The organism is Kitasatospora sp. NPDC098652 (assembly GCF_044760155.1).
Lineage (GTDB): Bacteria > Actinomycetota > Actinomycetes > Streptomycetales > Streptomycetaceae > Kitasatospora.
Genome location: NZ_JBIWAQ010000016.1, coordinates 1 through 113,188 on the forward strand (window position 1 = coordinate 1; position 113,188 = coordinate 113,188).

A 113,188-nucleotide genomic window follows, 5' to 3' on the forward strand; every position below is an offset into this window, starting at 1 on the left:
CAACGGCGCCCAACCCCCCACCCACAGAGTCGGCGGTCCGAAAATCACCCAGCCCCCGGAGCGCCCACCCCCGGAACCGCCCCCGGCCCCACCCACCCTCCCGAAAGCCCACCCCCACACCCCAGCCCCGCGCAGCGGCCCCCACACCCCTAGCCCCCCGCCCCCAACCCTCGAACACAAAAAAGACGCCCCCTCCCCAGCCCAAAGGCCAGAAAGGGGACGCCCAAAACCCCAGCTACAACCTCAGTTGTCGCCGTCCTCGTCAATCAGAAAGCCCCGCATCGGCGCCGGAGCCTGCTGCATCGGCTGCGGCGGCTGCGGCCGCACGGCCGCCATCGGCTGGGTCATCCCGGCCGGCTGCATCTGCGGCGCACCGTTCCCACCCTGCTGCCCACCGAAGCTCGGCGCCGGCGGATTCCCACCGAAGGAACTCTGCCCCCCGAACGACGGCGAGTTACCACCGAACGAAGGCTGGTTCCCACCGAACGACGGCGCAGAGCCCATCGACCCCCCACCGGCCGGAGCCATCGACGACGCCGCCGGCGGCAGCGACGCGGTGGCGGGGATCCGCGGCGGCGCGAGCGAGTCGTCGGCCTGCGACTCCAGCTGACGCAGCTGGGTCTCCAGGTACGACTTCAGTCGCGTACGGTACTCACGCTCGAACGCCCGCAGGTCCTCGACCTTGCGCTCCAACGTGGCCCGCGCGGACTCCAGCGACCCCATCGCGACGCGGTGCTTCTCCTGCGCGTCCCGCTCCAGGGCGTCGGCCTTGGCCCGGGCGTCCCGCTCCAGACCCTCGGCCCGGCTGCGCGCCTCGCCGACGATCTTGTTGGCCTCGGAACGGGCCTCGGAGATCGCCTGGTCGGCGGTCTGCTGGGCGAGCGCCAGCACACGGGCGGCACTGTCGCCGCCGGGGCCCTGCTGCTGCTGCATGGGGCCGCCGAGCGGGCCGCCCATCTGCTGCGGGCCGCCCATGGGGCCACCCATCGGCTGCATCTGCTGCTGCTGGCCCATGCCCTGGCCCATCGGGTTGCCCATCTGCTGCGGGCCACCGGGACCGCCCATGGGCTGGAGCATCTGACCGCCCATCGGCTGGACCAGCTGCTGCTGGCCGCCCATGGTCTGGCCCATCTGCTGGGGACCGCCGGGGCCCATCGGACCACCCGGGCCGGCCGGGAGCTGCGGCGCACCGGACGGCAGGCCGAGGGGCTGGTTGCCCATCTGCTGCTGCTGCTGCGGACCACCCGGACCCATCTGCTGCGGGCCGCCGGGGCCCATCTGCTGCGGGCCGCCGGGGCCCATCTGCTGCGGGCCACCCGGACCCTGCTGGCCGGGGACCGGCGGGCCGGATATGGCGGCCGGGACGGGAGCGGCCGGACGCTGGGCGTCCTGCGGCGGCTCCTTCCGCATGTTGGCCTGGTTCTGCGCGGCGGCGCGAGTCGCGGCGGCCAGCTTGGCCCGCAGGTCCTCGTTCTCCCGGAGGAGGCGGGTCAGCTCCGCCTCGACCTCGTCGAGGAAGGCATCGACCTCGTCCTCGTCATAGCCTTCACGCAGGCGGACGGTCGTGAACTGCTTGTTCCGAACGTCCTCGGGGGTCAATGGCATCTCTTCACCTCAACGTGATCGTCGGCACACCGGCATCCTGTCGCATCGCTCACCTACGACTAGGGGTGCACAAGCGAGATCAGGACATACACAATGATCATCAGTACGAAGAAGGACAGGTCGAGCGCCACGCCCCCGAAACGCAACGGCGGGATGAACCGCCGAAGAAGCTTGAGCGGCGGATCCGTGACAGTGTACGTGGCCTCCAGGACCAGGACCATGGCCTTGCCCGGCCGCCACGAACGCGCGAACTGGAAGACCCAGTCCATGACCAGTCGCACGAGCAGGAACACCAGGAAGACGGTCAGGGCGTAGTAGAGCACCGCCCACACGATGTCCATCGCGTTTCCCTCTCCCCGGTCCCGGGCCCTGGGGCCCGCCGCTCGTCACCTGTCGCCAACCACTGTTGATCAGATCCACACGTAAAGTCGTGGCCGGGTCAGCTCTGGTTGAAGAACCCACCCTCGGCGATCCGAGCCTTGTCCTCCGCCGTGACATCGACGTTAGCAGGCGACAGCAGGAACACCTTCTGTGTCACGCGCTCGATACTGCCGTGCAGACCGAAGACGAGTCCAGCGGCGAAGTCTACGAGCCGCTTGGCGTCCGTGTCGTCCATCTCGGTCAGATTCATGATCACGGGGGTCCCGCCGCGGAACTGTTCCCCGATGGTACGGGCCTCGTTGTAGGTCCGGGGGTGCAGCGTGGTGATGCGGTAGGGCTCTCGTTCGTTCACGACCTTGGGCATGATCACCGGGGCGCTCTTCTCCAGGTTGTGGCGGCGTTCGGGTGTGATGGACGACACGGGGGCCATCCTCGGGGTCTCCTGCCGGATCGGCACCGCGGCCGGAACCGGCTGCGGGGTGATCGAGGAGACCGGGGCGGGCGCGGGGGCGGCTGCCGGCCGGGGGATGTCCTCGGTCCGCTGCCCCGTGCGGATCGGCTCGGGGTCCGCGTCGTAGTCGTCGTCGGGGTCGTACCCCTGGCCGTCGTACGTCTCGTCCTCCACGAGGCCGAGGTAGACCGCCATCTTGCGCATCGCGCCGGCCATGCTCCTGTCTCCTCCGCTTGTGGTGGACCGGCTCCGTCCCAGCGGGCGGGCCGCGGCCCTGCCTGCGGATTCCGCGGTCCGCCCACGACGGCCCGTCAAGGCGACGCGCCGTCAGAGTTCGTGGGATTGGGGCCGCGGAGCTGCGATCCACGGTTGGCTAGCACTTCGGAAAGCTGCTAGCTTCTGTCCTATTTTGTCCTGCAGTCTGATCTACTACCCGGTGACGTTACCCGAGGGGTGACCTCACTCCGAGTACCGCCGTTCCGACGCGTACATGTGTCGCTCCGGCGGCAATCGCCTGCTCAAGGTCGCCGCTCATGCCTGCGGAGACCATGGTGGCAGCCGGATGGGCCGCCCGTACGGCGGTTGCGATTTCCGCCAGCCGCTCGAAGGCCCGGACCGGGTCTCCGGCCAGCGGGCCGGCCAGCGGAGCGACCGTCATCACACCGTCCAGGCGCAGCCCGGGCGCGTCGGCGATCGCGTCGGTGAGTTCGGCGACGTCCTCGGGGGCGACCCCGGCCCGGTGCGCGCCCTCCCCGTGCTCCTTGTCCAGTGCCACCTGCACCAGGCAGCCCAGTTCCGGGCGCTCGGACTTGAGCACGGCCGCCGAGAGCGACTCGACGAGCCGCAGCCGGTCCACCGAGTGCACGTGGTTCGCGTAGCGGACCACCGAGCGGACCTTGTTGGTCTGGAGCTGGCCGACGAAGTGCCAACTAAGAGGAAGGTTTCTGCACTGTTCCGCCTTGGGAGCGGCGTCCTGGTCACGGTTCTCCGCGACGTCCGTCACACCCAGCCCGGCCAGCAGCGCGGTGTCCTCGGCCGGGTAGGTCTTGGTGACGACGATCAGGCTGACGTCCTCGCGCGGGCGTCCGGCCGCCGCACAGGCGTCCGCGATCCGGCGCTCGACCACTTCGAGGTTGGTCCCGAGCTGCTCGTACCGGGCCCGCTGGCCGTTCGTCAGAGCCTCCGAGAACTGCCTGCTCCCCGGGAACGGTCCGTAGATGTCGTTCGTCATCAGTGATCAGAGTCCAACCAGACGTAGCTCGCGAGCCGACCCGTGCGCTGCTCGCGACGATAGGAGAAGTGATCGGCGGATTCGAGGGTGCAGACCGGTGAGCGCACCAGTTCGGTGACCCCCGCCGCGGCCAGTTGGGCGGCGACCCCCGCCGGCACGTCCAGCGCCGGGGTTCCCCACGAGGTCTCGGCGAAGGCCGACGGGACGACCTCGGCCACCTCGGCGCGCAGCCCGGCCGGCACCTCGTAGCAGCGGCCGCAGACCGCGGGGCCGGTGGCGGCGGCGATCCGCGCCGGCTCGGCCCCCAGTTCGACCATCGCCCGCACCACCGCGGGCACCACTCCGGCCGCCAGCCCGGGCCGGCCCGCGTGGGCCGCGCCCACCACGCCCGCCACCGGGTCGGCCAGCAGCACCGGGGTGCAGTCCGCGGTCAGCACCGCGAGCGCGAGCGGGCGGTCGGTGACCACCGCGTCCACCGTCGGGGCCTGCCCGAGCGGCTGGCGCTGCGTCACCACGGCGACCTCGGCGCCGTGCACCTGGTTCATCCAGACCACGTCGGCCGGGTCGATCCCCAGCTCCCGGGCCGCGACGGCCCGGTTCTCCCGGACCGCCTCCGGGTCGTCGCCCACCGCACCGCCGAGGTTGAGCTCCCCGTACGGCGAAGTGCTCACCCCGCCCCACCGATCGGTGAAGGCGAAGTGAGCACCGGCGCGAACCGCGTGATCGATCACTTAAGGAAGTCCGGCACGTCGAGCTCCTCGGCCGGGCTCTCCACGAACGGCTGCCGGGCCGGCTGCACCTGCGGCGGCACCGGGGCGGCGGCGGTCGTGGTGGCCGAGGTCTCGGCCGAACGCGCCGGGGCGGCCGGGGCCTCCCCCTCCGAACGGGACGTCACCGAGCCGATGCTCCCGTAGGACGGACGGCCGGCCGGGCGCTCCGGAGCTGCCGGCGGGGTCGCCGGGGCGGCGGGGGTGGTGGACTTCACCACCGGGTCGCGGACGATCGCCGGCGGCTGGCCGCCGTCGAAGCCGGCGGCGATGACGGTGACCCGCACCTCGTCGCCGAGCGCGTCGTCGATGACCGCACCGAAGATGATGTTGGCCTCGGGGTGGGCGGCCTCGCTGACCAGCTGGGCCGACTCGTTGATCTCGAACAGGCCGAGGTCGGAGCCGCCCGAGATGGACAGCAGCACGCCGCGGGCGCCGTCGATCGAGGCCTCCAGCAGCGGCGAGGAGATGGCCATCACGGCGGCGGCCTTGGCGCGGTCCTCACCGCGGGCCGAGCCGATGCCCATGAGCGCCGAACCGGCGTCCGACATGACGGACTTGACGTCGGCGAAGTCGAGGTTGATCAGGCCCGGGGTGGTGATCAGGTCGGTGATGCCCTGGACACCGGAGAGCAGGACCTGGTCGGCCGAGCGGAACGCGTCGAGCACGCTGACCTGGCGGTCCGAGATGGACAGCAGCCGGTCGTTGGGGATCACGATGAGGGTGTCGACCTCTTCGCGCAGGGCGGCGATGCCGTCCTCGGCCTGGTTGGCCCGGCGGCGGCCCTCGAAGGTGAAGGGGCGGGTGACCACGCCGATGGTCAGGGCGCCCAGCGAGCGGGCGATGTTGGCGACGACGGGCGCGCCGCCCGTGCCCGTGCCACCGCCCTCGCCGGCGGTCACGAAGACCATGTCGGCCCCCTTGAGGACCTCCTCGATCTCCTCGCGGTGGTCCTCGGCGGCCTTGCGGCCGACCTCGGGGTTGGCGCCGGCGCCGAGGCCCCGGGTGAGTTCACGGCCCACATCGAGCTTGACGTCGGCGTCGCTCATGAGGAGGGCCTGCGCATCGGTGTTGATCGCGATGAACTCGACGCCCTTGAGACCGACCTCGATCATCCGGTTGATGGCGTTGACACCACCGCCGCCGATTCCGACGACCTTGATGACTGCGAGGTAGTTCTGCGGTGCTGCCACGTCGAAGGCCTCTCGCCTCGAATTTCCGGGTCGACCCGCCCCAACGGGGGGCCGTGTCGACGGATGTCGATGGGTAGGGAGCCTGGTTTCTGACTGAATGTCCGAAATGCCGACCGCCGACCCCAACCCTAAACTTGACCTTTAGGGTTAGTCCTGTGTCTCCGTCACATCACCAATGGACACAGTCTGGTGACACAGGACACTAGGTGGCTCCGGGCACGCGTTTCAACGAACACGCCGAGCTTCCCTTTTTCTTTTGAGCCTATGTGATCATCGGCCGGCAATGGAAACCGGGGTGACCACCAAGGGTCGGGCCGACACTCCGAAGCGTCAACCCCTCCCTCGGGCAGAGAATCTAGCGGATCAGCCGGACACCGCCGGCGCCTCCGGCGCCGTCACGTCGAAGTTGGTGCCCTTCTGCTTCATCAGTGCGAGCAGCACCCGGGCCTTTCGGTCGGTCTGGTCCGGACTCCCCCAGCGCACCGTCGCACCCCCGCTGAGCTGCAGTTCGATGTCGTCGTAGGAGTGCACCAGGACCGATCCGGCCCGCTTGGCGATCTCCGGCGGGAGGCCGGCGGCCACCGTCACCGCGCCCTGCACCAACTGTCCCCGGGAGATCACCCCGTCCACGTCCTTCGCGGACTGACTGAGCCGCAGCTCCACCACCGGCACGCCCGCCGGCGGGGCCGCCTCGGTGGCGAAGCTCACGCCTGTGGCGTCCACCTGGGTGAACTGACCGTCATCCCCCTTGACGGCGGCGGCCGCCGTCCGCTGCACCACCTTGACCTGCAGGGTGTGCGGCCAGCCCCGCCAGACCTCGGCCTTCGCCACCCGGGGGATCGCCTCGACCCGCTGGCGGACGCCGTCCAGGTCGACCCGGGCCAGCGGGCCGTCGGCGAGCCCGCCGACGGCCGCGCGGACCTGGTCCGAGGTCAGCTTCTCGTCCGCGGCGCCCTGGACGGCGACGTCGCGCACGTCCAGCAGCGAGGAGAAGAACACCACCCAGGCCAGCGCGCCCAGCACCGCGGCGCCGAGCGCGCTCAGCACCACGACGCCCCGCCGGGAGAGCCGGAGGCGGGGAGCGGACTCCTCGTCCCCGAACTCGTCCTCCTCGTGGGAGTACCCGCCCCCGGCCTTGCGGCCGGGAGGTGCCCCCAGGCCGGCGGCCGGGGGTGAGCCGGCGGGCCGGCCGTCAGCCACGACGGCGACCGCCCCGGTGTGCCTGGATCGCCTCGTACACCATGCCGACCAGCAGGTCGTCCGCGTCCCGGCGGCCGAACTCGGCGGCGGCCCGGCTCATGTCCCACAGCCGCTGCGGGTCGGTGAGCACCGGCAGCACGTTCTGCAGCACCCAGTCCGAGGTCAGCTCGGCGTCGTCCACCAGCAGGCCGCCGCCGGCCTTCACCATCGGCTGGGCGTTCAGCCGCTGCTCGCCGTTGCCGATCGGCAGCGGCACGAAGGCGGCGGGCAGGCCGACCGCGGCCAGCTCGGCGACGGTCATCGCGCCGGCCCGGCAGAGCATCAGGTCGGCGGCCGCGTAGGCGAGGTCCATCCGGTCGATGTACGGCACCGGGCGGTACGGCGGCATCCCGGGGACGTCGGCGGTCTGCGGCAGCTCGTTCTTCGGGCCGACCGCGTGCAGGATCTGCACGCCGTACTGCTGCAGCCGCGGGGCGATCGCGGTGATCGTCTCGTTGAGCCGGCGCGCGCCCTGGGAGCCGCCGGAGACCAGCAGGGTGGGCAGCCGCTGGTCGAGGCCGAAGTACTGGCGGGCCTCCGGCCGGGTGGCGTTGCGGTCCAGGGTGGCGATGGTCCGGCGCAGCGGGATGCCGATGTACCGGGAGTCGCGCAGCTTGCTGTCCGGGGTGGAGACCGCGACGAAGTCGGAGTAACGGGCGCCGATCTTGTTGGCCAGGCCGGGGCGGGCGTTGGCCTCGTGCACCACGATCGGCACGCCGGCCCGCTTGGCGGCCAGGTAGGCGGGCATCGCGACGTAGCCGCCGAAGCCGACCACGCAGTCGGCGTTGACCCGCTCGATGATCTCCTGGGCGGCCCGGACGGTGCCGCGCAGCCGGCCGGGGACGGTGATCAGTTCGGGGGTGGGCTTGCGGGGCAGCGGCACGGCCGGGATGAGCTCCAGCTGGTAGCCGCGCTCGGGTACCAGTCGGGTCTCCAGCCCCTTCTCGGTGCCCAGGGCGGTGATCCCGATGGACGGGTCGTGCCTGCGGAGTGCGTCCGCGAGGGCCATGGCCGGCTCGATGTGACCGGCGGTCCCCCCGCCGGCGAGTACGACATGCACCGAAATTCACCGCTCCCTGCGTGCCGGTCCGGGGACCGCGCGCGCTGTGGTTCGTCGTCGTGGCAGCACCCGGGCCAGTCGCTTCCTGATCCGGGAGTTCTTGTTCCGGGCGGCCAGGGCCGCCTTCGCGCCCGAGGAGCTGCGTGCCAGGCAGAGCAGCACTCCGATCGCGGACATGGCCGACAGCATGGCGGAACCGCCGTAGGAGAACAGCGGGAGCGGGACGCCCGCGATGGGCAGCAGTCCCAGCGCCGACCCCAGGTTGATCATGGCCTGCGCCATGATCCAGGTGGTGGCGGCTCCCGCGGCGTACCTGACGAAGGGGTCCTTCGTACCGATGGCCACACGGATACCCGCGTAGCCTAGTGCCGCGAAGAGGCCGATCACCGACAGCGTCCCCACCAGACCGAGTTCCTCGCCGGTCGCGGCGAAGATGAAGTCGGTGTGCGCCTCCGGCAGCTGGCCCCACTTCTCCACGCCGGCGCCGAGGCCGGTGCCGAAGCCGCCGCCGAGGGCGAAGGAGTAGACGCCGTGCAGGGCCTGGAAGCAGGCGCCGTCCGGGTCGAGCTTGGTGACGCCGATGCAGCCCAGGCGCTCGGCCCGGTGCGGGACGGTGATCACCAGGGCGGTGCAGACCACGACCGCCACCCCGACGGTGGCCACGAACAGCCGCAGCGGTGCGCCGACCATCCAGAGCAGCGCGAACACCATGGCCACCAGGATCATCGAGGTGCCCATGTCACCGCCGATCATGATCAGCGCGAGCAGCAGCAGGGCCCCGGGCACCAGCGGGACCAGCAGGTGCTTCCAGGTGGTGAGGGTGCCGGCCTTCTGCTTGCGGGCGAGCAGGTCGGCGCCCCAGAGGACCAGCGCGAGCTTGGCGAACTCGGAGGGCTGGAACTGGAAGAACCCGAAGTCCAGCCAGTTCTGGTTGCCGTTGATCCGCACCCCGATGCCGGGCACCGCGACCAGCGCGAGGGCGCCGATCACCCCGAACATCACCGGGTAGACGATCACCCGCAGCACCGCCACCGGGACGGAGGCGAAGCCGGCCAACAGGACCAGCCCGAGGATGGCCGCGATCAGCTGCTTGAGGAAGTAGTACTGCGCGGTGTGGTGCTGGTTCAGCGCCAGGATCTGCGAGGCCGAGAAGACCATCATCAGACCGAGCACGACCAGCAGCAGGGTCGTGCCGACGATCAGCAGGTACGGCGTGAGCGGCCGGTCCAGCCAGTAGCGGACGCGGGCCCGGAAAGCCTGCAACCTCCCCAGCGGACCGGCCGACTTGTACTTGGTCGTGGTGGCGGAGATCACTCGCCACGGCTCGGCGGTGTCCTGCCCGGTCGTACCGGAATCCGCCCTGCCCTGCCCCGCCACCGCTCCCCGCTCTCCCTCTTCTGCGGCTCGTTCGCCTCCGGGCCGCTCCGGCCGGCCCTTCGGCTCACTCGCCGGAGCCCAGCCTCACTCGCCGAGGTCCGCCAGCTCCCGGACGGCCGCCGCGAACAGGTCCCCGCGCTCGCCGTAGTTGGTGAACATGTCCATCGAGGCGCAGGCCGGGGCCAGCAGCACCGTGTCACCCGATCGGGCGAGCGACGCGGCCGTTCGAACGACCTCGGTCATCGCCACCGCGCCAGTCTGGCCCTCGGCCGCCTCGATCACCGGCACATCCGGAGCGTGTCGCTCCAGCGCCGCGCGGATCAGCGCCCGGTCCTCCCCGATCAGCACGACCGCGCGCAGCCGCTCGGCCGCGCCCTGGACCAGGTCGTCGAAGGTCGCGCCCTTGGCCAGTCCCCCGGCGATCCAGACGATCGGCCGGTAGGCGGCCAGCGAGGCCGCCGCGGCGTGGGTGTTGGTGGCCTTGGAGTCGTCGATGTACGTGACCTCGCGGACCGTACCGACCTCGGCGATCCGGTGGGCGTCCGGGCGGAAGGCCCGCAGGCCCTCCCGGACGGCCTTCGGTTCGACCCCGTACGCCCGGGCCAGCGCCGCCGCGGCGAGCGCGTTGGCGATGTTGTGCGGGGCGGGCGGGTTGACGTCCTCGACGGCGCCCAGCTCGGCCGCGTTCCTGGTCCGGTCCTCGACGAAGGCGCGGTCCACCAGCAGGCCGTCCACCACGCCGAAGTTCGACGGGCTCGGCGCGCCGAGGCCGAAGCCGATCGCCCGGCAGCCCTCCTCGACGTCGGCCGCCATGACCAGCGCCTCGGTGGCCGGGTCGGCCAGGTTGTACACGCAGGCCACCACGTTGCCCTCGTAGATCCGGCCCTTGTCGGCGGCGTACGCCTCCATCGAGCCGTGCCAGTCGAGGTGGTCCGGGGCCAGGTTGAGCACGGCCGCCGAGTACGGGCGCAGCGAGGGCGCCCAGTGCAGCTGGTAGCTGGAGAGCTCGACGGCGAGCACGTCGTACGGCTCCTCGGCGAGCACCGCGTCCAGCACCGAGACCCCGACGTTGCCGACGGCGGCGGTGCGCTTGCCGGCCGCGGCGAGGATCGAGGCGAGCATCTGGACGGTGGTGGTCTTGCCGTTGGTGCCGGTCACGGCCAGCCAGGGGGCGGGCTCGCCGGTGCCCGGCAGCGGCCTGCGCAGCCGCCAGGCCAGCTCGACGTCGCCCCAGACCGGCACGCCGGCCGCCGCGGCGGCGGCGAACAGCGGGCTGTCGGGGGCCCAGCCGGGCGAGGTGACGATCAGTGCGGTGCCCTCGGGCAGGCTCGCGCCGTCGCCCAGGCGCACCGCGACGCCCAGGGCCTCCAGCTCGGCGGCGCGGGCCCGCAGGCCCTCGCCGCTGCCGCCGTCGACCACGGTGACGCTCGCGCCCAGCCCGTTCAGGACGCGCGCGGCGCTGATGCCCGAGACGCCGAGTCCGGCGACCACCACGGGCAGGTTCGAGAAGTCAGGATTCGTCGTCATCCGGTCCGGTATCCCGCGTAGAAGAGGCCGAGGCCGACGGCCACGCACAGGCCCTGGATGATCCAGAACCGGACCACGACCAGGACCTCGCTCCAGCCCTTGAGTTCGAAGTGGTGTTGCAGTGGTGCCATCTTGAAGACGCGCTTGCCGGTCATCCGGAAGGAGCCGACCTGGATGATCACCGACAGGGTGATGATCATGAAGAGGCCGCCGAGCAGGATCAGCAGCAGCTCGGTGCGCGAGCAGATCGCCAGACCGGCCAGGGCGCCGCCGAGGGCGAGCGAGCCGGTGTCACCCATGAAGATCTTGGCGGGCGAGGTGTTCCACCAGAGGAAGCCGAAGCAGGAGCCCATCAGGGCGGAGGCCACCACCGCGAGGTCCAGGGGGTCCCGGACGTCGTAGCAGGCGCCGGTGGCGGAGATGAAGTAGGCGCAGCTCTGGGTGTACTCCCAGACGCCGATGAAGGTGTAGGCGCCGAAGGCCATCACCGAGGCGCCGGTGGCCAGACCGTCCAGGCCGTCCGTCAGGTTCACGCCGTTGGAGGTCGCCGCGATCATGAAGTACGCGAAGATGACGAACAGCACCGGGCCGATCGACCACTTGAAGTCGCGCACGAAGGACAGCGACTGGGAGGCCGGGCTGAGCCCGCGGTCGTCGTGGAACTGCAGCGCCAGGACGGCGAACACCAGACCGACGATGGACTGGCCGGCCAGCTTCGCCTTCGCCCGCAGGCCGAGCGAACGGCGCTTGACGACCTTGATGTAGTCGTCCAGGAAGCCGACCAGGCCGAGGCCCGCGGTCAGGAAGAGCACCAGCAGCCCGGAGGCGGTCGGGCTGTCGCCCGTTATCGCCTTCGTGGCGAAGTACGCGATCAGGGTCGCCAGGATGAAGGCGATGCCGCCCATGGTGGGCGTGCCCTTCTTGCTGTGGTGCGCCTTGGGGCCGTCGTCACGGATGTACTGGCCGTAGCCCCCTCGCGCGAGCAGCTTGATCAGGGCGGGCGTGCCGACCAGCGAGAGGATCAGACCGATCATCCCGGAGAAGAGGATCTGCTTCATCATCGGGCAGCACCGTCCGCCAGGAGGGCCTCGGCCACCTTCTCCAGCCCCACCGAACGGGACGCCTTCACCAGGACCACATCCCCCGGCTGAAGCTGACTGCGCAGCAGTTCGACCGCCGCGTCCGCGTCGGACACCAGCACCGACTCCTCACCCCACGAACCTTCGTTCCTCGCACCGAGTTCCATGCAGGCCGCCTCGCGTCCACCCACCGCCACCAGCTTGGTGACGTCGAGTCGGACGGCGAGCCGCCCGATGGCGTCGTGCTCGGCCAGGCTCTCCTCGCCGAGCTCCCGCATCTCGCCGAGCACCGCCCAGGTGCGGCGGCGCTCCGGACCGCGGCCGCCCATCGAGACCAGCGCCCGCAGCGCGGCCCGCATCGAGTCGGGGTTCGCGTTGTAGGCGTCGTTGACGACAGTGACACCATCGGCCCGGTCGACGACCTCCATGCGCCAGCGGGACAGCGCACCCGCTTCGCCCAGGGCTGCCGCGGTGTCGTCGACGGTCATCCCGAGCTCCGTCGCCACCGCGGCGGCGGCGAGGGCGTTCGAGACGTGGTGCTCACCGTACAGGCGCAGTTGCACGGGTGCGGAACCGGCCGGGGTGGTGAGCGTGAACGATGGCCGTCCGGTGGCGTCCAGGCGAACGTCGGTGGCCCGGACGTGGGCGTCCGGGGACTCCCCGAACAGGACCACCTTCGCCTTGGTACGGGAGGCCATGGCGCGCACCAGCCGGTCGTCCGCGTTCAGGATCGCGGCGCCGTCGGCGGGCAGCGCCTCGACCAGCTCGCCCTTGGCCTCGGCGATCGCCTCCTGGGAGCCGAACTCGCCGAGGTGGGCGGTGCCGACGTTGAGCACCAGGCCGATCCGCGGCGGGGTGATCGAGGTGAGGTACTCGATGTCGCCCTTGTGCCGGGCGCCCATCTCCATGACCAGGTGCCGGGTGCTGTCCTCGACCCGGAGCGCGGTCATCGGGTGGCCGATCTCGTTGTTCAGCGAGCCGGGCGGGAAGACCGTTTCGCCGTGGTGCTGGAGCAGCTGGGCGATCAGGTCCTTGGTGCTGGTCTTGCCCGCCGAGCCGGTCAGCGCGACCACCGCGGTGCCCGCGGCGCGGGCGACCACGGTGCGGGCCAGCCTGCCGAGGGCCTCCACCACACTGTCGACCAGGACGGCGGGCACGCCGACCGGGCGGGAGGCCAGCACTGCGACGGCGCCGGCCTCGACCGCGACGGCCGCGTAGTCGTGGCCGTCCACGTGCTCGCCGACGAAGGCCGCGAACAGGCCGCCGGGGCTCACCTTCCGCGAGTCGACCTCGACCGGGCCGGTGACCAGGGTGTCCGGGGCGGCGCCGTCCAGGGTGCCGCCGACGGCGGCGGCCACCTCGGCGAGGGTCAGTGCGATCACTGCTGCTCTACTCCTCGGTCGCCCCGGTCGGCCGTGGTCCGCGCGATGGATTCGCGCAGCACCTCCCGGTCGTCGAAGGGGCGGATCTCGTCTCGAACGTACTGGCCGAGCTCGTGGCCCTTGCCGGCCACCAGCACGGTGTCCCCGGCCCGGGCGCGGGTGACCGCGAGCCGGATCGCCTCCGCCCGGTCGGGGACGACCAGGACGTCCCCGCGCTCGGCCTCGGGCACCGCGGCGGCGCCGGTCAGCATGCTGGCGAGGATCGCCAGCGGGTCCTCGCTGCGCGGGTTGTCGCTGGTCAGCAGGGCGGTGTCGGCGAGCCGGGCGGCGATCGCGCCCATCGGAGCGCGCTTGTGCGGGTCGCGGTCGCCACCGCAGCCGACCACCACGTGCAGCCGGCCCTTGGTGACCTCGCGCAGCGAGGCGAGGACGGCTTGCAGGGCGTCCGGCTTGTGGGCGTAGTCCACCACGGCGACGAACGGCTGCCCGCCGTCCACCCGCTCCAGCCGGCCCGGCACTCCGGGGACTTCGGCGATCCCGGCCACCGCCCGCTCCAGCGGCAGCCCGGCGGCGACCAGCACGGTGATCGCGGCCAGCGCGTTGGCGACGTTGAACGGGCCGGGCAGCGGGACGGAGGCGTCGGCCCCGGCGCCGTCCGGACCGACCACCCGGAAGGTGGAGCCGATCGGGCCGAGCTGCACGTCCACGGCCCGCCAGTCCGCCCCGGCGTCGCCGGTCGCGGAGAAGGTGGTCACCGGGATCTTGGCCTCGGCGGCGAGCCGGCGGCCGTACTCGTCGTCCAGGTTGACCACGCCGTGGCGGGACTTGCCGGGCTGGAAGAGCCGGGCCTTCGCCTGGAAGTAGTCCTCCATGTCCGGGTGGAAGTCGAGGTGTTCGGGGGTGAGGTTGTTGAACAGCGCGACGTCGTACGCGACCCCGTCGGTGCGGCCGAAGACCAGGGCGTGGCTGGAGACCTCCATGGTCACCGCGTCCGCGCCGCGCTCGGCCATCACGCCGAGGATCGCGTGCAGGTCGGTGGCCTCGGGGGTGGTGCGCTCGCTCTTGATCCGCTCCTCGCCGACCCGCATCTCGACGGTGCCGATCACACCCGGGACCCGCCCGGCGCCGCGCAGACCGCCCTCGACCAGGTACGAGGTGGTGGTCTTGCCGTTGGTGCCGGTCAGCCCGAGCATCAGCAGCCGCTCGGACGGGTGGCCGTAGACGATCGCGGCCAGCTCGCCCATCCGGGCCCGCGGCCGGTCGACGACCAGCAGCGGCAGGCCCGAGGGCGCCGCCAGCTCGGCGCCGGCCGGGTCGGTCAGCACGGCCACCGCGCCGGCCGCCGCGGCCTGGCCGGCGAAGGCCGCGCCGTGGTGGTTGGCGCCCGGGAAGGCCACGTACACGTCGCCCGGGCGCACCGCACGGGAGTCGTGGGTGACACCGGTGACGGCGGCGCCCTCGACGGGCGGCAGACCCAGCCGGGAGGCCAGCTCGGCGAGCGGCAGAGCGGCGGTCCCGGTCGGGCGGGGCGGACTCACGGTGGTTTGATCGGGTTTCGGCACGGCGGGAAGGCTATCCGCCGAAGGGTGCCCAGGGCCAAACCGGGCCCTCGCCGCGCCGCCGTCCGCACCGGCCCGCTGGTTGCTCATCCTCGTTCACGGCTTCCACTCGACGGGCAGGTTCGGTGCCTGGCTCCCGCTCGGCGGGACCTGCATGGTCTTCAGGGTGAACTCCATCACCTGCTTGAACACCGGCCCGCACAGCTGGCCGCCGAAGTGCCCGTTGACCGGGCCCTGGAGGGTGCAGGAGACGGTGTAGCGGGGGGCGTCGGCGGGCGCGAAGCCGATGAAGGAGGCGGTGTAGCCGTCGTAGCCCTTGCCGTCGGCGGCCCCCCGGTTGGCGGTGCCGGTCTTCCCGGCGACCCGGTAGCCGGGGATCGCGGCCTTGCCGCCGGTCCCCTGCTCGTCGTCGACGACCGACTCCAGCATCGAGGTGAGGGTCTTGGCGGTCTGCTCGCTGACCACCCGGGTCTGCTCGCCGGCCGGGGTCGGGACGTACTTGCCGTCCGGCCCGGTGATCCCCTGGACGATGCTGGGCGCGACCCGCACCCCGCCGTTGGCGATGGTCGAGTACACCGAGGTGGCCTGGAGCGCGTTCATCTGCATCGGGCCCTGGCCGAAGGAGATGTTGTACTTCTCCGAGGCGACCAGGTCCTCCGGCTTCTTGAGCTTGCCCGCGGTCTCCCCCGGGAAGTTCAGTCCGGTCGGCTGGGCCACCCCGAACTTGCGCAGGTACCCGTCCAGGATCTGGTTGGCCTTGAGCTGGTCGCCGTCGCCGAGGGTCTCGACCGCCTCGATGGTCCCGATGTTGGAGGACTTGGCGAGCACCCCGGCCAGGGTCAGGTACCAGGTGCCGTGCACGACGTCGTCCTTGAACTCCTGCCCGGCCCGGATCAGCGGGTAGGGCACCGTCACCTTGGTGTCCCAGTTGGCCTTGCCGGTGTCCAGGACGGCGGCCAGGCTCATCAGCTTGGCGGTGCTGCCCGGCTCGTACGCGTCCACCAGCGCCGGGTTGCCCATCTGGGACTGCTTGGCGAGGCTCAGGTCGTTGGGGTTGAAGCCGGGCGCGGAGGCCATCGCGATGACCTGGCCGGTCTTCACGTCCTGGACCACCACGTAGCCCTTCTCCGCGCCGGAGTTGGCCACCTGGTCGGTGATCGCCCGCTGGGCCGCCCACTGGATGTCCCGGTTGATGGTCAGCTTGATGTCGCTGCCGGGCACGGCCGGGTCCATCGAGCCCCCGGCGGTGGGCACCAGCCGCCCGCCCGCCTGGGCGTAGCTGCTGTGGCCGTCCTTGCCGGCCAGCTGCTTCTGGTACTGCAGCTCCAGCCCGCCGGCGCCCTCGCCCTCGCCGTTGACGAAGCCGACCAGGTTGGCGGCCAGCCCCTCGGCCGGGTAGATCCGCTTCTGGGTCTCCCGGTTGAACACCCCGGCCAGCGGGTTGGCGCACTCGTTGTCCACCCGGGTGCGCCCGCCCTGGTCGGCCGGCTTGCCGAGCAGCTTCCGCTGGGCCTGGCAGGCGCGCGAGCCGGCCTTCTTCTCCAGGCCCGTCTTGAGGTCGCTGATCTGGCTCTTGGCGGCCGGGGTCTGCTGCGCGGCGAGCCGCTTGTAGCGGGTCTTCGGGGTGTGCAGGTCGGCGGCGATCCTCTCCTTGGCCACGCCGAGGATCGGCGACAGCAGCGCGGCCGCCTGCTCGGGCGCGTCCGGGATGCCGGTCGCCTCGGGGGTGAACATGGCCGGGTCGGCGGTGATGTCGTACGCGTCCACGGTGGCCGCGAGGGCGACGCCGTCGGAGGACGTTATCGAGCCGCGCTCGGCGGTGATCGGGATGTTCTGGTAGCGGTTGGTGTTCGCGTCGGCGGCCAGCGCGTCGGCGTCCACCAGCTGGAGCTGCACCAGGCGCCCGGCGAAGACCGAGAACACCAGCGACAGGACCACGGTGATCACCCGCAGCCGGCGCTTCGGTTCGGCCAGCCGTAGCGCCTTGGGGCGGTGCGGCAGCCTGGACTTCGGGCGCGGTCGTACGGCCGCCTGGCTGCGGGCCGGCGGACGGCCCTCCGGGCGGCGCTGCTGGGGCGCCCGCGGGGTGCGGCCGACGGAGCCGGACCTGGCGGGCTGCGCCTTGGCCGACTGGCCGCGCGCGGGCTGGCCCTTGGCGGGCTGGGCCTTCGGGCTCTGCGCCTTCGGCGGCTGGGCCTTCGCGGGCTGGGCCTTGCCGGACTGGCCGCGGGCGGCCTGCCCCTTGGCCTGCTGCCCCTTCGCGGGCTGGCCGCGCCCGGCCACCGGCCGGGCCGTACCGCTGCGCGGCGGCTGACGGCGGCCGGAACCGGACCCGGAGCCGGAGCCGGCGGGCTGACGAGGCGTCGTCATCGGGTACCACCCCCGTGCTGGGCCGGCGCGGTCGTCACCGGGTTGAGCTGGATCACCGAGTCACCGGCCGAGGCCGCCGGGGTCGGCGGCGCCGGGGGGCTCGGCTGAGCCGGGGGCTGGGCGCTCGGCGAGCCGGACGGCTGCCCGGAGGGCTGCGCCGGGGCCGGGCTCTGCGCGGGGGCCGGGCTCTGCGCGGCCGGCGCGGGCTTCGTCGGCCACGGATCGACCGTCGACTTCTTCACCGGCGGGCTGTCCTGCGCCGGGCCGGGCGTGCCGAGCACCTTGCCGCCGTTCGGCACGTCCAGGAAAGCCATCCCGCCGGCCGGGACCATGCCCAGTTCGCCGGCCCGCTTGGCCAGCGCGTCCGGGGCCGAGCTCTGGTCGATCTCGTGCTGGAGGCTCTGCTGCTCGTCGGTCGCCTTGGTGGTCTGCTTCTGCAGCCGGGACAGTTCGAAGGATCCCTCGTTGAGCGCCGTGTTCAGCGCCAGCAGCCCGAGCAGCCCCGCCGCCAGCAGCACCACCACGAGCACCGCGAACGGCGTGCGCCCGCGCACGGGCCGCCGCCCCGGCCGGACCGTGATCCGCGCCCTGCCCTGTCCGGGGAGTCCTCCCCGCCCCGCCCGGACCTCACCGGCCACCGGCCCCACCGTTCTCCTCCACCCTTCGGACCCCGCCGGAGCCGTTCCTCAGCCCCGCTTGCTTCGGTCCCTGATCCTCTCCGCCACCCGCAGCCGCACGGGCGCGGCGCGCCGGTTCTCCTCGATCTCCTCCTCGGTGGCCAGCTCGGCACCGCGGGTGATCAGTTTGAGCCAGGGCTGGTGCTCCTCCGGGATGAACGGGAGCCCCGGCGGGGCGGTGCTGGTCGCCCCGGCGGCGAAGTACTGCTTCACCAGCCGGTCCTCCAGCGACTGGTACGACATCACCGCGATCCGGCCGCCCACCGCCAGGACATCCAGTGCCCCCGGGATCGCCCGGTCCAGGACCTCCAGCTCGCCGTTGACCTCGATCCGCAGCGCCTGGAACGTCCGCTTGGCCGGGTTCCCGCCGGTTCGACGGGTCGCCGCCGGAATGGCGTTGCGCACCAACTCGACCAGACGCGCGCTGTTGGTGAACGGTTCCTTCTCCCGTTCCCGCAGGATGACCGAGGCGATCTTCCCGGCGAACCGCTCCTCGCCGTACACCTTGAGGATCCGGGCCAGGTCGCCGTGGCTGTAGGTGTTCAGCACCTCCGCCGCGCTGATCCCCCGGGTCTGGTCCATCCGCATGTCCAGCGGCGCGTCCTGGGCGTAGGCGAAACCGCGGTCGGCCTCGTCCAGCTGCATCGAGGAGACGCCGAGGTCGAACAGGATGCCGTCGACCCGGTCGATGCCCAGGCGCTCCAGCACCTCGGGGATCTCGTCGTACACCGCGTGCACCAGCGTGGCCCGGTCGCCGAAGGGGGCCAGCCGCTCGCCGGAGAGCTTCAACGCCTGCGGGTCGCGGTCCACCGCGACCAGCCGGACCTCCGGGAACTGGGTCAGCAGCGCCTCGCTGTGGCCGCCGAGGCCCAGGGTCGCGTCGACCACCACGGCACCCGGGCGGGAGATCGCCGGCGCCAGCGCGTCCATGCACCGCTGCAGCATCACCGGAACGTGCTTGGGACCCGGTTCATTGGTGGTCATGCGCGGTGGCGCCCTTCCTCGGTGCGGAGCAGCCCGACGACCGGGAGCTCCGACCATTCTCGCCCACCACCTGCCGGCACGACGACGCGGCCCGTGGTCCCCGCCCGCTCGAGGGGAAGGTCGTGACCGCCCGGCGCCGGGGAAGGTGCGCCAGGTGAACACGGAGCGGGTGGAGGCCACGAGCCGCATCGGCCGGGCCGCACACCGGTCGGCACGGCCCGGTTGACGGGCTCCGAGGGGTGTGCTCCAACGCGCCGCAACTCTATCGCGCGGACCCCGCCAGTCAATGGTCCGCTCCGGCGCACCACCCGGGCGGCGGTACGGATCACCGCAGGTCGCGGCCGTCGGAGCGGTCCGGCGGGGGTCCCGGCCGGCGGCCCCCGGCGGCCGGCGCGCGCCCCTGTCGGGCGACTGGGTACGAACCCACGCCCGGACCGGCCCGGACGAACCCTCCGGTTGTCGCTATGCACCCGCTCACGGCGGTGCGTTCTGTAGCTCTCCGCCCCACCGCGCGGCCCCGGACCGCACTAACGTCGCCACCATGACAGTGACCCCCGACCGGCCCACGCCGAACGCCGCTGCCGACCCCGCCGGACCCAGCATCATCGACCGCTTCGTGACGGCCAACCGCGAGTACGCGGTGACCTTCCGCGACGGCGGCATGGACGCCCGTCCCGTGCAGAAGATCGCCGTGGTGGCCTGCATGGACGCCCGGCTCGACCTCTTCGCGGCGCTCGGCCTAGAACTGGGCGACGCCCACGTCATCCGCAACGCCGGCGGCGTCGTCACCGACGACACCATCCGGTCCCTGACCATCAGCCAGCGCGCCCTGGGCACCCGCTCGATCGCGCTGATCCACCACACCGGCTGCGGACTGCTCGGCCTCACCGAGGACTTCCGCCGCGAGCTGGAGCTGGAGGTCGGCCAGCGCCCGCAGTGGGCGGTGGAGGCCTTCGTCGACCTGGACGGCGACGTCCGCCAGTCCATGCAGCGGGTGCGCACCTCCCCGTTCCTGCCGTACACCGACGACGTCCGCGGCTTCGTCTTCGACGTCCACACCGGGCTGCTGCGCGAGATCCGCTGAGCGGAGCCCGCCCGCCCTCATTCGGCGAGGGCCGAATGGTGACTTCTGACCGCCGAACGGGGGAGAATGCGCCTGCCGGTCGGACCCCGAACCACCTGGGGAGGCCGGGCCGCAGGCCGCCCACCGGCGCCGGATCCTCGTTCGGAACCGCCCCCGGGACGGCCGCGTCAAGCATGGGGTGGGGTCCGGCCTCGGGTGAGGCGGGCACGGTGTGCCAGGGAGCGTAACGGGTGACGAGCTACAACGATCAGGCCGGTCTCGGCAGTCCTGCGGGGGGCGAGCAGAGGGCGAACGGGTACCGTCCGGTCGGGCTCCCGGAGCTCGCGGCGGTCGTGGAACGGGTCCGCGCCAACATCGAGAGCGTGATCGAGGGCAAGCCGGAGGCCGTCCGGATCGCCCTGACCGTCCTGCTCGCCGAGGGGCACCTGCTGCTGGAGGACGTGCCCGGCGTCGGCAAGACCATGCTGGCCAAGGCGCTCGCCAAGTCCGTGGACTGCACCGTGCGCCGCATCCAGTTCACCCCCGACCTGCTGCCCTCGGACGTCACCGGCACCAACATCTACGACCAGCAGCAGCACGACTTCGAGTTCCGACCGGGCGCGATCTTCGCCCAGATCGTGGTCGGCGACGAGATCAACCGCGCCTCGCCGAAGACCCAGTCCGCGCTGCTGGAGTCGATGGAGGAGCGCCAGGTCACCATCGACGGCACCAGCTACGAGCTGCCCTCGCCGTTCATGGTCGTGGCCACCCAGAACCCGGTCGAGATGGAGGGCACCTACCCCCTCCCGGAGGCCCAGCGGGACCGATTCATGGCCCGGGTCTCGATCGGCTACCCCAGCCCCGAGGCCGAGTTCGCGATGCTCGACGTGCACGCCGGCGCCAACCCGCTGGCCGACCTCCAGCCGGTCGCGCACGCCGCCGACATCCTCAAGCTGGTCGAGCTGGTCCGCACCGTGCACATCGCCGACCCGGTCCGCCGCTACGCCGTCGACCTGGTCGGCGCCACCCGCACCAGCCCCGAGCTGCGGCTGGGCGCCTCGCCGCGCGCCACCCTGCACCTGGTCCGGGCCGCCCGCGCCGCCGCCGCGCTGGACGGGCGCGACTACGTCACCCCGGACGACATCCAGCGGCTGGCCGTCCCGGTCCTGGCGCACCGCCTGATGCCGACCGCCGAGACCCAGCTCGGCCGCCGTACCGCCGAGCAGATCGTGACCGACCTGGTCGCCCGAGTGCCGCTGCCCCGTCCGCAGGGCGGCCCGGCCGTCCGGAGGGGCTGAGGTGGCCTCATCCGACGGAACGGGCGGGCTGCGGGCCGGACTGCACGGCCTCACCACCCGGGGCCGCTCCTTCCTCGCGGCCGGTCTGACCGCGGTGGTCTGCGCCTACCTGCTCGACCAGGACGCGCTGCTGCGGGTCGGCGTCCTGCTCGCCGCCCTGCCGCTGGCCGCCGCCGCGGTGGTCGCCAACACCCGGTACCGGGTGGCCAGCGGACGCCGGCTCAGCCCGCACCGGGCGATCGCCGGCCAGGAGGCCCGGGTCCACCTGCGGGTGGACAACGTCTCCCGGGTGCCCACCGGGCTGCTGCTCCTGGAGGACCAGGTCCCGTACGTGCTCGGGCCGCGGCCGCGGTTCGTGCTCGACCGGGTCGAGCCGCGCGGCTTCCGCGAGGTCTCCTACCGGGTCCGCTCCGACCTGCGCGGCCGCTACCCGCTCGGGCCGCTCCAGCTGCGGCTGTCCGACCCCTTCGGGATGTGCGAGGTCAACCGCGCCTTCGCCGCCTCCGACGTGCTCACCGTCGTCCCGCAGGTCCAGGCGCTGCCGCAGGTGCGGCTCAGCGGTGAGTGGATCGGCCAGGGCGAGAGCCACACCCGCACCCTGGCGCTGGCCGGCGACGACGACGTGATCCTGCGCGAGTACCGGCCCGGAGACGACCTGCGCCGGGTGCACTGGCGCTCCACCGCCCGGTACGGCGAGCTGATGGTGCGCCGCGAGGAGCAGCCGCAGAAGGCCCGCGCCACCGTCCTGCTGGACACCCGCGAGGTGGCCCACCGGGGCAGCGGCCCGGCCTCCTCCTTCGAGTGGGCGGTCAGCTGCGCCGCCTCCGTCGCCGTGCACCTGCTGGAGCGCGGCTACCAGACCCAGTTGCTCACCGACACCGGGCACTGGGTGCCCGGGCCCGGCAGCGGCGGCCACAACGTCGCCGCCGACACCTCCGGGCTGATCCTGGACGCCCTGGCGGTCGCCGACCTGTCGGACGGCGCCGGGCTGTCCCGCGCCGAGGAGCCGCTGCGGGCCGGCGGCGAGGGCCTGCTGGTGGCCGTCCTCGGCGACCTGGACGCGGCCCAGGCCACCCGGCTGGCCCGGCTGCGCAGCCGCACCGGCGGGGCGATCGCCTTCCTGCTCGACACCGGCACCTGGGCCGGTTTGCGGATGCTCGCCCCCGACACCGGCGGCGAGGAGTTCCGCGAGCGGGTCCGGGAGCTGCGCGCGGCCGGCTGGACGGTCCTGCCGGTCCGGGCGGGTGACTCCGTGCCGGACCTGTGGCGGGCCGCCGACGGCGCCAAGACCACCGCCCCCTACCGAGATGAGGCCGGCGCGTGACCACCCGGGCCAAACTGACCGTTTACTCGGCGCTGGCCACCGCCCTCGCCTCGCTGTGCATGCTGCCGCTGCTGAGCACGCGCAGCTGGCTCACCCACGCCTTCCTGGTGATCGCCGTGGTCTCGGCGGTCGGCGCCGGGCTGCGCCGCTCCCCGCTGTACCGCTGGTCGGTGCCGGTGGCCCAGGTGCTGGTGCTGCTGATGCTGATGCTGCTCGGCTTCGCCGGGTCCGCGCTGACCGGCGGGGTGCTGCCCGGGGCGCCCGCGATGCGGCTGCTCAGCCAGGTCTTCTCCTCCGGTCTGGACGACATCGCCCAGTACGCGCTCCCGGCGCCGCCGACCGCGGGCCTGCGGCTGATCCTGGTCTCCTCGGTCGGCCTGATCGCCGTGCTGGTGGACACCATCGCGGTGACCTACCGGCGCTCGGCGCTGGCCGGGCTGCCGCTGCTGGCGCTGTACTCGATCGGCAACGGCGTGGCCGGGGACCACGGCAGCTGGGTCTGGTTCGGCTTCGCCTCGGCCGGCTACCTGGTGCTGCTGTTCGCCGAGGGCGAGGACCGGGTCTCCCGCTGGGGCCGGGTCTTCCGCGGCAGCGCGCGCGGCACGATCAGCTCCAGCCGGATCAGCCAGGGCGGCCAGCAGGTCGGCGTCCTGGCGCTGGCCCTGGCCCTGCTGCTGCCGGTCTTCCTGCCGCGCTGGGACCTCGGGCTGCTGGACTCCGGTTCGTCCGGCGGCTCGTCCGGGCACGGCACCGGCGGGAGCGTGACCACCAGCCTCGACCCGCTGGTCAGCCTGGAGGCGGCGATCAGCAAGCCGTCCGACAACGAGCTGCTCACCTACACCCTGGACAGCGACCTCGCCGACCAGATCTACCTGCGCACCGGCTCGCTGGACCAGTTCGACGGCACCAACTGGAAGCTCGGCAGCACGGTGGTCAGCGACCTCCCGGCCACCCTGCCCACCCCGGAGGGCCTGCGGGTCACCAACGTCCCCCGGATCGAGGGCGACTTCAAGATCACCGGGCTGGAGAAGAGCTGGCTGCCGATGCCGTACCCGGCCGCCTCCGTCCAGGTCCCCAACCGCGGCGAATGGAAGCTCGACCCGGTCACCCGCACCGTCCTGTCGCCCAACGACAAGGCGATCAGCGGCCTGAGCTACCACGTCAGCACGCTGGACCTGCGGCCCACCGCGGACGAGCTGCGCACCGCGCCGCCCGCCCCGCAGGACGTCCGGGAGCGCTACACCGCCCTCCCGTCCGACCTGCCGGCCGTGGTCGCCGAGCAGGCCAAGGCGGTCACCGCCGACGCGCGCACCGACTACGACCGGGCCACCGCGCTGGTGAACTGGTTCACCGGCCCGGGATTCAAGTACGACACCTCGATCGAGGGCGGCACCGGCAGCAACGCGATCGCGGTCTTCCTGCGCGACCGCCGGGGCTTCTGCGTGCACTTCGCCTCCACCATGGCGGCGATGGCCCGGGTGCTGAAGATCCCGGCCCGGGTCGCGGTCGGCTTCACCCCCGGCGACAGCAAGGGCGGCGACGTCTACTCGGTCAGCGGCCGGATGTACCACGCCTGGCCCGAGCTGTACTTCTCCGGCTACGGCTGGATGCGCTTCGAGCCGACCCCGAGCCGGGGCGTCCCGGCCCGCTACTCCGAGGCGTCCAGCGCCCCGGCCACGGCGCCCTCCCAGCAGCCGACCGCCGCGGCGACCAGCTCGGCCGCCGTCCCGGCGCCGTCCCAGAGCTCCGACTGCACCGCCAAGCAGCGCCAGCTGGGCGACTGCGGGCCCAAGAGCAAGGCGGTCAGCCGGACCGCCGACGAGTCCTGGCTGCTGTCCGGCCAGGTGCTCGGCACCCTGGCCGTCGTGGTGGTGCTGATCGCGCTGCTGCTCGTACCGATGTTCTGGCGGACCGCCGTACGACGCCGTCGGCTCGGCGGCGGAGGGCGGCGCCGACCCGGCGGGGACGGCCCGGTCGAGCTCACCGACGCCCAGGTGCTGGCCGCCTGGGACGAGTTGGTGGACTCCGCCTGGGACGTCGGAATTCCCCCGGACGAGTCACGCACCCCGCGCTCGGCCGCCCGGCGGATCACCGAGACGGCGGACCTGGACGCGGACGCGGCGGCCGCCGCCGGACGGCTGGCGCTGGCCACCGAGCGGGTGCTCTACGCCCCGGCCGGGCAGGTCACCACGGCCCCGCTGGCCGCCGACGTCCGCACCGCCCGGCGGGCGCTGTGGGCCGGGGCCGGCCGGGCCGGGCGGCTGCGGGCCCTGCTGCTGCCGCCGTCCTCGGCCCAGCTGTGGTGGCGGACCTCCGACACGGTGCGGGCGGCCCGGGCGGCCGTCGCCACCCGGGTGGGCCGGGCCGCCGAGGCGGTCGCCGGTCCGGTGCGGCGGCTGACCGGCCGGCGCAAGGGGTCCACTCCGGAGTCCTGACGGAACGCGAGAGCCGGGGCGGGGCGGGGGGGGGCCCCCCCCCCCCCCCCGCGGCGGGGGGGGCCCCCGGGCGGCGTCGTCCGCGGCGGGGGCGGCGGGGCCGAACCCCCCCGGCTGCTCGTGGGGGCCGCGGGACCGGGCCGGGGGCTCCCCGCCCGGCGCCAGGGGGCCACCCCGCAGCCCGGACGTCCCGCCAGTGCGGGGGGGGCCCGTCGGCCCCCGCCCCGCCCCGGCTCTCGTCGTCGGTACGTCCTCGTACGTCCTCGGCGGGGCCTGCGGCTCAGAACCCGCCGGTCTGCTCGTCCCGGCGGCGCTGCCAGCGCTGCTCCACCCGGTCCATCATCCCGGCCTTGCGCCGCGGGGCCGCGGCCTGCCGGGGGCCGGAGCCCTGGCCCGCGGGCGCCCGGCGCCAGCCGGTCACCGCGAACACCGCGCACCCGAGCATCACCAGGAAACCGACGACGCTGACCCAGATCTGGTCCGGAACGACCATGCCGCCCATCAGCAGGCCGATCCCCACCACGAAGCCCGCGACGGCCAGGTAGACCCGCCGACGGGTAAAGGTGCGCAGCCCGGTTCCCTCAAGCGCTGACGCGAATTTGGGATCTTCGGCATACAGCGCTCGCTCCATCTGGTCGAGCAGTCGCTGCTCGTGCTCCGAGAGCGGCACGGAGTCCTCCTACTCGTCGGTCGCGGGTGCGACCGGTCCGCCTCCCCGGTCGGGGAGGCCAGTCCAATCAGCCTTGGGCACACGGTCGGACGCCCGTGCGGGGGACCCGGCCCGTGTCGTCCATATGCCCCACGCATCCGGCTGTCATGCTTACCGGCTTTACCCAGATCATACGGTCCGTGGGCCCGTTACGGAGTGGTCTGCGCCGCGTGGGACGGGCCACTTCGACCGGGCAGGGCCGCACCCGGGTCAACGCCGGACGGCTCGGACAAGTGCCCGACCCGATGGAATCGGCCCGGAGCTGGGGAGGGTCCGGAGCACACCCGGGCGGGGGGCGGGCGGCCGGGGGCTCCGGGCGGGGTCAGGCCAGGGTGGCCAGCAGGTGCAGCTGGGTGGCGACGGCGTGGAAGGCGGGCTGCGCGGCGGCGGCCTCCTCCAGCTTGAGCAGCGCCTCCACGGCGCCCGGCTCGGTGTCCACCAGCACGCCGGGCACCAGGTCGGCGAAGACCCGGACGCCGTGCACCGACTCCACCCGCAGGCCCGCGCCCTCGGCCAGTCGGCCCAGCTCCTCACCGGTGAAGCGGCGCGGCATCGGGTCCTGCTCGCCCCAGCGCCCGTCCTCGGCGGAGAGCACCGTACGGGCCTCGTTGAAGTGGCCGGCCAGCGCCCGGGCCAGCACGGCGCCGTTGCGGTTGGCGGCCAGCAGGCTGACCAGGCCGCCCTTGCGCAGGGTGGCGGCCAGGCTGCCGAGCGACTCCGCCGGGTCGTCCACGACCTCCAGCACGCCGTGGCAGAGCACCGCGTCCACGCTGCCGGGGGCGACCAGCTCGGGCAGCGTCTGGGTGTCGCCCTGGACGGCCCGGACCAGGTCCGTCACCCCGGCCTCGGCGGCCCGGCGCTCCAGCGCGAACAGCGCGTCCGGACTCGGGTCGACCACGGTGACCCGGTGGCCGAGCCTGGCCACCGGCACGGCGAAGTTGCCGGTGCCGCCGCCGGTGTCGACCACGTCGAGCACCGGCTGGTCCAGCTCGGCCGACCGCTTCTCCAGGGCCGCCCGCACCACCTCCCAGACCACGGCGGTACGCAGGGCACTGCGGGGACGCGTCGGGTACACGGTCGGGCTCCTTGGCACGTGCAGATCGATCAGGATGCCTCCACCTTAAGCCTGCCGCCCGGCCGCTCCGCCCTCGCCGGGCAGCTCGTCCCCGTCGAGCGGCAGCCGGGCCGCGGGCGGGGCCGGGCGCAGGCCGAGCAGCCGCTCGACCAGGCGCAGGAACAGCGCGGAGTTGCGGATCAGGTCGTCGGCGTCGCGGGCCGAGGCGGCGCCCCGGATGCCGGCCTCGGCGGCGGCCCGGCGGCGGGCGCCGGCACCGTAGTAGAGCGCCCACTCGGCCAGTTCGGGGGCGACCTCGGGCAGCACCTCCCAGGCGCTGCGGATGGCTTTTCGCCGGCGCGGGTTCTTCTCCGGCCGGCCGCGGACGGCCAGCACGGCCGCCACCGTGCGCAGCGCGGCCAGGTGCGCGGTGGCGTAGCGCTCCAGCGGGTCCTCCAGCGCGCGGGCGCGGGCCAGCGTGCGGTGGGCGTCGGCGAGCAGGTCGAGGGCGGCCGGCGGCGCGGCGGCCCGGCGCAGTACGGGGTGGACGTCCCGGGCGGCGGCGCCCGGGGTGTGCGGGGTGTCCGGGGTGAGTGGCAGGGCGGCGGAGTGGAGGCGGGCGGTGACGGGCTCAGGATGGCTGATGGTCATGGTCTCCCCCGTTCCGAGGCAGCGCGCGGGCCGGGTGGTCCGTGCTCCTCCATCGTGACCGGCACCACTGACAACCGGCCCCGGGAACGGACGCGGCGGCGGCGGGCGCGGTCCCCCCGGTCCGCACCCGCCGCCGTCCGCCGTCGCTCCGCCCACCCCCCACCGGGCGGCGGTGCGATCTTCCCCGTTCCCCCCGTTTCCCCCCGTTCCCCCGTTCGGTCACCGGTCTCCCCCCGGCCCGCTCCGCCGCCCCGTGCCGGCGGTGCGGGGCCCGTGACCGGCACCCGACGCGGACCCGGCACCGCCCCCCGGGGCCCTCCCGGCCAGGGGGGCGGACGGATCCGCCGCCCGGGCGGCCGGCGCCCGACGCGCCGCCCTCCCGGGTGCCACCACTCTCCCGTCCCAGCAGGTCGGAGGCCATCCGCTGACGTACTCAACCGCGGAACTGAGTACCTGTACTCAGTCGCATGCCGCGCCCCCGGAGCGGAACCGCGGCGGCGGCCCGGGGCGTCCCGGCTCCGGGTACGGTACGGCGGGGCCGGGGCGGCCCGAACGGGGTCGCGAGGCCCGCGAGAACGAGGAGGGGGACGCGATGACGGTCCTGCCGCTGATCTTCACCAGCGGTCTGGCGAGCGGCATCAACGCGTACGCGGTGGTGCTGCTGCTCGGCCTGCTGGGCCGGTTCGCCGGCGCGGAGTCGGTGCCGCACGCGCTGGAGCGCACCGACGTGCTGGTCGCGGCGGCCGTGCTGTTCCTGCTGGAGGCGGTGGCCGACAAGATCCCGTACGTGGACACCGTCTGGGACGCCGTGCACACCGTGATCCGGCCGATCGCCGGCGCCGTCGTCGGCGTGCTGATCGCGAGCGCCGACCCGGGCTCGCTCAGCGAGGTCGCGGCCGGGGCGATGGGCGGCACCACCGCGCTGGTCACCCACCTGGTGAAGGCCTCGCTGCGGATGGCCGTGAACACCACGCCGGAACCGTTCAGCAACATCGCGGTCAGCCTGACCGAGGACCTCTCGGTGGCCGGGCTGGTCACCCTGGCGATCTTCCACCCCTGGGCGGCCGCCTCGATCGCCGCCGTCCTGCTGCTGGTCGGCCTGCTGCTGGTCTGGCTGGCGGTCAGCCGGATCCGCGCCTTCCGGGCCCGCCGCCGCGAGCGCAGGGCCGTCAAGGCCGCCGAGGCCGCGGCCGGAGCGTACGCGGGTCGGGCCTAGGGCCCGGCTTCAAACTCCCGTCGTTCGCCCGGAGGGCGGGCGGGGCGGCGTTGGGGTGCGTGCATCGCAAGGCGGAGGAGGGACGCGATGCGGTGGGGGCACCTCCCGGCCGAAGGCTGGGGGCCATCGGCGACCGACGACAATGCGGCGAGGTGCGTGCACTGGGGGTACCTCCCGGCCGAAGGCTGGGGGAGCGTCGCCCCGCAGACGGGAGTTTGAAGCCGGGCCCTAGGATCGGGTGCCATGGCACGGATCGTCATCATCGGCGCAGGAATGAGCGGGCTCGCGGCGGCCTCCAGGCTGGCGACCATCGGTCACCGGGTGACGGTCTGCGAGGCGGGCGGCGGCTACGGCGGCATGGTCGGCCGGTACGAGCGCGACGGCTTCGCCTTCGACACCGGGCCCGGCCTGCTGCCGCTGCCCGCCGTCTACCGCGACCTCGCGCTCAAGACCGGCAAGGAGCCGCTGGAGCAGCTGGTCGAGCTGGCGCCGGTGGAGCCGGAGAGCCGGCACCTGTTCCCCGACGGCACCGCCGTCACCCTCCCCAACGCCTCCCGCGGCGGCGTCGGCCAGGCCCTCGACACCGCCTTCGGCGCGGGCTCCGGCGCCCGCTGGAGCACGGTGATGAACCACGGCCGGACGGTCTGGGAGGCCACCCGCCGCCCGCTGCTGGAGGAGCCGCTCCCGGCCGGCCACACCTTCCTGGGCACCGACCCGTACCCCGTCCCGGCACCCACCGGCCTGGCCCGGCTGCGCCGCCCCCGGCCGTGGACCCTCCGGGACGTGGCCGTCCGCGAGCTCGGCGGCCACCCAGGGCTGACCGCCCTGCTCGCCGAGGCCGCCGTCCGGTACGGCTTCGCCCCCGGCGAGGCCCCGGCCGGGGCCACCGTGCTCCCGTACATGGAGCAGTCCTTCGGCGTCTGGTACGTCCGGGGCGGCCTGCGGGCCCTGGCCGACGCCGTGTTCCGGCGCTGCGAGCTGCGCAAGGTCGACTTCCGCTTCGACACCCCGGTCACCCGGGTGCTCGTCGAGGACGGCCGGGCGTGCGGGGTGGAGACGGCGGACGGGCGGATCGACGCCGACCTGGTGGTCTCCGCGATGGACGCGGGCGCGCTGCACCGCCACGGCCTCGCCGAGTGGCCCGGCCGACCGGCCGAGCAGTGGGAGCCGCGCGGGGTGCCCGGCCGGTTCGGCGTGCTGCTGGCCCTGCGCGGGGCGCGCCCGGAGGGCACCGCGCACCGGACGGTGGTGCACGCGGCCGACCCGGCCGCGGAGGAGGCCGCGCTGACCGGCGCCGGCCCGCTGTGCGACCGCCCCACCGTGCAGGTGCTGCGCCCGGACGACCCGGCGCTGCGGCCGGACGACGCCCACGAGTCCGTCGTGCTGACCGCGACGGTCCCGGCCCTGGACGGGTTCGACTGGACCGCCCCCGGGGTCGCCGACCGCTACGCCGACCGGCTGCTCGCCCACGTCGACGCGGCCGGCCTGGGCCTGCGCGAACGGGTCCTGTGGCGGGTGGTGCGCACGCCCGAGGACACCCGTCGGGAGACCGGCGCCCTGGCCGGCGCCGTCGCCCGGCCCGCGCTGGCCGGCGCCGGGGGCCGGTGGCTGCGCACCGCCAACGAGTCGCCCGTCCCCGGCCTGCTGCTGGTCGGCGGCAACGCCCACCCGGGCGGCGGGCTGTCCCGGGCCGGCATGTCGGCCTGCATCGCCGCCGGGCTGATCGGCCCGGCGTGACGCCGGCCCGGGCCGGTCAGCCCTGGTGCCAGGTGTTCTGCTGCTGGTAGCCGTAGTTCTGGTCGTAGGCCGGCTGCTGCGGGACGCCCTGGCCGTGCTGCTCGGGCTGGGGCTGCCACTGCTGCTGCTCGTGCGGCTGGTGCCCGTGCGGCTGGTGCTGCTGGGCGTTCGGGTCCCAGGCCTGCTGGTGCTGCTGCTGGTAGCCCGCGTACGGGGCCTGGGCCTGCTGGTAGCCGCCGTACGGGTCCTGCTGCTGCTGTTGCGGGTAGCCGCCGTAGGACTGCTGGTCGTAGGCGTAGGCAGGCTGCTGCTGGGGCTGCCACTGCTGCTGCTCGTAGCCGGACTGGTAGGCCGGGGCGTACGGGTCCTGCGGCTGCTGCTGGGCCTGCGGCTGCTCGTAGTACGAGGGGGCGTAGACACCGTCCTGGGCCAGTTCCCGCAGCTCGAAGGCGGCGGTCCGCTCGACCTCCGGGGCGTCCTCGGCGAGCGGTTCGGGGGCCAGGGCAGTGTCCGGGGCGGTGTCCGGGGCCGGGGTCTCCTCGACCGCGCTGACCTCGCCGACCCGCTTCTCCTCGGCCGCCGCGGCCGCGACCGCCGCGCCGCCGGTCAGGGCCCCCAGCAGGGGCACCTTGGCGAGCGGGCCGGGCAGGCTGCCGTCGGCCTTCCGCAGCGACCAGCCGGCCTGGTACCCCTTCTTGACCGAGAGGGTGACGAAGGTCTGGCCGACCGCGAACAGGCCCGCTCCGGCACCGATCACCAGGACCGAGCCGAGGCCCATACCGACGGCCACCCCGAGGAAGCCGACCAGGGCGAGCGCCCGCCAGTGCACCGGGGCCCGGTTCTGCAGCAGCACCTCGGCGACCAGCCAGAGCGCCACCACCGCCAACGCGACGTACAGCAGCAGGTATCCGATGCCCATCCGCGCGCTACCTCCAGTCGCGTGCCCGCGCCGGCCGCGCGTGTGCGGCGACTGTACCGGTTCAACGGCCGGGGTACCGCATCGCGTTCCCGCCCTCGGCGGCACCGGCCGGACCCGACCGGGCCCGCCACCGGACGGCGGTGACAGGCCCGTGAACAGCGGTGATCAGCGCTGGTGCAGCCCCAGGTTCTGGTAGATCTCCAGCGTCGCCGTGGAGTGGTTGAGCGTGATGAAGTGCAGACCGGGCGCGCCCTCGGCGAGCAGCCGCTCGGCCATCGTGGTGGCGTGCTCGATGCCGATCGCGCGCAGCGCCGCCGGGTCGTCGATGACGGCCCGCAGCCGGGCCTCCAGCTCCGCCGGGAAGGCCGAGCCGCTGAGCTGCGGGAAGCGCTCCAGCTGCTTGGCGTTGGTCACCGGCATGATCTCCGGGATGATCGGCGTCGCGCAGCCCGCGGCGGTGACCCGGTCGCGGTAGCGCAGGTAGTCGTCGACCTCGAAGAACATCTGGGTGATCGCGTAGTCCGCGCCGGAGCGGACCTTGGCGACGAAGTGCCGGATGTCCTCGTCCCAGTCGGCCGAGCGCGGGTGCATGTTCGGCGAGGCCGCGACGCCGACGCAGAAGTCGCCGATGCCCTTGATCAGCTCCACCAGCTCGTAGGCGTAGGTGACGCCGTCCGGGTGACGGACCCACTCGCCCATCGGGTCGCCGGGCGGGTCGCCCCGGACCGCGAGGACGTTCCGCACTCCCTGGTCGGCGTACTGGCCGATGATGTTGCGCAGTTCGGCGACCGAGTGGTCCACCGCGGTCAGGTGGGCGACCGGGGTGAGCGTGGTCTCGGTGGCGATCCGGCCGACCATGTTGACGGTGCGCTCGCGCGAGGAGCCGCCGGCGCCGTACGTCATGCAGACGAAGTTCGGGTCCAGCGGTTCGAGTCGACGGATGGCGTCCCAGAGCTTCTGCTCGCCGACCTCCGTGCGCGGCGGCATGAACTCGAAGGAGAAGGAGCGCTTTCCGGCCGCCAGGAGCTCGCGGACCGTCTGTGCGCGGTCCGGTCTCGTGGAAGCGATGCCGAGTGCCATGCTGGCAGGTTATCCGGCGCCCGAAGGGGCCGGACAACTCGATCCCACGATTCGGGACAAGTAGTGGACGTGCCTCCGCTTCCGCACCGGCCGCCCCGCGCGCCCCCGGCGGCCCTGCTCGCACATCCGTTCCCGGCCGCCCCGCTACGCTTGCTGCACCCCAGCGAACCAGCGGAGCATCATCGTGACCTCGTCCAGCACCCGGCCGGCCAACCCCATGGACGTGGAGGACGTCCGCACCCGCGTCAACGCGGCCCTCGCCGCGTTCATGGCCGGCCAGTCGGCGCTGCTCGGCACGATCTCGCCGCAGCTGGCGCCCGCCGCCGACGCCCTGCGCGACTTCCTGCTCGACGGCGGCAAGCGGCTGCGCCCGGGCTTCTGCTACTGGGGCTGGCGCGCCGCGGGCGGCCCCGCCGACGGCGACGGGATCGCCAACGCGGCCGCCGCGCTGGAGCTGCTCCAGGCCAGCGCCCTGGTGCACGACGACCTGATGGACCGCAGCGACACCCGGCGCGGCCTGCCCTCGGTGCACCGCCGCTTCGAGGCGCTGCACCGGGACAGCGGCTGGCGCGGCGACCGCGAGCAGTACGGCGCCTCGGCCGCGGTGCTGCTCGGCGACCTGCTGCTGATCTGGTGCGACGAGCTGTTCCTGCGCTCCGGCCTGGACCCGGCCGCCGTGCTGGCCGCCAAGCCGCGGTTCGACCTGATGCGCACCGAGGTCATGCTCGGCCAGTACCTGGACGTGCTGGAGCCGGTGGCCGGCGACTCCGCCGACCAGGGCGCGCCGGAGCGGGCCCGGACCGTACTGCACTACAAGTCGGCGAAGTACACCATCGAGCGGCCGCTCCAGGTCGGCGCCCTGCTGGCCGGGGCCGGGCCGGAGCTGGTCGAGGCGCTCGGCGCGTTCGGGCTGCCGCTGGGCGAGGCCTTCCAGCTGCGGGACGATCTGCTCGGCGTCTTCGGCGACCCGGCCGTCACCGGCAAGCCCGCCGGGGACGACCTGCGCGAGGGCAAGCGCACCCTGCTGGTCGCGCACGCGATGCGGGGCCTGCCGCAGGCCGACGCCCGGCACCTGGACGCCCGGCTCGGCGCACCGGACCTGGCCGCCGAGGAGGTGGCCGGGCTGCGCGAGCTGATCGCCCGCAGCGGGGCGCCGGAGCTGGTGGAGGCCCGGATCGACGAGCTGATGCGGGAGTCGCTGGCCGCGCTGGCGGCGGCGCCGCTCGCCGACGAGCGGGCCCGCGCGGTGCTGCTGGCGCTGGCCGAGGCCGCCACCGTCCGCAAGTACTGAGAGACGACGGCGGCGACGGCCCCGGAGGCCGTCAGGCCGCCGCGCGCACCCGGCGGGCGAGCTCGGCGGCGGCGGCCCGCGGGTCCTCGGCCGCCGTGACGGCCCGGACCACGACGATCCGGCGGGCCCCGGCGGCCAGCACCTCGTCCAGGTTGCCGAGGTCGATCCCGCCGATCGCGAACCACGGCCGGTCGGTGGCCTGCCGCGCCGCGTACGAGACCAGGCCGAGGCCCGGCGCGTGGCGGCCCGGCTTGGTCGGGGTCGGCCAGACCGGGCCGGTGCAGAAGTAGTCCACGCCGGGCTCGGCGACCGCCGCGTCCACCTCGGACTCGGCGTGGCAGGAGCGGCCGATCAGCACGTCCTCGCCGAGGATCGCCCGGGCGGCCGGCACCGGCAGGTCGTCCTGGCCCAGGTGCAGCACGTCCGGCCGGGCCGCGTGGGCGACGTCGGCGCGGTCGTTGACGGCCAGCAGCTTGCCGTGCCGGCGGCAGGCGTCGGCGAAGACCTCCAGCGCCGCCAGCTCCTGCTTGGCCTCCAGGCCCTTGTCGCGGAGCTGGACGATGTCCACCCCGCCGGCCAGCGCCGCGTCCAGGAACTCGGCCAGGTCGCCCTGCTCGCGACGGGCGTCGGTGCACAGGTAGAGCCGGGCGTCGGCCAGGCGGGCGCGCAGCGTGTCCGCCGCCATCAGATCAGCATCGCCTGGGCGCGGCGCTTGACCTCGGTGCCGCGGTTCTCCCGGAGCGCCTGGATCGGGCTGCCGGGCAGCGACGGGTCCTCGGTGAAGAGCCACTCCAGGATCTCCACGTCGTTGTACCCGCAGTCCCGCAGCACGGTCAGGGTGCCGGACAGGTGCTTGACCAGCCCCTGGCCGTCGATGAACGCCGCCGGGACCTGCAGCGACTTGTTCGGGCCGCGCCGGACGGCGATCAGGCCGCCGTTCTTGACCAGGTCACGCACTTCGGTGACCCGGACCCCCCACTGCTCCGAGATGTCGGGCAGGTACATCCAGTCGGTGACCAGGGCTTCAATCTTGCTTTCGATCTCACTCACGCCACCAGACTGCCACCTCCGCGGCCCGCCGCGCACCACTCGCTACCCCGCGACGGCTCCCTTGAGCGCCACCGTGGGGTCCGCGGCGAGCGCCCGGTCGAGCACCGCACCGCGTTCGATCAGCTTCCGGCCCTGGGTGAGGTCGCGCGGCCGGTCCACCGCCAGCAGCGCGCTCGGCACCCCGTCGCGCAGCCAGAGCACCGACCAGGCGGCCTCCTGCGGGCTGCCGCGCCACAGCAGTTCGTCGCCCTCGGCGTGCCGGCCGGCGTACTGGACCATCCGCCCGAACTGCTCGGACCAGAAGTACGGCACCGGGTCGTACGGCGCGTCCGCCCCGAGCACGGCGGCGGCCGCGGCGGAGCCGGACTGCAGCGCGTGGTCCCAGTGCTGGACGGCCAGCCGGGCGCCCGAGCGGGCCGACGGGTAGCTGACGCAGTCCCCGGCCGCGAACACCCCGGGCAGGCCGGTGCGCAGCCGCCCGTCCACCACGACCGCTCCGGAGGCGTCCAGCTCGACGCCCGAGCCGGCCAGCCAGCCGGTCGCGGGCCGGGCGCCGATGCCGACCACCACCTCGTCGGCCGGCAGGCGGGAGCCGTCGGCCAGCAGCACCGCCCCCGGCTCTACGCCAGCCACCCCGACCCCGCAGCGCAGGTCGACCCCGGCCTCGGCGTACCAGGCGGCCATCGCCGAGCCGACCGCGGTCGGCAGCGCGCCCGGCACCGGCGCCGGACCGGCCTCGACCACGGTGACCTCGCAGCCGGCCTGCCGCGCGGCGGTGGACACCTCGGCGCCGATCCAGCCCGCGCCGACCAGCACCAGCCGCAGCCCGGGGCGCAGCAGCGCGCGCAGCGCCAGGGCGTCGTCCAGGGTGTGCAGCAGGTGGGCGCGCTCGGCCCCGGGCAGGGCGCGCGGGGTGGCGCCGGTGGCGATCACCAGCGTGTCGTACGGGAGGTCGCCGCCGTCGGTGCGCAGCACGCCCGGGGCGAGCCCGGTGGCCCGGCGGCCGGTGAGCAGTTCGATGCCGAGCGGCCCGTAGTCGATGTCCAGGGTGGTGGCGTCGGTCTTGCCGAGCAGCACGTCCTTGGAGAGCGGCGGCCGGTCGTACGGCGCGTGCCGCTCCTCGCCGACCAGGACGATCCGCCCCGGCCAGCCGCCCTGCCGCAGCCGCAGGGCGCACTGCGCCCCGGCCAGCCCGGCTCCGACGACGACGGCCACCCGGTCCGTTCCGCTCAGCTCTGCCACGCCCGTCACTGTACCCAGCACCGCTGAACCGGCTCTGAGCCGCTCACCACCGGACCGCTCGCCCGCCCGACACCGCCGGGGCCGCCCCCGTCTCACCCCTCACACGGCCCTTCGGCCGGGCCGACCCCCGGCGTTAAGGTGGACGCACCACACGGGAGCCCGGCGGACCGGGCTGAGAGGCGGGCTGGCACGGCCTGCGACCGTCCGAACCTGATCCGGGTCATACCGGCGAAGGGAGAAGAGCAGCTTTGTCACGCATGCCATCGGGCAGCCGCGCCGACGTGCTGGTGATCGGCGGGGGCGTCATCGGCCTCGCCGTCGCCTGGCGCGCCGCGCAACGCGGGCTGCGGAACGTGATCGTGGTCGACCCCGGCCACGGCCGCGGGGCGGCCGGGGTCGCCGCCGGGATGCTCGCCCCGGTCACCGAGCTGCAGTACGGCGAGGAGCCGCTGCTGCACCTCGGGATGGCCTCCAACCAACGGTACGAGTCCTTCGCCGCCGAGCTCACCGAAGCCAGTGGCGGCCTGGACACCGGCTACCGCCGCTGCGGCACCATCGCCGTCGCCCTGGACTCCGACGACCGCGCGGAGCTGCGCGAACTGCACGCCTTCCACCAGCGGCTGGGCCTGAACTCCAGCTGGCTGACCGGCCGGGAGGCCCGCCGGCTGGAGCCGATGCTCGCCCCCGGCGTGCGCGGCGGCCTACACGTCGCGGACGACCACCAGGTGGATCCGCGCCGGCTGCTGACCGCCCTGGTCGCCGCCTGCGAGCGGGCCGGCGTCCGGCTGCACCGGGCCGAGGCCGTCGAGCTGCTGGTGGACGGCGGCCGCGCGGTCGGCGCCCGGCTGGACGACGGGGAGTCCCTGACCGCCGAGCAGGTGGTCCTCGCCGCCGGCCCGCACAGCCACCGACTGCCCGGGCTGCCCGCGGGAGTGCTGCCCCCGGTGCGGCCGGTGAAGGGGCAGATCGTCCGGCTGCACATCCCGCAGGCCTACCGGCCGTTCCTGTCCCGCAACGTCCGCGCGGTGGTGCGCGGGCAGCACCTGTACCTCGTCCCCCGGGAGAACGGCGAGCTGGTGATCGGCGCGACCACCGAGGAGCAGGGCTACGACACCACCGTCACCGCCGGCGGGGTGTACGAACTCCTGCGCGACGCGCACGAGTTGGTACCGGGGATCACCGAACTCCCGCTGCGCGAGACCTCCGCCGGGCTGCGCCCCGGCTCGCCGGACAACGCCCCGCTGCTGGGCCCGACCGCCCTGCCCGGACTGGTCGCCGCCACCGGCCACTACCGCAACGGCGTGCTGCTCACCCCGGTCACCGCCGACCTGCTCGCCGACTACCTGGCGACCGGCGAAGTCCCCGACCTGGCACGGCCGTTCACGCCGACCCGGTTCTCCCCCGAAACCCCCGTCGCGAAGGCCTGCGCATGACCGAGACCGCCCCGAACAAGAACGCCCCGAACAAGAACGCCCCGAACAAGAACGCCCCGACCGAGACCGCCCCGACCGAGACCGCCCCGACCGAGACCGCCCCGACCGAGACCGCCCCGAACGAGATCGCCCTGACCGTCAACGGCGAGCCCCGCCGGCTGCCCGCCGCCACCACCCTCGCCGAACTGGTGGCCACCGTCAGCGCCGCCAACTCCGGCGTCGCGGCCGCCCTCAACGAGGCCGTGGTGCCGCGCAGTTCATGGCCCGGGACGACGCTGGACAGCGGCGACCGGATCGAGATCCTGACCGCCGTCCAGGGAGGCTGAACCATGGCCGACGACCTGCTGACCATCGCCGGGACGACCTTCTCCTCCCGGCTCATCATGGGCACCGGCGGCGCGCCGAGCCTGGAGGTCCTGGAGCGCGCCCTGCTCGTCTCCGGCACCGAGCTGACCACCGTGGCCATGCGCCGGGTGGACGCGAACACCCAGGGCTCCGTCCTGGACGTGCTGACCCGCAACGGCATCCGGGTGCTGCCCAACACCGCCGGCTGCTTCACCGCCGGCGAGGCGGTGCTGACCGCCCGGCTGGCCCGCGAGGCACTCGGCACCGACTGGGTGAAGCTGGAGGTGATCGCCGACGAGCGCACCCTGCTGCCGGACCCGATCGAGACCCTGGAGGCCGCCGAGACGCTGGTCGACGACGGCTTCACGGTGCTCCCGTACACCAACGACGACCCGGTGCTGGCCCGGAAGTTGGAGGACGTCGGCTGTGCGGCCATCATGCCACTGGGCTCGCCGATCGGCTCCGGGCTGGGCATCCGCAACCCGCACAACTTCCAGCTGATCGTGGAGAGCGCGGGCGTCCCGGTGATCCTGGACGCGGGCGCCGGCACCGCCTCCGACGTCGCGCTGGCGATGGAGCTGGGCTGCGCCGCGGTGATGCTCGCCTCCGCGGTGACCCGGGCCCAGGACCCGGTGCTGATGGCCGAGGCGATGCGGCACGCCGCCGAGGCGGGCCGGCTCGCCCACCGGGCCGGGCGCATCCCGCGCCGCTTCCACGCCGAGGCCTCCTCGGCGATGGCCGGCCGCGCCGACCTGGACACCCGCGAGCGGCCGGCGTTCTGAACCCGTAGCGGATGTCACAAGCCGGTCCCGGAGGCGGTGTCCGCCGGGACCGGCCCGCGCCCGCCCCACTAGACTCCCCCGGGTGGACATGGCACTGCACGACCCCCTGATCGGTACCGTGCTCGACAACCGGTACCGGGTCGAGCAGCGCATCGCGACCGGCGGGATGTCCACCGTGTACCGGGGCACCGACACCCGGCTGGACCGGGTGGTCGCCCTCAAGGTGATGCACCCCCAGCTCGCCGGGGACGAGGGCTTCACCGCCCGCTTCATCCGCGAGGCCAAGGCGGTCGCCAAGCTCACCCACCCCAACGTGGTCAACGTCTTCGACCAGGGCGCGGACGGCGGAAACGTTTTCCTCGCCATGGAGTACGTGCCCGGCCGCACCCTGCGCGACCTGCTGCGCGACCGCGGCGCGCTGTCCGTCCGGGCCGCCCTGGACGTGCTGGAACCGGTGCTCGCCGCGCTCGGCGCCGCCCACCGGGCCGGGCTGGTCCACCGGGACGTCAAGCCGGAGAACGTGCTGATCACCGAGACCGGCCTGGTCAAGGTCGCCGACTTCGGCCTGGTCCGGGTGCTCGGCAGCGCCGACGGCGCGCCCACCTCGACCAGCACCGCCACCGGCGGCACCGTCATGGGCACCGTCTCCTACCTGGCCCCCGAGCAGATCCTCCCGGACGCCCCCACCGACCAGCGGGTCGACGTCTACGCGGCCGGCATCCTGCTGTACGAGATGCTCACCGGCCGCCGTCCGCACACGGGCGACAACCCCGTCCAGGTCATGTACAAGCACCTGCACGAGGACGTCCCCGCCCCCTCGCTGACCGCCCCCGCCGTCGCCCCGGCGCTGGACGCCATAGTGGCCGGCGCCTGCGCCCGGGCCGCCGACGCCCGCCCGTACGACGCGGTGGAGCTGCTCGCCGCCCTCCAGCGGGTCCGCCGCACGCTCACCCCGGAGGAGCTGGACGCCGAGCCGCCGGCCTCCACCCGGCCCAGCCCGCGCTACCCGACCAGCGAGCCGACCTCGGTGATCCAGCCGCTCCCCGGGCCCGCCGACGCCCCGCCGGCGGAGCGCACCAGCGTGCTGGACGTGCCGGCCGAGCTGCTGGACCAGCTGCTGGTCGAGCCCCGCCCGTACGACGAGCCGACCCCGGTCCGGCCCCGCCGGCCCGGCCGGGCGCGCCGCCTCCCGCGCAAGGCGCTGCTCTGGGCGGCCGCACTGACCGCCCTGGTGCTGGCGGTCGGCGGGGTCACCTACGGGATCTCCGAGGGGCTGTACGGCTCGGTGCCGAGCGTGCTCGGCAAGGACCGGTCGCAGGCGCAGCGGATCCTGGACGGCGAGGGCATGCACGGCCGCTTCGTCGAGGTGTTCAGCGAGTCCGTCCCGGCCGGGCAGGTGATCTCCACCGACCCCGGGGTGGGCGCGCGCACCCGCAAGAGCGACCCGGTGACGGTCACCCTCTCCAAGGGCCCCAAGCGGATCGCCGTGCCGGACGTCACCGGCAAGAGCGCGGACGACGCGGCCGCCGCTCTGGCCGGCGCCCAGCTGACCAGGGGCGGGGTGACCCAGACCTACAACGACACCGTGCCGGAGGGCTCGGTGATCAGCAGCACGCCGGCGGCCGGGCAGCAGTTGCCGGAGAACTCCGCGGTCTCGCTGGTGGTCAGCAAGGGCATGGTGCCGGTCCCGGACGTCGGCGGGATGAGCCGGGACGACGCCCAGCGGGCGCTGCAGGCGGCGGGCTTCACCATGAAGGCCGGCACGGACTGGACGCTCGGCATGGGCAAGGTCGGCAGCCAGTCCCCGGCGGCCGGCGAGCGGCGCCCGCAGAAGACCGTGGTGACGGTCAACTTCTCGCTGTTCTGACGGGGTTCACCGCTCGGCCCGCACGGGGTCCACCGCTCAGCGGAGCGGCCCGTCGCCCGGCTCCTCCTGGTAGGAGTAGCGCTGCTCGCGCCACGGGTCGGCCTGGTTGTGGTAGCCGCGCTCCTCCCAGAAGCCGCGCCGGTCGGCCCGCATGTACTCCACCGCGCGCACCCACTTGGGGCCCTTCCAGGCGTACAGCCGCGGCACCACCAGGCGCACCGGGAAGCCGTGTTCGGCGGTCAGCGCCTCGCCGTTGCGGTGGGTGGCGAGCACGGTGTGCGGGTCGGCGAAGTCGGCCAGCCGCAGGTTGGCGCTGTAGCCGTACTCGGCCCAGACCATGACGTGGGTGACGCCGGGCGAGGGGGGCACCAGGTCGAGCAGCAGGGCCGCGGGCACGCCCGTCCATTCGTTGCCGAGCATCGAGAACTTGGTGACGCAGTGCAGGTCGGCGACCACGGTGGTGCGCGGCAGCGCGGTGAAGGCCGCGAAGTCCCAGCTGTGCTTCTCCGCCGAGGCGGTGGCCCCGAACACCTGGAGGTCCCAGGTCAGCGGCTTGAAGCGGGGCACCGGTCCGTAGTGCAGGGCCGGCCAGCCGCGCTGCGCGCGCTGCCCCGGGGGGAGGGTCGGGTCAGACGGCGGAAGCGGTTCTTGTTCGGACTGACCCATGGCTCCATGGTGACAGACGGCGGACGGGCCCCAGCGCGCGCCCCTTGGCCCGGGTGCACGCCCCGCCCGTACGGGCCAATGGTCGATCGTGCGCCCCCCACTTATCTCCCAAATCGGATATTCCGACACATGTCCTAGTGAGTGTGAACTTACTGGAATTTCCTCCCGATACGGTGCCAGGATGCGCAGCGCAGGACTCACCGCAGGACGTAGCGCAGGGAGGCAGCACCATGCAGGGCGACCCGGAGGTCATCGAGTTCCTCAATGAGCAACTCACGGCCGAGCTCACCGCGATCAACCAGTACTTCCTGCACGCCAAGATGCAGGAGAACTTCGGCTGGACGAAACTCGCCAAGTACACCCGGCACGAGTCGTTCGACGAGATGAAGCACGCCGAGACGCTCACCGACCGGATCCTGTTCCTGGAGGGGCTTCCCAACTACCAGCGGCTGTTCCACGTCCGGATCGGCCAGACGGTCAAGGAGATGTTCGAGGCGGACCGCCAGATCGAGGTCGAGGCGATCGACCGGCTCAAGCGCGGGATCGTCGTGATGCGGGCCAAGAACGACGTCACCTCGGCGAACATCTTCGAGGACATCCTGGCCGACGAGGAGCACCACATCGACTACCTGGACACCCAGCTGGAACTCCTGGAGAAGCTCGGCGAGGCGCTCTACCTCGCCCAGCTGATCGAGCAGCCGGAGTCCTGAGCCCCTGCCTCAGGCGACCCGCAGCGGGAGCACCGGGGCGACCGGCGCGATCGGGGCCGGCTTCACGGCGGCCGGCGCGGGCGCGTCCTGGGCCTCCGGGTCGGCGAGGCCGAGCTTCGCGGCCAGCCGGGCGGTCGGGCAGGGCCGGGCGCCGTGCTCACCGAGCAGGGCCTGGATCCGGCGCACGCAGGACCCGCAGTCCGTGCCGGCCTTGCAGCCCTTGGCTATCTGGCGGGGGGTGTTGGCACCGCCGTCGATCGCCTTCTTCACCTGGTCCTCGGTGACCGCATGGCACATGCACACGTACATCGCGGTCTCTCCCGGGGTGAAGCGCCGTGGGGCACGGAGTGGATCTTGACTAAGGCTTGCCTTAGTTCACTAAGCCTCACCTTACCCGGCGATCCGGGCATGAAAAAGCCCCTCCTGGCTCGGGAATCCCGAATCCGGAGGGGCCTTCGTCACATTCGCCCTGCTCAGGACCTACTGGCCGCGGTACATCTCCGCCACCAGGAACGCCAGGTCCAGCGACTGGCTGCGGTTGAGCCGCGGGTCGCAGGCCGTCTCGTACCGCTGGTGCAGGTCGTCCACCAGCACCTCGTCGCCGCCGCCGACACACTCGGTGACGTCGTCGCCGGTCAGCTCCACGTGGATGCCGCCCGGGTGGGTGCCCAGCGCGCGGTGCACCTCGAAGAAGCCCTTGACCTCGTCCAGGACGTCGTCGAAGCGGCGGGTCTTGTGGCCGCTGGAGGCCTCGAAGGTGTTGCCGTGCATCGGGTCGCAGATCCACACCGGCTTGGCGCCGGAGGCGGTGACCTTCTCCACCAGGGTGGGCAGGTGGTCGCGGATCTTGCCCGCGCCCATCCGGGTGATGAAGGTCAGCCGGCCGGGCTCGCGCTCCGGGTCCAGCTTCTCGATCAGGGCGAGCGCCTCGTCCACCGAGGTGGTCGGGCCGAGCTTGACCCCGATCGGGTTGCGGATCTTGGAGGCGAACTCGATGTGCGCGTGGTCCAGCTGGCGGGTGCGCTCGCCGACCCACACCATGTGGCCGGAGACGTCGTACAGCTCGCCGGTACGCGAGTCCACGCGGGTCAGCGCGGTCTCGTAGTCGAGGACCAGCGCCTCGTGCGAGGAGAAGAACTCGACGGTCTTGAACTCCTCCGGGGCCACCCCGCAGGCGTTCATGAACGCCAGGGCGTTGTCGATCTCCCGGGCGAGCTGCTCGTAGCGCTGGCCGGCCGGCGAGTTGCGCACGAAGTCCTGGTTCCAGGCGTGCACCTGGCGCAGGTCGGCGTAACCACCGGTGGTGAAGGCGCGCACCAGGTTCAGCGTCGCGGCGGACGCGTTGTACATCCGCTTGAGCCGCTCCGGGTCCGGGATCCGGGACTCGGGGGTGAACTCGAAGCCGTTCACCGAGTCGCCGCGGTAGACCGGCAGGGTCACGCCGTCCCGGGTCTCGGTCGACTTCGAGCGCGGCTTGGAGTACTGGCCGGCGATGCGGCCGACCTTCACGACCGGCACCGAGGCCGCGTACGTCAGCACGGCGGCCATCTGGAGCAGCGTCTTCAGCTTGTTGCGGATGTGCTCCGCCGACACGCCGTCGAAGGCCTCGGCGCAGTCGCCACCCTGGAGGAGGAAGGCCTCCCCCCGTGCCACGGCGCCGAGCCGGGCGCGCAGCTGGTCGCACTCGCCGGCGAAGACGAGCGGCGGATAGGAGGCGAGCTCAGCAAGGGTCTTGCGCAGAGCCTCTTGGTCCGGCCATTCAGGCTGCTGCGCCGCGGGCAGGGACTGCCAGGAGTGGCCAGTCCTCGTTGTCTCAGTCGTTGCGGTCACACGGCAAGGCTACGGGGTGCCGCGAGCGTTCCGTGACCATTGCCCGATGGGTGAGACGCGTCCCGGACATCTCGGGTGAGCGGACTCACCCGCACGGCCTCGTCCGCTACGCTCGACCCCATGCACGCGCCCCGCAACCACTCCTGGTGGTGGGCCTCCCCCCTGGGTGGCCCACCGATCGCGCGTTCCTAGACGAACACGACGGCCGCCCCTCGGGGCGGCCGTCGTGCGTTCGGAGCAGACGGCCCTCCGGGAGCGGAACCCGCACCGCCCTCGCCATCCACCCCGGAAGGAAGCCGTACTCGTGACCACCCCCGCCGAGCTGCTCGCCCGCCTCACCGCCCCCGGCGCCCCCGCCTTCGCCCTGCTGCACCGCCGCACCCCCCGGCACGCCCCGGACACCGTCGAGGTGCTGCTGGGCACCGTCGACAGCTACCCGACCCTGGCCGACCTGCCGGTCCGGGCCGGCATCCCCGCCGCCGGACCGGTCCACGACCTGCTCGCGCTGGTCCCGTACCGGCAGATCCGCGAGCGCGGCTTCGAGGCCCACGACGACGGCACCCCGCTGCAGGCCCTCGCCGTGACCGAGCAGTACGCCCTGCCGCTGGCCGCCTTCACCGCCGCCCTGCCGCAGGAGCCGGTCCGGCTGTCCGGCGGCGCCTTCGACGTGGACGACGAGGCGTACGCGGCGATCGTCCGCCGGGTGATCGACGACGAGATCGGCAACGGCGAGGGCGCCAACTTCGTGATCCGGCGCGACTTCCACGCCACCCTGGAGGACTTCGGGCCGGCCCTCGCCCTCACGCTGTTCCGCCGCCTGCTGGAGCAGGAGCGCGGCGCGTACTGGACCTTCCTGGTGCACACCGGGGAACGTCCTGCCGGAGGCGGGCCGGGTCGCATCCTGGTCGGCGCCTCCCCCGAGGTGCACGTCCGGCAGAGCGGCGGCACCGTCGTGATGAACCCGATCTCCGGCACCTACCGCTACCCGGCCGGCGGCTCCGACCTCGACTCGCTGCTGCGCTTCCTCCACGACCCCAAGGAGCTGGAGGAGCTCACCATGGTGGTCGACGAGGAACTCAAGATGATGTGCACGGTCGGCGACCTCGGCGGCCAGGTGCTCGGCCCCCGGCTCAAGGAGATGTCCCACCTCGCCCACACCGAGTACGAGCTGCGCGGCCGCACCTCGATGGACGTCCGCGAGGTGCTGCGCGAGACGATGTTCGCCGCCACCGTCACCGGCAGCCCGGTGCAGAACGCCACCCGGGTGATCCGCCGCTACGAGCCCACCGGGCGCGGCTACTACTCCGGCGCGCTCGCCCTGATCGGGCGCTCCGCGAGCGGCGGGCAGCTGCTCGACTCGCCGATCTGCATCCGCACCGCCGACATCGACCCGGCCACCGGGCGGCTGGTCGTCCGGGTCGGCGCGACCCTGGTGCGCCACTCCGTCCCCGAGTCCGAGGTCGCCGAGACCCACGCCAAGGCGGCCGGGGTGCTCACCGCGATCGGCGCCCGGCCCGCCCCCGCCCGGCTGCCGCACCCCGGCGGGCCCCGACTCGCCGACGACCACCGGGTACAGGCCGCGCTGGACTCCCGCCGGGCCGACCTCGCCCCGTTCTGGCTGCGGATGCAGGCGCCGTCCCGGGTCACCGAGGCCCTGCCGACCCTGGTCGTGGACGGCGAGGACACCTTCACCTCGATGCTCTCCCACCTGCTGACCTCGCTCGGCCACCAGGTCACCGTGGTCCGCTTCGACCGACCGGGCCTGCGCGAACTGGTCGCGGCCCACCGCGGCCCCCTGGTGCTCGGCCCCGGCCCGGGCGACCCGGCGCTCGCCGACGACCCCAAGATGGCGGTGCTGCGCCCGGTCGTCGCGGACGCCCTGGCCGCCGTCCGCTCCGGCGCCCGGACGGCCCCGCTGCTCGCGGTCTGCCTCAGCCACCAGCTGCTCGCCGCCGAGCTCGGGCTCGCGCTGGGCCGCAAGGCCGTCCCGTACCAGGGCGCCCAGGAGCGCATCGACCTGTTCGGCGACAAGCGGACGGTCGGCTTCTACAACACCTTCACCGCGCGCTGCTCGGAGGCCGACGCGGCCCGGCTCGCCGCCGAGGGCGTCGAGGTCGCCCGGGACGCCGCCACCGGCGACGTCCACGCGCTGCGCGGCCCCGGCTTCGCGGGCCTGCAGTTCCACCCGGAGTCGGTGCTCACCCGGGACGGCGTGGACATCGTCGCCGCCCTGCTGCGCGAGGCCGCGGCCGTCCGGGGCTGATCCGGCCCCGGGCCGGGCCCTCGAACTCCCGCCCCGCAGGCGGGAGTTCGAGGACCGGTCCTACAGCTCCTCGTCCAGCCCCTGCTCGATCGCGTACCGCACCAGCTCCACCCGGTTGTGCAGCTGCAGCTTGCCCAGGGTGTTCTGCACGTGGTTCTGCACCGTCCGGTGCGACAGCACCAGCCGGTCGGCGATCTGCCGGTACGACAGGCCCTTGGCCACCAGCCGCAGCACCTCGGTCTCCCGGGCGGTCAGCTGCGGGACGGCCGGTGCCGAGGCCGGAGCCGGCTCGGCGGCCAGCCGGCGGAACTCGCCGAGCACCAGCCCGGCCAGGCCCGGCGTGAACACCGCGTCGCCGACGGCCGTACGGCGCACCGCGTCCAGCAGCTCCTCCCGCCCGGCCGACTTCACCAGGTACCCGGTCGCCCCGGACTTCACCGCCTCCAGCACGTCCTGGTGCTCGCCGCTCGCCGACAGCACCAGCACCCGGACCGCCGGGTCGTGCCCGACCACCTGACGGCACACCTCGGCGCCGGGCAGGCCGGGCAGGTTGAGGTCCAGCACCACCACCTGCGGCGAGCAGGCCCGGGCGCGGCGCACCGCCTCCTCGCCGTCGCCCGCCGTGGCCACCACGTCCAGGCCCGCCTCGGCCAGGTCGCGCGAGACGGCGTCCCGCCACATCGGGTGGTCGTCCACCACCATCACCCGTACCGGCCGGTCGGTGGCCTGCGGCCCGGCGGCCGGCTGGTCGGTCATCGGCTGGTCGGTCATTGAGAGGCCTTTCTCGGAACGCGCAGTTCGACCTCGACGCCCTCCCCGGGCGCCGAGTGCAGCTCGGCGGTGCCGCCGAGGTCCAGCACCCGGCCGCGGATGGACTGGGAGACGCCCAACCGCCCGGCCCGCTCCGCCTCGCCGAGCCGCCCGGGAGCGTAGCCCGGGCCGTCGTCGCGGATGCTGACCGTGACGGCCTCCGGCTCGTCCTCCACCAGGATCCAGGCCCGGGCCGACCCCCCGGCGTGCTTGCGGACGTTGTCGACGGCCGCCCCGACCGCCGCGGCGAGCTCACCCGCCGCCGGGCCGGGCAGCAGCACCGGGGTGCTGGGGGCGGAGAGCGTGATCCGCTCGTCGGCGTAGCGGCGCAGCAGTACGGTCAGGTCGCACGGTCCGGCCGGGTCGACCGCTTCGGCCCGGTCCGGCTCCGGCGTCCGCTGGGCCGGCAGCGGGCCGCCGGTCATCAGGGCCCGCAGCGCGCGCTCCTGCTCACCGGCGAGGCGGCCCAGCTCGGCGAAGTCGGAACCGTTGCTGCTACCGCCGCCGGTGCCGCCGCCCCCGCCCAGCTCGGCGCCCCGGCGCTGGACCAGGGCGAGCACCTGGAGCACGCCGTCGTGGATGTCCCGGGAGAGCCGCTCGCGCTCCCGGGTGGCCGCCTCGACCTGGAGCGCCCGGGTGAGGGTGGCCTCGCTGGCCCGAGCCAGTTCGATCACGTACCCGATGGCGCAGCCGGCCACCAGCAGCAGCACGATGTTGTGGATGTTGTCGCCGGTCGGGCCGCCGTGGAAGAGGATGTTGGCCACCCCGATCACCGCGCCGGCCGCCGCCGACGGGCGCCAGCCGCCCTTGGCGGCGAAGCCGAGGACGGTGCCGGCCGCCCAGATGGTCGGCAGGGTGGGCGCGCCGTGGCTGATCCGGGCCGGGGCGTCGGTCATCCCGCTCATCACGATGCCGGTCACGGCCAGGGCGAGGTCGAAGCCGAGGACGTACCAGGTGCAGCGCTGCGGGTTGGCGAAGGCCCGGGTGCTGGCGAGCGTCCAGAGGATCAGCGCGCCGAAGTAGATCCAGCCCGCGACCGGGTGCAGGAAGTGCAGGTACGAGTTGAAGTACCGGAGCAGGGCGTAGCAGAGGGCCAGCACCCGGAAGTACGAGATCGCCTTCCACAGCGGGAGCTCGACGGACATGCCGCCGGCCGCCACCGCGCCGCCCACCGCGGCACCCGTTCTCGCGCCGTCCGCCATCTCCCGGCCCCTCCCCCTGGACCCGACCGGGTCGGTCAGGCCGACCCGGTGCCGTTCTGTTCCTGCTGCGCGGCCTTCTCCGCCTCCGCCGCCTTCTCGGCCTCGGCGGCTTCGGCCTTCTCCGCCTTGGCGGCGGCCCGGCGCTCGGCGTCGGCCTTCTTCTTCTCGTCGGCGATCTGCCGCTTGGCGGCGGTCGCGTAGATGTCCACGTACTCCTGGCCGGAGAGCCGCATGATCTCGTACATCACCTCGTCCGTCACCGAACGGAGGATGAAGCGGTCGTTCTCCATGCCGTGGTAGCGGGAGAAGTCCAGCGGGCGGCCGATCCGGATGCCCGGGCGGATGCCGAAGTTGGGCACCACCTGGCCGGGCGGCTGCACCTTCTCGGTGTCGATCATGGCGACCGGGATGACCGGGGCGCCGGTGGCCAGCGCGACCCGGGCCAGGCCGCCGACCTTGCCGCGGTACAGCTTGCCGTCGGGCGAGCGGGTGCCCTCGGGGTAGACGCCGAACAGCTCGCCGCGGTCCAGCACCGCGATGGCGCTGCGGATCGCGGCCTCGCCGGCGCCGCGCACGCCCGAGCGGTCCACCGGCAGCTGGCCGACGCCCTTGAAGAAGGCGGCGGTCAACCGGCCCTTGAGGCCAGGGGTGTTGAAGTACTCGGCCTTCGCGATGAAGGTCACCCGACGCCTGATCAGCGCGGGGAAGAAGAACGAGTCCGAGAAGGAAAGGTGGTTGCTCGCGATGATCGCCGCACCTTCGGTGGGGATGTTCTCCTCACCCTCGATCCACGGCCGGAAGAAGATCCGAAGCAGTGGCGCGACGATCATCTTCATCAGTCGGTAGAACAACCCGGGCCTCCTGTTATGCGGACCGGTCGATCCTAATGCCCCGCGGCCACCCGCTGTGCCCGGGCCCGCCGTAGGGGGTGTACGTCCCGGCGCGGGGCGTGGGACGATGCGGATTCCTGCAGCTCCCCTCTCAGCGTCCCCTCCCCCAGCGCCACCCGCCCGCGAAGGAGTCCGCCATGCCGCTGCTGCCCGGTGCCGAACCGTACCGCCACCGTGGCGGACCGGTCGGGGTGCTGCTGTGCCACGGCTTCACCGGGTCCCCCCAGTCGCTGCGGCCGTGGGCCGAGGAACTGGCGGCGGCCGGGTTCACCGTCTCGCTCCCGTTGCTGCCCGGGCACGGGACCCGTTGGCAGGACATGCAGGTCACCCGGTGGGAGGACTGGTACGCGACGGTCGAGCGCGAGCTGCTGACCCTCGCCGAGGAGTGCGAGCAGGTGTTCGTCTGCGCGCTGTCGATGGGCGGCGCGCTGGCGCTGCGACTGGCCGCGCTGCACGGCGCCACGGTGTCCGGGCTGGTGCTGGTCAACCCGTCGGTGCGCTCGGACAACCCCGCCGGGGTACTGCTGCCGGTGCTGCGACACCTCGTCCCGAGCATCCCGGGGATCGCCAACGACATCCACAAGCCCGGCGCCCGGGAGCTCGGCTACGACCGGACACCGCTGCACGCCGCGCGGTCGCTGAGCCGGCTGTGGCAGGAGGTCCAGCGGCGGCTGCCCGAGGTGACCCAGCCGGTGCTGCTCTTCCACAGCCCGCAGGACCACGTGGTCTCGCCGGCCAACTCGGACCTGGTGCTGGCCCGGATATCCTCGACGGACGTGACGGAACGGCTGTGCCAGCGCAGTTTCCACGTCGCGACGCTGGACCACGACGCGGCGGAAATATTCGCGGCGAGCCTGGACTTCATCCGACGGCTGGCTCCCGCGCACGCGGCGGGCGCCGACAGGGCCGAATCCGACGATCACCATGGCTGAAGGGCCGGAAGTGCACGAGAGCAGCACGGCGGGCGGCGGGGACGACAAGCCCCGCGAGGACGGCGCGCGGACGGACGGAGCGCGCACCGACGGTGTGCCGAAGGACGCCACCGCCCAGGGGGACACCGCCGGCGGGGGGAACGCCACCGTCCACGGGGACGGCACGGTCCAGAACGGCGGCGTCCAGAACAGCGGCGTCCAGAGCAGCGGCGTCCAGGACAGCGGCGTCCAGGGCGGCCCGGCCGCGGGCGGTACGGAGGCCGACGGCGCCGCGCCGGCGGGGCCCGCCGGGGAGGACACCACGGCTGCGGCGCCGTCCCGCCCGCGCCGCAGCGCTCCCGAGCGCAGCCAGGCCGAGCAGGACGCGATCTTCGCGGCCCTGGTCGCCCAGTTCGACGACCCGGTCGACCTCACCAACCCCAACTGGCCCGAGGTCGAGAACCTCCGGGCGCAGAACGAACTCAAGGGCGGCTACAAGGACGGTTACAAGGACGGCGGCCCCAAGGCCGGCCAGGGCGACCCGGACGACCTCTCGGACCTCGCCCCGCAGCCGCGCGCCCGCTCCGGCCGTCCCGTCCTCCCGGCCTCGGCCCCGGGTCCGCGTGACTTCGAGCTGGCCGAGGACACCGACGAGGGCCACTTCGTCCCGCCGGAGCCCCCGCCGCTGCCGCCCGCCGACACCACCGCCAAGTTCGCCTGGCTGGCCGTACTCGGCGGCCCGGCCCTGCTGCTGATCGACGCGGTGGTGTGGCGGGAGATCTCCGGCTGGCCCGCCTGGGTCGGGGTCACCGCCTTCCTCGGCGGCTTCGTCACCCTGGTCGCCCGGATGAAGGACCGCGACGAGGACGAGCCGGAGGACCCGGACCACGGCGCCGTCGTCTAGGACCGCCCATCTGGCGTGGATCGTGGCGGGCCCTGCCGGGTCGCGAGGTCAGGCTGCCGGGAGCTCCAGCACGGCCAGCACCGGCAGGTGGTCGGTCGCGGCCCGCAGGTCGGCCCCGGTGACCCCGGGCAGCCCGTGCGGCACCCCGCAGCCGAGGACGGTGATCCCGGGCGTGGCGAAGACGGCGTCGATCCGCTGGTAGGGGTTCTCCGGAACGGACGTGAACTCGCCGCCCCAGGGCGCGGTCGGGTACCCGTCCCGCATCCGGGAGGCCAGCAGCTGCCAGCCCGGCCCGTCCGGGTGCTCGTTGAAGTCCCCTGCCACGACGCCGTGTTCGGTGATCGCGAGCTGGTCGAGCAGCAGCTCGAACTGCCCGTACCGCTCCTCCGGGTCCAGGCTGAGGTGGCAGCTGGTGACGGTGAACGGCGCGGTACCGGGCAGCCGCAGCAGCGCGGTGGCGAAGCCGCGCGCGTGCAGGCCGCGGGTCTTGGGCAGCAGCCGGTCGTACACGCCCAGCACCTCGACCGCGCCGGGCCGGCCGAGCAGCAGCGGTCCGGCGGCGGTGCGCCCGCCCCCGGCCAGGACGGCCGTCCCGGTGTTCCGGGCCAGCCAGGCGGCCTGGCCCTCCGGGCGCCAGTAGCGCGGTGACTCCTGGACGCAGACCAGGTCGGGCGCGCAGGCCCGGATCACCCGCGCCAGCGCCCGCCGGTCGTCGCGCAGCGAACGGATGTTGTAGCTGAGCAGGCGCAGTCGGCGCGGGCCGCCCGGCGGCGGTTCGACGGGTGCGGCGGTCATGGTCCTCCCCTGGTGCGGTGTCCTGGGAAGGACGGTAGTGCGACGGCGGCGGCGCGTCCGGGATTGGTCGGGGCCCGGTCGCACCGCCGCCGGCGGGTCTGGCAGGAGGTACCGCGGTCAGGTGCGGGCGAGGTCCGCCGCGCCGACGATGCCGGCCGCGGAGCCCATGGAGGCCAGCACGACCTCGGCACGGGGGCGGTGCACCCCGCCGGTCAGGTAGTGCTCGAAGGCCTTGGCGACCGGGTCGAGCAGCAGCCGGCCGGAGTCGGAGACGCCGCCGCCGAGCACGAACACGCCCGGGTCGAACAGCGCGGCGAGGTCGGCCATGCCGCGGCCCAGCCAGTCGGCCAGCTCGGCGTAGCACTCCAGGGCGAGCGGGTCGCCCTCCTCGGCCGCCTCGGTGATGTGGATGCCGCGGATGGTCTCGGCGACGCCGTCGTTGAGGTCCAGCATCCGCTTGCCGCGCACCGGGTCGGCCGCGGCCTTCTCCCGGCCGTAGCGGCGCAGCGCGCGCCCGGAGCCGTACTGCTCCCAGCAGCCCTTGCCACCACAGCCGCACTGGAGGCCGTCCGGGACCATGTTGAGGTGGCCGATCTCACCGGCCACGCCGAAGCGGCCGCGGTGCAGCCGCCCGTCGAGCACGATGCCGCCGCCGATGCCGGTGCCGACGGTGATCAGCACCATGTCCTGGTGGTCGGCGGCCGCGCCGAAGCGGAACTCGGCCCAGGCGGCGCAGTTGGCGTCGTTCTCGACCACCGCGGACAGGCCGGTGAGCTCCTCGATCCGGCCGCGCAGCGGCTCGTTCTCCCAGTCGATGTTGGGCGCGAAGATCACCGTGGAGCGGTTGCTGTCGACGAAGCCGGGGGCTCCGACGCCGACGGCGGTGACACCGGGGTGCTGCTCCTTGAGCTCGCGCACGGCCTGCGCGATGGCGTCGACCGCCCACTGGGGGTCGGCCGGGGTGGGCACCCGGGTCCGCGCCAGGATCGCACCCGCCTCGTCGACCACGCCTGCCGCGATCTTGGTCCCGCCGACATCGACGCCGATGGTCAGAGCCATGTGTCCCTCAGCTATTCACTCGTTCCCGCTGGACGGAACGGTACCGCCCAACCCTGCCCCCGTACACAGCCTCGCATACATTATCCGAAGACAATTCTGGGACTGCCGGGCCGGGATGCTTCAAAAGTCGTATCGAATTTCCCTCTTCGTGACGTACGGGAGCAGCCTGATCACGCTGCGGAATTCACGGATTCACTGCTTGGCGGACGGCCCGTCAGCCCCGTCAGCCCCGTCGGCGTCCGCGGCATCTTCGGCCCGGCCGGGCGCGTCGAGGTCGATCTTCTCCACCGACGCCCCCTCCCCGGCCGTCCAGCGCTGCTCGTGCCCGGCCACCGCGGCCCGGTAGGCGGCCAGCAGCTCGGCCCCGGCGGCGGCCAGCCCGGAGCCGGCCGCGGCGAGGTGCGAGTAGACCTCCGGCTGCTGGGTGCGCAGGCGGTCGGCCAGCCCGGAGAGGGTGATCAGGGTGGTGGCGCTGGTCTCCTGCGCCTTCTCGCCGACGGCGGCGGCGAACCGGCGCACCTCGTCCACCAGCGGGCCCAGCTCCGGTCCGAACGGGTGGGACGGCCCGCTCCCCTGCTCCGTGCCGGGCTCGGTACGGTCGTCGGTGCTGGTCATCGCGGGCGCCTCCTCAGCCGTGGCCGCACCCCGCGGCCCCGTTCGGGCCGACGCTACCCGACCGGCCGGGCCCCGAGCCCCGCTGATTCGACCCGGGGCCGGAAGGCCCGTCAGCCCTGCGGCCAGAGCGAAGGGTCGGGCGCGAACCGCACCGACAGCACGCCCTCGTGCAGCCCCGCCCCGGCGACCGTGCAGCGGCGCAGCGCGGCGGGCAGCGGGAGCACCCGGCGGTGGGCCCCGAGGCCGACCACCAGGTCGTCGCCCCGGCGGACCAGGTCCAGTCCGGAGCGGTCGGCGCCGGGCAGGTCGAGGTGCCAGACCAGCAGGCCGTCCTCGGCCAGCCGGTCCTCGACCGGCCAGGGCTGCGGTTCGAGCCGCTCGGGGCCGGGCCCAGCCCCGTACAGCCGGTCGGCGACGGCCTCCAGGGTGGCCTCGGCCAGGCCGGTGACCAGCACCGGGGCGTCGGTCTCGGCGGCGAGCCGGTCCAGCTCCTGCTGGCGGCGGCGGGCCAGCTCGGCCAGCCAGGGGTCGGGCGAGGCGAGGGCGGCGGGCGGCAGCGCGCCGTGCACCACGACGGCGTCCGGCCGGTGGCCGTACAGCGCGAGCCCGGCCCGGACCCGGCGCAGCTGCTCGTACGGGTGGCCGTCGGCGGAGACGACCAGCCGCACGCTGGTGCCCGGGTCGCTGATCGCGGCGCGGGACTCGGCGAGCACCGCCGCGGCCTTGGTGCGCCCCTCGTACAGCCACTCGGCGGGCATCGGGACGCCGGCCAGCCCGGCCAGCAGCGGGCGCAGCGCGCGGGCGGCCTGCCGCTGCTCGGGGACCAGCCGCTCCAGGTAGCGGGTGAGCTGCTCGGGCAGGGCGAGGGTGGCGATCAGCTCGGCGGGTGCCGGGGCGAGCACCACCAGGACGTCCTGGTCGGCGGCGGGCAGCGCGCGCAGCAGGGCGAGCCGGGCGATGCCGGGGAGGGCGGTCAGCTCCTCGGGGTCGAGCTGTTCGGCACCGAGCAGGTCGAGGGCGGGCTTGAGCCGGCCGGTGAGCTCGCCGACGGCGTAGCGGAAGGCGGCCTGCTCGTCGATCCGGGAGACCGTCAGGCCCGGCGCGTAGCGAAGCGGTTCCGGCTCCAGCCGGGTGCCGAGCGCGGAGTCCAGGGCGCGGTGCGGGTCGTCGGCGGCCAGCAGCCAGGTGCGGTGGCCGCGCCGGGCGGCGTGCAGGGCGGTGGCGGCGGCCACGACGGGTGCGCCCGCGTCGCCGCTGACCAGGATGGTGCGTGTCGCCGTCATGCCGTCAGCCCCCGTTCCGCCGTGCCCGGGCCCGTCAGCCCTCGACGCGCTTCTTCAGGCCGGCCAGGGCGCGGTCGATGATGACCTTCTCGGCCTTGCGCTTGATCATGCCGAGCATCGGGATCTTGACGTCCACGGCGAGCTGGTAGGTGGCCTCGGTGCGGCCGCCGGACAGCGGGGCGAGGGTGTAGGAGCCGTCCAGCGAGCGGAGCATCTGGCTGCGGACGAGGGTCCAGCTGACCTCGCGGTCGCCGTCCCAGGTGTAGGCGAGGGTGTGTTCGTCGCGGATGGCGCCGGCGTCGAGCAGCAGCCGGACCTGGGCGGCGCGGCCGTCCTCGCCGCTCTCCAGGACCTCGATCTCCTTGACCTCACCGGTCCAGGCCGGGTAGGCGGCGAAGTCCGCGATCACGGCCATGACCGCGGCCGGGGTCGCGTCGATGATGATGCTCGACCTGGTGTGCTCCGCCATGGAAAGGCCCTCCGCCTCGTCCTTCTGCCTGCCCGGTCCGGTCGGGGCACGCTCGGCCCGATCCGCCCGGAGCAGGCTATCGCGACCGGCGATCTCCTCGGCGGCGCGGGCACCGGCGACGGCGGGCGGGATGAAGGCGGCGGGCGGGGCTGGACGGCCCAGGGGACGGCGGGCAGGACGGCCGGCGGGGCATGCTACCGGCCGGTCACCTGTGGGCTGCCGTAGGGTGCCAGTCGAACGACCCGGTCACGGCCTGGTCCGACCCGGCCGGGTGTGACACTTCGAACACCGGGGCCGACCCCCCTGGTCGAAGCTGCCTACCGGGCAGTAACGTCCTGCCGTCCCGCAGCGTCGCGAACGAGGAGCAGTCTTGCTCGACTTCAGCCTTCCGGCCCTCTACCAGGTACCGAGCGGCGGTAACCTCTCCGACCCTGTGCACCGGAACGCCGAGGTGCACCCGGACGTCGCGGTGCTCAGCCGGAAGGTGGACGGCCGCTGGCAGGAGTTGACCTCGGTCCAGTTCCTCGCCGAGGTGCACGCCGCCGCGAAGGGCCTGATCGCCGCGGGCATCGAGCCCGGCGACCGGGTGGGCGTCATGTCCCGCACCCGGTACGAGTGGACGCTGCTGGACTTCGCGATCTGGACGGCCGGCGCGATCACCGTGCCGGTCTACGAGACCTCCTCGGCCGAGCAGGTCGAGTGGATCCTCGGCGACTCCGGCGCCGTCGCCCTCGTCACCGAGACCGACCGGCACGTCGAGGTGGTCGCCGAGGTCCGCGACCGGCTGCCGGAGTTGAAGCACACCTGGCAGATCGAGGGCGGCGCGCTCGCCGCACTGGCCGAGGCCGGCCGGGGCGTCCCGGACGCGACCGTCCAGGAGCGCCGGGCGATCGCCGGCCCCGACGACATCGCCACCATCGTCTACACCTCGGGCACCACCGGCCGCCCGAAGGGCTGCCAGCTGACCCACGGCAACTTCCTCGCCGAGTGCGGCAACGTGGTCGAGCGCCTGACCCCGCTGTTCCGCACCGGTGAGAGCTCCGTGCTGCTCTTCCTGCCGCTGGCCCACGTGCTCGCCCGGATCGCCGAGATCGCCCCGGTGATGGCCCCGATCAAGCTGGGCCACGTCTCGGACATCAGGGACGTCACCGCCGAGCTTGCGTCGTTCCGGCCGACCCTGATCCTGGGCGTGCCCAGAGTGTTCGAGAAGGTCTACAACACCGCCCGCGCCAAGGCCCAGGCCGACGGCAAGGGCAAGATCTTCGACAAGGCCGCGGAGACCGCGATCGCCTACAGCCGGGCGCTGGACGCCGGCGGCGCGGGCCTGGTGCTGCGGCTCAAGCACGCCGTCTTCGACAAGCTGGTCTACAGCAAGCTGCGGGCCGCCCTCGGCGGCCGGGCCACCCACGCGATCTCCGGCGGCGCCCCGCTCGGCGAGCGGCTCGGCCACTTCTACCGGGGCATCGGCTTCACCGTGCTGGAGGGCTACGGCCTGACCGAGACCTGCGCGGCCACCGCCTTCAACCCGTGGGACAAGCCGAAGATCGGTACGGTCGGCCAGCCCGTCCCCGGCGCCTCGGTCCGGATCGCCGAGGACGGCGAGGTCTACTTCAAGGGCCCGCACGTCTTCACCGGCTACTGGAACAACCCGCAGGCCACCGCCGACACCCTCAAGGACGGCTGGATCGCCACCGGCGACCTCGGCGCGCTGGACTCCGAGGGCTACCTGACCATCACCGGCCGCAAGAAGGAGATCATCGTCACCGCGGGCGGCAAGAACGTCGCCCCGGCCGTGATCGAGGACCGCATCCGGGCCCACGCCCTGGTCGGCGAGGTCATGGTGGTCGGCGACCGCAAGCCCTTCATCGCCTGCCTGATCACCGTCGACCCGGACTTCTTCCCGAAGTGGAAGGAGCTCAACGGCAAGCCCGCCACCGCCACCGTCGCCGAGCTCGCCGAGGACCCGGACCTGCTGGCCGCCCTGCAGTCCGCCGTGGACGACGGCAACGCGGCCGTCTCGCACGCCGAGGCGGTCAAGAAGTTCCGCCTGCTGGACACCGAGTTCTCCGAGGAGAGCGGCCACCTGACGCCCTCTCTCAAGCTCAAGCGCAACGTGGTGCTCAAGGACTACGCCGCCGAGATTGAGGCGCTGTACCGGAAGTAGGGCCGCACCGGCGGCAGGACGGTACGCCGAAGGGCCCCGGGGAGTCCCCGGGGCCCTTCGGCGTCGTACCGGCGTCGTACCAGCGTCTTGCCGGCGTACCGGGCGTCAGCTCGCCAGCAGCGAGGTCAGCCGCCCGGCCAGCAGGTCCCAGCGCCACGAGCGCTCCACCCAGCGCCGACCCGCCTCCCCCATCCGACGGCGCAGCTCCTCGTCCCGCAGCAGCCGGACGATCCGCTCGGCCGAGGCCTCGGCCGAGCCGCCCGGCACCACGTACCCGGTCTCGCCCTCCAGCACCGCGTCCGGCGCCCCGCCGGAGTCCCCCGCGACCACCGGCAGGCCGGTCGCCGAGGCCTCCAGGTAGACGATCCCCAGGCCCTCCACGTCCAGCCCCCCGCGCCGGGTCCGGCAGGGCATCGCGAAGACGTCCCCGGCCCCGTAGTGGGCGGGCAGCTCGGCCCACGGCACCGAGCCGGTGAACCGCACCGAGTCCCGGACCCCGGTGGCGTCCGCCAGCTTCTCCAGCTCCGCCCGGTACGGCCCGCCGCCGACGATCAGCAGCACCGCGTCCGGCACGTCACGGAGGATCAGCGGCATCGCCTCGATCAGGGTGTCCTGGCCCTTGCGCGGCACCAGCCGGGAGACGCAGACCACCACCGGCCGGTCCGCCAGCCCCAGCCTCCGGCGCACCTCGGCGCCCCCGGAGCCGGGGTGGAAGGTCGTCTCGTCCACGCCCGGCGGCAGCTGCACCATCCGGGCCGCGGCCCGCGGCCCGACCGCGGCGGCGATCCGCGAGCGGGTGTACTCGCCCAGGTAGGTCAGCACGTCGGTGCCCGCGCCGATCCGCCGCAGCAGCTGCCGGGAGCCCGGCAGCTGGGCCCAGGCGGCCTCGTGCCCGTGGGTCATGCCGAGCAGCCGCCCGGCCCCGGCCCGGCGCAGCGCGGGCGCCATCAGGCCCAGCGGGGCGGCCGCCCCGAACCAGACCGAGTCGCACTTCTCGGCGCGCAGGATCTCGGCGGCCCGCCGGGTGACCCGGGGTGTGGGAACCATCACCTTCGTACGGTCCCGGATCACCGGGAACGGCTGCTCGGCGTCGAAGGCGCGCACCTCGGTGCCGTCCCGCCAGGTCGAGGCGTACACCACGATGCTCCCGGCGGGCTGACGGACGGCCATGTTGTGCACGAAGGCCTGGATGCCTCCCGGGCGGGGCGGGAAGTCATTGGTGACGATCAAGGTTCTGTGCATCAGGCCACGGCTCGCTCGGTCGGGGGGTGCTCGGTGTACCGCTGGGTGATCCGTACGATAGGTCAACACCATGACCCGCCGGGAACGGAACCGCACACGGCAACCGTTTGACCCCCGGGTCAGTCCTAGTACCTAGGCCGCGGATGCGGCGGCCCGGGCGTCCGTCCGTACGACGCCTCCGGTGAGGACGTCGAGACGAACGAGGGAGCGCAGTGGAGTTGGCCCCGGCCACCGAGTCCGGTTCTTCACCCGGCCGCCTCGGCCGCCCGCTCGGGGCGCTCGCCGCCCTCGGGGCGACCTGGGTGGCCACCCGCACCGTGCTGGTGCTGCTGATGACCGGGGTGCTGAGAGCGCCCGGCGGCGACGTCACCGCCGACGTCTGGATGATCTACCACGCCTGGTACGGCGTGCTGCAGACCGGCACCTTCCCGTTCGACGACGTCACCTGGCAGTACCCGCCGGGCGCCGCCCTGGTGATCCTGCTGCCGGGCCTGCTGCCCTGGTCGTACCTGACCTCGTTCTGGGTGATCTGCGGGATCGCCGACGCCGCCGCGGCCGCGCTGCTGATCCGCACCGGGCTGCGCCGGGGCCGGGTGCTGACCGGCGCCTGGCTGTGGGTGGTCGCCGTCCCGCTGCTCGGCCCGATGATCTACAACCGCTTCGACCTGCTGGTCACCGCGCTCGCCCTGGCCGGCCTGCTGGCGCTGGTCCGCCGCCCGGCGATCGGCGGGCTGCTGCTGGGCCTGGGCGGCATCGTCAAGATCTGGCCGCTGCTGGGCCTGATCGGCACCCCGTCCGGCCGCCGCACCCGCCGCTCCTGGACGCTGGCCGCCGCCACGGCGGTCTCGGTCGGCTTCCTGCTGGCGGCCGGGATGAACGGCGCCTTCGGCTTCCTGGCCTTCCAGGGGGCCCGCGGCATCGAGGTCGAGTCGGTGGGCGCGCTGCCGCTGCACATCGCCCGGCTGGCCGGGGGCTGGGACGGCAGGGTCACCATGAACTACGGCTCCCCCGAGATGCTCGGACCGTGGGTCAGCGTGATCAGCAAGGTGATGATGGCCGGCACCGTGCTGGGCTTCCTCTGGCTGCTGCTGTGGCGCTTCACCGCCCGTCGGCGCAACGCCGCCACCATGTACGACGCGGCGCTCTGCGCGCTGCTGATCTTCGTGGTGACCAGCCGGGTGATCAGCCCGCAGTACCTGGTCTGGCTGATCGGCGTCGCGGCGGTCTGCCTGACCGTGCGCGGCACCAGCCAGCGGCCGGTGGCGCTGCTGATCCTGGTGGCCTGCCCGCTCACCCTGCTCGAGTTCCCGACCATGTTCACCCAGGTCCTGAACAGCGAGCCGCTCGCGGTCGCCGTGCTGGGCCTGCGCAACCTGCTGCTGCTGACCGCCGCCGTGCTCTCCGGCATCCGGCTCTGGCGCTCCACCCGCGCCTCGACGGCCCTGGTGCCCACCGTGGTCCTGGCCGAACCCCCGGCCCTGCCGGCGGCCTCCGCCTACCCGGTCCGCCCCGGCATCGCGTACGAGCAGGACCTGCTGGACGGCATCGACCACCCCGCCGGGCGGTAGCGGCCCACCCCAGGGGCCCAGCCCTACCCTGCCCACCCCAACGGCCCGGCCCTCCCGTGCCCGGCTCTCCCGTGCATAGCCCTCCCGTGCCTAGCCCTCCCGTGCCTAGCCCTTCAAGGCCTCGACCTCGGTCAGCCACAGCCCGGTGAACTCGGCCAGTCCGACGCCCAGTTCGGCCCGCAGCAGCCGGTCCGTCCGGTGCGCCCGGTCCTCACCCGCCCCGTCGGCCGCACCGACCGCCCGGTAGAAGGCGACCAGCCGCTGCACCCCGTACCGGCGGGCGATCAGCTCGCAGGCCAGCCAGGACTGCTCGTAGGCCTGGGCGATGCCGTCGGCGCCCGCGGCGAAGTCCGCGTCAGCGGGCAGCGCGGTGGGCAGCTTCCCGGCGGCGACGTCCCGGGCCAGCTCGGGCGCGATCTGCTGCGGGCGCCGGCCGGAGTCCCGGTAGGCCGTCCAGTCGGCGACGCCCTCGGAGAGCCACAGCGGGGTCCAGGCCCGGGTGTCGGCCCGGGTCGCGACATGGGTGGTCTCGTGGGTGACGACCACCTGGCGGCCGAAGTCGCTGAGCTTCGCGAAGGCCTCGGGGTTGACCACCACCCGGTCCGCCGGGGTGTGCCGGGGCGCGCCGGGCGCGGCCACGGTGACCGCCGCCATGCCCGTCCAGCCCGCCGGGTCGGCCTCCAGCAGCCGGGCGAACTGCTGCTCGGTGGCGGGCAGTTCCAGCAGCAGCCGGCCGGGCCAGGCGTCGCCCCAGACGGCGCTGACGGCCGGCACCGCCTTGTCCCCCACCGGGACCAGCCCGGCCGGGTCGGGCCCGTCGGCCAGGCCGAGCACCAGGCAGTGGGCTCCGGCGGCGGTGCGGACGGGGCCGAGGTCCCAGGGCGCCGGGGGCCCGCCGGTGCCCTCCTCGTGCTCGACCCGCCAGCCTCCCCCGTCCCGGACCAGCTCGATCCGGCGCGGGTACACCACCGGGTACTCGTCGTACCCGGCGATCCGCAGCGCCAGCTCGACGGACGCGTCCTGCCGCTCCGGCCCGGCGGGCGGCGAGAGCACCAGGTTCCGGTACGCCGCCTCGGCCCCGGTGAGCCCCGACCAGGCGGGCAGCGAGCGCGCCCGCGCCGCCAGCAGGGCGGTGACCTCGGCCCGCCGGTCGACGGCCCGCCCGCCCGGCGGCGGGGCCACCGGGGGCAGCGAGAGCTGGACCAGCCCGCCGGCCGCCAGCAGCAGCGCGCCGCGCCGGGACAGTACCGGGCGCGCGGGGTCTATCGGGTGGGGACCGTCCGACCCGGGGGGCGTCGTGCTCAGAGCCGGACCACTCCCGAGACCGGCATCGCGTTGACGCTCTCGTACCGGACCTTGGCGCCGGGGTACGGGGCGTGCACCATCACTCCGCCGCCGGCGTACATCCCGACGTGGTGCATGTCCCGGTAGAAGATCACCAGGTCTCCCGGCCGCGCTTCGGAGAGGCTGATCCGCTGCCCGGCGTACGCCTGGGCCTGCGAGGTGCGCGGCAGGGTCACTCCGGCCTGCCGCCAGCTGTAGTACATCAGACCGGAACAGTCGAAGGCACGCGGCCCGGTGGATCCGTAGACGTACGGCGAGCCGACCATCCGCACCGCGGCGGCCAGCGCGGCCGCCCCGCGTTCGGAGGCGGCCGGGGCGCTGCCGAGGTCCAGCCGGTCGGTGCCGCGGGTGGCGCGCTGCTCGGCCTCCCGGGCGTCCTGGGCGACCATCCGGTTCCGCTCGGCGGCGCCCAGGCTGTTGAGCAGCTTCTGCGCCGTGGCGAGGCGCTGCTGGATCTGCTGCTTGCTGTCGGCGAGCGAACGGCGGGCCTCGTCCAGCTCGGCGAGCTTGGCGGCGGTCTCGGTGCGGCGCTGGTCGAGCCGGCGCTGACGGGTGACCAGCTCGTGCAGGGTCTCCTGCTGGCGCTCGGCGGCCTGGCCGAGGGTGCGGGCCCGGGTGAGGTAGGCCTCCGGGTCGCTGGAGAGCATCAGCTGGGCGGTCTGGGTCATCCCGCCGCCCCGGTACTCGGCCCCGGCGACCGTGGCGAGGTCCCCGCGCAGCTCGTTGAGCTGATCCTGGGCGGTGGCGACCTCGCCCTGGAGGATCGTGGTCTCGCCCTGCAGCCGCTTCTGCGCCTCCTGCGCGGCGTTGTACTTCTCCGAGGCCTGTTCGGCCTCGTCGTACAGCTGCTCGACCTGGGCCTTGACGTCCTTGCGGTCGGGCGCGTCCGGCGCCCCGGGGGCGGCCTGGGCGCTGCCGGCGGTCGCCACACCCAGGGCCGTGGTGGCGGCCGCGGTCAGTACCAGCGCACGGGCGAGCAGTTGGGAACGACGGTGCACGGGCATGGCGGCAACGGCTCCAGTCCTGCGGCGCGGCCCCGCGGCCGCGCCCCGGTGGGCGGCCGTCGAGCGGGAGTCCGGTGGCAGACGTTAGCGAGTCCGGGCAAGTGAGTCCAAACCCCTACCGACCCGAATATTTGACCCCTAATCGGACACCAGGTCGAGCCGCCGGAAAAGCCGCAGGCCCGGCCCTCCGTGACGGAGGACCGGGCCCGTGAACGCGTGGGTGGGGATCAGACCCGCACGATGGAGGACAGCGGCATGTTGGAGACGGCCTCGTAGCGCACCGACGCGCCCGGCTTGGGAGCGTGCAGCACCTGGCCGTTGCCCGCGTAGATGCCGACGTGGTGGGCGTCGCCGTAGAAGATCAGCATGTCGCCGGGCTGGGCCTGGGAGATGTCCGAGCCGATCCGGGTGCCGGCGCCGGCCTGCTCCTGCGAGGTGCGCGGCAGCGACACCCCGGCCTGGTTGAACGCCCAGACCATCAGGCCGGAGCAGTCGAAGGAGCCGGGGCCGGTGGCGCCCCAGACGTACGGGCTGCCGACCTTGGTGGCGGCGGCGGCCAGCGCGGCGGCACCGTGCGAGCTGCCCGGGGCGACCTTGACCGGCGCGGCGGTGGAGCCCGAGCCGAGGTCGCTGCGGCTGTTGTCGCGCGAGGCACGGTCCGGGGTGGCCGGCTTGGCGGCGGCGGCCTTCGCGGCGGCGTCGGCCGCGGCCTTCTCCTCGGCCGCCTTGATCGCCTGGCGCTCCTGCTCGGTCAGCGTGTTGAGCAGGTCCTGGGCGGCCTTGAGCTTGTTCTGGACCTCGTCCTTGGAGGCCTTCAGCTGCTGGGTCGTGGCCTCCAGCTCGCCGAGCTTGCCCTGGGCCTCGGTGCGGTCCTGGTCCAGCTTGCGCTGCTGGTCCTGCAGCTGCTTGAGCTGGTTCTTCTGGGTGCTGCCCGCCTGGTTCAGCGCGCCGGCCTGGTTGAGGAAGTTGTCCGGGCTGGAGGAGAACATCAGCTGGACCGTCGGGGATATGCCCCCGTTGCGGTACTGCTCGCCGGCGATCTCGGCCAGGCCGCCCTGGAGGTCGGTCACCTGGGCCTGCTGCCGGGCCACCTGGTCCTGGAGGCCGGAGACCTGCTTCTCCAGCTCCTGCTGCTTCTCCTGGGCGGCGTTGTACTTCTCGGTCGCCTGCTCGGCCTGCTCGTTGAGCTGGTCGACCTGCTCCTTGACCTGGTCCTTGGTCGGCTGCGGGTCGGCGTGCGCGCCGGACTGCGCGGAGAGGGCGACGGCCGCGGCGGCGAAACCGGTCAGGATCGAGACGCGGGTACGGCTGGCGGGCTTGGGACGACGATGGGACGCCACGAAGGCGGACTCCTTCTTCCTACTCCCGCCTACCGGGTGAGCTGACGGGTTCGGGCCGGAAGCATGCCCTACGACGCCTCACCGGCCTCACCTACGGCCGACCTGGCGCCGATTCACCCCGGAGGAACGTGTGGTTCCCCGGCTCCGCTCCGCAGCGCCCCCGACTACTGGGCTCCCCTGTCGGGCAGTCGTTCCGACCTGCCCCGCTGTTTCGCGAACTCGGCGGTAACCACCGCCGCCACCCGGGCTGGGTGATCGACTGTGCGGTGGTTCGGGGCACGACCCTAGTAACTGAACCGTGATCGGTTCAAATCCTTGTCAGAAAAAAGACGGAAGATTACCCATGTTCTTTTGTGAAAATGACTGATGGTGATCAGCGCCGCACGCAAAGCTGATCGACTCTCACCGTCCGGCCCATCGGGGACCCACACCCGAAGCGCCACCCCCGATCGGAGGTGGCGCGGATCACAGGGCCGGAACCGGCCCTCGGGGTGGTGCCGGGGCGTCAGATCCGGCGGATCGTGTTGATCGGCATCGCGTCGGCCTTCATCACCTTCACCACGTCACCGGTGTGCGGCGCGTGGACCACCATGCCGTTGCCGATGTACATCCCGACGTGGTGCATGTCGCCGCCGTAGATCACCAGGTCGCCCGGCTGGGCGGTGGCCAGCGTCACGGCGGTCCCGATGTGGCCCTGCTCCTGCGAGGTGCGCGGCAGCGAGACGCCGGCCTGACCGTACGCCCAGACCATCAGGCCCGAGCAGTCGAAGGTGGAGGGCCCGGTGGCGCCCCAGACGTACGGCGAGCCCTGCTTGCTCATCGCCTTGGCCACCGCCACGGCGGCGTAGCCGCTGGCCGGCGGCAGGTTGCTGAGGTCGACCCGGTCGGCGCCGCGGGAGGCGCGGTCGTCCTGCTGCTGCTGGGCCCGGAGCGCGGCCCGGTCGGCGGCGCTGAGCGAGTTCAGCAGGTCCTGGGCGGCCTTCAACTTGGTGTTGACGTCCGCCTTGGCCTGGTTGAGGTCCTTGGTGGTGGAGTCCAGGGAGGCGAGCACGGCGGCCGCCTCGGCCTTCTCCTGGTCCAGCCGGCGCTGCTGGTCGAGCAGGCCCTTGAGCGCCTCGGTCTGGGTGGTGCTGGCCTGCTGGACACTCGACGCCTTGTCCAGGTAGCCGGACGGGTCGGAGGAGAGCATCAGCTGCACGGACGGGTCGATGCCACCGGTGCGGTACTGCTCGCCCGCGACCTGGGCCAGGCCCACCTGGAGCTGGCTCATCTGGTCCTGGCTGCGGGCCACCTGGTCCTGGAGCTGGTCGGCCTGCTTGCGGAGCTGGTCGGCACGCTCCTTGGCGCCGTTGTACTTCTCGGCCGCCTGCTCCTGCTCCTGCTGGAGCTGGTCGATCTGCGCCTTGACGTCGCTCTTGTTCGGCTGCGGCGCCGCGTGCGCGGCGACCTGCGCGGAGAGGGCGACCGCGGTCGCAGCAGCAGCGGTGAGCACGGAGACCCGTGCGCGGCTGGGCTGCTTCGGACGGCGGTGGGAGGCCAAGAGACCGGCTCCTTCTTCCATCGGACTCACCTGATCAGGTGAGATTCCGGAAAATAGGTTTGACGCCAGACCCTAGTGAAGATCTACCCGTTTTGCCACTCCCCCGAAGGCGTGAACTCCGCTTCCCCCACTGACTTCACCGGATCCGCACACCCGCACGGAAACCCCACTGACCTGCCGTCACCGCCTCCGGCCCCAGCTCAGGGCCGGGCCAGCCGGTTCAGCAGCAGCACCGAGGCCACCGGGCGCGCACCCGCCTTCCGCACGCCCTCCGCGACCTCCCGGTCGGTGGAGACCACCACCACCGGACGGCCCTGCGGCTCGGCCCGGACCAGACGGCGGATCAGCTCGTCCGCGGTCTCGCCGGTCCGGCTGAACCGTACCCGGACCCCGCGCGGCGGCGCCATGATGACCGGTACGTCCAGGTCCTGCCCGTCGAACACACAGGTGACCTCCGCCTGGGTGCGCTGGGCCAGCATCGCCAGCCCGCCCAGCAGCCGGATCCGCTGCTGCTCCAGCGGCAGCGCCGGATACCCGGTCTTGGTCACGTTGTAGCCGTCCACCACCAGGTGCACCTGCGGGATCGCCAGCAGCTGGTCCAGCAGCGCCGGGTCGTCCTCGGCCAGGCCGCGCCGGGCCACGTCGTGCGGCGAGGCCGCCCCCGGCACCACCGCCTCCACCAGGTCCGCCGGGCGGATCTGGGAGACCGGCAGGGCCAGCTCCCGCTGCAGGCCCTGCGCCGACTGCAGCACGGTGTCCAGCAGCAGCCGCAGCCGCATGTCCTCGACGCTGCGGCCCTCCCGGGCCGAACGGCGGCCCTGCTCGACCGCGGTCTCCAGTTCGGACACCCGGTGCCGCAGCCGCCGCGCCTCGGACTCGGCCGCACTGCGCTCCCCGGCGGCCTGCGCCCTCGCCGCCTCCAGCTCCCCGGTCACCCGCCGGGTCTCGGCCTGCGCCCGCCGGGTGTCGCTCTCCAGCGACCGCACCTTCTTGCGCAGCGACTCGGCCTCCCGCCGGACGCCCTCGAACTCCGCGCGCTGGCGCTCCAGGTCCGCGCGCGCCGCGGCCCGCACCTCGGCCAGCTCGGCCTGGAGCTTCTCCACCAGCCGGGAGGCCTCCGCCGCCGCGTCCTCGGCGCCGGCCCGCTCGGCCTCCTCGCCCGCCTCGGCGACCAGTCGGCTCCAGCCGGGCGAGCGCACCAGGTAGGCGGCGGCGGCGACGTCCATCGGATCGGCGGCGCCGGGGACGGTCCCCGACTCCAGCGCCTTCACCAGGTCCGGCTGGCCCAGCCGCAGCCGCTCCGCTATCCGCACCCGGAAGGCCGGCTCGGACTCCAGCGCCGCCGCCAGCGCGGTGGCCGCGTACTTGGCCCGCCGCGCGGGGGTGAACTTGACGTACTGACGCAGGCTCTGCGGCAGCTCCCCGGGCGGCAGCCCGCCCAGCGCGTCCGAGGCCAGCCCGACCACCCGCCGGCGCACCCCCTCGGGCAGCGGCCGGTCCAGCTTCTCGGCCGCCCGCTCGGCACCCGCACCGGCCGGGGCCGCGCCGGGGCCCTCCGGGAGGTCGGTCTCGGACGGGCCCGGCTCGGCGGCCGGCTCCGGTGCCGGCGCAGCGGGCTGAAGCCCCTGCGCTTCGCCGGGCTCCCTCGCTGCGTCCACCACGTCCTCGGCTCCGATCCTGGTCCAGCGGGTGCGGCCGCGGCCGCCCCTGTCGTCACGCTCCGTGCGTCTTGTCTGTATTGTCCCGTGCGGTGGACGGCGGCGTCGCGCACCGCCCACCGCACCGGCGGGGTCAGCCCTGCGCGGCGGGGGCCTCCACGCCCTCGGCACCCGGACGGGCCACCAGCTCGACCTGGTCCACCGCGTTGCACCAGCGGCAGCGCACCGACTCCACGGTCTCGCTGTGCACCTCGGTCTCCTCGACCCGGGATTCGCCGGCCAGGTCGAAGTGCAGGAACTCGGTCACCCGCGCGGAGCGGGTCACGTCGAAGCGGGTGAGGTTGCCGCACAGCGTGCAGCGCCAGCGCGTCTCGGCGGTCGGAGCGGCGACGGTCATCGGGGGGTCCTCTCGGCTGGTCCCTGGGCGGGCGAGGCGCTCCCCCCGGAGCCCCGGCGTCGGCGGCGGGAGGCGGGAATGCCCGCCCCAAGCCTATTGCCTGGGGCAACCACCAGGACCACCGGTCAGCCGAGATGACCGGAGCCCGTCCCGCCCCGCCGGACGGCCCAGTAGTCCACCTGCCGTAAACCGCCGTGTCACCTGCCGCGCCCGGAGGGATGCTTGGCCGCATGGCGCTCACGGCCCCCGACCACACCGATGCGCGGGACGGCCGCCCGGCGCTGCCCGCCCCGGCGGTCACCTACGCCCTGATCGCGGTCAACACCCTGGTCTTCCTGCTCGGCCCGGCGGCCGGCCTCAACCCCCTGTACGGCACCGGCCAGACCCGGATCTGCGCCGAGCAGCGGTACGAGCAGCGCTGGGGCGCCGTCCCCGCCGAACTGCTGACCGGCCACCCGCTGACCGCCGGGCAGCTGGCCGAGGCCCCCGACCCGGTCCCCGGCTGCCCCGCCGCCCCCACCCCGGGCAAGCACCCGGCGGTGTCCGCCCTCACCGGCCTCTTCCTGCACGCCGGCTGGCTGCACCTGCTGGGCAACCTGCTCTTCCTGCACGTCTTCGGCCCGACCGTGGAACGCCGGGTCGGCCGGGCCAGGTACCTCCTCTTCTACCTGGCCGCCGGCTGCACCGCCTCGTACGGCTTCGCGCTCGCCGAGTCGCACGCGCCCGACTCCACCCGGGTCCTGATCGGCGCCTCGGGCGCGATCTCCGCCGTGCTCGGCGCCTACCTGCGCTTCCACCCGCGGGCCCGGGTGACCACCCTCGTCCCGCTGCTCCTCTTCCTCCCGCTGCGCTTCCCGGCCTGGCTGGTGCTCGGCCTCTGGTTCGCCCTGCAGTGGTGGTCGGTGCACTCGGCCGGGCCCGGGGTCGCCTACCTGGTGCACGTGATCGGCTTCTCCGCGGGCTTCCTGTACGCCTGCACCGTGGTCGGCCACCCCCCGAGACGCCCCGGCTGAGGCCCGATACGCTGGCCGCACCCGCATCAAGGAGCCCGAACTGTGATCACCGCCATCGTCCTGATCAAGACCAGTGTCGACCGCATCCCCGAGATCGCCGAGGCCATCGCCGCGATCGAGGGCGTCAGCGAGGTGTACTCGGTGACCGGCGGATACGACCTGGTGGCGATGGTCCGGGTGCGCCGCCACGACGACCTGGCCGAGGTCATCCCGGGCCGGCTCAACAAGGTCCCGGGTGTGGCCCACACGGAGACCCAGATCGCCTTCCGCACCTACTCCCAGCACGACCTGGAAGCGGCCTTCGCCCTCGGCCTGGACGAGTAGGACTCAGCCCGCGCGGCGCGTGTCGGCGACGCAACGGCCGCCCTCGTTGCGGTAGTTCCACGCCGCGCCGTCCGTGACCAGCTCGCGGACCGCGGCCAGGAAGCGCTCGACGTGCTCGTCCGGCGTGCCGGCCCCGAAGCTCACCCGGATCGCGTTCAGGCTGCGCTCACCGGGCAGCGAGGGCTCGGGCGCCCCGCACTCGGAGGGCGCCGAGTCCTCGTCACCGAGCAGGGTGCGCACCAGCGGGTGCGCGCAGAACAGTCCGTCGCGCACGCCGATGCCGTACTCGGCGGACAGCGCGGCCGCGAAGTGCGAGCTGTTCCAGCCCCGGACGACGAAGGACAGCACGCCCACCCGGGCCGAGCCCGCCCCGAACAGGTTCAGCACCCGGACCTCGGGGATCTCCGCCAGCCCCGCCGTCAGCCGCTCGACCAGCTCCCGCTCCCGGGCCTCCAGCGCGTCGAAGCCGGCCTCGGTGAGCGCCCGACAGGCCGAGGCGATCGCGTAGGCGCCGATGACGTTCGGCGAGCCGGCCTCGTGCCGGGCCGGGCCGGTGTGCCACTGCACCGCCACCGAGCCGTCCAGCTCCCGGGCCACCGTCCGGGTCGCCCCGCCGCCGGCCAGGTAGGGCTCGGCCGCGTCCAGCCAGTCGGAGCGGCCGGCCAGCACCCCGGCGCCGAACGGCGCGTACAGCTTGTGGCCGGAGAAGGCGATCCAGTCGACGCCCAGCTCGCGCACCGAGACCCGGTGGTGCGGGGCCAGCTGGGCGGCGTCCAGCACCACCCGGGCGCCGTACCGGTGCGCGGTCCCGGTCAGTTCGGCGACCGGCCACAGCTCGCCGGTCACGTTCGAGGCGCCGGTGACGCACAGCAGCTTCGGGCCCTCCGGCGCCGCGGCCAGCGCCTCCTCCAGCGCGGCCACCGCCTCGGCCCGCGAGCGCGGCGCCCGCAGGTAGCCGACCTCCAGCCCGGCGTGCGCCCACGGCAGCAGCGAGGCGTGGTGCTCGGTCTCGAAGGCGAACACCCGGGTGCCGGCCGGGACGGCGGCGGCCAGCAGGTTGAGCGAGTCGGTGGTGGCGCGGGTGAAGACCACCTGGTCGCCCGCGCGCAGGTCGAGGAACTCGGCGACGGTCCGGCGGCTCTGCTCGAACAGGTCGGTGGACAGCTGGGAGAGGTAGCCGGCGCCGCGGTGCACGCTGCCGTAGTAGGGGGCGTAGGCGGCGACGTCGTCCCACACCCGCTGGAGCGCCGGCGCGCTGGCCGCGTAGTCGAGCGCCGCGTAGCCGACCTTCTCACCGCTGACGAGCGGGACCTCGACGTCGTGGCCGAGGACGGCGAGCGGGGCGGTGGTTCCGAGGGAGAGGGACATGGGGATGCACTCCTTCACGGGGTAAGGGACCCCGGGAGTGCAGATCGTCCGGTGTCCGCGCTTGTCGCGCGGACGGCTTGCCCGGCGACCCGGTCCTCACCCAGGGCACCCCGCCACGGACGGAGGGTTGCCGGACAGCCAGCTGGGGCTTGACGCTGTCACTCATGACCTGGCGAAGACTCTAGGTCGGGTACGTCGGACGGTCAAACAGGCATCCACCATCCGGACTGTGTCTTCGCCCGCTCGCCTCCGGGGCGCTCGGACCCGGTGCCGACGGTCGTCGCTCCCGCGCTCTCCCCCAGCCTCCGGCCGGGGGGACCCCCATCTCGCTTGTCGCTCCTCGACTTTCGGCACCGGCGCGCCCCTTCGGCTCGGGGCGGGTACATCGGGGCGGACACGAAGGGCCCGTGCCGACGAATCGGCACGGGCCCCAACTACCGCCTCAGATCCGGCTGGTGGCCTCCGACCAACGCCGCAGCAGGTCCTGCGCCCGGCCGGAGTCGATCGCCTCGGCCGCCCGCGCCATGCCCGCCGCGAGCTGCTCCGCCAGCGGGGCGTCGCCCAGGTCCAGTGCGACCAGCGCCGCCGCCGTGTTCAGCAGGACGGCGTCCCGCACCGGCCCGCGCTCCCCGGCCAGCAGCCGGCGCGCGACCTCGGCGTTGTACGCGGCGTCGGCCCCGCGCAGCGCCTCGATGCCGACCAGCTCGATGCCGACGTCCCGCGGGTCGAAGGTGGTCTCGGTGACCACGCCGTCGCGCACCAGCCAGACCCGCGAGGTGGTGGTGATGGTCAGCTCGTCCAGCCCGTCGTCGCCGCGGAACACCAGCGCGGTCGCCCCGCGCCGGGCGAGCACCCCGGCGATCAGCCCGGCCAGCCGGGTGTCGAAGCAGCCGATCGCGTGCGAGGTGACCCTCGCCGGGTTGGTCAGCGGGCCGAGGATGTTGAAGGCGGTGGGCACCCCGAGGTCGCGCCGCGCGGTGGCGGCGTGCCGCATCGAGGGGTGGAACTTCGCCGCGAAGCAGAAGGTGAGCCCGACCTCCTCGGCCACCTGGGCCACCCGCCGGGAGGAGAGGTCCAGCGCCACCCCGAGCTTCTCCAGCACGTCCGAGGAGCCGCTGGAGGAGGAGGCCGCCCGGTTGCCGTGCTTGACCACCTTGGCCCCGGCCGCCGCGGCGACGATCGCCGACATGGTCGAGATGTTGACGGTCTTCGCCCGGTCCCCGCCGGTACCGACGATGTCGACCGCCGGGCCGGGGATGTCCAGCGGCTCGGCGTGGTCGTACATCGCGTCCACCAGGCCGGCGATCTCGTCGACCGTCTCGCCCTTGGCCCGCAGCGCCACCATGAACCCGGCCACCTGGACGGGGGACGCCTCGCCGCTCATGATCCGGTCCATCGCCCACGCGGTGGACGAGCGGTCGAGGTCCTCCCCCTTCAACAGAGCCGCCAGGAGGTCCGGCCAGGTGCGGACCACCTGCGCGGGGTCGGTACCACCGTTCGCAGGGTTCACGTTCACCATGGCTGACTCCAGCTGTTGTCGGTTCCCCCGCGAGGGGGGACGTCCGTACGGATGGAGCCAGCCTATCGAGCGGCGGGGCGCCTACGGCGCCCTCATCTCCAGTACTGAGACGGCACCGCTCAACGCGTGGCCGGGGCCCGCTTGGCCAGCCGGGCCCGCAGCAGGGTGGCGACCGCCTCGGCCAGCGCCACCGGGTCGACCGGGCGGGAGATCGCGGCATCGGCCCGGCTCCAGGCGGCGAGCCAGGAGTCCTGCGGCCGGCCGATCAGCACCAGCACCGGCGGGCACCCGTAGATCTCGTCCTTGAGCTGGCGCCCGAGGCCGAGGCCGCCGGCCGGCACCGCCTCGCCGTCCAGCACGCAGAGGTCGACGCCGCCCTTCTCCAACGCCTTGAGCACCGCGGGGGTGGTCGCGCATTCGAGGTAGGACAGCTCCGGAAGATCCTCGGCAGGGCGACGGCCGAGCGCCGTCAGCACCTGCTCGCGGGTGTTGCGGTCGTCGCTGTAGACGAGGACGGTGAGCGTCTCGTCGGTCGTGTACGCCATGGACCCTGCTCCCTCAAGTGTGATCCGGACCACGTTCACCTGATCCGGATGCTACTCCCGTTTCCCCCGTCGCCGGTCCCCCTCGCGCACGTTCCCCCTCAAGCCGCCGCGCCCGTGACTCACCCGCTCGGAGGACGGCCCGTCACCCGGACCCGCCCGGACCCGCCCGGTCCACCCGGACGGCCGTGCGGCATCCCGTCCCCCTACGGCACGGCACTGGGCCGACCGTGCAACGACGCGCCGGGCAACGGGGTCGCGGGCCCCTCCGAGGAACCGTCAGAAAAGGGACACGCCGCTGCTCAGCCTCCGTCCGGACCCCCCGTCGCCCGTCAAGCGGGCATACCGCACGCACCGGACACTCCGAGGGACACCCCCCGACGTGAAGACGGAATAAGGGACCGACATAATGTCCGTCGTGGCGACAGCAACAGCAACAGAAACCGGGCACGCGCACGGATCGGTCAATCGACCGAACATGGTCAGCGTCGGAACGATCGTCTGGCTCAGTTCCGAGCTGATGTTCTTCGCGGCCCTCTTCGCGATGTACTTCACGCTCCGCTCCGTCAAGGGAGCCGAGTTCTGGGCCGAGAAGGCGCACGCCCTCAACGTGACGTTCTCCTCGGTCAACACCACGATCCTGGTGCTCTCCTCGCTCACCTGCCAGCTCGGCGTGTTCGCCGCCGAGCGCGGTGATGTGAAGAAGCTCCGCGGGTGGTTTGCCCTGACGTTCTTCATGGGCGCGATCTTCATCGGCGGACAGGTCTACGAGTACACCGAGCTGGTCAAGAACGACGGCCTCTCGCTGTCCTCGGACCCGTACGGCACGGTGTTCTACCTGACCACCGGCTTCCACGGTCTGCACGTGACGGGCGGTCTGATCGCCTTCCTGCTAGTCCTGGGACGGACGTACGCAGCCAAGCGCTTCACGCACGAGCAGGCCACCGCCGCGATCGTCGTGTCCTACTACTGGCACTTCGTCGACGTCGTGTGGATCGGCCTGTTCGCGACCATCTACCTGATCAAGTAACCAGCTGATCAGGTCGCTGGCCACCGGCAGCGGCCCCCGCCCTCACCGGCGACGGGCCGCTTCTGCCGGTGCCGACGCTCCCACCGACCGACCGCGCGCGCAGCCTTGGACAGGCAACCTCGTGCCGGCCAGACCGGCCGCCGGGTGCACCCACCAGTCGACCAGATCCTGACACCGGGGTTATTCCGTGAAAAAGCTCTCCGCACGACGGCGCCACCCATTGGCGGCGCTGGTCGTCCTACTTCTCGCCCTGGCGGCAACCGGGGGGCTGTACGCCGCGTTCGCGCCCGCCGACAAGGCGCAGGCCGACGTCGCCGCGCAGTCGCTCGCGATCGATGAGGGCAAGAAGCTCTTCGCCGTGGGCTGCTCCTCCTGCCACGGCCTGAACGGCCAGGGCAGCAGTGACGGTCCGAGCCTGGTCGGCGTGGGCTCCGCCGCTGTCGACTTCCAGGTCGGCACCGGTCGCATGCCGGCCCAGCAGCCCGGTGCCCAGGTGCCGCGCAAGAAGGCCATCTACAGCCAGAGCGAGATCGACCAGCTCGCCGCGTTCGTCCAGTCGCTCGGCCCCGGCCCGACCACGCCGGACGCGAAGCAGTACACCTCGACCAACCCGGACGACATCTCCAAGGGTGGCGAGCTGTTCCGCACCAACTGCGCCCAGTGCCACAACTTCGCCGGCCAGGGCGGTGCCCTGACGAAGGGCAAGTACGCCCCGTCGCTGGAGGGCGTGGACGCCAAGCACATCTACGAGGCCATGCAGACCGGCCCGCAGAACATGCCGTCGTTCCCGGACAGCACCATGCCCGAGGAGCAGAAGAAGCAGATCGTGGCCTTCGTCCGCCACACCACCAACGATGAGCCCAACCCCGGCGGTCTCACCCTGGGCAGCCTCGGTCCGGTGACCGAGGGTCTGTTCGGCTGGATCTTCGGCCTCGGCACGCTCATCGCGGTCGCGATCTGGGTCGCCGCCCACACCACCAAGGCCAAGAAGTCATGAGCCACGACATGTCAGAAGAGAAGCTCCCGGAGCCGCACGGCTCCGCCGGCGAGGTGGCCGACCACGGCAACCCGTTCGCCGACCCGGGCCTGCCGGCCCACGAGCCCCGTCGCACCGACATCGACGAGCGGGCCGCCAAGCGGGCCGAGCGTCAGGTCTCGCTGATGTTCGTGGTCTCGATGCTCGCGACGATCGGCTTCATCGCCTCGTACGTGGCGATCGACCCGGACAAGATCGTCTACATCTTCCCGCTGGGCCACGTCAGCGCGCTGAACTTCGCGCTCGGCCTGACCCTGGGCGTCGCGCTGTTCATGATCGGCGCGGGCGCGGTCCACTGGGCCCGCACCCTGATGTCGGACGTCGAGCTGCCCGCCGAGCGTCACCCGATCGAGGCCTCCGACGAGGTCCGCAACGACGTCATCGAGCAGTTCAAGACCGGTGCCGCCGAGTCCGGCTTCGGCCGCCGCAAGATGATCCGCAACACCCTCATCGGGTCGATGGCGCTGGTCCCGCTCTCCGGCGTGGTCCTGCTCCGCGACCTGGGCCCGCTGCCGGAGAAGAAGCTCCAGGAGACGGGCTGGAAGGAGGCCACCCCGGCCAAGCCGCTGCAGCTCGTCAACATGAGCACCATGCAGCCGATGAAGCCCGAGGACCTCGTGATCGGCTCGCTGACCTTCGCGATGCCGGAGGGCCTCACCACGCACGACGAGGACTTCCAGCAGCGCATCGCCAAGGACGCCCTGATGCTGGTGCGCATCGCGCCGGAGGACATCAAGGACGACAAGTCCAAGGAGCTGGGTTTCGAGGGCATCCTCGCCTACTCCAAGATCTGCACCCACGTCGGCTGCCCGATCAGCCTGTACGAGCAGCAGACCCACCACGCGCTCTGCCCCTGCCACCAGTCGACCTTCGACCTGGCGGACGGCGCGCGCGTCATCTTCGGCCCGGCCGGCCACCCGCTGCCGCAGCTGAAGATCACCACTGACGACAAGGGCAACCTGGTCGCCACCGGCGACTTCGAGAAGCCTGTCGGCCCGAGCTTCTGGGAGCGTGCTCGATGAGTAGCGCGAGCAGCACCAAGACCGGTGCCGCCAAGCCCTCCAGCACGCGCGCGAACCCCGCCAACAAGTGGGAGTCCGCGGCTGACTGGACGGACGGCCGGCTGGGGATCTACTCCCTCGCCAAGGCCAACCTGCGCAAGATCTTCCCGGACCACTGGTCCTTCATGCTGGGCGAGATCTGCCTCTACACCTTCGTCATCATCATCCTGACCGGTGTCTACCTGACGCTGTTCTTCAAGCCGTCGATGGCCGAGGTCGTCTACAACGGCTCGTACGTGCCGCTCAAGGGCATCGGGATGTCCGAGGCGTACGCCTCGACGGTGGACATCAGCTTCGAGATCCGCGGCGGTCTGCTGATCCGCCAGATCCACCACTGGGCCGCCCTGGTCTTCGTGGCCGCGATGCTCGTGCACATGATGCGCGTGTTCTTCACGGGCGCGTTCCGCAAGCCGCGCGAGATCAACTGGGTCTTCGGCTTCCTGCTACTGGTCCTCGGCATGTTCGACGGCTTCTTCGGCTACTCGCTGCCGGACGACCTGCTGTCGGGCACCGGTATCCGCTTCATGGAAGGCGCGATCCTCGCGGTCCCGCTGGTCGGCACCTACATCCAGATGTTCCTGTTCGGGGGCGAGTTCCCCGGCCACGACATCGTGCCGCGGTTCTTCACCATCCACGTCCTGCTGATCCCGGGCATCATGCTCGGCCTGCTGGTCGCGCACCTGATCCTGGTCTTCTACCACAAGCACACCCAGTGGGCGGGCCCGGGCAAGACCGAGAAGAACGTCGTCGGCATGCCGCTGATGCCGGTCTACATGGCCAAGGCCGGTGGCTTCTTCTTCCTGGTCTTCGGCATCATCGCCGCCATCTCGGCGATCGCCACGATCAACCCGATCTGGGCGTACGGCCCGTACCGTCCGGACCAGGTGTCGACCGACGCCCAGCCCGACTGGTACATGGGCTTCTCCGAGGGTCTGATCCGCGTCATGCCGGGCTGGGAGATCAGCCTGTGGGGCCACACCCTGAACCTGGGTGTCTTCGTCCCGCTGATGATCTTCCCGCTGGTCCTGGTCGCGATCGCGGTCTACCCGTTCATCGAGGGCTGGATCACCGGCGACAAGCGCGAGCACCACATCCTGGACCGCCCGCGCAACGCCCCGGTCCGCACCGCCCTGGGTGCCGCCTGGATCAGCCTGTACCTGGTGCTGCTGGTCGGTGGTGGCAACGACCTGTTCGCCACCCACCTGCACCTGTCGATCAACTCGATCACCTACTTCGTGCGCGCCGGCTTCTTCGTGGTGCCGGTCATCACCTTCATCGTCACCAAGCGCTGGTGCCTCGGCCTCCAGCGCCGTGACAAGGAGAAGGTGCTGCACGGCCGCGAGACCGGCGTCATCAAGCGCCTGCCGCACGGTGAGTTCATCGAGGTGCACGCCCAGCTGCCGCAGAAGGACCTGCACACCCTCACGGCGCACGAGCAGAACCAGCCGGTCGAGCTGCCGGCCCAGACGGACGAGAACGGCGTGGCCCGCAAGGCCGGCGCGCTCACCCGCACCCGGGCCAAGCTCTCCCGCGGCTTCTACGGCGAGGGCAGCCAGATCCCCAAGCCCACCGCCGAGGAGCACCACGAGATCACCAGCGGCCACGGCCACCACTGATCCCGTACGCACCCGCGTCATCCCGAGGGCCGCTGACCAGAGTTCATCTGGTCGGCGGCCCTCGGGCTTTGCCCCCATCTGCCAGCCCCGCACCCGCCGCGCCCCAGGAGCCACCCGTGCAGCTGTCCGTCGACCCCGCCGCCGCCACTCCCCCGTACGAGCAGATCCGCGCCCAGATCGCCGAGCAGGCCCGCTCCGGCGCGCTGCCGACCGGGCTGCGGCTGCCTACCGTCCGGGCCCTCGCCGAGGAGCTGGGGCTGGCCGCCGGAACGGTCGCCCGGGCCTACAAGGAGCTGGAGGCGGACGGCGTGGTGGAGACCCACGGCCGGCGCGGCACCCTGATCGCGGCCGCCGGGGACGCCGCCCACCGGCTGGCCGCCGAGGCCGCCACCGAGTACGCCGAACGCGCGAACCGGCTGGGCCTGTCCCACCCGGACGCCCTGGCCGCCGTGGTCACCGCCCTGGGCCTGGCCTACCCGGAGGCCTGAGGGCCCTCCCGAACCACCGGAGGTGCCCTAGGGCGTGTCTGACAATTCGCGTCGGATCAGCGCGCGGCGTTGGGGTGCGTGCATCGCAAGGCGGAGGAGGGAGTCCATGCGGAGCATCGGCGACTGACGACAACGCGGCGAGGTGCGTGCCCCGGCGTCGCGCGCCCGGCGGGAATTGTCAGACACGCCCTACACCTCGGGCCGCATCATCCCCGCGGCGGGGGCCTGGCCGGCCGGGACGGTGGTGCTGAGGGGCTGTCCGAGGGCGCTGTGCTTGACCCAGTCCGTCCAGGAGACGTTCCAGTCCCCGAAGCCGTTGCCGAAGGGCTCCATGGTGGCGCCGCGGCTGTTCACCACCGTCACCAGGTCCCCCACCCGGGTGTTGTCGTAGAACCACTTGGCGTTGTCGGTGCTCATCCCGGTACAGCCGTGGCTGACGTTCTCGTAGCCCTGCGAGCCGACCGACCAGGGCGCCGCGTGGACGTACTCGCCGCTCCAGGTCACCCGGGTGGCCCACAGCACCTCGAGGTCGTACGCCTCGGAGCTGCCGGCCGCTATGCCGATCGTCTCGCCGTTCATCCGGACGGAACGCTCCTGGCCGAGCACCACCTTGATGCCGTTGCGGGTGTCGAAGCCGGGCTTGCCGGTGGTGACCGGGATGCTCCGGACCGTCTCGCCGTCACGCTTGAGGGTGAGTTCGTGGGCGGCCGCGTCGATCACCGACTCGACCCGCGCGCCGATCCGCAGCCGCAGTGCGCTGCGGTCGCCGCCGTAGAGGCCGTCCGAGATCCGGCTGCCGGTGCCCTCGAAGGCCAGCGAGACGGTCGTGCCGGCCGGCCAGTAGTCCTCCGGGCGGAAGTGCAGGTTCTTGTCGTCCACCCAGTACCAGGCGCCGGTGACGGCCGGTTGGGAGGTCACGGTCAGCGCCCGTTCGACCTCCTGGCGGGCCTGGGGGTCCTTCACCGGCTCGGAGAGCTGCACGGTGAGCGGCTGGCCCACCCCGTAGACGCCGCTGCCCGAGGAGTCCGGGCCGAGCTTGGCGGTGAGCAGGCGCTGGGCGGCCAGGGTGGAGAAGTTCTGGGTGGTGTCGCCGCGCCCGTTCCGGCCGTCGTCGGCGGAGATCCGCACGGTGTACGCGGTGTTCGCCTTCAACCGGCCGGTGGTCTGCCAGCTGTGCTGGTCGTCGGCGAGCTTGCCCTCGACCACCCGGCCGTCCGGGCCGACCACGGTGACGTCGGTGAGCCGGCTGCCCGCCACCGCGGTGACGGTGACCGGCTTGGAGGGGTCGGCCTTGTCCTCGGCCGAGAGGTGGACGAGGGGGCCCGCGTCGATCCGGTGCGGCCCGGCGGCCTCGTCCCCGCCGGAGGAGCAGGCGGCCAGCGGGGCCAGTACTGCCAGGGCCAGCGAGATACTGCCGATGCCTGCGATTCCGCGCCTGTCGGCCATGACCGCCTCCGAGGGGTTCGCACGATTCGTACGATTGATCAGATCGTAGGAACACCCTGGAACGAGCGACATCCGAGCGGCCCCGCGTTCACCCGGGGGAGTGAGTCGGTCACCCCCGGGACGCAGCAGGGCCGGTCCTCCCCTTTCGGGAGGACCGGCCCTGTCTCCTGAGGCGGAACCTACTGGTTCTGGTTCTCGCCCCGGTAGAACTCGAAGACCCATCCGAAGATGCCGATCAGGATGATCGGGGCGGCCCAGAACATCAGCCACCAGCCGAAGATCACGCCCAGGAAGGCCAGCGCGCCACCGAGCGCCAGCGAGAGCGGCTGCCAGCTGTGCGGGGCGAAGAAGCCCAGCTCGCCGGCGTCGTCCGCGACCTCGGCCTCGGGGTTGTCACCCGCGCCGCTGTCCACCCGGCGGGCGGTGAAGGCGAGGTAGTACCCGATGAAGGCGCAGAGGCCGAAGGCCAGGAACAGCGCGGTGGTGCCCGCCGCCTCCAGGCCCGGGCCGTCCTTCGCGTTGTTGGTCCACAGGCCGTACGTGATGGCCATCGCCAGCACGAAGACCGACAGGCCCAGGAAGATCTTTCCCTGTTCCTTCATCAGGCGTCACCCTCCTGCTTGCCCTTGCTGAGCTTCGGGGCGTCGTACTTCGCCGGGGTCACACCCGCGAGGTGCTTGGCCGGCTCGCCGTGGTTCTCCAGGTAGTCCAGCGCGGCGATCTCCGGGTGGTGGAGGTCGAAGGCCGGGGATTCGGAGCGGATCCGGGGCAGGGTGAGGAAGTTGTGCCGCGGCGGCGGGCAGGAGGTCGCCCACTCCAGGGAGCGGCCGAAGCCCCACGGGTCGTCCGCGGTGACCTTCTCGCCGTACTTGGCGGTCTTCCAGACGTTGTAGAGGAACGGCAGGATCGACAGGCCGAGCACGAAGGAGCCGATGGTCGAGACGGTGTTCAGCGTGGTGAAGCCGTCCGAGGCCAGGTAGTCGGCGTAGCGGCGGGGCATGCCCTCGGCGCCGAGCCAGTGCTGCACCAGGAAGGTCGCGTGGAAGCCGAAGAACAGCGTCCAGAAGGTGATCTTGCCGAGGCGCTCGTCCAGCATCTTGCCGGTCATCTTCGGCCACCAGAAGTGGAAGCCGGCGAACATCGCGAAGACGACGGTGCCGAAGACCACGTAGTGGAAGTGGGCGACGACGAAGTACGAGTCCGAGACGTGGAAGTCGATCGGCGGCGAGGCCAGCAGGACACCGGTCAGACCACCGAAGAGGAAGGTGACCAGGAAGCCGACCGTCCAGAGCATCGGCGTCTCGAAGCTCAGCGAGCCCTTCCACATGGTGCCGACCCAGTTGAAGAACTTCACACCGGTCGGGACCGCGATCAGGAAGGTCATGAAGGAGAAGAACGGCAGCAGCACCTGCCCGGTGACGTACATGTGGTGCGCCCACACCGTCACGGACAGACCGGCGATCCCGATGGTGGCCGCGATCAGGCCGGAGTAGCCGAACATCGGCTTGCGGCTGAAGACCGGGATGATCTCCGACACGATGCCGAAGAACGGCAGCGCGATGATGTACACCTCGGGGTGGCCGAAGAACCAGAACAGGTGTTGCCACAGCATCGCCCCGCCGTTGGCGGGATCGAAGACGTGGGCCCCGAACTTGCGGTCCGCCTCCAGGGCGAACAGCGCGGCGGCCAGCACCGGGAAGGCCAGCAGGACCAGCACCGAGGTCAGCAGGACGTTCCAGACGAAGATCGACATCCGGAACATCGTCATGCCCGGAGCGCGCATGCAGATGATCGTGGTGATGAAGTTGACCGCACCGAGGATCGTGCCGAAGCCGGAGAAGGCCAGACCCATGATCCACATGTCGCCGCCGACGCCGGGCGAGTGCACCGCGTCCGACAGCGGGGAGTAGGCGAACCAGCCGAAGTCGGCGGCGCCGTTCGGGGTCAGGAAGCCGCAGACCGCGATGGACGAACCGAAGAGGTACAGCCAGTACGCGAACATGTTCAGACGCGGGAAGGCCACGTCCGGGGCGCCGATCTGGAGCGGCATGATCCAGTTCGCGAAGCCCGCGAACAGCGGGGTCGCGAACATCAGCAGCATGATCGTGCCGTGCATCGTGAACGCCTGGTTGAACTGCTCGTTCGACAGGATCTGGGTCCCGGGACGAGCCAGCTCGGCGCGCATGACCAGGGCGAGGATGCCACCGATCAGGAAGAAGGCGAACGACGTGCCCAGGTACAGGGTGCCGATCGTCTTGTGGTCAGTGGTGGTCAACCACTTGATGATGGTCGAACCCGGCTTGCGGGTCCGCTGCGCCCCGACCGTGACGGCCTCGGCGCCCCCGCCGGCCGCGGCGGGCTCGTTGAGGATGGTCACTTCTCTTCACTTCCCATGCTGATGAGGCCGGAAGGCACCGCACCGTTCTGGCCCTTGGCGCGAAGGTCGGCCAGGTGCTTGTCGTAGTCGGCGCGGTCGACGACCTTGACGTTGAACAGCATGCGCGAGTGGTCGACGCCGCAGAGCTCGGCGCACTTGCCCATGTAGTCGCCCTTGACGGTCGGGGTGACCTCGAACTTGTTCACCACGCCCGGCACGACGTCCATCTTCATCATGAAGTTGACGGGCCAGAAGTCGTGGATCACGTCACGAGAGGTCAGCCGGAACTGCACCGTCTCGTTGACCGGCAGCCAGAGCGTCGGAACGTCCTTGGGCGTACCGACTTCGTACGCGGCGTCCTTGTTGGCCGGGTCGGGGGTCTCGGTGTTCTCGTAGTTGAACGCCCAGCTCCACTGGAAACCGACCACGTTGACGTAGTGCTGCGGCTTCGCGGAGACATGCGTCAGCTTCGCCTCGTCGCGGGCGACGAAGTAGAAGAGGACCGAGACGATGATGATGGGGACCGCGGTGTAGAGCGCCTCGATGGGCACGTTGTACCGGGTCTGCGGGGGGATCTCCACGCCGGTGCGCTTGCGCCGGTGGAAGACCACGCTCCAGATGATCAGACCCCACATCAGTACGCCGACCACCAGCGCCGCGATCCAGGAGCCCTGCCACATCTGGAGGACCATGGGTCCTTCCTTCGTGACCGGACTCGGGAGGCCAAGCCTGGGGAGGTCGTTGGCCGAGCAGCCGGTGGCGGTCGCGATGACGAGGCCCAGTGCCAGCGCCTGAGGCAGCTTCCGCCGCATCGTGCGCCGCGGCGAGCGGTCGGAGCCGTTGGGACTCACGTAGCGCCTTCCCGAAGTCTCGCCCGCCTTCGCGTCGCACCGGGAGGGGAGTGTGAGCCCCTCCGGCGACCCGTCCACGGGCACGGTTTGAATGCTTATGCGGGCCAAACCCTACTCCAGCCTTATGCGCTCCTGACGGGCAGCCCCCGGTAACGCGCCGCCCGGTCGCCCGATCAGGCCCGGCAAGCGCTGCGTCGCAGGTCATCCCAGGCATTCGAGGTCCTTACGCCCGTTCGGGGGATGACCTCGAACAACGCGGGTGACGGCCCGTCGGTACCGGACGAAGCGGACATTCGGGGTGATCGACTGACGGCCGGTGAGCAATTCGGACCGAGCCCCAGGGGTCCGGGTGTGTCGTTAAATGTGACCGTGTACTTCGACGTGGCTTCGACGGCCCCTCTGCACCCCGTCGCGCGGCAGGCCCTGACCGCCGCCCTGGACGAGGGCTGGGCCGATCCGGCCCGGCTGTACCGCTCCGGCCGGCAGGCCCGGATGCTGCTGGACGCCGCCCGCGAGACGGTCGCCGCCGTCCTGGGCGCGCGGCCCGACGAGATCTCCTTCACCGCGAGCGGGACGCAGGCCGTCCAACTCGGGCTGCTGGGCGGCCTGGCCGGGAACCGGCGGCGCGGCGGGCACCTGGTGCACTCCGCGGTGGAGCACTCCAGCGTGCTGCACGTCGCCGAACGATGGGGGTCCCCCCGGCCGGAGGCCGGCGGAGGAGCCGGCGGCGGCGAGGTCTCGGTGGCCCCGGTGGACCGCACCGGGCGGGTGGACCCGCAGGCCTTCGGCGCCCTGCTGCGGACCGACACCGCGCTGGCCGCCCTGCAGAGCGCCAACCACGAGGTGGGCACGATCCAGCCGGTCGGCGAGGTCGCCGAACTGTGCGCCGCGGCCGGGGTACCGCTGCTGGTCGACGCCGCGCAGAGCGCCGGACGGATGGACGTCCCGGCGGGCTGGTCACTGCTGACCGCGAGCGCCCACAAGTGGGGCGGGCCGCCTGGGGTCGGGGTCCTCGCCGTGCGCAAGGGCGTCCGGTACGCCTCCCCGCTGCCGGCCGACGAGCGCGAGGGCGGGCGGGTGCCCGGCTACGTCAACGTCCCCGCGATCGTGGCCGCGGCCGCCTCGCTGCGCGCCGTCCGGGCCGAGGCCGAGCAGGAGAACGCCCGGCTGCACGCCCTGGTCGAGCGGATCCGCAGCCGGGTGCCGCAGCTGGTGCCCGAGGTCGAGGTGGTCGGCGACCCGGTACGGCGACTGCCGCACCTCGTCACCTTCTCCTGCCTGTACGTGGACGGCGAGGTGCTGCTGACCGAGCTGGACCGGGCGGGCTTCGCGGTCTCCTCCGGCTCCTCCTGCACCTCCTCGACCCTGACGCCGAGCCACGTGCTGGCCGCCATGGGCGTGCTCACCGAGGGCAACGTCCGGGTCTCGCTGCCGTACGGGACGGCCGAGGCCGACGTGGAGCGCTTCCTCACCGTGCTGCCGGAGGTGGTCGCCGGGGTGCGCGCACCGCTCGGGCTGGACCTGCCGGCGCCGGCGGGCGCCGCCGGGCCCCTGCTCGTCATCGACGCGCTCGGCAAGCGGTGCCCGCTGCCGGTGATCGAGCTGGCGAAGCGGATCGGCGAGGTGCCGGTGGGCGGCACCGTCGCCGTGCTGGCGGACGACGAGGCGGCCCGGCTGGACGTCCCGGCCTGGTGCGGGATGCGCGGCCAGGAGTACGCCGGGGAGGCCCCGGCCGCCGACTACGGCGGCGACCGGGGCGCGGCCTACCTGGTGGTGCGCCGCTCCTGAGCGGGGTCCACTAGACCAGGTGGGTGCGGATCTCCGCGGCGGCCTCGGCCCCGTAGGCGTCCTCGAACCGCTTCAGGAAGGCGGCCGGGCGCAGGTCGTACTCCTGGGTGCCGACGGTCTCGATCACCAGGGTGGCGAGCATGCAGCCGAGCTGGGCGGCGCGCTCCAGGTCGAGGCCCCAGGACAGGCCGGACAGGAAGCCGGCCCGGAAGGCGTCGCCGACGCCGGTCGGGTCGACCTTGGCCTCCTCGGCCGGGCAGCCGACCACGATCGGGGCCTCGCCCTTGCGCTCGATCCGCACGCCCTTGCTGCCCAGGGTGGTGACCCGGGTGCCGACGCGGGTGAGCAGCTCCTCGGCGTCCCAGCCGGTCTTGGACTCGATCAGCGCGGCCTCGTACTCGTTGGTGAAGAGGTACGAGGCGCCGTCCACCAGCTCGCGGATGTCCTCGCCGTCCAGGCGGGCCAGCTGCTGGGAGGGGTCGGCGGCGAAGGCGTAACCGCGGGTGCGGCACTCCTGGGTGTGGCGGACCATGCCCTGGGGGTCGTCGGCGCCGACCAGGACGAGGTCGAGGCCGCCGACGCGGTCGGCGATCGGCTTGAGCTCGATGTTGCGGGCCTCGGCCATGGCACCGGTGTAGAACGAGGCGATCTGGTTGTGGTCCTCGTCCGTGGTGCACATGAAGCGGGCGGTGTGCCGGGTCTCGGAGATGTGGACGGAGTTGCAGTCCACGTTGTTGCGCTCCAGCCAGCTGCGGTACTCGGCGAAGTCCGCGCCGGCGGCGCCGACCAGGATCGGCCGGAGCCCGAGCACGCCCATGCCGAACGCGATGTTCGGCGCGACGCCGCCGCGGCGGATGTCCAGGGCGTCGACCAGGAAGGACAGCGACACGGTGTGCAGCTGCTCGGCGACGAGCTGGTCGGCGAACCGACCGGGGAACGTCATCAGGTGGTCGGTGGCGATCGAGCCGGCGACGGCGATGCGCACGGGGGTCTCCTCAGGATGGCAACAGGGCCAGCGGGGGCGAATGAACCCACCCACGGTACCCGTCCGGCACAGCCCGCCAGCAATAGTCCCGCAAGCTGCCGGTCGCCTTCCCTGCCATGGTGGCACCCGGGACCCTCGAACGTGTACTACCTCCGGGTAGCACTGGTGGGCCCACCGGGCCGGGCCTAGGGTCGGCCTCATGGAGCCCCGCCGCGACCGGGCGGGCCCCGTCGTCGACCGCGGTGATGCGGCCGCGGCCCTCGAACGGCCCTTGAACGGTTCTTGATCGGAGCGATGCCCGATGATGTCCGACCGATTCCCCCCGAGCGCCCGCCGGGCCGACGCGGACGCCGAGACCCTCGACGCGCTGGTCCGCTCCTCCCGCCGGCTGCGCCGGTTCTGGCCGCTGGTGACGGCCGGGCCGGAGCCCGCCGCCCCCGCGTCCGTCGGCGTCCGGGTGCCGTCCGGGGCGCAGCGGCTGGTCGCCGGGATGGCCGAGTACGGCATGTGAGGACCGGGGAACCGGATCCGACCGGGGCACGTCACATCCGCGCGGTGCGGCCGAGGAGGCGGCGCCGCTGAGCCCTCGGGAGGATGTGCAGATGGATCTGGAGACGATGCCCCGCCGCGGTCGGCGGGCGGTGGCCCTGGCGGTGGCCGCGCTGGCGGCGGTAGTGACCCTGGCCGGTTGCAGCGGTGACGGCAAGGGCTCCGGGGACTCGGCGGCGAGCAGCGCCACGGCCTCCGCGAGCAGCTCGGCCTCGCCGAGCGGTTCCCCGACGGCCCCGGCGGACTCCGGCTCGCCGTCCGCGCCGGCGCCCGCGGGGGCCCCGTCGGGCAAGGCGACGCCGACCCCGGCCGAGCCCGCACCCGGGCGGCCCACGACACCGGCCACTCCCCCGGCCAACGGGATCGCCCCCGGGGAGCCCAACCCGGCCGGTGGCGGCCCGGCCAACTCCAACGTCCGGCCGCCGACCGGCTACCGGCTGGACGGCAGCAACAAGCTGACCGTCTACTTCTTCGGCGGGGTCTGCACCACGTACGCGGTGAAGGCGGACGAGTCGCAGCCGAACCAGGTGGGTGTGGTGATCGTGCCGGGCCCGCCGACCGTCCAGCCCGGGCACGTCTGCACCGCGATGGCCAAGCGGCAGGCCGTCTCCGTCGACCTGCGCTCGCCGCTGGCCGGGCGGACGGTGGTGGACCGGACGAGCGGCCAGGAGGTGCCGCTGGAGGGCGACGCCCACGCGGGCCCGGACCCGGTCACCCCGGACGGCGCCGCGCGCTAGCGGCCGGTGCCGGAGACGACGGAACGCGGAAGGCGGCCCCGGGGAGTTCCCCGGGGCCGCCTTCCGCGTTCGAGACCCGCCGTCAGGCTTAGCTGAACGAGTCGCCGCAGGCGCAGGAGCCGGTGGCGTTCGGGTTGTCGATCGTGAAGCCCTGCTTCTCGATGGTGTCGACGAAGTCGACGGTGGCGCCACCCAGGTACGGGGCGCTCATCCGGTCGGTGACGACCTTGACGCCACCGAAGTCCTTGATCACGTCGCCGTCGAGCGAGCGCTCGTCGAAGAACAGCTGGTAACGCAGGCCGGAGCAGCCACCGGGCTGGACGGCGACGCGCAGCGCGAGGTCCTCGCGGCCTTCCTGCTCCAGCAGGGCCTTGACCTTGGCCGCGGCGGCATCGGTGAGGAGGATGCCACTCTCGACGGTGGTCTCGTCCTGGACGGTCATCTGCTTTCTCCCGGTCTTGACGACGGTCTGCCGCCAGTGCCAACCACCGACCGCCCGGATTCATTTCCCGGACGGCGGGGGATTTCTACGGCCTGTTCGACGGCTGGTTCTCCGTGGGCCGGGCGCGTCACCCGGGCCTCTACGCTCCCCATGCTCGCACAACCGGGGCGGACCGGGCACCGCCCGCGTCACGGATCCGGTCGAACGGGCCCCACGGCCGCCCGCCGGACGCCAGGATGGCGGCATGATCCTTCGCCAGGTCAGGGACACCGCAGCGGACGCGGAGGTCGTCCAGGAACTGTCCCTCGCCGCGTTCGCCGGACCGTCCGACGACCCCGCCCGGCCGGCCCGACCGACGCCGCTGCAGCTGGCCCGGACCAGACACCTGGCGCGCACCGACCCCGGCGGCTGCTGGCTGGCGGAGAGCGGCGGGCAGGCGGTCGGGGTGGTGCTGTCGATGCGCCGCGAGGGACTGTGGATGCCCTCGCTGTTCGCCGTCCGGCCGTCGGCCCGGGACCGGGGGGTCGGGCGGCTGCTGTTCGAACGGGCCCTGGCGCACGCCCGGGGCTGCCTGCGCGGGATGGTCTGCGCCTCCGACTCCCCCGCGGCGGCCCGCCGCTACCGGCTGGCCGGCTTCACCCTGCACCCGGCGATGCGGTTGACCGGGCGGGTGGACCGGGACGGCCTGATCGACCCCGGCGACATCCCGGTGCACCGCGGCAACGCCACCCACCTGCACCTGCTGGACTCGGTGGACCGGCGGCTGCGCGGGTCCGCGCACGGTCCGGACCACGAGCTGATGCTCGGCCACTTCGAGGAGCTGCTGGTCGCCGACGCGCTGGCCGGCAGCGGCTACTGCTACCGGGACGGCGGCACGGTCCGGCTGCTGGCGGCCACCAGCAAGCGGATCGCGGCCCGGCTGCTGCGCGAGGCGCTGGCCCGGGTGCCGGACGGGACCGAGGCCCGGGTGGAGTACCTGACCGCCGAGCAGGAGTGGGCGCTGGACGTCGGGCTGGAGGTCGGGCTGACGCCGGAGACCGGTGGCTTCGTCGGGGTGCGCGGGATGCGGCCGCCCGCGCCGTACCTGCCCAGCGGGGCCTTCCTGTAGCCCGGCGGGAACGCGTACGGCCCCACCGGGGGCGGGCCGGTGGGGCCGTACGGGCGGGCGGGCGGACGGGGCCCGGATCAGGCCATGGTGTCCAGGATCTCCCGGACCATCTCCATGGTGGTGCCCGGGTGCAGGAAGGCGAAGCGGGCGACCGTCTCGCCGTCCCAGCCGGTCGGGGTGACGAAGCCGATCTGGTCCGCGAGCAGCTGCTGCGACCAGCGGTAGTAGTCGTCGTTGGTCCAGCCCTTGCGCTTGAAGCAGACCGCGGAGAGCTGCGGGTCGAACAGCAGCTCCAGGTGCTCGGTGTCGCGGATCAGCTGGGCGGTGTCCCGCGCGAGCTGGAGGCCGGTCTCGATGGCGTCGGTGTACGCCTGGACGCCGTGGACGGCCAGCGAGAACCAGAGCGGCAGGCCGCGGGCGCGCCGGGTCAGGTGGTAGGCGTAGTCGGTGGGGTTCCACTCGTCGCCGTCGGTGTGCAGGACGTCCAGGTAGGAGGCGTCCTGGGTGTGCACGGCACGGGCGAGCTGCGGGTTGCGGTAGATCAGCGCGGCGCAGTCGAAGGGGGCGAACAGCCACTTGTGCGGGTCGACCACGAAGGAGTCGGCGTGCTCGATGCCGTTGTAGCGCTCGCGCACCGACGGGGCGAACAGGCCCGCGCCGCCGTAGGCGCCGTCCACGTGGAACCACAGGTCGCGCTCGCGGGCGACCTCGGCCAGGCCGGCCAGGTCGTCGACGATGCCCTCGTTGGTGGTGCCGGCGGTGCCGACGACGGCGATCACCGTCTCCGGGTTCGGGTCGGCCGCCAGGGCGGCGCGCAGTGCCTCGCCGGTGAAGCGCCGGTTCACGGTCGGGACCTTGAAGGCCTCGACGCCGATGATGTTGAAGGTGTTCTTGACCGAGGAGTGCACCTGGTCGGCGACGGCTATCCGCAGCCGGGCCTCCGGCCCGACGCCGAGCTTGCGGCGGGCGGTGTCGCGGGCGACCACCAGGGCGGACAGGTTGCCCGCGGAGCCGCCGGAGACGAAGCAGCCGCCGGCCGAGGCGGGCAGCCCGGCCCGGTCAGCGATCAGGCGCAGCACCTGGTTCTCGGCGGCGATGGCGCCGGCCGCCTCCAGCCAGGAGATGCCCTGCAGGGAGGCGCAGGAGACCACCATGTCGAACAGCAGCGCGGCCTTGGTCGGGGCGCACGGGATGAAGGACAGGTAGCGGGGGCTGTCGGCGGAGATGACCGCGCGGGACAGCTCGTGGTCGTACAGCTTGAGGACGTCGGCCGGGTTGTTGCCGTCCTGGTTGAGCAGGCCGGCCAGCTGGGTGCGCAGGTGCTCGCCGTCACCGGGGTGGTCGAGCGGGACGGGGTCGTACTGCAGCCGCTCCCGCATGTAGTCGAAAACCAGGTCGACCAGTTCGTTGTCGGGCCGGTGCATGCGGTCGGGTGCTGCGGACACGGCTGTCCCTCTCGGCTGTGGGTGTCGGGGGGATCCGGTCGGCGGGACGCCTCACCGCGCTGACCGGACGTGATCAGCGTAGGCAGCGGGGGCGGTTCCCCGCGCGTCGGAACGCGGCTGGTCAGGCAGCTTTCGAGCGTCTTCGGGGCGGTCCGCGCAGGTTTCCTGCGTGCCCCGGGAACCGGGCCCGGCGATCAGCCGATCAGCTGGGAGAGGACCACCGAGGAGCGGCTGCGCTGCACGCCCGGCTCGCGCCGGATGCGCTCGATGACGGCCTCCAGATGGCGCATGTCGGCGGCCCGCAGGTGCACCAGGGCGTCCGGGTCACCGGTGACCGTCCAGGCGGCGACCACCTCGGGGAACTGGCGCAGGCTGGCCAGGATCTCCTCGGGGGCGGTCCGCTCGCGGCAGTAGACCTCGACGAAGGCCTCGGTCTGCCAGCCGAGCACGGCCGGGTCGAGCACCACGGTGAAGCCCCGCACCACGCCGCGTGCCCGGAGCCGGTCGATCCGGCGGCGCACGGCGGTGGCGGAGAGGTTCACCTGGAGACCGATCTCGGCATAGGAGGCGCGGCCGTCGCTGCCGAGGCGGGCGAGGAGCTGCCGGTCGGTCTCGTCCAGGTCTGCCCCGATCACCTCGTGCGCTCGGCTGCTGGTCATCGGTGCGGGGCTCCACGGGTCGTGCGGTGGGGGTGGGGGGAGCGTCCCGGGCGGCGGGCGGTGCTGTCGCACCCGCCGGCGCCACTGCCGAAACGGTTCGCCACCCATTCTGGCGGATGACCTGAACGAGTTCATCGCGCGCGGATGACCGGGAGAAGGCCATCGCTCCACCGGGCGGGCACCGATCGCCATGCCTGCCGTCGACCGAAGGGCCTCGCCTACGGACCGCCCCCGGGCGGTCTTCATGTTCATGGCCCAGCCCGGCCCGGGGCTTCGAAATATCGATTCGGCCACGGCAGGAAGCATCCGATCCGGAGAGCGGTTCTCGTCACATCGACAGGATGGCCATCGTCACTCTGACGCTAACCGGTTAGAATAGATAGCGTCAGATAGACGAAAAGGCCCCACCGCTCGTTCGGCCGCACAGAAGGGCACCCGCCCGTGACCACCACCATCACCGAGACCCACGGCGTCGACCCCACTCCGACGCCGCTCGCTCTGCTGCTGCTCGGCCGAGAGGCCGACCCGAACAGCGAGCGCGGCGTCGAGTGCCCCGGCGACCTCCCGCCGGCCTCGGACCCGAACCTCGTCGAGCGCGCCCGGGCGGCCAAGGCCGCGCTGGGTGACCGCGTCTTCATCCTCGGCCACCACTACCAGCGCGACGAGGTGATCGAGTTCGCCGACGTCACCGGCGACTCCTTCAAGCTCGCCCGCGATGCCGCGGCCCGCCCGGAGGCCGAGTACATCGTCTTCTGCGGCGTGCACTTCATGGCCGAGTCCGCGGACATCCTCACGAGCGACCGCCAGCAGGTCGTGCTGCCGGACCTCGCGGCCGGCTGCTCGATGGCCGACATGGCCACCGCCGAGCAGGTCGCCGAGTGCTGGGACGTACTGACGGACGCCGGCATAGCCGATGTGACCGTCCCGGTCTCGTACATGAACTCCTCCGCCGACATCAAGGCCTTCACCGGCAAGCACGGCGGCACCATCTGCACCTCCTCCAACGCCCAGCGAGCGCTGGAGTGGGCCTTCGAACAGGGCCAGAAGGTGCTCTTCCTGCCCGACCAGCACCTCGGCCGCAACACCGCGGTGCGGGACATGGGCATGTCGCTGGACGACTGCGTCCTGTACAACCCGCACAAGCCCAACGGCGGCCTGACCACCGAGCAGCTGCGGAACGCCAAGATGATCCTCTGGCGCGGCCACTGCTCGGTGCACGGCCGGTTCAGCCTGGACTCGGTGAACGACGTCCGCGAGCGGATCCCCGGCGTGACCGTCCTGGTGCACCCCGAGTGCAAGCACGAGGTGGTCGACGCCGCCGACATGGTGGGCTCGACCGAGTACATCATCAAGGCCCTGGACGCGGCCGAGCCCGGCTCCAAGTGGGCCATCGGCACCGAGCTGAACCTGGTCCGCCGGCTGGCCAAGGCGCACCCGGACAAGGAGATCGTCTTCCTGGACCGCACGGTCTGCTTCTGCTCGACCATGAACCGGATCGACCTGCCGCACCTGGTCTGGGCGCTGGAGTCGCTGGTCGAGGGCCGGGTGCCGAACGTGATCACGGTGGACCCGGAGACGGAGAAGTACGCCAAGGCCGCGCTGGACCGGATGCTGGCCCTCCCGTAGCCGAAGGCGGGTCCCACCCGCTCGGGGCGGGACCCCCGCCCCGAGCCGAAGGGGCGCGCCGGTGCCGAAAGCGAGGAGCGAGGAGGCCCGAGGAACGAGGGCCTTGGAGCGACGACCGTCGGCACCGGATCCGAGCGCCCCGGAGGCGAGCGGGCGAGTAACAGCGAAGGGCGGGTCCCCTCCGATTCGGAGGGGACCCGCCCTTTCGTCTGGCAGCGGCCGCGCGGCTACTCGTACTCGGGGAAGCCCGGGATGACGCCCTCGCCCTCGGAGAGCAGCAGGGACCGGACCTCGTCGAGGGTCGCCTCGGCACTCGGCAGGATCAGCTCGGACGGCTCCAGCGAGTCGTCCGGCAGCCGGGTGCCGTACTGCTTCACGGCGCTCAGCAGCTTGCCGTAGGCCTGGCGGAAGGTGTCCTCGTCGCCCGACTCCACCGCGGTGAGCAACTCGTCGTCGAGCTGGTTGAGCAGGTTCAGGTGGTCCTCGCCCACCTCGAACTGCCCCTCACCCATGACCCTCATGATCATGCTGCGCTTCTCCTGGTTCGTGGGTGGTTCCAGCTCACTTGTTGTAGTTGATCCGCGGGGTGTCCTGCGGGTGCGAGTCCTGCGACTGCGGCTGCTGGGCCGGCTTGCCCTGCTCGATCGCGGCCGGACCGGCAGCGGGGCCGCCGGACAGCTCGGCCTTCATCCGGGCCAGCTCCAGCTCGACGTCGGAACCGCCGGCCACCCGCTCCAGCTCGGCCTCGATGTCGTCCTTGCGGCCGAGACCGCTGGCGTCGTCGAGCGCGCCGGAGGCCAGCAGCTCGTCGATCGCACCGGCCCGGGCCTGCATCTGCGCCGTCTTGTCCTCGGCACGCTGGATGGCCAGGCCGACGTCGCCCATCTCCTCCGAGATCCCGGAGAAGGACTCGGCGATGCGGGTCTGCGCCTGCGCCGCGGTGTAGGTGGCCTTGATGGTCTCCTTCTTCGTACGGAAGGCGTCCACCTTGGCCTGGAGCCGCTGGGAGGCGAGCGTGAGCTTCTCCTCCTCGGCCTGCAGGGCCTGGTACTGCGTCTCCAGATCGGTGATCTGGGACTGCATGTTGGCCTTGCGGGTCAGCGCCTCGCGGGCGAGGTCCTCGCGGCCGAGGGAGAGCGCCTTGCGGCCCTGGTCCTCGTACTTCGCCGACTGCTGCTGCAGCTGGGTCAGCTGGAGTTCCAGGCGCTTGCGCGAGGTCGCGACGTCCGCGACGCCACGCCGTACCTTCTGCAGCAGTTCGAGCTGCTTCTGGTAGGAGTAGTCGAGCGTCTCACGGGGATCCTCCGCCCGGTCCAAGGCCTTGTTCGCCTTGGAGCGGAAGATCAGCCCCATACGCTTCATGATTCCGTCGCTCATGGGCCTCGGGTGCCCCCTTCTCCGGCCTGCGGTCTTAAATCTCGTTACCAGACACGACGAGTGTATGTGCAGCGAGCCCGTCGCCGCAGTGCACCTGCCTGCAACAAGACTGCTACAGCGACCAGCGGCAGAACCTCATCCCCCGGGTGGATCCGCCTCTCATCCTCCCCATACTCCATCCGATTGATCCCCTACGGGAAGAGCCCGGGAAACCCCGGTCGGAACACGGCCGAACGGATCGATACGCGTTTGGGTCCGAGGGGACCCGTGGTCACGGTGCCGCACCCCGTACGCTGGGGGTGTGTTCCGACGCCGTTCAGATGATGCCGCCGCCTCCGCCACCGTGCTGGAGGACGAGACGCCCCAGGCCCGCCACCCGCAGGCCAAGAAGGGCCGCCCCACCCCCAAGCGCAGCGAGGCCGAGGCCAGCCGGCGCACCCGGGTCGTGGTGCCCAAGGACCGCAAGGAGGCCTCCCGCCAGGCACGCGAGCGGATGCGCGTCGAGCGCGAGAAGCAGCGCCAGGCGCTGATCGACGGCGACGAGCGCCACCTGCCGGCCCGCGACAAGGGGCCGGTGCGCAAGTTCGCCCGCGACTACGTGGACTCCCGCTGGTCGCTCGCCGAGTTCTTCCTGCCGGCCGCCGTGGTCATCCTGGTGCTGAGCATCGTCAAGATCCCCGCCCTGCAGCTGCTGTCCACGCTGCTGTTCCTGCTGTTCTTCGTCCTGGTGATCCTGGACTTCGTCCGCCTCGGCCTCGGCCTGCGCAAGCAGCTGGGCGAGCGCTTCGCCGGGCAGAACACCCGAGGCGTGGTCGCCTACGGCATCATGCGCACCCTCCAGATGCGGCGGCTGCGCCTGCCCAAGCCGCAGGTGCGGCGCGGGGAGAAGCCCTGACCGCCGAACCGGTGGACTCCGGCTGGGCCCCGCCTTCTTGGGAGGGGCCCGGCCTCTACGCACTGCCCGGGCAGGGGGACGGCGGCCACGACCGGCTCGGTCAGGAGCGGCGGCTGCCCTCCCGCAGCGGCTCCTTCGCCGGCGGTACCGCGGCCTGGCTGGACCGGCTCGGCGGACTGCGCAACTTCGTCCGGCAGGAGCTCGTCTCCCGGCAGCTCGCCGAGCAGCTCGCCGGCCGCACCGCCCAGCGGGTCCTGGACATCGGCTGCGGGCAGGGCACCCAGGCGCTGCGGCTGGCCCGGGCCGGCCACTACGTCACCGGGATCGACTCCGACCCGGTCGCGCTCGGCGTCGCCCAGGGGGCGCTCGCCCAGGAGCCGCCCGAGGTGCACGGCCGACTGCAGCTGCTCAGCGGCGACGGCCACCAGTGCGGGCGCTGGTTCGGCCCGCGCAGCTTCGACGTGGTGCTCTGCCACGGCGTCCTGATGTACCTGCCGGACCCGGACCCGATGATCGCCTCGCTGGCCCGGCTGCTGGCGCCGGGCGGGCTGCTCTCGCTGCTGGTGCGCAACGGCGACGCGCTCGCGCTGCGGCCCGCCGCCGCCGGGGACTGGCGGGCCGCCCTGCACGCCTTCGAGAGCGACCGGTACTACAACCGGCTCGGGCTGGCCGCCCGGGCCGACCGGCTCGCCGACCTGACCGTCACCCTCTCCGAGGTCTCGGTGCCGGTCCGGCACTGGTACGGCGTCCGGGTCTTCACCGACAACGCGCCCGACGACGCCGCCCCGCCGGTGGACGGGCGGCAGCTGGCCCAGCTGCTGGAGGCCGAGGACCGGGCCGGCCGCACCGACCCGTACCGGCAGGTCGCCGCGCTGCTGCACGTGATCGGTGCGAAGTAACCACCCCTGACGGGCAGTTGGGTCGGTCAGCCCTCGTGCAGGCTCATCGAGTAGATCACCCGGTCGTCGTCCAGCAGGACGGCGTTGTCCACGCCCTCCTCGGCGAGCTGCTTCCAGCTCTCCCCGATCCAGGTCTCGGCGTCGCCCTGGCCGGCGAACTCCTCCTGCCCGAGGGCCGACGCCACCGCGCTGCCGTCCGCCTTCTCGTACCGCCACGTCCAGACCATGCCCGGCTCCTCCCACTGACGCTGCCTTGTGTGCTGCGCAGGTTAGCCTGCCCGGCCCGATCTTCCGTATGCCTGTCGGGCAGGATGGACGGCATGGCGACGCACCCTCCGCTCCCCCGCACGCTGCTGCTCGGCGGCGCGCGCTCCGGCAAGTCCACCCGTGCCGAGCAGCTGCTCGCCGAGCACCCGGACGTCCTGTACGTGGCCACCGGCGGCACCCGGGACGGCGACGCCGAGTGGGCCCAGCGGGTCGCCCTGCACCGGGACCGCCGGCCGGCGAGCTGGCGCACCGCCGAGACCTGCGACCTGGAGGCCGTACTCGCCGACGCCGAGGACCCGGCGCCGGTGCTGATCGACTGCCTGGCGCTGTGGCTGACCGCCGTGATGGACGAGTGCGACGCCTGGGACGACGACGCCTGGGCGGCCGGCGGCGAGGCCGCGGTGCAGCGCCGCTGCGCCTCCCTGGCCGCGGCCTGGGCCGGAACCCGGCGGACCGCCGTCGCGGTGAGCAACGAGGTCGGCATGGGCGTCGTCCCGGCCACCGCCGCCGGACGGCGCTTCCGGGACACCCTGGGCCGGCTCAACATGGCCGTGGCGGACGCCTCCGAGCGGGTCCTGCTGGTGGTCGCGGGACAGGTTCTGACGGTCAAGCCGAGCCCGCACACCCGCGCCGTGTAGCCTTCCGGACGATGGACACGACCGTGGATCTCGATACGTTCTCCTCGCTCGTCGAGCGCCCCGACGACAGCGCCCGACGGGCCGCCGAGGAACGCTGGCAGGAAGCCGGCCGACCGCGCGGCGGCCTCGGCAAGCTCGAGGAGCTGGGCAGCTGGCTGTCGTCCGTACAGGGGCGCTCCCCGGTGCGGCCGGTCTCGGCGCCCAAGGTGCTGCTGTTCGCCGCCGACCACGGCGTGGCCGCGCTCGGCGTCTCCCGGTTGCCCGCCGACGGCGGCACCGCGGCCCGGGTGCGGGCGGTGCTCGACGGCAGCGCCCCGGTCGCCCGGCTGGCCGCGCGCTACGGCGCCGACGTCCGGGTCGTCGACGTCGCGGTGGACGCCGACCCGGCGGACTTCCCGGACGAGGTGGTCGCCCACCGGATCCGGCGCGGCTCCGGCCGGATCGACGTCGAGGACGCGCTCACCCCGGAGGAGACCGTCCGGGCCTTCCGGGCCGGCATGGCCGTGGCCGACGAGGAGGCCGACGCCGGCACCGACCTGGTGCTGCTCGGCGACCTCGGGGTCGGCTCCACCACGGTGGCCGCCGTCCTGGTCGGCGCGCTGTGCGGGACGGACGCGGCCGCGGTGTGCGGGCGCGGCTCGGGCATCGACGACCGGGTGTGGATGGTCAAGTGCGCCACCATCCGGGACTCGCTGCGACGGGCCCGCCCGGTGCTCGGTGACCAGCTGGCGCTGCTCGGCGCCACCGGCGGGGCGGACTTCGCCGCGATCACCGGCTTCCTGCTCCAGGCCGCCGTCCGCCGGCTGCCGGTGGTGCTGGACGGCGTGGTCTCCTCGGCCTGCGCGCTGGTCGCGCAGCGGATCGCCTTCCGGTCGCCGGAGTGGTGGCGGGCCGGGCAGTCCAGCGGCGAGCCCGCCCAGGCGAAGGCGTACGACCGGCTGACCCTGACGCCGTTGCAGGACCAGGGGATCACCCTGGGCGAGGGCGTCGGCGCGGTCCTCGCGCTGCCGCTGCTCCAGGCCGCGGGCGACGCGCTCGCGGACGAGGTGCCCCGGCCGTTCGTGCCCTCGGCGCCGAAGGAGCAGCCGAAGCTGCCGTCGGCCGCCGACCTGCTCAGGAAGCTGTAGCGGCTGCCACGGGGGCGGGGGCGTCGGAGGTCGGCTCCCGGTCCGTGGCCTTCCGCTTCGCGCGGTTCCCCGCGCCCCTACTCCGGGGCGCGGGGATTCTGCTTGTCGGGGGGCTTCCACTGGTCAGGGCGAGCCCCGGTGCGGTTCGGGTGCGGTTCGGGTGCGGTTCGGGTGCGGTGGAGGAGCGAGTGGGAGCGATGGCCGACGGCGGCGAGCGGGCGACCTGGGGCGAAGGACTGCGGTTCGCGTTCGGGACGCTGTCGGTGCTGCGGGTGCGGGTCGAGCGGTGGGACCGGGCCGCGGCGGCCCGGGCGATGACGGCGGCGCCGGTGGTCGGCCTGGTGCTGGGCGCGATCGCGGCCGGGGCCGGCGCTCTGGTGGCCTGGCGGGCGGGCGGACCGCTCGCCGCGGTGACGGCGGTGGGGGTGCTCGCCGCACTGACCCGGGGACTGCACCTGGACGGCCTGGCGGACGTCGCCGACGGCCTGGGCAGCGGCAAGCCGGCCGAGGACGCGCTGCGGATCATGAAGCAGTCCGACATCGGCCCGTTCGGGGTGCTGACCCTGCTGCTGGTGCTGCTCGCCCAGGTCGCCGCGCTGGCCGGACAGTTCGGGCAGTCGGCGCCGCGCGGCGCCCTCGCGGTGCTCGCCTCGGCGGTGGCCGCGCGCTGCGCACTGGCCTGGGGCTGCCTGCGCTCGGTGCCGGCCGCCCGCCCGGGCGGGCTGGGGGCGATGGTGGCGAGCACCGTCACGCCCGCCGCGGCCGCCACCGGGACGCTGGCCGCCGCGCTCGCCGTGGCCGCGGCCGGACTGTTCGACGGATGGTCAGCCGTACGCCTCCCGCTGGCCGTTGTGCTCGGTGTCGGCTGCTCCCGGCTGCTGCTCACCCGGTGTGTGCGCCGGTTCGGCGGGATCACCGGGGACGTGCTCGGCGCGACGGCCGAGACCGCCGCCACCGGGACGCTGTTCGCCCTGGCGTTGCTCGGCTGACACCGGGCGGCGCGTGATCCCACCATGCGGACTACCATGCGTGAAGCACCGCAGCCCTGCACCGTGGCAGGTCCTGCCCGCCCGGCGCGCACCGAGGAGCCGGGGCCTCTGGTGTGCGCGGCCACTCCGGCGGACGCGCGCGCCAGGGGGCCCGGACCCGCAGGGCCCGCCGGCGGACGGCCTGCGACGGCGGGCTGCGCCGGTGCGGCAGTCACGCCGCGACCGGCCGTGGACCGCGAAAGAACAGGACGCATTACGTGACTGCATTGTCTGTGAGCACCTCCTCCGCCGCCTCGCTGCGCGCGGACGCCCTGGTGGTCGGTGTCGCGAAGGGCCCCAAGGGGATCGTGCTGGCCCCCGGTGCCGAGGCCGTGAACGAGGCGTTCGAGGGCAAGCTGGCCGAGATCCTCGGCACCCTGGGCGCGACCGGTGCCGAGGGCGACACCGTCAAGGTCGCCTCCCCCGCCGGTCTCAAGGCCGCGCTCGTGCTCGCGGTCGGCCTCGGCGAGGCGGCCGAGGACGGCTACGGCCTGGAGGCGCTGCGCCGCGCCGCCGGTGTCGCCGCCCGCGCCCTGGCCGGCGTCAAGAAGGCCGCGCTGGCGCTGCCGGCCGAGTCCGCGGAGGAGGTCGAGGCGGTCGCGCTCGGCGGCCTGCTCGGCGCGTACGCCTTCGGCACCTACAAGGGCAACGGCAACGGCAAGGAGCCGGTCGGCGAGCTGGTTGTGCTGACCGCCCGCAAGGGCAACAAGGACGCCAAGGCCGCCGTGGAGCGGGCCACCGCGATCGGCGAGGAGATGAACCGCGCCCGCGACCTGGTCAACACCGCGCCGAACGACCTGAACCCGAAGAGCTTCGCCGCGATCGCCCAGGCGGCCGGCAAGGAGCACGGCCTCAAGGTCGAGGTCCTGGACGAGAAGGCGCTGACCAAGGGCGGCTTCGGCGGCCTGCTGGGCGTCGGCAACGGCTCGACCAACCCGCCGCGGCTGGTGAAGGTGGCCTACACCCACCCGAAGGCGAAGGCCTCGCTGGCCTTCGTCGGCAAGGGCATCACCTACGACTCGGGCGGCATCTCGCTCAAGCCGGCCGGCCACAACGAGACCATGAAGTGCGACATGGCCGGCGCCGCCGCCGTGTTCGCCGCCGTGGTGGCCGCCAAGCGCCTGGGCCTGGCCGTCAACGTCACCGCCTGGCTCGCGCTGGCCGAGAACATGCCGTCCGGCTCCGCCACCCGCCCGGGTGACGTGCTGCGCATGTACGGCGGCAAGACCGTCGAGGTGCTGAACACGGACGCCGAGGGCCGCCTGGTGCTGGCCGACGCGATCGTCAAGGCCGGCGAGGAGAACCCGGACGTCATCGTCGACGTGGCGACCCTGACCGGCGCCATGGTGCTGGCCCTGGGCACCCGCACCTTCGGTGTGATGGCCAACAACGACGAGCTGCGCGACAACCTGCACGCCCTCGCGGGCGAGGTGGGCGAGCAGTCCTGGCCGATGCCGCTGCCGGCCGAGCTCAAGAAGGGCATGACCGACTCGACCATCGCCGACCTGGCCAACATGGGCGAGCGGATGGGCGGCGGCCTGGTGGCCGGCCTGTTCCTCCAGGAGTTCGTGGCCGAGGGCATCGACTGGGCGCACCTGGACATCGCCGGCCCGGCGTTCCACGAGAGCGCCCCGTTCGGCTACACCCCGAAGGGCGGCACCGCGAGCGCGGTGCGCACCCTGGTCCGGTTCGCGGAGCAGACCGCGGCCAACGGCAAGGCCTGATCCGAGCGGATCCGAATCCCGACGGGGGCCCGGCGCGCGTGCGCCGGGCCCCCGTCGGCGTTCCCGCACGGGTTACCTGCGAGTAGGCCCGGAGACCCCACCGCACCTCTGTTCGCCACGGGCGAAACTTTGTTCCGCACTGCGGAAGAGGTGGCGCCGAAGTGGGCGCAGGACGCCCGTCCGGCGGCTGTCAACAAGGCCTTGAGCTGCGATGATGCCCTTCCGTCGGGGGTGTTCCCGCCCCGGTGACCACTCCGTGGGACACCCCTGGGGTGGACCCGGACATCAGCCACCGCGAACAAGTGCGAAGATGTATTTCCGGCACGACTGGGCGCCCCACAAAGGCTTCCGACCCACCGGACCGCGACCGGCCCGGCGACCCACCCCATTGCATGGAGGACGTGACGTGGCGAACGACGCCAGCACCGTTTTCGACGTAGTCATTCTCGGAGGCGGAAGCGGCGGTTACGCCGCGGCGCTCCGCGCCGCTCAGCTGGGTCTGAGCGTCGCCCTGGTCGAGAAGGGTGAGCTGGGCGGCACCTGCCTGCACCGCGGCTGCATCCCGACCAAGGCCCTGCTGCACGCCGCCGAGATCGCGGACGAGACGAAGGAGGCCGCCGAGTTCGGCGTCCTGGCCACCTTCCAGGGCATCGACATCAACGGCGTCCACAAGTACAAGGACGACGTCATCGCCGGCCTGTACAAGGGTCTCCAGGGCCTGGTGGCGTCCCGCAAGGTCACCTTCATCCAGGGCGCGGGCAAGCTCTCCTCGCAGACCTCGGTCGACGTGAACGGCCAGCGCATCGAGGGCCGCCACATCGTCCTCGCCACCGGTTCGGTGCCGCGCTCGATCCCGGGCCTGGAGATCGACGGCAACCGCGTGATCTCCTCGGACCACGCCCTCAAGCTCGACCGGATCCCGAAGTCGGCCGTCATCCTCGGCGGCGGCGTCATCGGCGTCGAGTTCGCCTCGGTCTGGAAGTCCTTCGGCGTCGACGTCACCATCGTCGAGGCGCTGCCGCACCTCGTCCCGCTGGAGGACGAGAACTCCTCCAAGCTGCTGGAGCGCGCCTTCCGCAAGCGCGGCATCAAGTTCGAGCTCAAGGCCCGCTTCTCGGGCGTCGAGTACACCGAGTCCGGTGTCCGCGTCTCCACCGAGAACGGCAAGCAGATCGACGCCGACCTGCTGCTCGTCGCCATCGGCCGCGGCCCGGTCTCGGCCGGCCTCGGCTACGAGGAGAACGGCGTCGCGATGGACCGCGGCTACGTCCTGGTCGACGAGTACATGCGCACCAACGTGCCCACCATCTCCGCCGTCGGCGACCTCGTCCCGACCCTGCAGCTGGCCCACGTCGGCTTCGCCGAGGGCATCCTGGTCGCCGAGCGGCTGGCCGGCCTCAAGCCGGTGCCGATCGACTACGACGGCGTCCCGCGCGTGACCTACTCCAACCCGGAGGTCGCCTCCGTCGGCATCTCCGAGGCCAAGGCCGTCGAGCTGTACGGCAAGGAGAAGGTCGTCACCCTCAAGTACAACCTGGCCGGCAACGGCAAGAGCAAGATCCTGAAGACCGCCGGCGAGATCAAGCTCGTCCAGGTCAAGGACGGCGCCGTGGTCGGCGTCCACATGGTCGGCGCCCGCATGGGCGAGCAGGTCGGCGAAGCCCAGCTGATCTACAACTGGGAGGCCCTGCCGGCCGAGGTCGCGCAGCTGATCCACGCGCACCCGACCCAGTCCGAGGCCCTGGGCGAGGCGCACCTGGCGCTGGCCGGCAAGCCGCTGCACGCGCACGACTGATCGCGCCCACCACCCCCCGTTTCCGGTACTTCCCGTACTTCCCGTACGCAAGACTTGATAGGAGTCGCTGAAACCATGGCGGTCTCAGTAACACTGCCCGCGCTGGGCGAGAGCGTTTCCGAGGGCACTGTCACCCGTTGGCTCAAGGCCGAGGGTGAGCGCGTCGAGGTCGACGAGCCGCTGCTCGAGGTGTCGACCGACAAGGTCGACACCGAGATCCCGGCCCCGGCTTCCGGCATCCTCTCCTCGATCAAGGTCGGCGAGGACGAGACCGTCGAGGTCGGTGCCGAGCTGGCGATCATCGACGACGGCACCGGCGCCCCGGCCGCCGCCCCGGCCCCCGTGGCCGAGGCCGCGCCGGTCGCCGCTCCGGCCCCCGTTGCCGCTCCGGCTCCGGTCGCCGAGGCCCCGGCTGCTCCGGCTGCCGCCCCGGCTGCTCCGGCTGCTCCGGCCGGCGACGCCACCCCGGTGCTGCTGCCCGCCCTGGGCGAGAGCGTTTCCGAGGGCACCGTCACCCGTTGGCTCAAGGCCGAGGGTGAGACGGTCGAGATCGACGAGCCGCTGCTCGAGGTCTCCACCGACAAGGTCGACACCGAGATCCCGTCGCCGGTCGCCGGCGTCGTCGTCAAGATCCTGGTCGGCGAGGACGAGACCGCCGAGGTCGGCGCCCAGCTCGCGCTGATCGGTGCCCCGGGTGCCGCCGCTGCCGCTCCGGCTCCGGCTGCCGCCCCGGCCCCCGTCTCCGCCCCGGCCCCGGCTCCGGCCGCTCCGGCCCCGGCCCCGGTCGCCGCTCCGGCTCCGGCCGCCCCGGTCGCTGCCCCGGCCCCGGTTGCCCCGGCCGCTCCGGTCGCTGCTCCGGCTCCGGTTGCCGCCCCGGCCCCCGTCGCCGCTCCGGCCGCCCCGGTGGCCGACGCCGGTGACGCCTACGTCACCCCGCTGGTGCGCAAGCTCGCCGCCGAGCACGGCGTCGCGCTGTCCTCCGTCACCGGCACCGGTGTCGGCGGCCGCATCCGCAAGCAGGACGTCATCGCCGCCGCGGAGGCCGCCAAGGCCGCCCCGGCCCCGGTCGCCGCCGCCGCTCCGGCCGCCGCCGCGCCGAAGGCCGTCGCCGCGCCGTCCGCCCTGCGCGGCCAGACGGTCAAGATGACCCGCATGCGCAAGGTCATCGGCGACAACATGATGAAGGCCCTGCACGAGCAGGCCCAGCTGACCAGCGTGGTCGAGGTGGACGTCACCAAGATCATGTCGCTGCGCGCCAAGGCCAAGGAGGGCTTCCTGGCCCGCGAGGGCGTCAAGCTCTCCCCGATGCCGTTCTTCGTGAAGGCCGCCGCCCAGGCGCTCAAGGTCCACGCGGTCGTCAACGCGCGGATCAACGACGCCGAGGGCACCATCACCTACTTCGACACCGAGAACATCGGCATCGCGGTGGACTCCGAGAAGGGTCTGATGACCCCGGTCATCAAGGGTGCGGGCGACCTCAACATCGCCGGCATCTCGAAGAAGACCGCCGAGCTGGCCGCCAAGGTCCGCGACAGCAAGATCACCCCGGACGAGCTGTCCGGCGCCACCTTCACGATCAGCAACACCGGCTCGCGCGGTGCCCTGTTCGACACCGTGATCGTGCCGCCGAACCAGGCCGCCATCCTGGGCATCGGCGCCACCGTCAAGCGCCCGGTGGTCATCGAGGCCGACGGCGGCACCGCCATCGGCATCCGTGACATGACCTACCTGTCGCTCTCCTACGACCACCGCCTGGTGGACGGCGCCGACGCCGCCCGCTACCTGGTCGCGGTCAAGGAGATCCTGGAGGCCGGCGAGTTCGAGGTCGAGCTCGGCCTGTAGCACAGCACGACCGCAGCGCGGTCCTACGGAGCCCCGTGTCGTCACCGGACGGCGCGGGGCTCCGCCGCTTCCCGGGATGCGGTTCCCGCCGGGTCATGGCATGCGTGGAGACGACAGAAAAGGGATGCTTGAGCGGTGATGGACGAGACCGACTTCTGGCAGATCATCGACGACACCTGGGAGGCCGCCGACGGCGATCCCGACGAACAGGCCGAGCGGCTGGTGGAGCGCCTGGTCCAGCTGACCCCCGACGACGTGATCGACTTCGGTCGGCTGTTCGAGGCCCGGTTCCAGCGCGCTTACCGCTACGACCTGTGGGGTGCGGCCCACCTGCTGCTGGACGGCGCCTCCGAGGACACCTTCGACTACTTCCGCTGCTGGCTGATCGGCCAGGGCCGGGAGGTCTTCGAGGGCGGGCTGGCCGAACCGGACGACCTGGCGGACCTGCTGCCCGAGTTCGACGAGGAGGAGGACGGCGAGGCCGAGGACCTCGGCTACGCCGCCGACGAGGCGTACGAGCGGCTGACCGGCCTGCCGCTGCCCGAGGTGGGCGGGCGGCAGGCGGGGCGGCCGGCCGGGGCGTTCCTGGACTTCGACGACCCGGACGTGATGGCGAAGCGCTTCCCCAAGCTCTGGGAGCGGTACGGGGACTAGTCCCGCGCCGGGGGTCAGGTGCTGCTGCCGGCGGAGCTGTCCTGCTTGATGCCCTTGAGGATCTGGTCGAGCACCGCCGGGTCCGGCGCCGCCGGGTCGTCGTCCACGCCGCCCTCGAAGATCACGTAGCCGCCGCCCTTGGCCGGGACGGCGGCCAGCAGGACGTAGCCCTGGGTGCCGTCCGAGGTGCGGACGTGCCAGCGGGTGGCGTAGCCGAGCACACCGGCGACGGAAACGTAGCCGGAGCCGGAGTCGGTGTGCGAGGTGATCCCGGAGAAGATCGTCCCGGCGTAGGTCGGCATCACCGAGTCGGCGGCCCCCTTGGGGGTGTCGCCCTGCACGGTGTCCTTCTCGATCGAGAACTGGCCGCGGATGCAGGAGTTGCCGTCGGCGCAGGAGTAGCGGCCGCTGCCGAGGTAGACGGTGGAGTGCGCGGAGTTGGTCGCCGCGTCCCAGCCGTCCAGGACCGGGACGGTGATCGCGTGCTGCGGGTCCGGGACGGTGCTCTTGACCGACGGAACGGGCTTGGGGGCCGGCGTGCTCCGGGTCGGGGTGGGGCTCGGCGTCGGGTTGTCGCTCTGGGTGACGGTGACCGTGGGGTTCGGGGTCGGGTCGGCCTTGGTGTCCCCGCCGCCGCTGAACGCGAGCCCGGCGATGATCCCGCCGACGACCAGCACCGCGACCGAGCTGCCGACGATCACGCCGGTCCGGTTCTTCCGGGGGGCGGGCGGCGGATAGCCGTAGCCGGCGCCCGGGTAGGCCTCCTGGCCGGGGTAGCCCGGTCGGCCCGGGTACTGCTGCTGGCCGCCGTACGGGCCCTGGCCGGGGTAGCCGTAGCCGGGTGACTGGACCGCGTCCTGCGCCGGGTAGCCGTAGCCGGGGGCGGGTGAGCCGCTCTGTGCCGGGTAGCCGTAGCCGGCCTGCGGCGGTTGCGGGGCGGGGGGCTGCCAGCCCTGGGTCGGGGCGTCGGCGAGCTGTCCGCCGGGGGCCTGGAGCGGCCGGACCTCGGCGGTCCAGGCGTTGCCGTCCCACCAGCGCTCGTGACCGGGGGTGCCGTCCGCACCCGGGACCGGGTACCACCCGGGAGGCGTCGAGTTGCTCACGGGCGTACGGTACCCGGCGGTCCGCCGCTCCAGACAGGGCAGGTGCGTCACGACTGCGCCGCAACTGCCCTGACGGACCGCCAGGGCAGCGGGCGGCGGTTCGGGCGGTCGGCCGGCTCAGTCGGCCAGTCGGCGGGCCATCCAGACGTCGTCCACGTACTGCCCGTCGATCAGGAACTCCTCGGCCAGCGTGCCCTCGACCGTGAAGCCGCAGCTCTCGTACAGCCGGCGGGCCGGGGCGTTCCAGCCGAGCACCCGGAGGGTCAGCTTGCGGGCGCCGAGCGCCCGGGCCTGCTCGCAGGCCGCCTCGACCAGCCGTCGTCCGATGCCCCGGCCGCGGACCGAGCCGTCGACGGCCAGGCCCTGGATCTGCCGGACGTGCCGGTTGACGGCCAGTCGGGTCGGCGGGATCTGGCGGACGTAGCCGACGATCCGGCCGTCCAGGACGGCGAGCAGGAACTGGTCGGGGGTGCGGCTCTCGTCGAAGACCCGCTTCCCGACGGGCGGCTTCGGGGAGACCTCGGAGAGGGGGGACCAGACGGCGCGGTCGAGCTCGGCGAGCCCGCGCTCGTCCTCGGGGCGGGCCGGGCGGATGGTCAGATCGTCTTCGCGGGTCATGCCGCGTGATGCTACTGGGGCGCGTGCGAAAGGTGACAGGCGATAAGGCCTGCGAGGATGGGCCCATGCGCATCGCTGTCACGGGCTCCACGGGATTGATCGGTTCGGCCCTCGTCCGCTCCCTGCTGGCGGACGGCCACGAGGTGGTCCGGCTGGTCCGGCACCGCTCCAGGACGGGCCCGCAGCCCGACGGGAGCACCGCGATCGGCTGGAATCCGCTGCTCGGCGAGGTCGACCGGGAGGGGCTCGCCGGAATCGACGCCGCGGTGCACCTGGCCGGCGCCGGGGTCGGCGACCGCCGCTGGACGGACTCCTACAAGCGGGAGATCCGGGAGAGCCGGGTGTACGGCACCGAGACGCTGGCGGTGGCGCTGGCGGAGCTGCCCCGGCCACCGCGGGTGCTGGTCAGCGCCTCCGCGGTCGGCTGGTACGGGCAGACCGGTGACCGGGTGATCGACGAGGACTCCCCCGCCGGGGACGACTTCCTGGCCGAGGTGTGCCTGGAGTGGGAGGCGGCCGCACGGCCCGCCGAGCGGGCCGGGATCCGGGTCGTCCACCCGCGCACCGGGATGGTGCTGTCCGCCGCGGGCGGCGCGGGCGGGCGGCTGTTCCCCCTGTTCAAGCTGGGCCTGGGCGGGCGGCTCGGCAGCGGCCGGCAGTACTGGAGCTACATCTCGCTGGCGGACGAGGTGGCCGCGCTGCGGTTCCTGATCGACCGCGAGGACCTCTCCGGCGCCTTCAACCTCACCGCGCCGGAGCCGGCCACCAACGCCGAGCTGACCGCGGCGCTCGGCCGGGCGCTGCGGCGGCCGACGCCGTTCCCGGTGCCGGAGGCGGTGCTCAAGGCGGTGCTCGGGGAGTTGGCGATCGAGGTGGTCGGGAGCCACCGGGTGGTGCCGCGGCGGCTGTTGGACGCGGGCTTCCGGTTCGCCCACCCGGACCTGGACTCGGCGGTGCGGGCCGCGCTGTGACCCCTCGTTCTGCGTAGGCCCGCTACGGCATTCACCCTGGCCAGGGGCATATGCCGGGCGGGGTCGGACGGGGCTCCGGGAGGGGGCGCACGGGAGCACACGGCGGGCGCGTCGCACGCCCCCGGTGACCGTGCGCGCCCGCCGACCCGGCCTCCCGGCCGCCACGGCGCACTGTCCGTGACCGCGCCCCCGCCCGGCGGCACACGACCCCTCCGAACCCAGCATCGAGTCCGCTCCGCTTGTCTGATGCTCACACTGACGGGGCATCACCTTCCTCGGACCGTGCCCGGCACCCCGCTGCCTGCGTCGGCCGGAGCCCCGGGAACCCCAGGGAGGGAGCACGCCAGTGCCCACGTACGACTTCACCCGCCGCGCCCGCCGCCCGTCCGACCCGGACGTCGTCGTGGTCGGCGCCGGACTCGCGGGCCTGGCCGCCGCCCGCGCGCTCACCGGCCAAGGCCTCACCGTCCAGGTCCTGGAGACCACCGACCGGATCGGCGGCCGGATGGCCACCCGCGAACTCGACGGCTTCCGCCTCGACGACGGCAGCCACCTGCTCAACACCGCCTACCCGGAGCTGCGCCGGGCGCTCGACCTCGACCGCCTGGACCTGCGCCCGCTCGCGCCCGGCGTACTCGTGCACAGCGCCGGCCGCCGCTACCGCGCCGGGGACCCCCAGCTCACCGCCGCCCGGCAGGCCGCTCTCCGGGCCCCGCTCGGCAGCCCGCTGGACAAGGCCCGCCTGGGCGCCTGGCTGGGCCGGATCGCCACCACCCCCGCCGCCCGGTCGCAGGCCCGCCCGGAGACCACCGCCGCCCGCGCACTGGCCGGCCACGGCCTCGCCCCGCGCACCGTCGACGGCTTCCTGCGCCCGCTGCTCAGCGCCCTGCTCAGCGACCCGGCCCTCGGCACCAGCAGCCGGATCGCCGACCTGGTGCTGCGCTCGTACGCCCGCGGCCGGCTCTGTCTGCCCGCCGACGGGATCGCGGCCGTGCCCGCCCAGCTGGCCGCCGCGCTGCCCGTCGGCACGGTGCGGACCGGGGTGCAGGTCACCTCGATCGGCGCCGACGGCGTGGAGACCCTCGCGCACGGGCGGATCGGCGCCCAGGCCGTGGTGGTCGCCACCGACGCCCGCTCCGCGGCCGAGCTGCTGCCGGGGCTGCGGCTGCCCGACTTCCACCCCGTCACCACCTTCTTCCACGCGGCCGACCGCGCCCCGCTCGCCGAGGCCGTGCTGCTGCTGGACGCCGACCGGCCGAACGGCCACCCGCCGCTGGTCTCGCACTCGCTGGTGCTCAGCGAGCTGCACCCGTCCTACGCCCCGGCCGGGCAGGCGCTGGTCGCCAGCACCGTGCTCGGCCGGCGTTCCTTCGACGCGGGCGGCCCGGCCGGGCTGGAACCGGCCGTCCGCACCCGGCTCGCCGAGCTGTACGGCACCTCGACGGCGGACTGGCAGTTCCTCAGCGTGCGGCACGTCCCGGACGCGCTGCCCGCGATGCCGCCGCCGCACAACCTCCGCCGTCCGGTGCGGCTGCTGGCCGGGCTGTACGTCGCCGGGGACCACCGGGACACCAGCACCGTGCAGGGCGCGCTGGTCTCCGGGCGGCGGGCGGCGCGGGCGGTGCTCGGCGACCTCGGGCTGCCGGCCGGGGAGCGGGAGGCCGAGGCGGCGGCCTGAGCCGCTCGGGGCCGCTCGGGGCCGCTCGGGGCCGGTCGGGGCCGGTCGGGCCCGCTCGGGGCCGCCCGGCAGTACCGGTGTGCGTTCGGGCGGCGCTGGGGGTGACGGGATCGGTGGCGAAGGTGGTGGCGGGCACGGTGACGGGCGCGGTGGTGCGGGTGCCGGGACACGCCAGCGGTCTGCCAGGGTGACAGACCGACGTGACAGACCGACGGCGTGCCAGGATGCCCGGCATGACCGTTCTGACCGCTCATCGGACGATTCGGCCGCACCGTACCGTCCGAGCGACCGCCGTCGCCCGGCCGACCGCCCGGTGAGCGCCTCCGCCCAGCCGGTGGCGCTGATCCTGATCCCCGCCGCAGCCGTCACCGCGCCGCTGCTCGCCGACCGGCTGCTGCGCTGGATCGCCGTGCCGACCGTGGTGTTCGAGATCGTGCTCGGCGTCCTGATCGGCCCGGACGTCCTGGACTGGGCGCACGTCGACGACCTGGTGAACGCGCTGTCCCAGTTCGGCCTGGCCATGCTGATGTTCCTCGCCGGGTACGAGATCGACTTCGCCAAGCTGCGCGGCGGCCCGTTGAAGCGAGCGGGCACCGCGTGGCTGGTCTCGCTCGTACTGGCCCTCGGCATCGGCGCCCTGGTCAACCGGGACCCGTGGGACGGCGCCTTCGCCGGGCTGGTGCTCACCACCACCGCACTCGGCACGATCCTGCCGATCCTCCGCGACTCCGGCGAACTGCCCACCCCCTTCGGCTCGTTGGTGATGGCCACCGGTGCGGTCGGGGAGTTCGGCCCGATCATCGCGATCGCCGTGCTGCTCAGCGGCAACTCCCCCGCCCGGACCGCGGTCATCCTCGGCGCCTTCGCGGTGATCACCGCCCTCGCCGTGCTCGGCGCCCGCCGGCCGCGCCCGGCCTGGGCCACCCGGCTGATCGAGCGGACCCTGCGCACCTCCGGGCAGTTCGCGATCCGGGCGGTGATCCTGGTGCTGGCCGTCATGGTCGCGGCCGCGCTCTGGCTCGACCTGGACATGCTGCTCGGCGCCTTCACCGCCGGGATCGTCTCCCGGCTGCTGCTCTCCAACATCCGCCGGGCCGAGGAGGAGGTCATCGAGGCCAAGCTGGAGAGCATCGGCTTCGGCTTCCTGGTGCCGATCTTCTTCGTGGTCAGCGGGATGAACTTCGACCTGAACGCACTGCTGGACGACCCCGGCACGCTGCTGCTCGTCCCGGTGTTCCTGCTGCTGTTCCTCGCCGTACGCGGCCTACCGGCCGGGCTGCTCGCCCCGGGCGGGCTCGGCGGACGGGACCGTGCGGCGCTCGGGCTGTACGCGTCGACGGCGCTGCCGCTGGTCGTGGTGATCACCACCATCGAGGTGGAGGCCGGGCACCTGCCCTCCTCGACGGCGGCGGCGCTGGTCGGCGCCGGGATGCTGTCGGTCCTGGTGTTCCCGCTGGCGGCGCAGCGGGTGCGGGGCGGGCGGCAGGCGGCGGGTGCCGACGCCGAGCGGCCGAGGGTCCGGGCCGAGAGCTGGTGAGCTCCCGGCCCTCGCACGGCCGGTTCCGTCAGATCACGCCCGCCTGGCGGGCCGTCTCCTCGAAGGCCCGGGCCACCTGGCTGCCCCGGTACGGGGTGAGGCGGCGGTGGAAGTCCCGGACGTACTCCAGCGAGCGGGCCGAGCGCATCTCCCCCGCCGCGCGCAGCGCGTCGGTGGCCATGGTGCAGGCCTCGTCGAGGTCCCCCATGCCGAGCCGGGCGGTGGCCAGCACCAGCCGGCAGAAGATCCGGCTGCGCGCGTAGGCGGGCGAACGCAGCCGCAGCGACTTCTCGGCGTGCTGCGCGGAGGTGCGCCACTGCTGGAGGTCGCGGTAGCAGTGGGCGAACTCGTCGGAGAGCTGGGCCTCGTCGAAGTACCGCGCCCAGGAGGGCAGTTCGTCGCCGGTACGGGAGGCCGCGAGCGATCGTTCGGCCCGGACCAGCGCGGTGGTGCAGGAGCGGACGTCGCCCAGCAGGCCGTGACCCCGGGCCTCGGCGGCGTGCATCAGCGACTGGACCACCGGCGGGACGGCGGTGCCGACGCCCTGCTGGGCGACCCGGGCGAGCTGGACGGCCTCCCGGCCGTGGCCCAGGTGGACGGCCTGCTGGCTCATCGTCACCAGCACGTAGCCGCCGAGCGCACGGTCCCCGGCGGCCTGGGACAGGCGCAGCGCCTGGACGAAGTAGCGCTGGGCGAGGCCGTGCGCGGCGATGTCGAAGGACGTCCAGCCGGCCAGCCTGGTGAGGTCGGCGACGGCTCCGAACAGGGCGCGGCCGATCTGCTCGCCGTAGCGGCCGCGCAGCATCGGCTCGGCCTCGCTCTCCAGGTAGCGGACCAGCGCCTGGCGGGCGTGGCCGCCGCCGTAGGCGTGGTCGAGCGCGCGGAAGAGGTCGCCGACGGCGCGGATGGCGGCGATGTCGCCGCGGCCGACCCGCAGGGCGGGGCGGGCCTCCCGGGTCGGGTCGGTGTACGGCGGTTCGACGGCGGCGGGCGGGCGGCGGCTCTGGGTGGGCACCCGGCCGATGGTGGCGGCGGTGCCGGTGGTTCCGGCGGTGCTGCGTACGCCCGGGGCGCCGGTGGGCTGGGTGCGCGCCGGGCCCGGGGCGGGTGCGCCGGGCGCGTTCGACGCGGGCGCGCCGGGGGCGGCGCCGGGCGGACCGGTGGCGGTGTCCGGGCGGGTCAGCGTGGAGCCGTCCCGGGCGACCCGCTCGTCGGTGCGGCCGATCAGCCAGTCCCGGCTGGGGACGACCAGGCCGGCCGGGGTGAAGGCGATCCGGCGCAGTTCGGACTGCGGGCCGTTGTCCTTGCGCCACATGCTCGCCACGATGTCCACCGCCTCCTGCGGGGTCTCGGCGAACTCCAGGCCCGCGTAGACCGGGGCGCAGGCGTCCAGGCCGAGGTCCTGGGCGGTGAGGCGGCGGCCGAGGCGGCGGGTGAAGACCTCGGCGATCAGCGCCGGGGTGGCGCCGCGGGGTTGCTGGCCGCGCAGCCAGCGGGTGACCGAGGTCTTGTCGTAGCGCAGGTCGAGGCCGTGCTCCAGGCCGAGCTGGTCGACCCGGCGGGCCAGGCCCGCGTGCGAGAAGCCGGCCTCCTCGATCAGGGCGGCGAGCTGGCCGTTCTGCGGCGTCGGGCCGGAGTGGCCGGTGTGGCTGCCGTGGCCGCTGGTGGTCGCGGGGGCGGACGCGGCGGTGGCTTCGTGCCGGGCGGGTGTGGCCTGCACGGGCAGTCGCAGTTCCTCGGCGGTCGGGGCGTCGGCGGCCATCGGGTCAGCGGTCAGCGGATCAGCGGTCAGCGTGTCGGCGGTCAGGGCGTCGGGCGCGTCCGGAAGGGCCCGGCCGACCGGGCCTCGGCGCTGGCCGAGCGGGTCGAGCGGTCCGTACGCCGGGCTGTCGGTTGCAGGCCGTTGGGACATGTCAGTCAACACCTCTCGGACGTCGCACCGGGCTCCACCAGCAGTTCGGCTCGCCCGGGGCGGCGCCCCCTGTCGGGAATCGGCGTGAATGTAGCGAGCATTCGGGCGCTATGGGTGGATCTGACCGACCAATCCTCCGAACGGGTGAAGCAAGCGCGCCCATTGTGGGGAAGCGGGGCCAGGATGGGTTTGGCCGTACGGGGGCGAACCGTCAACCGGCGTCGGTGGTGGTCGACGCCATGACACAGCGGGATGCTGTGTCGGTCCGCCACATGGGAGCGGCGCCGCCGGATTCCTACCGTTCTCGGTCATGGACACCTCTACTGCCCGCCCGCTCGACGGCCGCACGGCCCTGGTCACCGGGGCCGCCTCGGGCATCGGCCGGGCCTGCGCCGAAGCCCTCGCCGGAGCCGGCGCCCGGGTCTACGTCGTCGACCTCGCGGCCGCCCCGGCCCGGGAGCTCGCGGACCGGATCGGCGGGCGGGCGATCGTCGCCGACCTGGCCGATCCCGCGGCCGTGGACGCCCTGCCCGCGGACGCCGACGTCGTGGTCAACAACGCCGGCCTCCAACACGTCGCACCCGTCCACGAGTTCCCGGTCGAACGCTTCACCCTCATCCAACGCGTCATGGTCGAGGCCCCGTTCCGGATCCTGCGCCGCACCCTCCCGCACATGTACGAGCGGGGGTGGGGCCGGATCGTCAACGTCTCCTCCGTCCACGGCCTGCGCGCCAGCGCCTTCAAGTCCGCGTACGTCACGGCCAAGCACGCCCTGGAGGGCCTCAGCAAGACCGTCGCCCTGGAGGGCGCCCCGTACGGGGTCACCAGCAACTGCCTCAACCCCGGGTACGTCCGGACCCCCCTGGTGGAGCAGCAGATCGCCGCCCAGGCGCTGGCCCACGGCATCCCCGAGGAGGAGGTGGTCGAGCGGATCATGCTCGACCGGACCGCCGTCAAGCGGCTGATCGAGCCCGAGGAGGTCGCCCAACTCGCCCTCTGGCTCTGCTCCCCCTCCGCCGCGTACATCACCGGCGCCAGCCTGCCGATCGACGGCGGCTGGACGGCGCACTGAGCCGGGGCCGCTCGACCGTCGTGGAGTGACCGGCCACCGGGGGCCGGCGGGCTGTGTGGGTCACCCACATAGGCCGCGGAGCGTGGGCTCCCTACCTTGTGGCGACACCGTCCCCGTCCCCCTGCACCTGGAAGTGGTGACCATGAACGCCCCCGCACGAGCTTCGGCGGCTACCAGTTCACTCCCGCGAGTGGTGGCCGCGAGTCTGATCGGCACGACGATCGAGTGGTACGACTACTTCTTGTACGGAACGGCCGCGGCGCTGGTGTTCGGGAAGCTGTTCTTCCCGAACACCGACCCGCTGACCGGGACCCTGCTGTCCTTCCTGACGTACGCGATCGGGTTCGCGGCACGGCCGGTCGGAGCGCTGGTGTTCGGTCACTTCGGCGACCGGGTGGGCCGGAAGAGACTGCTGGTGCTGAGCCTGCTGCTGATGGGCGGGTCGACCACGGCGATCGGGCTGCTGCCGACGTACGACTCGGTCGGGGTGGCGGCGCCGGTGCTGCTGACCGCGCTGCGGCTGGTGCAGGGCTTCGCGCTCGGCGGCGAGTGGGGTGGGGCGGTGCTGCTGGTGTCGGAGCACGGGGACCGGCGGCGGCGGGGGTTCTGGGCGTCGTGGCCGCAGGGCGGGGCGCCGGCCGGGAACCTGCTGGCGGCGGGCGTGCTGTCGCTGATGACGGCGGTGCAGTCGGAGAGCGCGTTCCTGGCGTGGGGGTGGCGGGTGCCGTTCCTGCTGTCGGCGGTGCTGGTCGGCGTCGGGCTGTGGATCCGGCTGGCGGTGGAGGAGTCGCCGCTGTTCCGGCAGGCCGTCGCGAACCGGCCCGAGGCCGAACAGGCGCCGCTGGTCGGGGTGTTGAAGCACCACTGGCGGGAGGTGCTGGTGGCCATGGGCGCGCGGATGGCGGAGAACATCTCGTACTACGTGATGACCACCTTCGTCCTGACCTACGCCGTCACCCACGCGCACTTCGACAAGCAGAGCGCGCTGAACGCCGTACT

General features: G+C 73.2%; 101 protein-coding genes, 1 pseudogene and 3 riboswitches (1 of these 105 cut by a window edge). Of the genes and pseudogenes, 43 read left to right on the forward strand and 59 right to left on the reverse strand.

Annotation, left to right across the window (positions count from 1 at the left end):
- Positions 1-243 precede the first annotated feature (243 nt).
- The 16 genes from ACIQWA_RS28585 to rsmH all read right to left on the reverse strand — a co-directional run bounded on the left by ACIQWA_RS28585 (position 244) and on the right by rsmH (position 18,882).
- The gene (locus ACIQWA_RS28585; protein ID WP_402487404.1) at positions 244-1,605 is read right to left on the reverse strand and encodes a DivIVA domain-containing protein; all 1,362 of its coding nucleotides are present in this window, start codon (positions 1,603-1,605) and stop codon (positions 244-246) included.
- 59 nt (positions 1,606-1,664) lie between these two features.
- Entirely contained in the window at positions 1,665-1,946 is a 282-nt protein-coding gene (locus ACIQWA_RS28590) for a YggT family protein (RefSeq protein WP_030282903.1), read from the reverse strand.
- 98 nt (positions 1,947-2,044) lie between these two features.
- Positions 2,045-2,653, reverse strand: a complete 609-nt coding sequence (locus ACIQWA_RS28595) for a cell division protein SepF (RefSeq protein WP_030282899.1) — start codon at positions 2,651-2,653, stop codon at positions 2,045-2,047.
- A 226-nt stretch (positions 2,654-2,879) separates the two neighbouring features.
- A complete protein-coding gene (locus ACIQWA_RS28600; protein ID WP_360227751.1) occupies positions 2,880-3,668 on the reverse strand; it encodes a YggS family pyridoxal phosphate-dependent enzyme in 789 nt (262 codons plus the stop codon).
- Entirely contained in the window at positions 3,668-4,399 is a 732-nt protein-coding gene (pgeF, locus tag ACIQWA_RS28605) for a peptidoglycan editing factor PgeF (RefSeq protein WP_402487406.1), read from the reverse strand. The genes ACIQWA_RS28600 and pgeF overlap by 1 nt, the downstream gene beginning before the upstream one ends.
- Positions 4,396-5,628, reverse strand: coding sequence for a cell division protein FtsZ (gene ftsZ / locus ACIQWA_RS28610; RefSeq protein WP_360227757.1), 1,233 nt, complete (start codon positions 5,626-5,628; stop codon positions 4,396-4,398). The genes pgeF and ftsZ overlap by 4 nt, the downstream gene beginning before the upstream one ends.
- Positions 5,629-5,991: 363 nt before the next feature.
- The gene (locus ACIQWA_RS28615; RefSeq protein WP_402487408.1) at positions 5,992-6,828 is read right to left on the reverse strand and encodes a cell division protein FtsQ/DivIB; all 837 of its coding nucleotides are present in this window, start codon (positions 6,826-6,828) and stop codon (positions 5,992-5,994) included.
- Complete coding sequence (gene murG / locus ACIQWA_RS28620) at positions 6,821-7,927, reverse strand: undecaprenyldiphospho-muramoylpentapeptide beta-N-acetylglucosaminyltransferase (RefSeq protein ID WP_360227763.1); 1,107 nt, start codon at positions 7,925-7,927, stop codon at positions 6,821-6,823. Before murG ends, ACIQWA_RS28615 begins: the two co-directional genes overlap by 8 nt.
- Positions 7,928-7,933: 6 nt before the next feature.
- Entirely contained in the window at positions 7,934-9,241 is a 1,308-nt protein-coding gene (gene ftsW, locus ACIQWA_RS28625) for a putative lipid II flippase FtsW (RefSeq protein WP_402487410.1), read from the reverse strand.
- A gap of 147 nt (positions 9,242-9,388) precedes the next feature.
- Complete coding sequence (gene murD, locus ACIQWA_RS28630) at positions 9,389-10,831, reverse strand: UDP-N-acetylmuramoyl-L-alanine--D-glutamate ligase (RefSeq protein WP_402487412.1); 1,443 nt, start codon at positions 10,829-10,831, stop codon at positions 9,389-9,391.
- Positions 10,828-11,889 (reverse strand): phospho-N-acetylmuramoyl-pentapeptide-transferase, encoded by a 1,062-nt coding sequence (mraY, locus tag ACIQWA_RS28635; RefSeq protein ID WP_350504707.1) that lies wholly within the window; start codon positions 11,887-11,889, stop codon positions 10,828-10,830. Before mraY ends, murD begins: the two co-directional genes overlap by 4 nt.
- Entirely contained in the window at positions 11,889-13,292 is a 1,404-nt protein-coding gene (gene murF / locus ACIQWA_RS28640) for a UDP-N-acetylmuramoyl-tripeptide--D-alanyl-D-alanine ligase (protein WP_402487414.1), read from the reverse strand. The genes mraY and murF overlap by 1 nt, the downstream gene beginning before the upstream one ends.
- Positions 13,289-14,941, reverse strand: coding sequence for a UDP-N-acetylmuramoyl-L-alanyl-D-glutamate--2,6-diaminopimelate ligase (locus tag ACIQWA_RS28645; protein WP_402487415.1), 1,653 nt, complete (start codon positions 14,939-14,941; stop codon positions 13,289-13,291). The genes murF and ACIQWA_RS28645 overlap by 4 nt, the downstream gene beginning before the upstream one ends.
- A gap of 6 nt (positions 14,942-14,947) precedes the next feature.
- Positions 14,948-17,221, reverse strand: coding sequence for a penicillin-binding transpeptidase domain-containing protein (locus ACIQWA_RS28650; RefSeq protein ID WP_402487417.1), 2,274 nt, complete (start codon positions 17,219-17,221; stop codon positions 14,948-14,950).
- On the reverse strand, positions 17,218-17,775 hold the full coding sequence (locus ACIQWA_RS28655; protein ID WP_402487419.1) for a cell division protein FtsL: 558 nt from the start codon (positions 17,773-17,775) through the stop codon (positions 17,218-17,220). The genes ACIQWA_RS28650 and ACIQWA_RS28655 overlap by 4 nt, the downstream gene beginning before the upstream one ends.
- 132 nt (positions 17,776-17,907) lie before the next feature.
- Positions 17,908-18,882 (reverse strand): 16S rRNA (cytosine(1402)-N(4))-methyltransferase RsmH, encoded by a 975-nt coding sequence (rsmH, locus tag ACIQWA_RS28660; protein WP_360227781.1) that lies wholly within the window; start codon positions 18,880-18,882, stop codon positions 17,908-17,910.
- 541 nt (positions 18,883-19,423) lie between these two features.
- Here rsmH and ACIQWA_RS28665 point away from each other — a divergent pair.
- The 4 genes from ACIQWA_RS28665 to ACIQWA_RS28680 all read left to right on the forward strand — a co-directional run bounded on the left by ACIQWA_RS28665 (position 19,424) and on the right by ACIQWA_RS28680 (position 25,002).
- Positions 19,424-19,966: a carbonic anhydrase gene (locus ACIQWA_RS28665; RefSeq protein ID WP_360227784.1), complete on the forward strand. Its 543-nt coding sequence runs from the start codon at positions 19,424-19,426 to the stop codon at positions 19,964-19,966.
- Between the two features lie 230 nt (positions 19,967-20,196).
- On the forward strand, positions 20,197-21,243 hold the full coding sequence (locus ACIQWA_RS28670; protein WP_402487421.1) for an AAA family ATPase: 1,047 nt from the start codon (positions 20,197-20,199) through the stop codon (positions 21,241-21,243).
- 1 nt (position 21,244) lies between these two features.
- A complete protein-coding gene (locus tag ACIQWA_RS28675) occupies positions 21,245-22,567 on the forward strand; it encodes a DUF58 domain-containing protein (protein ID WP_360227787.1) in 1,323 nt (440 codons plus the stop codon).
- Positions 22,564-25,002: a transglutaminaseTgpA domain-containing protein gene (locus ACIQWA_RS28680; protein WP_402487423.1), complete on the forward strand. Its 2,439-nt coding sequence runs from the start codon at positions 22,564-22,566 to the stop codon at positions 25,000-25,002. The genes ACIQWA_RS28675 and ACIQWA_RS28680 overlap by 4 nt, the downstream gene beginning before the upstream one ends.
- Before the next feature lie 280 nt (positions 25,003-25,282).
- On the opposite strand, the gene ACIQWA_RS28685 is transcribed toward ACIQWA_RS28680, so the two are convergent.
- The 3 genes from ACIQWA_RS28685 to ACIQWA_RS28695 form a co-directional block, all read right to left on the reverse strand.
- Complete coding sequence (locus ACIQWA_RS28685; protein WP_350515624.1) at positions 25,283-25,672, reverse strand: DUF3040 domain-containing protein; 390 nt, start codon at positions 25,670-25,672, stop codon at positions 25,283-25,285.
- Between the two features lie 361 nt (positions 25,673-26,033).
- Positions 26,034-26,786 (reverse strand): methyltransferase domain-containing protein, encoded by a 753-nt coding sequence (locus ACIQWA_RS28690; protein ID WP_360227796.1) that lies wholly within the window; start codon positions 26,784-26,786, stop codon positions 26,034-26,036.
- A gap of 45 nt (positions 26,787-26,831) precedes the next feature.
- Positions 26,832-27,416: an SAV_6107 family HEPN domain-containing protein gene (locus ACIQWA_RS28695; protein WP_402487425.1), complete on the reverse strand. Its 585-nt coding sequence runs from the start codon at positions 27,414-27,416 to the stop codon at positions 26,832-26,834.
- Positions 27,417-28,008: 592 nt separating this feature from the next.
- On the opposite strand from ACIQWA_RS28695, the gene ACIQWA_RS28700 reads away from it, so the two are divergent.
- Positions 28,009-28,632 carry a DUF4126 domain-containing protein gene (locus tag ACIQWA_RS28700; protein ID WP_360227802.1) on the forward strand — a complete coding sequence of 208 codons (624 nt, stop codon included), beginning with the start codon at positions 28,009-28,011 and terminating at the stop codon, positions 28,630-28,632.
- Positions 28,633-28,875: 243 nt separating this feature from the next.
- Positions 28,876-30,369, forward strand: a complete 1,494-nt coding sequence (locus tag ACIQWA_RS28705; RefSeq protein ID WP_402487427.1) for a phytoene desaturase family protein — start codon at positions 28,876-28,878, stop codon at positions 30,367-30,369.
- Positions 30,370-30,385: 16 nt separating this feature from the next.
- On the opposite strand, the gene ACIQWA_RS28710 is transcribed toward ACIQWA_RS28705, so the two are convergent.
- On the reverse strand, positions 30,386-31,288 hold the full coding sequence (locus ACIQWA_RS28710; RefSeq protein WP_402487429.1) for a hypothetical protein: 903 nt from the start codon (positions 31,286-31,288) through the stop codon (positions 30,386-30,388).
- Between the two features lie 165 nt (positions 31,289-31,453).
- Positions 31,454-32,368, reverse strand: coding sequence for a methylenetetrahydrofolate reductase [NAD(P)H] (gene metF, locus ACIQWA_RS28715; RefSeq protein ID WP_360227811.1), 915 nt, complete (start codon positions 32,366-32,368; stop codon positions 31,454-31,456).
- Positions 32,369-32,552: 184 nt separating this feature from the next.
- On the opposite strand from metF, the gene ACIQWA_RS28720 reads away from it, so the two are divergent.
- Complete coding sequence (locus ACIQWA_RS28720) at positions 32,553-33,659, forward strand: polyprenyl synthetase family protein (protein WP_402487431.1); 1,107 nt, start codon at positions 32,553-32,555, stop codon at positions 33,657-33,659.
- Between the two features lie 31 nt (positions 33,660-33,690).
- Here ACIQWA_RS28720 and thiE read toward each other — a convergent pair whose 3' ends face one another.
- Genes thiE through ACIQWA_RS28735 form a run of 3 tightly spaced genes read right to left on the reverse strand, consistent with a single transcriptional unit; the run spans position 33,691 to position 35,960 of the window.
- Entirely contained in the window at positions 33,691-34,344 is a 654-nt protein-coding gene (thiE, locus tag ACIQWA_RS28725) for a thiamine phosphate synthase (RefSeq protein ID WP_360227817.1), read from the reverse strand.
- Positions 34,344-34,709 carry an Rv2175c family DNA-binding protein gene (locus ACIQWA_RS28730; protein WP_360227820.1) on the reverse strand — a complete coding sequence of 122 codons (366 nt, stop codon included), beginning with the start codon at positions 34,707-34,709 and terminating at the stop codon, positions 34,344-34,346. The genes thiE and ACIQWA_RS28730 overlap by 1 nt, the downstream gene beginning before the upstream one ends.
- A 42-nt stretch (positions 34,710-34,751) precedes the next feature.
- Positions 34,752-35,960, reverse strand: a complete 1,209-nt coding sequence (locus tag ACIQWA_RS28735) for an NAD(P)/FAD-dependent oxidoreductase (RefSeq protein WP_402487434.1) — start codon at positions 35,958-35,960, stop codon at positions 34,752-34,754.
- Between the two features lie 132 nt (positions 35,961-36,092).
- A riboswitch (TPP riboswitch) is annotated at positions 36,093-36,205 on the forward strand.
- A gap of 3 nt (positions 36,206-36,208) precedes the next feature.
- Here ACIQWA_RS28735 and thiO point away from each other — a divergent pair.
- The 4 genes from thiO to pknB all read left to right on the forward strand — a co-directional run bounded on the left by thiO (position 36,209) and on the right by pknB (position 40,378).
- The gene (thiO, locus tag ACIQWA_RS28740) at positions 36,209-37,384 is read left to right on the forward strand and encodes a glycine oxidase ThiO (RefSeq protein WP_402487436.1); all 1,176 of its coding nucleotides are present in this window, start codon (positions 36,209-36,211) and stop codon (positions 37,382-37,384) included.
- A complete protein-coding gene (gene thiS, locus ACIQWA_RS28745) occupies positions 37,381-37,710 on the forward strand; it encodes a sulfur carrier protein ThiS (RefSeq protein WP_402487437.1) in 330 nt (109 codons plus the stop codon). Before thiO ends, thiS begins: the two co-directional genes overlap by 4 nt.
- 3 nt (positions 37,711-37,713) lie before the next feature.
- Positions 37,714-38,511 carry a thiazole synthase gene (locus ACIQWA_RS28750; protein WP_360227829.1) on the forward strand — a complete coding sequence of 266 codons (798 nt, stop codon included), beginning with the start codon at positions 37,714-37,716 and terminating at the stop codon, positions 38,509-38,511.
- An 88-nt stretch (positions 38,512-38,599) separates the two neighbouring features.
- Positions 38,600-40,378 carry a Stk1 family PASTA domain-containing Ser/Thr kinase gene (gene pknB / locus ACIQWA_RS28755; protein WP_402487594.1) on the forward strand — a complete coding sequence of 593 codons (1,779 nt, stop codon included), beginning with the start codon at positions 38,600-38,602 and terminating at the stop codon, positions 40,376-40,378.
- Between the two features lie 36 nt (positions 40,379-40,414).
- On the opposite strand, the gene ACIQWA_RS28760 is transcribed toward pknB, so the two are convergent.
- On the reverse strand, positions 40,415-41,044 hold the full coding sequence (locus ACIQWA_RS28760; RefSeq protein ID WP_402487439.1) for a molybdopterin-dependent oxidoreductase: 630 nt from the start codon (positions 41,042-41,044) through the stop codon (positions 40,415-40,417).
- A gap of 230 nt (positions 41,045-41,274) precedes the next feature.
- On the opposite strand from ACIQWA_RS28760, the gene bfr reads away from it, so the two are divergent.
- Positions 41,275-41,754, forward strand: coding sequence for a bacterioferritin (gene bfr / locus ACIQWA_RS28765; protein ID WP_188303977.1), 480 nt, complete (start codon positions 41,275-41,277; stop codon positions 41,752-41,754).
- A gap of 9 nt (positions 41,755-41,763) precedes the next feature.
- Here the strand turns inward: bfr and ACIQWA_RS28770 are convergent, their stop codons facing one another.
- Positions 41,764-42,063, reverse strand: a complete 300-nt coding sequence (locus ACIQWA_RS28770; protein ID WP_402487442.1) for a bacterioferritin-associated ferredoxin — start codon at positions 42,061-42,063, stop codon at positions 41,764-41,766.
- Between the two features lie 171 nt (positions 42,064-42,234).
- On the reverse strand, positions 42,235-43,584 hold the full coding sequence (locus ACIQWA_RS28775) for a class II 3-deoxy-7-phosphoheptulonate synthase (RefSeq protein WP_402487444.1): 1,350 nt from the start codon (positions 43,582-43,584) through the stop codon (positions 42,235-42,237).
- Between the two features lie 304 nt (positions 43,585-43,888).
- Between ACIQWA_RS28775 and ACIQWA_RS28780 the strand changes: the two genes are divergently transcribed.
- On the forward strand, positions 43,889-45,847 hold the full coding sequence (locus ACIQWA_RS28780) for an anthranilate synthase family protein (RefSeq protein WP_402487445.1): 1,959 nt from the start codon (positions 43,889-43,891) through the stop codon (positions 45,845-45,847).
- A gap of 60 nt (positions 45,848-45,907) precedes the next feature.
- Here ACIQWA_RS28780 and ACIQWA_RS28785 read toward each other — a convergent pair whose 3' ends face one another.
- The 3 genes from ACIQWA_RS28785 to ACIQWA_RS28795 are packed head-to-tail and all read right to left on the reverse strand — an operon-like array spanning position 45,908 to position 48,710.
- Positions 45,908-46,618, reverse strand: a complete 711-nt coding sequence (locus ACIQWA_RS28785) for a response regulator transcription factor (protein ID WP_360227845.1) — start codon at positions 46,616-46,618, stop codon at positions 45,908-45,910.
- Positions 46,615-47,859, reverse strand: a complete 1,245-nt coding sequence (gene macS / locus ACIQWA_RS28790; protein WP_402487447.1) for a MacS family sensor histidine kinase — start codon at positions 47,857-47,859, stop codon at positions 46,615-46,617. Before macS ends, ACIQWA_RS28785 begins: the two co-directional genes overlap by 4 nt.
- Positions 47,860-47,894: 35 nt before the next feature.
- On the reverse strand, positions 47,895-48,710 hold the full coding sequence (locus tag ACIQWA_RS28795) for a lysophospholipid acyltransferase family protein (protein ID WP_360227851.1): 816 nt from the start codon (positions 48,708-48,710) through the stop codon (positions 47,895-47,897).
- Between the two features lie 176 nt (positions 48,711-48,886).
- Here ACIQWA_RS28795 and ACIQWA_RS28800 point away from each other — a divergent pair, with 176 nt between their 5' ends.
- Both ACIQWA_RS28800 and ACIQWA_RS28805 read left to right on the forward strand, forming a co-directional pair.
- Positions 48,887-49,681: an alpha/beta hydrolase gene (locus ACIQWA_RS28800; RefSeq protein WP_402487449.1), complete on the forward strand. Its 795-nt coding sequence runs from the start codon at positions 48,887-48,889 to the stop codon at positions 49,679-49,681.
- Positions 49,682-49,691: 10 nt separating this feature from the next.
- Positions 49,692-50,564, forward strand: a complete 873-nt coding sequence (locus ACIQWA_RS28805) for a hypothetical protein (protein ID WP_402487451.1) — start codon at positions 49,692-49,694, stop codon at positions 50,562-50,564.
- Between the two features lie 48 nt (positions 50,565-50,612).
- Here the strand turns inward: ACIQWA_RS28805 and ACIQWA_RS28810 are convergent, their stop codons facing one another.
- The 5 genes from ACIQWA_RS28810 to ACIQWA_RS28830 form a co-directional block, all read right to left on the reverse strand.
- The gene (locus ACIQWA_RS28810) at positions 50,613-51,359 is read right to left on the reverse strand and encodes an endonuclease/exonuclease/phosphatase family protein (RefSeq protein ID WP_402487453.1); all 747 of its coding nucleotides are present in this window, start codon (positions 51,357-51,359) and stop codon (positions 50,613-50,615) included.
- Between the two features lie 117 nt (positions 51,360-51,476).
- Entirely contained in the window at positions 51,477-52,418 is a 942-nt protein-coding gene (locus ACIQWA_RS28815) for an ROK family glucokinase (RefSeq protein WP_360227862.1), read from the reverse strand.
- A 192-nt stretch (positions 52,419-52,610) separates the two neighbouring features.
- A complete protein-coding gene (locus tag ACIQWA_RS28820) occupies positions 52,611-53,033 on the reverse strand; it encodes a DUF5304 family protein (protein ID WP_402487455.1) in 423 nt (140 codons plus the stop codon).
- 110 nt (positions 53,034-53,143) lie between these two features.
- On the reverse strand, positions 53,144-54,316 hold the full coding sequence (locus ACIQWA_RS28825; protein ID WP_402487457.1) for an ArsA family ATPase: 1,173 nt from the start codon (positions 54,314-54,316) through the stop codon (positions 53,144-53,146).
- 34 nt (positions 54,317-54,350) lie between these two features.
- Positions 54,351-54,785, reverse strand: coding sequence for an SRPBCC family protein (locus ACIQWA_RS28830; RefSeq protein ID WP_360227871.1), 435 nt, complete (start codon positions 54,783-54,785; stop codon positions 54,351-54,353).
- Positions 54,786-55,155: 370 nt separating this feature from the next.
- Between ACIQWA_RS28830 and ACIQWA_RS28835 the strand changes: the two genes are divergently transcribed.
- Complete coding sequence (locus tag ACIQWA_RS28835) at positions 55,156-56,949, forward strand: AMP-dependent synthetase/ligase (RefSeq protein ID WP_402487459.1); 1,794 nt, start codon at positions 55,156-55,158, stop codon at positions 56,947-56,949.
- A 105-nt stretch (positions 56,950-57,054) separates the two neighbouring features.
- Here ACIQWA_RS28835 and ACIQWA_RS28840 read toward each other — a convergent pair whose 3' ends face one another.
- Positions 57,055-58,191 carry a glycosyltransferase family 4 protein gene (locus ACIQWA_RS28840; RefSeq protein ID WP_402487461.1) on the reverse strand — a complete coding sequence of 379 codons (1,137 nt, stop codon included), beginning with the start codon at positions 58,189-58,191 and terminating at the stop codon, positions 57,055-57,057.
- A 212-nt stretch (positions 58,192-58,403) separates the two neighbouring features.
- On the opposite strand from ACIQWA_RS28840, the gene ACIQWA_RS28845 reads away from it, so the two are divergent.
- Positions 58,404-59,759: a glycosyltransferase 87 family protein gene (locus ACIQWA_RS28845; protein WP_402487463.1), complete on the forward strand. Its 1,356-nt coding sequence runs from the start codon at positions 58,404-58,406 to the stop codon at positions 59,757-59,759.
- A 105-nt stretch (positions 59,760-59,864) separates the two neighbouring features.
- On the opposite strand, the gene ACIQWA_RS28850 is transcribed toward ACIQWA_RS28845, so the two are convergent.
- From ACIQWA_RS28850 to ACIQWA_RS28875, 6 genes are all read right to left on the reverse strand, one after another.
- Positions 59,865-60,941 (reverse strand): hypothetical protein, encoded by a 1,077-nt coding sequence (locus ACIQWA_RS28850; protein ID WP_402487464.1) that lies wholly within the window; start codon positions 60,939-60,941, stop codon positions 59,865-59,867.
- Between the two features lie 119 nt (positions 60,942-61,060).
- Positions 61,061-62,107 carry an NlpC/P60 family protein gene (locus tag ACIQWA_RS28855; protein ID WP_402487466.1) on the reverse strand — a complete coding sequence of 349 codons (1,047 nt, stop codon included), beginning with the start codon at positions 62,105-62,107 and terminating at the stop codon, positions 61,061-61,063.
- 227 nt (positions 62,108-62,334) lie between these two features.
- Positions 62,335-63,447 (reverse strand): NlpC/P60 family protein, encoded by a 1,113-nt coding sequence (locus tag ACIQWA_RS28860; RefSeq protein WP_402487468.1) that lies wholly within the window; start codon positions 63,445-63,447, stop codon positions 62,335-62,337.
- A 10-nt stretch (positions 63,448-63,457) separates the two neighbouring features.
- Positions 63,458-63,614: riboswitch (cyclic di-AMP (ydaO/yuaA leader) on the reverse strand.
- Between the two features lie 338 nt (positions 63,615-63,952).
- Positions 63,953-64,987 carry an NlpC/P60 family protein gene (locus ACIQWA_RS28865; RefSeq protein WP_402487470.1) on the reverse strand — a complete coding sequence of 345 codons (1,035 nt, stop codon included), beginning with the start codon at positions 64,985-64,987 and terminating at the stop codon, positions 63,953-63,955.
- 200 nt (positions 64,988-65,187) lie between these two features.
- Complete coding sequence (locus tag ACIQWA_RS28870; RefSeq protein WP_360228943.1) at positions 65,188-66,489, reverse strand: NYN domain-containing protein; 1,302 nt, start codon at positions 66,487-66,489, stop codon at positions 65,188-65,190.
- Between the two features lie 289 nt (positions 66,490-66,778).
- On the reverse strand, positions 66,779-67,042 hold the full coding sequence (locus ACIQWA_RS28875) for a hypothetical protein (protein ID WP_360227893.1): 264 nt from the start codon (positions 67,040-67,042) through the stop codon (positions 66,779-66,781).
- Positions 67,043-67,272: 230 nt separating this feature from the next.
- Between ACIQWA_RS28875 and ACIQWA_RS28880 the strand changes: the two genes are divergently transcribed.
- Together ACIQWA_RS28880 and ACIQWA_RS28885 are read left to right on the forward strand one after the other, a co-directional pair.
- Entirely contained in the window at positions 67,273-68,055 is a 783-nt protein-coding gene (locus tag ACIQWA_RS28880) for a rhomboid family intramembrane serine protease (protein WP_360227896.1), read from the forward strand.
- 42 nt (positions 68,056-68,097) lie between these two features.
- Positions 68,098-68,379, forward strand: coding sequence for an Lrp/AsnC ligand binding domain-containing protein (locus tag ACIQWA_RS28885; protein ID WP_030240061.1), 282 nt, complete (start codon positions 68,098-68,100; stop codon positions 68,377-68,379).
- A gap of 3 nt (positions 68,380-68,382) precedes the next feature.
- On the opposite strand, the gene ACIQWA_RS28890 is transcribed toward ACIQWA_RS28885, so the two are convergent.
- From ACIQWA_RS28890 to ACIQWA_RS28900, 3 genes are all read right to left on the reverse strand, one after another.
- Positions 68,383-69,747 carry an aminotransferase class V-fold PLP-dependent enzyme gene (locus tag ACIQWA_RS28890; protein ID WP_402487473.1) on the reverse strand — a complete coding sequence of 455 codons (1,365 nt, stop codon included), beginning with the start codon at positions 69,745-69,747 and terminating at the stop codon, positions 68,383-68,385.
- A 52-nt stretch (positions 69,748-69,799) separates the two neighbouring features.
- Positions 69,800-69,917: riboswitch (SAM riboswitch) on the reverse strand.
- Positions 69,918-70,189: 272 nt separating this feature from the next.
- Positions 70,190-71,266 (reverse strand): anthranilate phosphoribosyltransferase, encoded by a 1,077-nt coding sequence (gene trpD / locus ACIQWA_RS28895; RefSeq protein WP_402487474.1) that lies wholly within the window; start codon positions 71,264-71,266, stop codon positions 70,190-70,192.
- Between the two features lie 119 nt (positions 71,267-71,385).
- Positions 71,386-71,811, reverse strand: a complete 426-nt coding sequence (locus ACIQWA_RS28900) for a hypothetical protein (protein WP_188303996.1) — start codon at positions 71,809-71,811, stop codon at positions 71,386-71,388.
- Positions 71,812-72,217: 406 nt separating this feature from the next.
- On the opposite strand from ACIQWA_RS28900, the gene ACIQWA_RS28905 reads away from it, so the two are divergent.
- The 5 genes from ACIQWA_RS28905 to ACIQWA_RS28925 all read left to right on the forward strand — a co-directional run bounded on the left by ACIQWA_RS28905 (position 72,218) and on the right by ACIQWA_RS28925 (position 77,039).
- The gene (locus ACIQWA_RS28905) at positions 72,218-72,838 is read left to right on the forward strand and encodes a heme-copper oxidase subunit III (protein ID WP_360227907.1); all 621 of its coding nucleotides are present in this window, start codon (positions 72,218-72,220) and stop codon (positions 72,836-72,838) included.
- Between the two features lie 187 nt (positions 72,839-73,025).
- The gene (locus ACIQWA_RS28910; protein WP_360227909.1) at positions 73,026-73,835 is read left to right on the forward strand and encodes a cytochrome c; all 810 of its coding nucleotides are present in this window, start codon (positions 73,026-73,028) and stop codon (positions 73,833-73,835) included.
- An 8-nt stretch (positions 73,836-73,843) separates the two neighbouring features.
- Entirely contained in the window at positions 73,844-74,896 is a 1,053-nt protein-coding gene (locus ACIQWA_RS28915) for a Rieske 2Fe-2S domain-containing protein (protein ID WP_402487477.1), read from the forward strand.
- Positions 74,893-76,551, forward strand: a complete 1,659-nt coding sequence (locus tag ACIQWA_RS28920; protein WP_360227915.1) for a ubiquinol-cytochrome c reductase cytochrome b subunit — start codon at positions 74,893-74,895, stop codon at positions 76,549-76,551. Before ACIQWA_RS28915 ends, ACIQWA_RS28920 begins: the two co-directional genes overlap by 4 nt.
- A gap of 116 nt (positions 76,552-76,667) precedes the next feature.
- A complete protein-coding gene (locus ACIQWA_RS28925; protein WP_402487479.1) occupies positions 76,668-77,039 on the forward strand; it encodes a GntR family transcriptional regulator in 372 nt (123 codons plus the stop codon).
- A 189-nt stretch (positions 77,040-77,228) separates the two neighbouring features.
- Here the strand turns inward: ACIQWA_RS28925 and ACIQWA_RS28930 are convergent, their stop codons facing one another.
- The 4 genes from ACIQWA_RS28930 to coxB form a co-directional block, all read right to left on the reverse strand.
- Positions 77,229-78,485 carry an Ig-like domain-containing protein gene (locus ACIQWA_RS28930; protein ID WP_402487481.1) on the reverse strand — a complete coding sequence of 419 codons (1,257 nt, stop codon included), beginning with the start codon at positions 78,483-78,485 and terminating at the stop codon, positions 77,229-77,231.
- Between the two features lie 179 nt (positions 78,486-78,664).
- Positions 78,665-79,087: a cytochrome c oxidase subunit 4 gene (locus ACIQWA_RS28935; RefSeq protein WP_360227923.1), complete on the reverse strand. Its 423-nt coding sequence runs from the start codon at positions 79,085-79,087 to the stop codon at positions 78,665-78,667.
- Positions 79,087-80,862: a cytochrome c oxidase subunit I gene (gene ctaD, locus ACIQWA_RS28940; protein WP_402487483.1), complete on the reverse strand. Its 1,776-nt coding sequence runs from the start codon at positions 80,860-80,862 to the stop codon at positions 79,087-79,089. The genes ACIQWA_RS28935 and ctaD overlap by 1 nt, the downstream gene beginning before the upstream one ends.
- The gene (coxB, locus tag ACIQWA_RS28945) at positions 80,859-81,713 is read right to left on the reverse strand and encodes a cytochrome c oxidase subunit II (protein WP_360227928.1); all 855 of its coding nucleotides are present in this window, start codon (positions 81,711-81,713) and stop codon (positions 80,859-80,861) included. Before coxB ends, ctaD begins: the two co-directional genes overlap by 4 nt.
- Positions 81,714-82,082: 369 nt before the next feature.
- Between coxB and ACIQWA_RS28950 the strand changes: the two genes are divergently transcribed.
- Positions 82,083-83,501 carry a cysteine desulfurase/sulfurtransferase TusA family protein gene (locus tag ACIQWA_RS28950; protein ID WP_402487485.1) on the forward strand — a complete coding sequence of 473 codons (1,419 nt, stop codon included), beginning with the start codon at positions 82,083-82,085 and terminating at the stop codon, positions 83,499-83,501.
- A 10-nt stretch (positions 83,502-83,511) separates the two neighbouring features.
- Here ACIQWA_RS28950 and ACIQWA_RS28955 read toward each other — a convergent pair whose 3' ends face one another.
- Positions 83,512-84,486 (reverse strand): carbohydrate kinase family protein, encoded by a 975-nt coding sequence (locus ACIQWA_RS28955; protein WP_360227934.1) that lies wholly within the window; start codon positions 84,484-84,486, stop codon positions 83,512-83,514.
- A 301-nt stretch (positions 84,487-84,787) separates the two neighbouring features.
- On the opposite strand from ACIQWA_RS28955, the gene ACIQWA_RS28960 reads away from it, so the two are divergent.
- Positions 84,788-84,997, forward strand: a complete 210-nt coding sequence (locus ACIQWA_RS28960; RefSeq protein WP_360227937.1) for a hypothetical protein — start codon at positions 84,788-84,790, stop codon at positions 84,995-84,997.
- Positions 84,998-85,088: 91 nt separating this feature from the next.
- Complete coding sequence (locus ACIQWA_RS28965) at positions 85,089-85,772, forward strand: hypothetical protein (RefSeq protein WP_402487488.1); 684 nt, start codon at positions 85,089-85,091, stop codon at positions 85,770-85,772.
- 88 nt (positions 85,773-85,860) lie between these two features.
- On the opposite strand, the gene erpA is transcribed toward ACIQWA_RS28965, so the two are convergent.
- The gene (erpA, locus tag ACIQWA_RS28970; protein WP_030061066.1) at positions 85,861-86,214 is read right to left on the reverse strand and encodes an iron-sulfur cluster insertion protein ErpA; all 354 of its coding nucleotides are present in this window, start codon (positions 86,212-86,214) and stop codon (positions 85,861-85,863) included.
- Positions 86,215-86,458: 244 nt separating this feature from the next.
- Between erpA and ACIQWA_RS28975 the strand changes: the two genes are divergently transcribed.
- Positions 86,459-87,322, forward strand: a complete 864-nt coding sequence (locus ACIQWA_RS28975) for a GNAT family N-acetyltransferase (RefSeq protein WP_402487489.1) — start codon at positions 86,459-86,461, stop codon at positions 87,320-87,322.
- A 77-nt stretch (positions 87,323-87,399) separates the two neighbouring features.
- On the opposite strand, the gene ACIQWA_RS28980 is transcribed toward ACIQWA_RS28975, so the two are convergent.
- Positions 87,400-88,767 carry a pyridoxal-dependent decarboxylase gene (locus ACIQWA_RS28980; protein ID WP_360227945.1) on the reverse strand — a complete coding sequence of 456 codons (1,368 nt, stop codon included), beginning with the start codon at positions 88,765-88,767 and terminating at the stop codon, positions 87,400-87,402.
- Between the two features lie 194 nt (positions 88,768-88,961).
- The gene (locus tag ACIQWA_RS28985) at positions 88,962-89,426 is read right to left on the reverse strand and encodes an Lrp/AsnC family transcriptional regulator (RefSeq protein ID WP_270147404.1); all 465 of its coding nucleotides are present in this window, start codon (positions 89,424-89,426) and stop codon (positions 88,962-88,964) included.
- Between the two features lie 441 nt (positions 89,427-89,867).
- On the opposite strand from ACIQWA_RS28985, the gene nadA reads away from it, so the two are divergent.
- Positions 89,868-91,052 (forward strand): quinolinate synthase NadA, encoded by a 1,185-nt coding sequence (nadA, locus tag ACIQWA_RS28990; RefSeq protein WP_402487492.1) that lies wholly within the window; start codon positions 89,868-89,870, stop codon positions 91,050-91,052.
- A 227-nt stretch (positions 91,053-91,279) separates the two neighbouring features.
- Here the strand turns inward: nadA and ACIQWA_RS28995 are convergent, their stop codons facing one another.
- Positions 91,280-91,579 (reverse strand): hypothetical protein, encoded by a 300-nt coding sequence (locus tag ACIQWA_RS28995; protein ID WP_402487494.1) that lies wholly within the window; start codon positions 91,577-91,579, stop codon positions 91,280-91,282.
- A 34-nt stretch (positions 91,580-91,613) separates the two neighbouring features.
- The gene (locus tag ACIQWA_RS29000) at positions 91,614-92,429 is read right to left on the reverse strand and encodes a PspA/IM30 family protein (RefSeq protein ID WP_402487495.1); all 816 of its coding nucleotides are present in this window, start codon (positions 92,427-92,429) and stop codon (positions 91,614-91,616) included.
- Between the two features lie 301 nt (positions 92,430-92,730).
- On the opposite strand from ACIQWA_RS29000, the gene ACIQWA_RS29005 reads away from it, so the two are divergent.
- On the forward strand, positions 92,731-93,324 hold the full coding sequence (locus ACIQWA_RS29005) for a DUF3043 domain-containing protein (protein ID WP_360227957.1): 594 nt from the start codon (positions 92,731-92,733) through the stop codon (positions 93,322-93,324).
- Between the two features lie 158 nt (positions 93,325-93,482).
- Positions 93,483-94,223 (forward strand): methyltransferase domain-containing protein, encoded by a 741-nt coding sequence (locus tag ACIQWA_RS29010; protein ID WP_360228946.1) that lies wholly within the window; start codon positions 93,483-93,485, stop codon positions 94,221-94,223.
- A gap of 26 nt (positions 94,224-94,249) precedes the next feature.
- Here ACIQWA_RS29010 and ACIQWA_RS29015 read toward each other — a convergent pair whose 3' ends face one another.
- Complete coding sequence (locus ACIQWA_RS29015; protein ID WP_402487498.1) at positions 94,250-94,450, reverse strand: hypothetical protein; 201 nt, start codon at positions 94,448-94,450, stop codon at positions 94,250-94,252.
- A 105-nt stretch (positions 94,451-94,555) separates the two neighbouring features.
- Between ACIQWA_RS29015 and cobU the strand changes: the two are divergent.
- The 7 genes and pseudogenes from cobU to ACIQWA_RS29050 all read left to right on the forward strand — a co-directional run.
- A pseudogene (gene cobU / locus ACIQWA_RS29020) lies at positions 94,556-95,128 on the forward strand (bifunctional adenosylcobinamide kinase/adenosylcobinamide-phosphate guanylyltransferase); the annotation flags it as partial.
- Between the two features lie 11 nt (positions 95,129-95,139).
- Positions 95,140-96,255, forward strand: coding sequence for a nicotinate-nucleotide--dimethylbenzimidazole phosphoribosyltransferase (locus ACIQWA_RS29025; RefSeq protein ID WP_402487499.1), 1,116 nt, complete (start codon positions 95,140-95,142; stop codon positions 96,253-96,255).
- Between the two features lie 197 nt (positions 96,256-96,452).
- Positions 96,453-97,244, forward strand: a complete 792-nt coding sequence (locus ACIQWA_RS29030) for an adenosylcobinamide-GDP ribazoletransferase (RefSeq protein WP_402487596.1) — start codon at positions 96,453-96,455, stop codon at positions 97,242-97,244.
- Positions 97,245-97,501: 257 nt separating this feature from the next.
- Complete coding sequence (locus ACIQWA_RS29035) at positions 97,502-99,007, forward strand: leucyl aminopeptidase (protein ID WP_402487501.1); 1,506 nt, start codon at positions 97,502-97,504, stop codon at positions 99,005-99,007.
- A gap of 406 nt (positions 99,008-99,413) precedes the next feature.
- Positions 99,414-100,802, forward strand: a complete 1,389-nt coding sequence (gene lpdA / locus ACIQWA_RS29040; RefSeq protein WP_360227968.1) for a dihydrolipoyl dehydrogenase — start codon at positions 99,414-99,416, stop codon at positions 100,800-100,802.
- Positions 100,803-100,877: 75 nt separating this feature from the next.
- The gene (gene sucB, locus ACIQWA_RS29045; RefSeq protein WP_402487503.1) at positions 100,878-102,644 is read left to right on the forward strand and encodes a 2-oxoglutarate dehydrogenase, E2 component, dihydrolipoamide succinyltransferase; all 1,767 of its coding nucleotides are present in this window, start codon (positions 100,878-100,880) and stop codon (positions 102,642-102,644) included.
- A gap of 138 nt (positions 102,645-102,782) precedes the next feature.
- The gene (locus ACIQWA_RS29050) at positions 102,783-103,298 is read left to right on the forward strand and encodes a DUF4240 domain-containing protein (protein ID WP_360227974.1); all 516 of its coding nucleotides are present in this window, start codon (positions 102,783-102,785) and stop codon (positions 103,296-103,298) included.
- Positions 103,299-103,312: 14 nt separating this feature from the next.
- Here ACIQWA_RS29050 and ACIQWA_RS29055 read toward each other — a convergent pair whose 3' ends face one another.
- Positions 103,313-104,401, reverse strand: a complete 1,089-nt coding sequence (locus ACIQWA_RS29055; protein WP_402487506.1) for a DUF2510 domain-containing protein — start codon at positions 104,399-104,401, stop codon at positions 103,313-103,315.
- A 117-nt stretch (positions 104,402-104,518) separates the two neighbouring features.
- Positions 104,519-105,019, reverse strand: coding sequence for a GNAT family N-acetyltransferase (locus ACIQWA_RS29060; RefSeq protein WP_402487508.1), 501 nt, complete (start codon positions 105,017-105,019; stop codon positions 104,519-104,521).
- A gap of 65 nt (positions 105,020-105,084) precedes the next feature.
- On the opposite strand from ACIQWA_RS29060, the gene ACIQWA_RS29065 reads away from it, so the two are divergent.
- From ACIQWA_RS29065 to ACIQWA_RS29075, 3 genes are all read left to right on the forward strand, one after another.
- On the forward strand, positions 105,085-105,990 hold the full coding sequence (locus ACIQWA_RS29065; RefSeq protein WP_402487510.1) for a TIGR01777 family oxidoreductase: 906 nt from the start codon (positions 105,085-105,087) through the stop codon (positions 105,988-105,990).
- Positions 105,991-106,336: 346 nt separating this feature from the next.
- A complete protein-coding gene (locus tag ACIQWA_RS29070) occupies positions 106,337-107,668 on the forward strand; it encodes an NAD(P)/FAD-dependent oxidoreductase (RefSeq protein WP_402487511.1) in 1,332 nt (443 codons plus the stop codon).
- Between the two features lie 313 nt (positions 107,669-107,981).
- Positions 107,982-109,205, forward strand: coding sequence for a cation:proton antiporter (locus ACIQWA_RS29075; RefSeq protein WP_402487513.1), 1,224 nt, complete (start codon positions 107,982-107,984; stop codon positions 109,203-109,205).
- A 28-nt stretch (positions 109,206-109,233) separates the two neighbouring features.
- Here the strand turns inward: ACIQWA_RS29075 and ACIQWA_RS29080 are convergent, their stop codons facing one another.
- The gene (locus tag ACIQWA_RS29080) at positions 109,234-111,117 is read right to left on the reverse strand and encodes a regulator (RefSeq protein WP_402487515.1); all 1,884 of its coding nucleotides are present in this window, start codon (positions 111,115-111,117) and stop codon (positions 109,234-109,236) included.
- A 310-nt stretch (positions 111,118-111,427) separates the two neighbouring features.
- On the opposite strand from ACIQWA_RS29080, the gene ACIQWA_RS29085 reads away from it, so the two are divergent.
- Both ACIQWA_RS29085 and ACIQWA_RS29090 read left to right on the forward strand, forming a co-directional pair.
- Entirely contained in the window at positions 111,428-112,189 is a 762-nt protein-coding gene (locus ACIQWA_RS29085) for a 3-hydroxybutyrate dehydrogenase (protein WP_402487516.1), read from the forward strand.
- Between the two features lie 142 nt (positions 112,190-112,331).
- Positions 112,332-113,188, forward strand: the 5' portion of a protein-coding gene (locus ACIQWA_RS29090; RefSeq protein ID WP_402487518.1) for an MFS transporter. 499 nt of this gene lie beyond the right edge of the window; the window shows 857 of its 1,356 coding nt (coding positions 1-857); its start codon is at positions 112,332-112,334; its stop codon lies beyond the right edge, outside the window.

Excerpts from the sequence above, each read along its gene's own strand:
- sucB (WP_402487503.1), top strand. The coding sequence starts at position 100,878 with ATGGCGGTCTCAGTAACACTGCCCGCGCTGGGCGAGAGCGTTTCCGAG.
- ACIQWA_RS28960 (WP_360227937.1), top strand. The coding sequence starts at position 84,788 with ATGATGTCCGACCGATTCCCCCCGAGCGCCCGCCGGGCCGACGCGGAC.
- thiS (WP_402487437.1), top strand. The coding sequence starts at position 37,381 with ATGACCGAGACCGCCCCGAACAAGAACGCCCCGAACAAGAACGCCCCG.
- ACIQWA_RS29025 (WP_402487499.1), top strand. The coding sequence starts at position 95,140 with ATGGACACGACCGTGGATCTCGATACGTTCTCCTCGCTCGTCGAGCGC.
- ACIQWA_RS28695 (WP_402487425.1), bottom strand. The coding sequence starts at position 27,416 with ATGACCATCAGCCATCCTGAGCCCGTCACCGCCCGCCTCCACTCCGCC.
- erpA (WP_030061066.1), bottom strand. The coding sequence starts at position 86,214 with ATGACCGTCCAGGACGAGACCACCGTCGAGAGTGGCATCCTCCTCACC.
- ACIQWA_RS28810 (WP_402487453.1), bottom strand. The coding sequence starts at position 51,359 with ATGACCGCCGCACCCGTCGAACCGCCGCCGGGCGGCCCGCGCCGACTG.
- murD (WP_402487412.1), bottom strand. The coding sequence starts at position 10,831 with ATGACGACGAATCCTGACTTCTCGAACCTGCCCGTGGTGGTCGCCGGA.
- ACIQWA_RS28760 (WP_402487439.1), bottom strand. The coding sequence starts at position 41,044 with ATGGGTCAGTCCGAACAAGAACCGCTTCCGCCGTCTGACCCGACCCTC.
- ACIQWA_RS29065 (WP_402487510.1), top strand. The coding sequence starts at position 105,085 with ATGCGCATCGCTGTCACGGGCTCCACGGGATTGATCGGTTCGGCCCTC.
- bfr (WP_188303977.1), top strand. The coding sequence starts at position 41,275 with ATGCAGGGCGACCCGGAGGTCATCGAGTTCCTCAATGAGCAACTCACG.
- ACIQWA_RS28840 (WP_402487461.1), bottom strand. The coding sequence starts at position 58,191 with ATGCACAGAACCTTGATCGTCACCAATGACTTCCCGCCCCGCCCGGGA.
- ACIQWA_RS28930 (WP_402487481.1), bottom strand. The coding sequence starts at position 78,485 with ATGGCCGACAGGCGCGGAATCGCAGGCATCGGCAGTATCTCGCTGGCC.
- ACIQWA_RS28880 (WP_360227896.1), top strand. The coding sequence starts at position 67,273 with ATGGCGCTCACGGCCCCCGACCACACCGATGCGCGGGACGGCCGCCCG.
- ACIQWA_RS28900 (WP_188303996.1), bottom strand. The coding sequence starts at position 71,811 with ATGGCGTACACGACCGACGAGACGCTCACCGTCCTCGTCTACAGCGAC.
- ACIQWA_RS29030 (WP_402487596.1), top strand. The coding sequence starts at position 96,453 with ATGGCCGACGGCGGCGAGCGGGCGACCTGGGGCGAAGGACTGCGGTTC.
- ACIQWA_RS28590 (WP_030282903.1), bottom strand. The coding sequence starts at position 1,946 with ATGGACATCGTGTGGGCGGTGCTCTACTACGCCCTGACCGTCTTCCTG.
- metF (WP_360227811.1), bottom strand. The coding sequence starts at position 32,368 with ATGGCACTCGGCATCGCTTCCACGAGACCGGACCGCGCACAGACGGTC.
- ACIQWA_RS29050 (WP_360227974.1), top strand. The coding sequence starts at position 102,783 with ATGGACGAGACCGACTTCTGGCAGATCATCGACGACACCTGGGAGGCC.
- ACIQWA_RS28985 (WP_270147404.1), bottom strand. The coding sequence starts at position 89,426 with ATGACCAGCAGCCGAGCGCACGAGGTGATCGGGGCAGACCTGGACGAG.
- ACIQWA_RS28905 (WP_360227907.1), top strand. The coding sequence starts at position 72,218 with ATGTCCGTCGTGGCGACAGCAACAGCAACAGAAACCGGGCACGCGCAC.
- ACIQWA_RS28800 (WP_402487449.1), top strand. The coding sequence starts at position 48,887 with ATGCCGCTGCTGCCCGGTGCCGAACCGTACCGCCACCGTGGCGGACCG.
- ACIQWA_RS28710 (WP_402487429.1), bottom strand. The coding sequence starts at position 31,288 with ATGGGCATCGGATACCTGCTGCTGTACGTCGCGTTGGCGGTGGTGGCG.
- ACIQWA_RS29015 (WP_402487498.1), bottom strand. The coding sequence starts at position 94,450 with ATGGTCTGGACGTGGCGGTACGAGAAGGCGGACGGCAGCGCGGTGGCG.
- ACIQWA_RS29085 (WP_402487516.1), top strand. The coding sequence starts at position 111,428 with ATGGACACCTCTACTGCCCGCCCGCTCGACGGCCGCACGGCCCTGGTC.
- ACIQWA_RS28700 (WP_360227802.1), top strand. The coding sequence starts at position 28,009 with ATGACGGTCCTGCCGCTGATCTTCACCAGCGGTCTGGCGAGCGGCATC.
- ACIQWA_RS28595 (WP_030282899.1), bottom strand. The coding sequence starts at position 2,653 with ATGGCCGGCGCGATGCGCAAGATGGCGGTCTACCTCGGCCTCGTGGAG.
- ACIQWA_RS28770 (WP_402487442.1), bottom strand. The coding sequence starts at position 42,063 with ATGTACGTGTGCATGTGCCATGCGGTCACCGAGGACCAGGTGAAGAAG.
- mraY (WP_350504707.1), bottom strand. The coding sequence starts at position 11,889 with ATGAAGCAGATCCTCTTCTCCGGGATGATCGGTCTGATCCTCTCGCTG.
- thiE (WP_360227817.1), bottom strand. The coding sequence starts at position 34,344 with ATGGCGGCGGACACGCTGCGCGCCCGCCTGGCCGACGCCCGGCTCTAC.
- ACIQWA_RS28815 (WP_360227862.1), bottom strand. The coding sequence starts at position 52,418 with ATGGCTCTGACCATCGGCGTCGATGTCGGCGGGACCAAGATCGCGGCA.
- ACIQWA_RS28965 (WP_402487488.1), top strand. The coding sequence starts at position 85,089 with ATGGATCTGGAGACGATGCCCCGCCGCGGTCGGCGGGCGGTGGCCCTG.
- ACIQWA_RS28650 (WP_402487417.1), bottom strand. The coding sequence starts at position 17,221 with ATGACGACGCCTCGTCAGCCCGCCGGCTCCGGCTCCGGGTCCGGTTCC.
- ACIQWA_RS29060 (WP_402487508.1), bottom strand. The coding sequence starts at position 105,019 with ATGACCCGCGAAGACGATCTGACCATCCGCCCGGCCCGCCCCGAGGAC.
- ACIQWA_RS29080 (WP_402487515.1), bottom strand. The coding sequence starts at position 111,117 with ATGTCCCAACGGCCTGCAACCGACAGCCCGGCGTACGGACCGCTCGAC.
- ACIQWA_RS28920 (WP_360227915.1), top strand. The coding sequence starts at position 74,893 with ATGAGTAGCGCGAGCAGCACCAAGACCGGTGCCGCCAAGCCCTCCAGC.
- ACIQWA_RS28820 (WP_402487455.1), bottom strand. The coding sequence starts at position 53,033 with ATGACCAGCACCGACGACCGTACCGAGCCCGGCACGGAGCAGGGGAGC.
- ACIQWA_RS28875 (WP_360227893.1), bottom strand. The coding sequence starts at position 67,042 with ATGACCGTCGCCGCTCCGACCGCCGAGACGCGCTGGCGCTGCACGCTG.
- rsmH (WP_360227781.1), bottom strand. The coding sequence starts at position 18,882 with ATGACCACCAATGAACCGGGTCCCAAGCACGTTCCGGTGATGCTGCAG.
- ACIQWA_RS28890 (WP_402487473.1), bottom strand. The coding sequence starts at position 69,747 with ATGTCCCTCTCCCTCGGAACCACCGCCCCGCTCGCCGTCCTCGGCCAC.
- thiO (WP_402487436.1), top strand. The coding sequence starts at position 36,209 with ATGCCATCGGGCAGCCGCGCCGACGTGCTGGTGATCGGCGGGGGCGTC.
- ACIQWA_RS28665 (WP_360227784.1), top strand. The coding sequence starts at position 19,424 with ATGACAGTGACCCCCGACCGGCCCACGCCGAACGCCGCTGCCGACCCC.
- pknB (WP_402487594.1), top strand. The coding sequence starts at position 38,600 with ATGGCACTGCACGACCCCCTGATCGGTACCGTGCTCGACAACCGGTAC.
- ACIQWA_RS28645 (WP_402487415.1), bottom strand. The coding sequence starts at position 14,941 with ATGAGCAACCAGCGGGCCGGTGCGGACGGCGGCGCGGCGAGGGCCCGG.
- ACIQWA_RS29000 (WP_402487495.1), bottom strand. The coding sequence starts at position 92,429 with ATGAGCGACGGAATCATGAAGCGTATGGGGCTGATCTTCCGCTCCAAG.
- ACIQWA_RS28785 (WP_360227845.1), bottom strand. The coding sequence starts at position 46,618 with ATGACCGACCAGCCGATGACCGACCAGCCGGCCGCCGGGCCGCAGGCC.
- ACIQWA_RS28915 (WP_402487477.1), top strand. The coding sequence starts at position 73,844 with ATGTCAGAAGAGAAGCTCCCGGAGCCGCACGGCTCCGCCGGCGAGGTG.
- ACIQWA_RS28585 (WP_402487404.1), bottom strand. The coding sequence starts at position 1,605 with ATGCCATTGACCCCCGAGGACGTTCGGAACAAGCAGTTCACGACCGTC.
- ACIQWA_RS28995 (WP_402487494.1), bottom strand. The coding sequence starts at position 91,579 with ATGATCATGAGGGTCATGGGTGAGGGGCAGTTCGAGGTGGGCGAGGAC.
- ACIQWA_RS28855 (WP_402487466.1), bottom strand. The coding sequence starts at position 62,107 with ATGCCCGTGCACCGTCGTTCCCAACTGCTCGCCCGTGCGCTGGTACTG.
- ACIQWA_RS28750 (WP_360227829.1), top strand. The coding sequence starts at position 37,714 with ATGGCCGACGACCTGCTGACCATCGCCGGGACGACCTTCTCCTCCCGG.
- ACIQWA_RS28705 (WP_402487427.1), top strand. The coding sequence starts at position 28,876 with ATGGCACGGATCGTCATCATCGGCGCAGGAATGAGCGGGCTCGCGGCG.
- ACIQWA_RS28830 (WP_360227871.1), bottom strand. The coding sequence starts at position 54,785 with ATGGCGGAGCACACCAGGTCGAGCATCATCATCGACGCGACCCCGGCC.
- ACIQWA_RS28825 (WP_402487457.1), bottom strand. The coding sequence starts at position 54,316 with ATGACGGCGACACGCACCATCCTGGTCAGCGGCGACGCGGGCGCACCC.
- ACIQWA_RS28935 (WP_360227923.1), bottom strand. The coding sequence starts at position 79,087 with ATGAAGGAACAGGGAAAGATCTTCCTGGGCCTGTCGGTCTTCGTGCTG.
- macS (WP_402487447.1), bottom strand. The coding sequence starts at position 47,859 with ATGGCGGACGGCGCGAGAACGGGTGCCGCGGTGGGCGGCGCGGTGGCG.
- trpD (WP_402487474.1), bottom strand. The coding sequence starts at position 71,266 with ATGGTGAACGTGAACCCTGCGAACGGTGGTACCGACCCCGCGCAGGTG.
- ACIQWA_RS28600 (WP_360227751.1), bottom strand. The coding sequence starts at position 3,668 with ATGACGAACGACATCTACGGACCGTTCCCGGGGAGCAGGCAGTTCTCG.
- ACIQWA_RS28975 (WP_402487489.1), top strand. The coding sequence starts at position 86,459 with ATGATCCTTCGCCAGGTCAGGGACACCGCAGCGGACGCGGAGGTCGTC.